This window comes from Xanthomonas sp. F10 (genome assembly GCF_014206815.1).
Taxonomy (GTDB): domain Bacteria; phylum Pseudomonadota; class Gammaproteobacteria; order Xanthomonadales; family Xanthomonadaceae; genus Xanthomonas_A; species Xanthomonas_A indica.
This window is the reverse complement of sequence record NZ_JACHNP010000004.1, coordinates 223,912-325,451: the sequence shown is the minus strand read 5'-3', so window position 1 is coordinate 325,451 and position 101,540 is coordinate 223,912. Positions and strand designations below refer to the sequence as shown.

Genomic DNA, 101,540 nt, shown 5'->3' with positions numbered 1-101,540 from the left:
CTTGCCGTCAACACCTTTTTGATCAGGTGGTTGACGCCGCTTCTTCGTCCAAACCCGAAGGCTTTTCCTCGAAGCGAGCCGGCCATATTAGCCGACTTTTTCACTTCGTCAACACCTTTTTGAAGAGGTTTTGACGCCCCTGCCGCGTTGCCGTGAAGGCGTTGCGTCAGGGGAGGGAAAGTATGGCCCCAAATCGCCCGCTTGGGAAGAGGGCGTGAAAACTTTTTTCACTCTCCCGTCGCGGGGGCCCTGCCAGCCCCGCCGACCCTGCCTTTACGCCGCTCGGCACTGCTTGGCACCGCTCGCGTGGCGCGCCTCTCTATATAGAGTTGCAGCCCCCTGCCGGCCGCACCCACACCCGGTCCCTCGCCGGGCCTGGGCAACCGATCTCACGCTTCGACGAGTTGCACCCGGGCAAAGGTGCGCTTGCCGACCTGCAGGACACCCTCGAAACCAGGGGCGAAGCTCTGTTGCGGATCCTCGACCACCTCGCCAGCCACGCGCACCGCCCGCTCCTTCAGCTTGCGGGTGGCCTCGGAATTGCTGGCGGTCAGGCCTGCTGCGGTCAGCAGCGCGGCGATCCGCAGCCCCTCCGCCGGCACGGCGACCTGCTGCAGCGGCAAGGCGCTGGTGTCGCCCTGCCCGGTCACCACCGCATGCCAGCCGACGATGGCCTGCTCGGCGGCAGCCGCATCATGGAAGCGGGTGGTGAGTTCGCGCGCCAGGCGCAGCTTCACTTCGCGCGGGTGCAGCCCGCCGGCCTGCACTTGCTGCCGCAGCGCCTGCGCCTCGCTCATGCCGATCTCGAAGGACAGCAGTTCGATCCAACGCCACATCAGCTCGTCGCCGATCTTCATGGTTTTGGTGACGATGTCGATCGCCGGCTCGCTGATGCCGATGTAGTTGCCCAGCGACTTGGACATCTTGTTGACCCCGTCCAGGCCTTCGAGCAGCGGCATCGTCAGCACGATCTGCGCCGGCTGCCCGTAGTGCTCCTGCAGGCCGCGGCCCATCAGCAGGTTGAACTTCTGGTCGGTGCCGCCCAGTTCGACGTCGGCCTTCAGCGCCACCGAGTCGTAGCCCTGCACCAACGGGTACAGGAACTCATGGATGGCGATGGACTGCTGCGCGGCATAGCGCTTGGCGAAATCGTCGCGCTCGAGCATGCGCGCGACGGTGTGCTGGCCGGCCAGGCGGATCATGTCGGCCGCGCTCATCTGCCCGAACCACTCGGAGTTGAAGCGCACCTCGGTGCGCTCCCGGTCCAGCACCTTGAACACCTGCTCCTCGTAGGTGCGCGCATTGGCCAGCACGTCCTCGCGGGTCAGCGGCTTGCGGGTGACGTTCTTGCCGGTCGGGTCGCCGATCATCCCGGTGAAGTCGCCGATCAGGAAGATCACCTGGTGTCCCAGGTCCTGGAACTGGCGCATCTTGTTCAACAGCACGGTGTGGCCGATGTGCAGATCCGGCGCCGTGGGATCGAAGCCGGCCTTGACCCGCAGCGGGCGGCCGCTGCGCAGGCGGGCCTCCAGTTCTTCACGCTTGAGGATTTCATCGGCACCGCGGCCGATCAGGGCAAGGGACTCTTCGATCGTGGACAAAGCAGGAACTCCGGCGTGTGGCGTCAAGCAACGTGAATGGCGTTAAGAGCGAGTTAACCATGCAGCCAGGTGAAAATCCGAGCCAGCTCAATGGTTTGACGCGCTGTGGAACCATGTTTATGGTAGCCGAGTTTTGAGCTCGCGCTTCGGGCTCGTGAGGAAGCCTTGATGCCCAACAGTGATCAGGAACGCGCGCGCCGGCAGCGCTTCCAGCAACGCCTTCATGTTCTCCACGACACTGCGCTGCATCGCAAGTTGAAGGAACACCTTCCCGCCGGACGCTGGACGCGCCGCCACTGGATCCACGCCAGCCTGTTCGCCACCATCGGCGCGATGGTCGCCACCATCGTCCCGGGCTTCTCCAACGCCATCGACGTGCCGCTGCAGACCACGCAGGCGACGCTGGCGCTGCCGTTGCCGCCGATCTCGCTGGCGCAGCAACAGCAGGCCGCGATCACCGACAACTGGCAGGTAGTTCGGATCGAGTCCGGACAGACCCTGGGCTCGGTGTTCGAGAAGCTCGGCATCCCCGCCACGGTGATGCAGCGGGTGCTGGACCATCCGGGCACCCACGACGCGCTGACCAAGCTGCGCCCGGGCGCGGAAATCGGCTTCGACCTGGCGACGACGGGCGACCTGCGCGCCCTGCGCTTCGACCGCGATGCCACCCATCGGGTGGAACTGTCGCTGCTCGACGACGACATCAAGGAGAAGGTGATCGAGCGCGAGACCAGCACGCGCACCGTGGTCACCAGCGGCGAGATCACCAGCTCGCTGTACGTGGCCGCGCGCAAGGCCGGGCTGTCGCCGTCGGCGATCGCGACGATGACCGACGAGATCTTCAAGTACGACATCGACTTCGACAAGGACCTGCAGCCGGGCGACCGCTTCAGCGTGGTCATGGACGAGACCTGGCGCGAAGGCGAGCGCATCGATACCAGCAAGATCCTGGCGGCGACCTTCACCACCCGCGGCAAGACCTACAGCGGCTTCCGCTTCGAGCGCGGCGGCAAGCCGGCCGAGTATTTCGACGTGACCGGGCGGCCGCTGAAGAAGAGCTTCATCCGCATGCCGGTGTCCTATAGCCGCATCAGCTCCACCTTCGGCGCGCGCAAGCACCCGGTGCTGGGCACCATGCGCATGCACAAGGGCATCGACTACGCCGCGCCGACCGGCACCCCGATCATGGCCGCCGGCGATGCGCGGGTGCAGTTCGTCGGCACCCAGCGCGGCTACGGCAACGTGGTGATCCTGGACCACGGCAAGGGCTACAGCACGCTGTACGGGCACATGTCGCGCTTCGGCGGGATCAAGGCCGGCCAGCGCATCAACCAGGGCACGGTGATCGGCTATGTCGGCATGACCGGCATGGCCACCGGTCCGCACCTGCACTACGAATTCCGCGTGGACGGGGTGCAGCGCAATCCGGCCTCGGTGACGATGCCGCCGCCGACCCCGCTGGCGGGCGCCGAGCTGGCCGCATTCCGCGCGCAGACCTCGCCGGCGCTGGCACGCATCCAACGCGTGGAGAAGCTGATCTACGCCGATGCCGACGAGCCGGCGGCGAAGAAGAAGAAGGTCGTCGCCTCGTCCAAGGCCGCCGCCTCGCACGACGCCGGCTGAGCACCGGCGCCCGGTTCCGCCGCGCCGCGCATTGACGGGCGGCGGCACCTGGCCCACGCTGCGGCGCCGACCGCCGCCTGGTGCCTTGCATGTCCTCGCCCTCCGCCGTTCCCGACGACGCCCTGTTCCTGGGCCTGATGTCCGGCACCAGCGCCGACGGCATCGATGCCGCGCTGGTGCGCTTCGGCCACGATGGACACCCGCACCTGCAGCTGGGCCGCACCTATGCCTGGGCACCGCAGCAGCGCGCGGCGCTGATCGCCCTGGGCGAAGGCGGCGACATCACCTCACTGGACGCACTGGGACGACTCGATGCCGAGGTCGCGATCGCCTTCGCCGAGGCGGCGCTGCGCCTGCTCGACGACGCCGGCGTCGCGCCGGCCGCGGTCCGCGCGATCGGTTCGCACGGGCAGACCGTGCGCCATCGCCCGCTGGCCGACCCCGCCTTCACCTGGCAGCTCGGCGACGGCAACCGCATCGCCGAACTGACCGGCATCGCCACTGTCTGCGATTTCCGCCGCCGCGACGTCGCCGCCGGCGGCCATGGCGCGCCACTGATGCCGGCCTTCCATGCGGCGATGCTGGGGGCGGCGCACGAGGACCGGGCCGTGCTCAACCTCGGCGGCATCGGCAACCTGACCCTGTTGCCGGCGCACGGCGCCGTGCGCGGCTTCGACACCGGCCCGGCCAACGCACTGCTCGATGCCTGGTGTCAGCGCCATCAGGGCCAGCCCTACGATGCCGGCGGCGCGTTCGCCGCCAGTGGCGCGGTCGACGCCGATCTGCTGCAGCGCCTGCTGGCCGATGCCTGGTTCGCGCTGCCGCCGCCCAAGAGCACCGGGCGCGAGCAGTTCCACCTGCGCTGGCTGGAGGCCTGCCTGGAAACACCGGCGCCGGCGCCGGCCGCGGTGCAGGCGACGCTGCTGGAACTGACCACAGCGACGATCGCCGATGCGCTGCTGGCGCAGCAGCCGGCGACCCGGCAATTGCTGGTGTGCGGCGGCGGCGTGCACAACCCGCTGTTGCTGGCGCGGCTGCAGGCGCGCTTGCCGGGCGTGCAGGTGCTATCGACCCAGACGCAGGGCCTGGACCCGGACTTCATCGAAGCGATGGGATTTGCCTGGCTGGCGCGGCAGACCCTGGCCGGGCTGCCGGGCAACCTGCCGGCGGTCAGCGGCGCGCGCGGGCCGCGCATCCTCGGCGCGATCCATCCCGCCTGAGCAACGACGCCAGCGAGAAGGTCAGAAGCCGCTGCCGGCCGGCAGCGCGCGCAAGGCTGCGATCGCCTCCGACAGCGCATCCACTTCGCGGTGCTCGAAGCCGCTGCGCACGTCGTGCTCGCTGGAGAACAGGCCCTGCTCGATCAGCGCCAGCACCGCTTGGCGCTGGGTCCAGCCGCGCGCAACGGCGATGCGGCGGATGCGTTCGAGCAGGAACGGGTCGATATCGCGCAACACAAGGTCGCTCATGCGGACTCCCGGGCGGCGGCGCACCCGTGCGCCGCTGCCCATCATCCCTGCCTGGGGACGCCCTTTCAATCGCGGGACGACACCGCCTGTGGCGTCTGTTCGCGGATCCGCGGCCACAGCCAGGCCAGCAACAGCAGGGTCGGGATCACGGTGAAGGCGCTGAGCACGAAGAAGGTGCTGTAGGACGTGGCTTCGACGATGTAGCCGGAGACACCGCCGACGAACTTGCCCGGCAGGTTGGCCAGCGACACCAGCAGCGCGTACTGGGTGGCGGTGAAGTTGCGGTCGGTCAGCGAGGACATGAAGGCGACCAGCACGGTCCCGGCGAAGCCCTGGAAGAGGTTGTCGGCGCTGAGCGCGGCGTAGAACGACCAGAGCTGGCCGGGGTTGTGCGCCATCAGCAGGAACGCCAGGTTGGACAGCGCCACGCCCAGCGCGGCGACGAGCAACATGCGCCGGAAGCCGAAGGCGGCCACCGCCAGGCCACCGGCGAACGCCCCGGCGATCCCCATCCAGACCCCGAACAGCTTGGAGACGGTGGCGATGTCGGCCTTGTCGAAACCCGAGTCCAGGTAGAACGGGCCGGACATCACCCCGATCACCTGGTCGGGGAACTTGAACAGACCCACGAACAGCAACAGCGCCAACCCCAGCGCCAGGCCGTTGCTGGAAAAGAAGCTGGAGATCGGCTGCCAGAACGCGCCGACCATGTCGATCCTGCGCACCACCGTCGCCGCCGGCACCTCCGGCTCGCGGCACAGCAGGGTGGTGACGATCGGCAGCAGCATCAGCCCGGCCATGACCAGGTAGGCCAACGTCCAGTCGCCGTACTGCGCCAGATACAGCGCGCCGGCGCCGGACAGGATCAGGCCGATGCGGTAGCCGAAAGTGTAGGTGGCGGCGAGCGCGGCCTGCGCCGACAGCGGCGCGATCTCGATGCGGTAGGCGTCCACCACCGAGTCCTGGGTGGCGCCGGCGAACGAGGCGATCAGCACCCAAAGCACCAGCGTGCCCACGCTCAACTCCGGGCGGGTGAACGCCAGCGCCACCAGGCCGATGGCCACGCCCAGTTGCGCGACCAGCAGCCACGAGCGGCGCCGGCCGAGGAAGCCGAGCAGCGGGAAGCGGTAGCGGTCCAGCAGCGGCGCCCACAGGAACTTGAGCAGGTAGAAGAAGCTGGCCAGGCTGATCAGGCCGATGCTGCCCAGGTCCAGGCCGACGTCGCGCAGGCGCGTGGACAGGGTCTGCGAGGCGATCAGCAGGAACGGCAGCCCGCTGCCGAAGCCCAGCAGCGCCATGGTCGCCGCCGACGGCGTGGCGAAGGCGCGCTTGATCCCGGCCCAGCCCTTGTACGACACCGGCGCCGCGGAGGTGCCGCCGCTCATTCGCGGTAGTCCACCGTGAACGGCGCATGGTCGGAGAAGCGCTGCGCGGTGTAGATGGAACAGCCTTGCAGGCGCTCGCGCAGGGTCGGGGTGACGAACTGATAGTCGATGCGCCAACCGACGTCGTTGGCGCGCGCCGCACCGCGGTTGCTCCACCAGGTGTAGTCCTGGCCTTGCGGATGCAGCGCGCGGTAGGCATCCACCCAGCCGCGGCCGCTGGCCGGGTCGGCCTCCTCGGCACGGTCGGCGCACAGGCCGTTGAGCCAGTCGCGCTCGGCCGGCAGGCAGCCGGAATTCTTCTGGTTCGACTTCCAGTTCTTGATGTCCAGCGCCGAGCGCACGATGTTCCAGTCGCCGCACAGCACGTAGTCGCGGCCGCTGTGCAGCCACTCCACCAGGATCGGCCGCAGCCAGTCCATGACCTGGAACTTGTAGCCCTGGCGCAACTCGCCGGAAGACCCGGAAGGAATGTAGAAGGACACCACGCTCAGGTTGCCGAAGCGCGCCTCGATGTAGCGGCCTTCCTCGTCGAACTCCGGCCAGCCCAGCGCGGTCCGCACCTCGTCCGGCTCGCGCTTGCTGTAGATGGCCACGCCGCTGTAGCCCTTCTTGGTGCTGGCGTCGCGGAACCAGACCCGGTAACCGTCCGGCAGGAACGCCGGCCCGGCCAGCTGATGCTCCTGCGCCTTGGTCTCCTGCACGCACAGCACGTCCGCCTGCTGCGTGGCGAACCACTCGAAAAAGCCCTTGGTGGCGGCCGACCGCAGGCCGTTGGCGTTGAAGCTGATGATGCGCATGGGTGAGGAGCCGGGATTCGGGATTGGGGATGACGGGATTTGTGAAAGCATAGCCGGTCACGCCCATGCAGCGTCCGCGCTTGGGGTACGCTTTCACGAATCCCTAAGCCCCAATCCCCAATCCCGGCCTTCCAATGACCGACTACCGGCAACGTTTCCTGCAACTGGCCCTGGACGTGGAGGCGCTGCGCTTCGGCGAGTTCACGCTGAAGTCCGGGCGCCTGAGTCCGTATTTCTTCAACGCCGGGCGCTTCGACTCCGGTGCCAGCATGGCGCGGCTGGCGGCGTGCTATGCCGATGCCGCCGACGCCGCCGGGCTCGACTTCGACCTGTTGTTCGGCCCGGCCTACAAGGGCATTCCGCTGGCCACGGCGGTGGCCTGCGAGTACGCGCGGCGCGGGCGCGACCTGCCGCTGGCGTTCAATCGCAAGGAAGCCAAGGCGCACGGCGAAGGCGGCAGCCTGATCGGCGCGCCGCTGGCCGGCCGCCGGGTGCTGATCGTCGACGACGTGATCACCGCCGGCACCGCGATCCGCGAGGCGCTGGGCATCATCCGCGCCGCCGGCGGCGAGCCGGCCGCGATCCTGGTCGCGCTGGACCGCCAGGAGATCGCCACCGAGGACGACCGCCGCTCGGCGGCGCAGGCGGTGGCCGCCGAAGCCGGCGTTCCTGTGGTCTCGGTCGCGCATCTGGGCGACCTGCTTGCATTCATCGACGGAAACGCAGACCTTGTCGGCTTCCGCGAACCGCTGCTGGCCTACCGGGCCCGCTACGGTTGCGCTTCGTCTGGCTGACAGCAGGGGGCTGCCACGATGCCGATCCGACCACGCAATCGCGTCCTGCCGGCCGTGCTGGCGCTGCTGGCCTTGCCGGCCGCCGCGCAGCAGGCACCGGCACCGTCCAAGAAGCTGTATTGCTGGAACCAGGGCGGACAACGCACCTGCAGCGATGCGCTGCCGCCGGAAGCGGTGAACCAGGCCCGCGACGAGTTCAACGTCACCAGCGGCATGCGCAGCGCCGAGGTCGGACGCGCGTTGAACGCCGAGGAGCGCGCCGCGGCCGCGGCCGATGCCGCGCAGCAGCGCGCCGACCAGGCGGCGCTGGAGACGCGCAAGCGCACCGACCAGGCGATGCTGCTGTCGTACCAGACCGAGGACGAGCTGCGCCGGGTGTTCGCCGAGCGCATCGGCATCGTCGACAACAACATCCAGACCGCGCGCTACAACGTGGAGAGCCTGCGCCAGGGCCTGATCGGCCTGCTGTCCGGCGCCGGCGCGCGCGAGCTGACCGGGCAGAGCGTGCCGGCCAAGACCGCCGACGAGGTGCAGCAGCGGCATCGCGCCCTGCTGTGGCAGCTGCGCATGCAGAAGAACTTCGAGCAGCAGCGGCTGGGCCTGGATCAGGAAATCGAGGACGTGCTGCAGCGCTACCGCGCGGCCCGCGGCGTCGGCCCGGCAGCGGCCGCGACCACCGCCGGCGGCTGAGCCGCCGTACGGTCCGGCGCCCGGACCAGGCCAGGCGCGCGAAGCCGCCTCAGAATGTCGGCGTCAGCCCCGGCAGCACCGCCTGCAGCTGTGCGCGGAACAGCGCCTTGATCCGCTCCAGCGCCGCCGCGTTGTCGGCCTCGAAACGCAGCACCAGCACCGGCGTGGTGTTGGAGGCGCGCACCAGGCCCCAGCCGTCGGGGAAATCGGCGCGCAGGCCGTCGATGGTCAGCAGCCGCGCACCGGCGAACGGCGAGCCGTCCTGCTGCGCCCGGGCGGCCAGGTCGGCGACCAGCGCGTGCGCATCCTGCCCGTCCACCGGCAGCTTGATCTCCGGCGTGGCCACGCTGTCGGGCAACTCGGCCAGCACCTCCGACGGCGCTTCCTCGCGCTGGGCCAGGATCTCCAGCAATCGCGCCGCCGCGTACAGGCCGTCGTCGAACCCGTACCAGCGCTCCTTGAAGAAGAAGTGGCCGCTCATCTCGCCGGCCAGCTCGGCGTCGGTCTCGCGCATCTTCGCCTTGATCAGCGAGTGCCCGGTCTTCCAGACCAGCGGGCTGCCGCCGTTGCGCAGCACGTAGTCGGACAGCTTGCCGGTGCACTTGACGTCGTAGATCACCAGCGCGCCGGGGTTGCGTTGCAGCACGTCGGCGGCGAACAGCATCAGCAGGCGGTCCGGATAGATCACCGTGCCGTCCTTGGTGACCACGCCGAGGCGGTCGGCGTCGCCGTCGAAGGCCACGCCCAGGTCGGCGTCGAAGCGCCGCACGGTCTGCACCAGGTCCTCCAGGTTGCGCGGCTCGCTGGGGTCGGGATGGTGGTTGGGGAAGGTGCCGTCGACGTCGCAGTACAGCGGCACCACCTCGGCGCCGATCGCCTCCAGCAGCCGCGGCGCCAGCTCGCCGCCGACGCCGTTGCCGGCATCGGCCACGACCTTGAGCGGGCGGTCCAGCTGCACGTCGTCGGCGATGCGCTGGATGTAGTCGTCGCCGACGTCGCGCTGCTGCAGCCGGCCGGGTTCGTCGGCCACCGGCAGGCGGCCGGCACTGATCCGCGCGTGCAGGTCGGCGATGGCGGCGCCGGACAGGGTCTCGCCGCCGATCACGATCTTGAAGCCGTTGTAGTCGGCCGGGTTGTGGCTGCCGGTGACCGCCACGCAGCTGCCGGCGCGCAGGTGGTAGGCGGCGAAGTACACCACCGGGGTCGGCGCCAGGCCGATGTCGGTGACATGGCAGCCGGCGCGGCGCAGGCCTTCGATCAGCGCCGCCGACAGCTCCGGCCCGGACAGGCGGCCATCGCGGCCGACCACCACCTCGTTGAGCCCCTGTTCCTGCATCACCGCGCCGATCGCCTGGCCGATCAGTGCCGCGACCTGCGGGCTGAGGTCGCGGCCGACCACGCCGCGGATGTCGTAGGCGCGGAAGATCTCCGGCGCCACCGTGAACGCCGGCACCGGCTTGGCCGGCGCGGCCTCCTCGGCGGCGGACGGCGGCGGCGGCGGCGGCGGCAGCTCCTGGCGTTGCAGGCTCTGCTGCAGGGTGTGTTCTTCGGTGGCCGCCGCGCCGGCGCGGCGCGCCCGTGGCTGCGGCAGGCGCCCACGCGCGGCCAGCGACAGCAATGCGCCGAGCACCGCGCACAGGCCGGCGACCAGCAGGCAGGGCAGCGCGCCCAGCCCAAGCGGACCGGCTTCGGTATCCGGCAGCGAGGCGACCATGCGCAGGCCGCTGTCGCCGACCGGCCGCGACAGCGCGTCGGCGCGATCGTGCAGCGCAGCGTCGCCGGCGGCGATCACGTCGTAGCCGCCCTGGCGCAGGGCCAGATAACCGGTGCCCGGCACCGACGCCTGCGCGACCGGATCGGTCAGCAGCGCCAGCGGCAGGCGCAGGTAGACCACCCCGGCACTGCCGCCCAGCGACACCGGCGCGGCCAGGCCCAGCCGCGGGCCGCCGCCGTCGCGGATCACCGCGCTAGCCAGCTTGCCGGTCAGCAGGGCCTTCTCCAGTAGCGCCAGGCGGCCGTAGCCGAAGTGCGCCGCATCGGTATAGCCCGGCTCCAGATCGGCCGGCAGCACCTGCGCGTCCTCGGCCTGCGCCCAGTCCGCACGCAGGGCCTGGGCGGCAGCCGCGGCATCGCCGCGGCTCAGGGCCGCCTGCACGGCCGGCTGTTGCAGGCGCTCGGACAGGCGTTTGCCCACGCCCGCCAGCGCCTGCTGGGTCTGCGTCACCGCGGCATCGCGCGCCTGCTCCAGCGTGGCGGCGGCCTGCTCGGCGCGCCATTGCTCGACCCCGCTCCAGCCGAACCAGACCACCAACAGCACCAGCAGCACCGTCAGCAGAGGCGCCACCTTGCGCAAACCCTGCGGCACCGGCCGCGCTTGTGTTGCCTCGCTCATGCAGACGATCCCCTGTCAGCGCACTCCGGTATGGCCGAATCCACCCGTTCCCCTGGCGCTGTCGGCGAAAGTATCCACCACCTGCAGGGCGACGCGCACGACCGGCATCACCACCAGCTGCGCGATGCGGTCGCCGGGGGCGATGGTGAAGTCCTCGCGGCCGCGGTTCCAGACGCTGATGAGTAGCGGCCCCTGGTAGTCGGCATCGATCAGGCCGGTGCCGTTGCCGAGCACGATGCCGTGGCGGTGGCCCAGGCCCGAGCGCGGCAGCACCACCGCGCACAGCTGCGGATCGGCGATGTAGATGGACAGGCCGCTGGGGATCAGCGCGGTGTCGCCCGGCGCCAGGGTCAGCGGCGCCTCGGTGGCCGCGCGCAGGTCGAGCCCGGCGCTGGCTTCGGTGGCGTAGTCGGGCAGCGGCCAGCTGTCGCCGAAGCGGGGATCCAGCAGTTTCACCTGCAGCGGATAGGGCGTGGGAGTGCTCATGCGTGCAGCCTCTGCGCGATCAGGTCCAGCAGTTGTTCGGCCAGCTGCGTCTTGGAGACCGCCGGGAAGTCGCGTTCGCCATCCTGCCAATAGGCGGTGGCCGCGTTCTGGTCGCTCTCGAAGCCGTTGCCGGCCACCCCCACCCGGTTGGCCACGATCAGGTCCAGGTGCTTGTCGGCGAGTTTGCCACGGGCATAGCGCTCGATGTCGTGGGTCTCGGCGGCGAAGCCGACCACCAGCTTCAGCGCCTGGGTCTGCGCGGCGACCTCGGCCAGGATGTCCGGGGTGCGGGTCAACTCCAGGGTCAGGGTCTCGCCGCTCTTCTTGATCTTCTGCGCCGCCACCTGTTTTGGCGTGTAATCGGCGACCGCGGCGGTGCCGATGTAGATGTCCGCCGGCAGCGCGCCGAGCACCGCCTCGCGCATCTGCGCGGCCGAGCGCACGTCGATGCGCTGCACGCCGTCGGGCGTAGACAAATGCACCGGACCGCTGACCAGCACCACCTCGGCGCCCAGCCGGGCGGCGGCCGCGGCCAGCGCATACCCCATCTTGCCGCTGCTGCGGTTGCCCAGGTAGCGCACCGGATCCAGGTCTTCGTAGGTCGGGCCGGCGCTGATCACCATGCGCAGACCGCGCAGACCGCGCAGGACGCCAGTGCCAGTGCCGGTGCCAGACCGCGACGGAACGGCGGCGTTGGCGGCGGCGGCGGGCGGGGCAACCGACGCGGCGCCCTGGTCCGTGCGCCCAGCGAGCGCGGCGACGATCTGCTCGGGTTCGGCCAGGCGGCCGGGGCCGGACTCGCCTTCGGCCAGCGGGCCGTCGTTCGGGCCGACCACCTGCGCGCCGCGCCGGCGCAAGGTGGCGATGTTGGCCTGGGTGGCCGGATGCAGCCACATGCGGTGGTTCATCGCCGGGCATACGGTCAGCGGCGCGGTGCTGGCCAGGCACAGCGTGCCCACCAGGTCGTCGGCCAGCCCGTGCGCCAGGCGCGCCAGCAGGTCGGCGGTGGCCGGCGCCACCACGATCTGTTCGGCCCAGCGGGCCAGTTCCAGGTGGCCCATCGCCTGCTCGGCCCCGCTGTCCCACAGCGTGGTGCGGGTGAGATGACCCGACAGCGCCTGGAAGCTCAGCGGGGTGACGAACTGCTGCGCGCCGGCGGTCATCGCCACCTGCACCTCGGCGCCGGCGTCGCGCAGGCGCCGCACCAGTTCCAGCGCCTTGTAGGCGGCGATTCCCCCGCCGACGCACAACAGCACACGTCGCCCCTGCAGGGGCCTCTCGAAAATCGGGGTCACGTCGGGAATGTCCTACCCATACAAGGACGATTAGCTTACCCGATGGTTTTTGGCGGCCTGATACCGTTGCGCCATGTCGGCCGGCACCCTGGCGATATGCACATCTCCGACTGGCCCTGCGAAGAACGTCCCCGGGAAAAGCTGCTGGCACGCGGCCCCCGGGCCCTTTCCGACGCCGAACTGCTGGCGATCTTTCTCGGCTCCGGCCTGCCCGGCAGCGACGCGGTGCGCACCTCGCGCGACCTGCTGCAGCGGCACGGGCCGTTGCGCACGCTGCTGGACCGAACGCCCGGCGACCTGGTGCGCCTGCCCGGGCTGGGGCCGGCGCGCGCGTGCCAGCTGTCGGCGGCGCTGGAACTGGGCCAGCGCCACCTGGCCGCGGAACTGCAGCGTGGCGACACCCTCAGCAACCCGGTCAGCGCCGGCCGCTACTTCGCGCAACGCCTGCGGTCGCGGCCCTACGAGGTGTTCGCCGCGCTGTTCCTGGACACCCGGCACCGCTGGCTGGCCTTCGAGGAACTGTTCCAGGGCACCCTGGACGGCGCCGAGGTGCACCCGCGCGAGGTGGTGCGGCGTGCGCTCACGCTCAACGCCGCCGCGGTGATCATCGGCCACAACCACCCGTCCGGAAACCCGGAACCCTCGCCCGCCGACCGCGCGGTCACCCACCGACTGAAACAGGCGCTGGACCTGATCGACGTGCGCCTGCTCGACCATTTCATCGTCGGCGACGGCGTGCCGGTCTCGATGGCGTCGCGCGGCTGGGCCTGAGCCGCGGCGCGGGGCAGGCCTTGCCGGCCTGGCACGCGCGCCCGGCGGGCCAGCGGCGGCCACGGCCATGCCGCCGCGCAGCGGTCTGGCCGGCGTGGGCCTGCGGCCGCGTTACGGCTGAGGTCGGGCTGAACCCGGGACGGGCCGGGAGGCGGCGGGTCGGGTAAAATCGCCGGTTCCGCGCTTCAAGCAGAGATCTCGTGAAATCCCAACTCCGCGCCCTGATCGGTCAAGGCATCGAAGCCTTGCGCGCCAATGGCACCCTGCCGGCCGACACCCTGCCGCCGGACTTCGTGGTCGAGCGGCCCAAGACCCGCGAGCACGGCGACTTCGCCACCAATGCCGCGATGCTGCTGGCCAAGGCCGCGCGCACCAATCCGCGCGCCCTCGCCCAGCAACTGGTGGACGCGCTGCCGGCCAACGACGATGTCAGCAAGGTCGAGATCGCCGGCCCGGGCTTCATCAATTTCCACCTCGGCCCCGGCGCCTACCAACGCGAGGTGCTGACGGTGCTCAAGCAGGGCGAGGACTATGGCCACAGCCTGGTCGGCAACGGCCGCACCGTGGGCGTGGAGTACGTCTCGGCCAATCCGACCGGCCCGCTGCACGTCGGCCACGGCCGCGCCGCGGCCATCGGCGACTGCCTGGCGCGCCTGCTCGAGGCAAACGGCTGGAACGCCAAGCGCGAGTTCTACTACAACGACGGCGGCAACCAGATCGAGAACCTGGCGCGCTCGGTGCAGGCGCGCGCCCAGGGCAAGACCCCGGACAGCCCGGACTGGCCGGAGGAAGGCTATCGCGGCGACTACATCCAGGACGTGGCCGACGCCTACCTGGCCGGCGCCGCGGTGGACCTGGAAGGCCACGTGGTCACCGGCGCCAGGGATCCGCAGGATCTGGACGCGATCCGCCGCTTCGCCGTGGCCTATCTGCGCAACGAGCAGAACCACGACCTGGCCGCGTTCGGCGTGGATTTCGACATCTACTTCCTGGAAAGCTCGCTGTACCGCGACGGCAAGGTCGAAGAGGCGGTGCAGAAGCTGATCGCCTCCGGCCACACCTACGAGGACGGCGGCGCGCTGTGGCTGAAATCCACCGATTTCGGCGACGACAAGGACCGGGTGATGCGCAAGTCCGACGGCACCTACACCTACTTCGTGCCGGACGTGGCCTACCACCTGAGCAAGTGGCAGCGCGGCTATGTGCGCGCCATCACCGAGCTGGGTGCCGACCACCACGGCTCGCTGGCGCGGGTGCGCGCTGGCCTGCAGGCGATGGACCTGGGCATCCCCAAGGGATGGCCGGAATACGTGCTGCACCAGATGGTCACGGTGATGCGCGGCGGCGAGGAAGTGAAACTGTCCAAGCGCGCCGGCAGCTACCTGACCCTGCGCGACCTGATCGAGGAAGCCGGCCGCGACGCCACCCGCTGGTTCCTGATCGCGCGCAAGCCCGATTCCCAGCTCACCTTCGACATCGACCTGGCGCGCCAGCAGAGCAACGACAACCCGGTGTTCTACGTGCAGTACGCGCACGCCCGCGTGTGCAGCCTGCTGCGCCAGGCGCAGGAGAAGAAGCTGGACTACGACCAGGCCGACGGCCAGGCGCAACTGAACCGGCTGAACGACGCGACCTCGCTGGAACTGATGCAGGAACTCTCGCGCTACCCGGAAGTGGTGGAGAATGCGGGGCATGCGCTGGAGCCGCATCTGATCGCGCAGTACCTGCGCGAACTGGCCACGGCCTTCCACACCTGGTACCACGGCACCCCGGTGCTGGTGGACGACGCCGGCGAACGCAACGCCAAGCTGACCCTGGCGGTGGCGGCGCAGCAGGTCCTGGCGAACGGTCTGAATCTCCTGGGCGTCTCGGCCCCGGAAAAAATGTGAGTGGAGAAGCGGTAAATGGCAGCACGACGCGGTAAGACCCAGGCTCGACGCAACACCGGCAACGGCACGCCCGGGTGGGTGTGGCTGATCGCCGGCGCGGCGATCGCCGCGGTGGTGTTCCTCGGCGCGCCGGGCCTGTTCAAGAAGGATGGCGACTTCCTGCGCGTGGGCGGCCCGCGCGCCAATCCGGATGCGCAACCGGCACCGGTGGCCGATGCCGACGTCGATGCGGCGCCGGACCTGCCCAAGCCCGCCGCCCACGCAGCCGGCAGCACCAAGCCGGAGGCGAAGAAGGACGCGCAGACCCAGTACGACTTCTACACCCTGCTGCCCGGCAAGGAAGTGCAGATGTCCGACGCCGAACTGGCCGCCAGCGCGCGCGCCGAAGCGGCTCGCCAGGCCAAGGCGCAAGCCGCCGCGAGTGCGACTGCCGCCGCGACCGGCACCACGCCGGCAACGGCCACGGCCGCGCCGACGGCAACCGCAGCCAATCCGACGCCGCTGCCGGAAACGCCGAGCGTGGCAACCAGCACCGCGGCCACCCCGGCGGCGTCAAGGCCGACGGCGACCACGGCCACGCCGGCCGCAACCACCGCACCGGCCGCGGCAGCGGCGACCGCCGCGCCCGACAACGCGCGCTACATCCTGCAGGCCGGCTCGTTCGGCGCCTCCGGCGACGCCGAGTCGACCAAGGCCAAGCTGGCGATGCTGGGCCTGTCGGCGCGCGTGGAATCGGCGCAGATCAGCGGCAAGACCGTCTACCGCGTGCGCATGGGGCCCTACGGCACCGCCAGCGAACTGGCCGAGGCCAAGCAGAAGTTGAACGGCAGCGGGCTGTCGGCGATCGCGATCAAGGCGCAGTGAGGCTGGAATTCGGGAATCGGGATTGGGGATTCGGAGAAGCGGTCTTCGTACCGTTTTCGCCTTCGCGTGCATGCATGCGTTGTCGCCACTGACGTTGCGGCGCACCGACGCTGCTATGGCGATGCAGTTCATCGGCGGCCGCCTGCCGGCGGCTGCGATCAGTGCGCAATAGAGCCGGGAATCGCGAGTCGGGAATCGCGAGTCGGGAATCGAGAATGGGAGAAGCGGCATCCCTGCCGTTCTCACTTGCATGTGTGCGCAAGTGCCGCCGCCGGCGTTGATACCCGCCAATGCGGCATGACGCTGCAGCGGCACATCGGCGACGGGTGGGGAATCGGGAATGGGGAATGGGGAGGCGAGCGCCCCGTTCCGGGCGACGCGTAGGCTTGGCAAGACACTTTGTCTGCGAGCTGTCTCGCCGGCACCGACACGCAATCAAACGCTTGCGCTGACTCCCGCACGGGCACACGGCGACGTCGACGCCCTGCCACCGCATTTGCTTTTACCATTCCCGATTCCCCCTCCCGATTCCCGGCCCCACCATGACCCAGACTGCCCTGATCACCGGTGCCACTTCCGGTTTCGGCGCCGCCGCCGTGCGCCGCTTCGTCGACGCCGGCTGGCGCGTGATCGCCACCGGCCGCCGCGCCGAACGCCTGCAGCCGCTGCTGGACGCCTTCGGCGCCGAGCGCGTGCACATCGCCGCCTTCGACATCCGCGACACCGACGCCCTGGACGCGATGCTGGCGGCGCTGCCCGAGGCGTTCCGCGGCATCGACCTGCTGGTCAACAACGCCGGCCTGGCCCAGGGCACCGCGCCCGCGCAGGCCGCGCAACTGGACGACTGGCGCACGATGATCGACACCAACATCACCGCGCTGGTGACGCTGACCCATCGCCTGCTGCCGACGCTGATCCAGCGCCGTGGCGCGATCATCAACATCAGTTCGGTCGCCGCGCTGTATCCCTACCCCGGCGGCAATACCTACGGCGGCACCAAGGCCTTCGTCAGCCAGTTCTCGCTGGGCCTGCGCTCGGACCTGCACGGCACCGGCGTGCGCGTGACCGCGATCGAACCGGGCATGGCCGAGACCGAGTTCACCCTGGTCCGCACCCATGGCGACCAGAAGGCCTCGGACACGCTCTACCAGGGCGCGCAGCCGATGACCGCCGACGACATCGCCGAACAGATCTTCTGGGTGGCGACGCTGCCGCCGCATCTGAACATCAATCGGCTGGAAATCATGCCGGTGACGCAGTCCTTCGCCGGCTTCCAGGTCGCGCGGCAACCGGCCTGAGCGGCCGCGGGGTCGCGCGCGGCCCCGCCACCTCCCCTTTCCCACGCCCTCGCGGCGCAAATATCCCCTGCCGTCGCATGGCAGAGGCCGGCGCCGGTGCGCCGGCAGAGCGCCCATTCCGACACCCGCTTAACGAAATGATATAACATAACTTACATGGCGCCGCGCTCGTGGATCGGACCGCGCACCATCCGCTCGCCTGCAGCCCCCCGCTGCCGCCAGCCTCCATTCCCCTTCGCCCGCAGACACCATGAAGACCTATACCCACGCCCTCGCCGTGCTGGCCGGGCTCGCGGCCGGCGACGGCGCCGCGCAGACGTCGACCGACACCACCACCACGCTCGGCACCGTGGAAGCGCGGCGCCACAGCGCCGCTTCGCTGTCCACCCGCAACATCCTCAGCTCGGTCGACGTGCTCGGCAGCGAGCAGATCGGCGACAAGAACGTCATGAACAGCTGGGAGCTGCTCGGGCAGATGCCCGGCATGCAGCTCACCGAAACCCGGCAGGGCGCCGAGTCCGGCAAGGTCACCTTCCGCGCCTTCAATGGCGAGGGCTATCTCAACGGCATCAAGGTGCTGATCGACGGCGTGCCGAGCAACGTCAACAGCGGCAACCAGCGCTTCATCGACATGATCTTTCCGCTGGAGATCGCCTACATCGAGGTGGTCCGCGGCACCAACGATCCGCGCTACGGCCTGCACAACATCGGCGGCAATTTCAACATCGCCACGCGCCAGGGCGGCAACTACCAGGACCTGCGACTGAGCGGCGGCAGCTTCGCCACGCGCGAGCTGCAGTACGCCGCCGGCCATGAGGCCGATGGCCTGGCGCAGAACTACTTCGTCGGCGCGCAGGCCGCGCACGGCTATCGGCAGCACGACACCTCGCGCAAGTACACGCTCGGCGGCAAATGGTTCTACGGCGAAGACGACGATGCCGCACGCATCGGCCTGATCGCCCGCATTTACCACCACGAGGCGGACGAACCGGGTTTCCTCACCGCCGCGCAACTGGCCGAGGACCGCGCGCAATCGCCACCGAAGAACGCCAACGACGGCGACGACCGCGACATGCGCCAGGCCAGCGTGCACGCCGACTTCAGGCTCGGCGACGGCCTGCAGCTGCGCAACACGTTGTACTTCAATCGCTATGAGGACGACCGCCGCGTCACCTTCACCGACTACCCGATCGGCAACGCGCCGCGGCAGCGCCGGCAATGGGACGAAACCCAGACCGGGCTGCTCAGCACCGTCGCCTGGCAGGCCAGCGATCTGCTGAGCGTGGAAGCCGGCTTCAACGCCGAGCACCAGGACAATCGCTACCGGCGCGCGCGCTATGCCTACGGCGTGCCGACCGATTTCGACCGCGCGCCGGCACGCGTGCAGAACGACGATCGCTACAGCCTGGACAACCTCGGTCTGTACCTGCAGGCGGTGCTGCAGCCGACCGACGCGCTGAAGATCGTGCCGGCGTTCCGCGCCGACCGTTTCTCCGGCGAGACCGCGCTGCCCGGCGGCATCCATGCGCCGCTGCAACGCTACGGCTGGATCGACCAACCCAAGCTCAGCGTGATCTACGCACTGACGCCGCAGCTGAGCGTGTATGCGAACTGGGGACGCACCTTCCAGATCCTCACCGGCTCCACCGCGCCGGCCTATCTCACCCCGGGCCAGCCGGCGTTCCGGCCCTCGATCAATACCGGCAAGGAACTGGGCTTGAAACTGCAGCCGGTGGCCGGCACCGAGGCGCGCGTGGCGGTATGGCGCCAGGACGCCACCGACGAAGTGGCCAACATGCCCAGCACCGGCACCACGGTCGGACTCGGCCAGACCCGCCGGCAAGGCGTGGACCTGCAACTGAGCACGCAACTGGGCGAGCGCTGGACCGCGTGGCTCTCGCACGCGGTGCAGGAAGCCAAGGTGGTCAGCGCCTACACCGCCGCCGGCGAATCGCTGCGTGGACGCGAGGTGTTCTCCACGCCGCGCTACATCAGCAACGCCGGCCTCGACTACCGGCCCGACGCGCGCTGGACATTCGGCGTGCAGGCGCGCGCGCAGGGCGACTACTACATCGACGAGCGCAATGCGCGGGGCAAGTACGGCGGCTTCCGCGTGGTCGATGCCAGCGTGCGCTACCAGCTCACCTCGCGCAGCAGCCTCGGCCTGCAGGTCAAGAACCTCACCGACGCCCGCTATGCCTACGTGTGGTACGACAACTTCTTCTGGGGCGGCAACGACCAGCCGATGTTCTCGCCGGCGCCCGGACGCTCGGCCTACCTGAGCGTCGAAGTGCGGCTGTAGGGCAACGCCAACGACCTGCTTCCGCTACTCCACGCCGGAGGCGGGTTGCCTTGTGGGAGCGGCGTCTGCCGCGCCGGGTTTACCAGGATCACCACGTCGCGGCTGAAGCCGCTCCTACAAGGCGTTTCCCCTCGTGACTGGGAGACCTATCGTCGTCGCGGCTGGCGGACGGCCGCACTTCCCCCGCCACATCGTTTAACATTGCCTTCACGGAGCGACGGACGCCCAGCGTCCCGAACAAGCAAGCCCCGCAACCTCGCCGTTGCCGCCAGCCCTCCGCTGTCCCCACTTGCTTGCAGGCCCCATGAAGATCGATTCCCTCGCCCTGGCCGTCCTGGCCGGACTTGCCGCCGGCCATGCCGGCGCGCAGACCCTGACCTCCGAGACCACCACCACCCTGGGCACCGTGGAGGCGCGGCGCGAGACCGCGGCTTCGCTGTCCGCCCGCAACATCCTCAGCTCGGTCGACGTGCTCGGCAGCGAGCAGATCGGCGACAAGCAGGTCATGAACGGCTGGGAATTGCTGGGCATGATGCCCGGCGTGCAGCTCACCGAGATCCGCCAGGGCGCCGAAACCGGCAAGGCCACCTTCCGCGCCTTCAACGGCGAGGGCTACCTCAACGGCATCAAGCTCCTGATCGATGGCGTGCCGAGCGATGCCAACAGCGGCAACCAGCGCTTCACCGACATGATCTTCCCGCTGGAGATCGCTTACATCGAAGTCGTGCGCGGCACCAACGACCCGCGCTACGGCCTGCACAACATCGGCGGCAACCTCAACATCGCCACGCGCCAGGGCGGCGACTACCAGGACCTGCGGCTGAGCTACGGCAGCTTCGCCACGCGCGAGTTGCAGTATGCCGTCGGCCACGAGGCCGGCGGCCTGGCACAGAACTATTTCGTCGGCGCGCAGGCCACGCAGGGCGAACGCGCGCACGACAGCGCGCGCAAGTACACCCTCGGCGGCAAGTGGTTCTACGGCGAGGACGACGACACCGCGCGCATCGGCCTGATCGCCCGCGCCTACCATCTCGCCGCCGATGCGCCCGGCTTCCTCACCGCCGCGCAACTGGCCGAGGACCGCGAGCAGTCGCCGCCGCAGAATGCCAACGACGGCGGCGAGCGCATCCTGCGCCAGGCCAGCGTGCACGCCGACCTGAAGCTCGGCGAGGGCCTGCAGCTGCGCAACACGCTGTACGTCAATCGCTACGACGAAGAACGCCGGGTCACCTTTACCAGTTACCCGGTCGGCAACGCGCCGCGGCAGCGCCGGCAATGGGGCGAAACCCAGACCGGTCTGCTCAGCACCGTCACCTGGCAGGCCAGCGACCTGCTGAGCGTGGAAGCCGGCCTCAACGCCGAGCATCAGGACAACCGCTATCGCCGCTATCGCTACGCCTACGCGGTGCCGACCGATTTCTGGAGCGTGCCGGTGCGCGTGCAGAACGACGACCGCTACACGCTCGACAACCTCGGCCTGTACCTGCAGGCGGTGCTGCAGCCCACCGACGCGTTGAAGATCGTGCCGGCGTTCCGCGTCGACCGCTTCTCCGGCGACACCATGCTGCCGGGCGGCGTGCACGCACCACTGCAACGCTATGGCTGGATCGACCAGCCCAAGCTCAGCGTGATCTATGCGTTGACCCCGCAGCTGAGCGTGTACGCCAACTGGGGCCGCACCTTCCAGATCCTTACCGGCTCCACCGCGCCGGCGTACCTGACGCCGGGCCAGCCCGGCGTGCGGCCATCGATCAACACCGGCAAGGAGCTGGGCCTGAAGCTGCAGCCGGCGGCAGGCACCGAAGCCCGCGTGGCGGTGTGGCGGCAGGACGCCACCGACGAGGTCGCCAACAACGTCAGCTCCGGCACCACGGTGGGCCTGGGCCAGACCCGGCGCCAGGGCGTGGACCTGCAACTGCGTACGCAACTGGGCGAACACTGGACGCTGTGGCTGTCGCAGGCGCTGCAGGAGGCCAAGGTGGTCAGCGCCTACAACGCTTCGGGCGAATCCCTGCGCGGGCGCGAAGTGTTCTCGGTGCCGCGCTACATCAGCAACGCCGGCGTCGATTACCGACCCGATGCGCGCTGGACGGTCGGCGTGCAGGCGCGCGCACAAGGCGACTACTACATCGACGAGCGCAACACGCAGGGCAAGTACGGCGGCTTCCGCGTGGTCGACGCCAGCGTGCGCTACCAGCTCAGCCCGCGCGTCAGCCTCGACCTGCAGGTCAAGAATCTCACCGACACCCGCTACGCCTACGTCTGGTACGACAGTTTCTTCTGGGGTGGCAACAACCAGCCGATGTTCTCGCCAGCGCCCGGGCGCTCGGCCTATCTCGGGTTCGAACTGCGGCTGTAGCGCGGCTCGCATCACCTGCATCCGCCACGGCGTGCTGCGTAGGCGCAGCTTCAGCCGCGACGGCTTCACCCGGAACGCCCATCGCGGCTGAAGCCGCTCCTACAGGACACGTCCCCGGGGAGATGTGAGGTGTCCTGTCGCGGTCTTGCCTGGACAAGGACGACCGTAAGGTCGCTGGACGCGGCGTCAGCCACGCTGTGGTACGTTTCCAGACGTCGCCAGCCTTCGCGCAAGCCTCCCGCTCGTTCACAGGAGTGCTTTGCGATGCTCTCTCCCGCTCCGCTCGACCGCGTGGTGTTCCGCTTCCCGGAGACGCCGCGATGACCGACTTCGTCACCGACGCAGCGCAGCTGCAGGACTGCGTGGGCCGCCTGCCCGGCCCGCGCGACATGAAGGTGATCGACCATCTGGACGCGCACGCGCTGCGCTGGCTGGCCGCCAGCCCGCTGCTGTTCGCCGGCGTCGCCGGCCAGCGCCTGGCGTTGAGCGCAGGCAGTGGCGCGCCCGGCTTCGCGCGCGCCGACACTCCGCACCTGCTGTCGATCCCGCTGCAGGCGCTGGACACGGCGCATCCGCAGGTCGGCGTCGGCTTCGGGTCGCTGTTCCTGGTGCCCGGTTTGGGCGAGACCCTGCGGATCAATGGGCGCATCGCCGGCGACGACGGCACGCGCCTGTTCGTCGCCGTCGAGGAGTGCTATCTGCACTGTGCCAAGGCCCTGCTCCGTGCCGACTGGTGGCGTGCCGAGACACCGACCGACGCCACGCCAGCGGAAACGGTGGCGGGATTTCTCGCCAGCTGCCGGCTGCTGGTGCTGGCCACCGCCGATGCCGAGGGCCGCGTCGATGTCAGCCCGCGCGGCGATCGCGCCGGAGCCTTGCTGCAGGCGCATCGCGACGCCTGGTGGTTCGCCGACCGACCGGGCAATCGGCGCGTCGACAGCCTGGGCAATCTGCTGGCGCGGCCGCAGATCGCCCTGCTCGCGCTGCGCCCGGGCAGCGCGCGCTGCGTGCGCATCGAAGGGCTGGCCCGCCCCAGCCCCGATGCGGCGATCCGCAGTGCCCTCGCCGTCGATGGACGCGTTCCGCATCTGGCGGTGCGGGTGCTGCCGGCGCTCCTCGAAGAGACGCGCAGCCCCGCGCTGGGCCGCTTCGACGCCTGGCCGCCCGCCGCCATCGCGCACGACCTGGACCCGCCGGCGATCTTCCGCGACCACGTCCGGCTCAGCGGCGCGCGCGGCACCCAGGCCACGCTGATGCGCGCGGCGGTCTCGGTGCCCGGCGTGCTCCGCAAAGGGCTGCAGGCCGACTACAAGAAGAACATGTACTGAGCGCGCGACGCCGCCGGCTCACCCGGCTGCGTCGATCACGCCAGGGGCGCTGAGGTGATGTACCGCATAGCGCTGCGCCGCGTCGTCCGCCGGCGGCAGATCGCGCCACAGCTGGAGACGCAACCGCGTCCATCCCTGCGGTTCATGGCCGCGCACCATGGCCAGCACGCGCGCGTCAGGCGCATGCACGTCGTCGGAGTCGCTGCCCGCGGCTCGCGACGGTGCCTGAAGCGCGCGGGTGGCATAGCGCGCCGTGCGCAGCGCCGCCGACGTCCATGCCGTCCCGACCATCCACGACTGCACCGCCGGTCGACCGAACGCCTCGCATAGCGCGGCGAAGGCGGGACCGACGAGGAACGCGTGCATCGCCGCCGCATCGCGCCACAGATAGAACGGCGCGTACAGGTTCTGCCCGCCTGGCAGGACCGGATCGGCGCGATCGGCGACCAGGTAGGCCTTGAACTGCAACCCCGGCAGCGTATCGAGCAACGGCCCCTTGTCGACGATGCGGCGGCGGATGATCGCCATGTCGTAGTCCGCCGGCAACGCGATGCTGTACTGCATGGCGATCATGCCGGCGCTCCGCTGGCCGCGATGCCGGCGCGGCCGCCGCCGAAGGACCAGTCCTGCGCGTCGGTGGTGAGGATGGTGACCATCACGTCCTCCGGCGCGATCCCCGGCGCGATCGCCAGCAGTTCGACCAGGCGCCGGTAGAACGCCTGCTTGCAGGCGGCGCTGCGTTGGCGGCCGGCGGTGATGGCGATCAGCACGAAGCCCTCCGAGCGCGGCCCGCCCAGGTAGTGACGGTCGAACACCAGTTCGTCCGGGTCGTGCTGGTGGATGACCTGGAAGCAGTCGCCGGCCGGCACCTCGAACGCCTCGTGCATGGCCTGGTAGAGGCTGGCCGACAGCGCGCGCAGGTATTCGGGCGGGTTGCCGCGCAGCAGCGAGATGCGGGCGTACGGCATCAGCGTGCCTCCGTCGTGTCCGGGCGCGCCGCGGCAGCGGCACGCAGCAACGGCAGCGCCGACGCCGCACACGGCCAACCGGCGTAGAAGGCCAGGTGGGTGATGGCTTCGGCCAACGCCTCGCGGTCCAGGCCGTTGTCCAGCGCGCGCCCCAGGTGAAACGGCAGTTGCTCCAGCCGATACAGCGCAACCAGCGCGGCCACCGTGACCAGGCTGCGTTCGCGCGGCGGCAGGCCCGGGCGCTGCCACACCTCGTCGAACAGCACCTCGTCGGTCAGCCGGGCAAAGGCCGGCGCAATGTCACCGAACGCGGCATGCGGGGAGGGAAACGGCGTGGATGGGTCGGACATCGGGCAGGCCTCGCATGGGAACGGGCACAGCCTAGTCGCGCAGGATCTTCCGAAAAATCGGAAAATATTGAAACGACCATCCGGAAAACCAGGATCGACCGATGCGCCCCACCACCTTCGACCTCGACGCGCTGCGCAGCTTCGTCGCTGGCGTGGAACTGGGCAGCTTCGCCAAGGCGGCCGACCGCCGCGGGCGTTCCACCTCGGCGATCAGCGCGCAGCTGAAGAAGCTGGAGGAGCAGGCCGGGCAGCCGGTGCTGCGCCGCCAGGGCCGCGGCCTGGCCCTGACCGAGGCCGGCGAAGCCTTGCTGGGCTACGCGCGGCGCCTGCTCGAACTCAACGACGAGGCGGTGGTGGCGCTGCAGGACCCGGCGCTGCAGGGCTGGGTGCGGCTGGGGCTGCAGGAGGACTTCGGCGAGCACATGCTGCCGGACGTGCTCGGGCGTTTTGCCCGCGCCCACCCGCAGGTGCGGATCGAAGCGCGCATCGCCCGCCACCAGGAGCTGCTGGCGCGGGTGGAGGCCGGACAACTGGACCTGGCCCTGGCCTGGGAGTCCGGTGCGGCCTCGGCGCACCGGCAGGCGCAATCGGCGTGGCCGCTGCGCTGGATCGCCGCTGGCGAGCGTAGCGGCCTACCCGCCATGGCCACCTGGAGCGGCGCAGCGCCGCTGCCGCTGGTGATGCTGGAAGCGCCCTGCCTGCTGCGCACGGCCGCGACCACGGCCCTGGACCGCGCCGGCATCCCGTGGCGCATCGCCTTCACCAGCGCCAGCCTCGGCGGCGTATGGGCGGCCGTGCGCGCCGGATTGGGCATCACCCTGCGCACCCCGGCCGGCGTGCCGCCCGGGCTGGCCCTGCTGGCGCCCGGCGCCGGCGGCCTGCCGACGCTGCCGGCGCTGGGACTGAACCTGCATCGCGCGGTCGCCACGCCGCCGCCGGCAGTGGCACGGCTGGCGGAGATCCTGCAACAGCGCCTGCAGGCGGCGCATGCGGCGCTGGCCGCGGAGGGGTGAGGCGGCGCGCGCTTACTTGCCGCCCTTGCAGGGCATCATCTTGGCGATCAGGCCGCCACCACCGGAGAACATGTTGGCGCCGCCGGTGACCGCGGTCTTGACGGTGCTGCCGTCGCTCTTCACTTCCACGTCCTTGAACAGCTCGTCGTTGCGCGCCACCGCATAGTCCTGGCGGTCGTAATGCTCCACCTCGATGGAACCGGCGTAGCTGGTGCCCGCGTACACGTTGCGCGACTTGGCCTGGTCGAACTGGAACGGCACCACCACGATGTAGCGGCCCGGCAGCATGTCGGTGAACTGGAACGCGCCGGTGGCGTCGGTCTTGGTTTCGACCCGCGTGTTGAAGGCCTGGTCGGACATCAGCACCGACTCCTTGCTGCGATCGGACTTCTTGCGCAGCGCGACCCATTCCTCGAAGTACGGCGTCGCCGGGAACAGCATCACCTGGCGGTTGTCGGCCAGGAACAGGCGGTTGTCGTGGTAGGCGCAGGCCACGCCGGTGATGGTCGCATGGCCCTTGGCCAGCGCGGCTTCGGCCGCCGCCTTGTCGAACGGCAGGCTGGGCGAGGTCTCGCGGATCTTCGGCGTGCTGTCCACGGTCGGCGAGGTGCGCATCTGCGCAGCACTCTGGCCGGCGGCGGCCAGTCCACAGCTCAGCAGCAGGACCCAGCCACGGCGTGTGATCGTCGGCATCGTATTCCCCTTATCGTCCATGAAGGCGCGCACGCTAGCACGATCCGTGGCAGCGCCATAGAGCTGTAGCGCGCGGGTCGCACCCCGCGCTTTCAGCCCCGCGCCGCCGCCGCAACAGGAGCGCTGCGCCGCTCGCGCAGGCGCAGGAACGGCCGCTCCACCGCGTAGTGCAGGACGGCCGCGAACAGCAGCGCCATGCCGGCATAGACGGCGAAGGCGAGCGGCCCGTGCCCGTCCAGTTGCGCGCCGAACCACACCTGGGTCAGATGGAATACGGCCTTGTGGCTCAGGTACAGGCTGTAGGACACCGCGGCCAGCCAGGCCACGCCCGGCACCCGGCAACGCCCCAGCCACCCTTGCGTGGCGGCACCGGCGCCGACCAGCAGCGCCAGCCCCAGCGACAGCACCGGCCAGCCGATCGCATTGCCGAGCAGGCCGGTGCGGTCGCGGAACAGCCACATCGCCAGCGCGCAGACCGCGATTCCGGCAAGCGCCATGGCGCTGGCGTGGCGCTGCAGCCGCTGCCAGTGCCGCGGCCGGAAGGTCTTCAGCACCGCCAGCGCCACGCCGGCCAGCAGGCCGTCCAGACGGTTCCAGGTCGGGTAGTAGAGATCCTCGATGAACCAGTTGCGCTGCAGCCCGGCGCCAATGCGATCCAGCGTGCTGTCGTGCAGCCAGATGGCGCTGCGCAGGGCGATGCCGGCCAGCACCACGGCCACGCACAGCGCCATGAAACGCGGCGCCGACGGCCGCCGCAGCATCCACGCCGCCAACAGCGGAAACACCAGGTAGAAGTGCTCCTCCACGCACAGCGACCAGGCATGCGAGAACGCCTGCTGGTTGGCGTACTCGATGCCCAGGTTGAGGGTGAAGCTGGCGAACAGCCACCACGGCGCGATCCCCGGCGCTTCGCGGAAGCCGGGCCAGGCCAGGTACAGCGCCAGCACCACCGCGTACGCCGGCAGGATGCGGTAGGCGCGGCGGCGATAGAACTCGCCGTAGCGCAGCCGCTCGCCGCGGGCCAGCGGCGCCAGCACCTCGCCGCCGATCAAAAAGCCGCTGAGCACGAAGAACAGGTCCACGCCCATCCAGCCATCGCGCGAGAGCCACTCCCAATCCGGCCCCAGCCCGCCGACCACGAAGGAGTGGAACAGCATCACCCAGACGATGGCGACGGCGCGCAGCAGGTCGAGGCCGGGAGAGCGCATCGCATTGAGGTGACGGTGGGAAGCGCGCAGCTTACTGGCTGTGCTGGCGTTTGCGGCGGTGGCCGTCCACCGGCGCCGGTGCGATCGCGCCTGTGAGACGTCGCCGCGGCGCCAAGCGGCGACCTCTGACCTCCAGGCTGCGTGCACGCGCGCACCCTCACCCCAACCCCTCTCCCGGGGGAGAGGGGCTTACTGGCGGACGCCGGCGCTGGCGTCAGTCGCGCGCCGTCAGCCCAGCGGCTCGTCCGACAGGTAGGTGTAGCCGGTCAGGCCGGCCTCGAGCGCGTCGGCCAGTTCCGTCGCCTGCGCGGCCGGCAACTGCGCCGCGGCCACACGCTCGGCGTAGGCGGCGCGCAGGTCGTCCAGGCGGTAGCCGACGTAGTCCAGCATCACGTCGGTGGTGTCGCCTCGCCGCTGCTGGGCGATGCGGTAGCCGTCGCCGTCCACCGCCACTTCCACCGCGTCGGTGTCACCGAACAGGTTGTGGATGTCGCCGAGGATTTCCTGGTAGGCGCCGACCAGGAAGAAGCCGATGCGGTAGCTTTCGCCCGGGCGCAGCGCATGCAGCGGCAGCGAGCTGTCCAGGCTTTCGTTCTCGACGTAGGTCTTGACCATGCCGTCGGAATCGCAGGTCATGTCGCAGACCACGCCGCGCCGCGCCGGCGCCTCGTTCAGGCGCTCGATCGGCACGATCGGGAACACCTGGTCGATCGCCCACACGTCGGGAATCGATTCGAACACGCTGAAGTTGACGAAGTACTTGTCGACCAGGCGCTCGTTGAGTTCGTCCAGCACCGGGCGGTGGCTCTTTTCCTCGTGGCTCAACCGCGCGCGCACGCCGTGGGCGATGGCATAGAACAGGTCGTCGATGCGTGCACGATGGGTCAGGTCGATCTGGCCCAGCGCGTAGCCGCTGAGGCCTTCGGCGTGGAAATGCTGCGCTTCCTGGAACAGCTCCACCGCCGGGCGCTGGTCCAGTTCGGCATGGATCTCGCGCAGGTGGCGGATCGCCGCCGGCTCGTCGTCGTGCGCGTCGGGCACGCGGCCTTCCGGCGCCTGCTCCACCTCGGACACGTTGGCGATCAGCACCGCGTGGTGCGCGGTCATCGCGCGCCCGCACTCGGTGACGATGCGCGGCGGCGCCAGGCCGTGTTCCTCGCAGGCGCTGGCCAGCGGCTGCACGATGTTGCTGGCGTAGGAATGCAGGCCGTAGTTGATCGAGCAGTAGCTGCGCGAGCGGGTGCCTTCGTAGTCGATGCCCAGGCCGCCGCCGACGTCGACGTGGCTGATCTTCGCACCCAGCTTGGACAGCTCGACGAAATAGCGGGTGGCCTCGCGCATGCCGTTGGCGATGTCGCGCACGTTGGAGATCTGCGAGCCCATGTGGAAGTGCAGCAGGTTCAGCGCGTCGGCGTACTCGGTGTCGCGCAGGGTCTTCCACAGGTCCAGCACCTGCCGCGGCGACAGCCCGAACTTGGCCTTGTCGCCACCGCTGTTCTGCCACTTGCCCGCGCCCAGCGAGGCCAGGCGCATGCGCACGCCCAGGCCAGGCTTCACGTCCAGCGCGCGCGCCTCCTCCAGCACCAGCTTCAGCTCCGACGGCTTCTCGATGACGATGAAGGTCTGCAAACCGAGCTTGCGCCCGATCAGCGCCAGGCGGATGTATTCGCGGTCCTTGTAGCCGTTGCACACGATCAGCCCGCCCGGACGCGACAGCGCCAGCACCGCCATCAGTTCCGGCTTGCTGCCCGCCTCCAGGCCGAAGCCCTCGCCCTGGTGGCTGGCCAGGGTACCGGCCACGCCGCGGTGCTGGTTGACCTTGATCGGGTACACCGCGGTGTAGCCGCCGGCGTAGTCCCAATCGGCCTGGGCCTGCGCGAACGCGGCCTGCAGCTTGCCCAGGCGCTCGCCGAGGATGTCGGGGAAGCGCACCAGCATCGGCAGCTTGGCGCCGGCCGCGCGCGCGGCGTCCACCACCTCCGGCAGCGCGATCGCCACGCCGTCGGCGCCCTGCGGCCGCACCACCAGCCGGCCGGCCGCGTCCACGTCGAAATACCCGTCGGCCCAATGCGGGATCGAGTAGGTCTTGCGGGCTTGGTCGAGGGACCAATCGCTCATCGTGGCGGCTCGGCTGACGGAAAAAGGGCGTGGATTGTAACCCCTGCTACGCGTGGGGTCCGTTACAATCCGCGCCGTTCCGACGCCCTCGGCTCCTGCCGGAGCCGGGCCGGGTTCGCGGGCGCCTGGCGTGCTCTGCGCCTAGCCCTCATCCGGAGAGGTACGGTAACAGCGTCGCGTGGCTTGGCTCCACTAGGCTGCGCCCGACCCTCATCCGGCGAGGTACGGTAACAGCGTCGCGTGGCTTGGCTGCACTAGGCTGCGCCCGACCCTCATCCGGCGCTTCGCGCCACCTTCTCCCGGGGGGAGAAGGAAACGCTGCATTCCTTTTGTTTTCCTAGGACATTCCATGAGCGCCAACGACAACTGGTACATCGAACACTTCCAGCCCACCGGCTCGGCCATCGGCTACCGCATCACCGGCAAGCTGGACGAGGTGCAGTCGCCGTTCCAGAAGATCGAGATCTACGACACCACCGACTGGGGCAAGCTGATGGTGATCGACGGCGCGGTGATGCTGACCACGCGCGACAACTTCTTCTACCACGAGATGATCAGCCACCCGGCGCTGTTCACCCACGCCGCGCCCAAGCGCGTGGTGATCATCGGCGGCGGCGACTGCGGCACCCTGCGCGAAGTGCTCAAGCACCCGGGCGTGGAAAGCGCCACCCAGTGCGACATCGACGAGCAGGTCACGCGCATGGCCGAGAAGTATTTCCCGGAACTGTGCGACTCCAACAACGACCCGCGCGCCGAACTGCTGTTCGACGACGGCGTGGCCTACATGGCCAACTGCCCGGCCGGCAGCGTGGACATCGTCATCGTCGACTCCACCGACCCGGTCGGCCCGGCCGAAGGCCTGTTCAACAAGGCGTTCTACGAAAGCTGCTTCAAGGCGCTGAAGGACGACGGCATCCTGGTGCAGCAGTCCGAATCGCCGCTGGCGCTGCTGGACCTGATCAAGGAAATGCGTGTGGAAATGGGCAAGGCCGGCTTTGCGAGCTTCCACACCGTGCCGTTCCCGCAGCCGTGCTACCCGACCGGCTGGTGGAGCGTGACCATGGCGCGCAAGCAGGGCGGCTTCGACTTCCGCCAGGCCGACGCCGCGGCCAAGCCGTTCGCCACCCGCTACTACAGCGCGCACCTGCACACCGGCACCCAGGTGCTGCCGCCGTTCGTGGCCGAGGCACTGGGCGGCTAAGCCCCGGTCCTCTTCGGCATCGGCGCGCTCGACGTGCGCCGATGCCGCGGATCGCAGGCGCTACCCCGGTCCTCGAGTCTCGGCCAGGTCCCGTATCAACTCATTTGCCGCGGCTACGCCGGCATCTGAACCGGCACCTGGCGCAAGCGTGCTCGGCCTATCCAGCTGGCCCACCACGCTGGCGGCAGACTCCGGCAGACACGAACCCCACACCGATAGGCGCGGCTTCAGCCGCAACAGGCGTCACAGGAACACGCCGTCGCGGCTGAAGCCGCTCCTGCAACGCATCCATGCCACGCCGATGCAGCCGCGGTGACCGCGTTACAGCGCGTCCGCGTCCAGCTCGCCGGTGCGGATCCGCACCACCGTGCCCAGGTCGTAGACGAACACCTTGCCGTCGCCGATCTTGCCGGTGGCGGCGGCCTTGACGATGGCCTCGACCACGCGCTCCACCTGCTCCTCGCTGACCGCCACTTCCAGCTTCACCTTCGGCAGGAAATCGACCACGTACTCGGCGCCGCGGTACAGCTCGGTGTGGCCCTTCTGCCGGCCGAAGCCCTTGACCTCGGTGACGGTGATGCCGGCCACGCCCTGCGCGGCGAGCGCTTCGCGCACGTCGTCGAGCTTGAACGGCTTGATCACGGCCATGATCATCTTCATGCGGCGTTCTCCAATCACAATGGCCTCAGGATAGCGCGGTTGCGCGATCGGCGGCCGTCGGGTTCAATGGCCGCGCGCCCCCAACGCCGGAATTTTCCGACAGCGCGCCGCGTCCGATCCCGATGGTGCCGACCCGCCGGATACCGCAGCCTGACGCCACCTGCCGGAGCACAGCCATGATCGATCTCAACCATCTCGACGACCTCGCCCGCCGCCTCAGCGACCTGGTGCCGCCGGGCCTGCGCCAGTCCCGCGACGAACTGCAGAGCACCTTCAAGAGCGCGCTGCAGGCCGGGCTGGGCAAGCTCGACCTGGTCACCCGCGAGGAGTTCGAAGTGCAGCGCGCGGTGCTACTGCGCACGCGCGAGAAGCTCGAGGCGCTGGAGCGCAGCGTCGCCGCGCTGGAAGCGGCGCGCAGCGGGCAGACGCCCAACCCCACCACCTGATCCACCCGCCACCATGAGCCTGGCGCTGGTGCACAGCCGTGCCCGCGCGGGGGTGCTTGCGCCTCCGGTTCGGGTCGAAGTCCATCTCTCCGGCGGCCTGCCGGCCACGCAGATCGTCGGCCTGCCTGAGGCAGCGGTGCGCGAATCGCGCGATCGCGTACGCGCCGCCCTGCTCTGCGCGCAGTACGAATTCCCGGCGCGGCGGATCACCGTCAACCTGGCCCCGGCGGACCTGCCCAAGGAGGGTGGCCGCTTCGACCTGCCGATCGCGCTGGGCATCCTCGCCGCCGCCGGCCAGCTCGACCCGCAGGTACTCGGCCAGTACGAATTCCTCGGCGAACTGGCCCTGACCGGCGAACTGCGCCCAGTCGACGGCGTCCTGCCGGCCGCGCTGGCCGCCGCCCAGGCCGGGCGCACCCTGATCGTGCCGGCCGACAACGGCGCCGAGGCCGCGCTGGCGCAACACGTGCAGGCGTTCACCGCGCGCACCCTGCTCGAGGTCTGCGGATTGCTCAACGGCAGCAAGACCCTGCCCGCGGCGACGGCGCCGCCGGCCGTCGCCGCGCCCTTTCCCGACCTGAGCGACGTGCGCGGCCAGGCGCAGGCGCGGCGCGCCCTGGAGATCGCCGCGGCCGGACATCACCACCTGCTGCTGATCGGCAGCCCCGGCTGCGGCAAGACCCTGCTGGCCTCGCGCCTGCCCGGCATCCTGCCCGAGGCCAGCGAAGCCGAGGCGCTGGAGAGCGCAGCCATCGCCTCGGTCAGCGGCCGCGGCGTGGATCCGGCGCGCTGGCGGCAACGCCCCTACCGGGCGCCGCATCACACCGCCAGCGCGGTGTCGCTGGTCGGTGGCGGCACCCATCCGCGCCCCGGCGAAATCTCGCTGGCGCACCACGGCGTGCTGTTCCTGGACGAGCTGCCAGAGTGGAACCGGCACGCGCTGGAAGTGTTGCGCGAGCCGCTGGAGTCGGGCCAGGTGACCGTGTCGCGCGCGGCGCGCAGTGCCGAGTTTCCTGCGCGCTTCCAGTTGGTGGCGGCGATGAACCCTTGCCCCTGCGGCTGGGCCGGCGACCCCAGCGGCCGCTGCCGCTGCAGCGAGGACGCGGTGCGGCGCTATCGCGCGCGCATCTCCGGCCCACTGCTGGACCGCATCGACCTGCATGTGGACGTGCCGCGGCTGCCGCCACAGGCACTGCGTGCCGATGCGCCGCCCGGCGAAACCAGCGCCGCTGTGCGCGAGCGCGTGGAGCAGGCGCGGCAACGCCAGCAGGCCCGCGCCGGCCGCCCCAACGGCCAGCTCGGCCACAGCGAGACCCTGCGCGACTGCCGCCTGCAGCCGCGCGACGAGGCGCTGCTGGAACATGCGATCGAGCGCCTGCGGCTGTCGGCGCGCTCGCTGCACCGCATCTTGCGCGTGGCACGCACCATCGCCGACCTGGACGCCAGCGATGCCATCGCCACCGCACACCTGACCGAGGCCATCGGCTACCGGCAACTGGATCGTGGGGAGGCGGCGGCGAGCGCCGTGGGTTCCACAGCGCCCGGAGCACGTCGCCTGGCAGGGTGACGTCAAGCCGCAGCCGGCGCATGCACCGCTTTGTTTCTGTGCGCGGTCGCGCCCGATGAGCGCGGCACTCCGCCGTCCGCGCTCAACTCCTCGCCGCAGCGTCCACCCAATCGGCGAGCAGGGCATTGCACCGCCTGGCATGGGTGAAGGTCATGCCGTGCGACGCCCCGGCCAGCACCTCGTGACGCGCCTGCGGCAACCACGCCGCCAGGGCGGCAGCGTTGTCGCGGTACTGCGCCGGGCTGCGTTCGCCGGCGACCAGCAACACCGGCATCGCCAGCGTGGCGGCCTGCTCTGGCCGGTACGCCGGCAGCGCGTCGGCGATCTGCGGCACCAGGGTCTGCGCGTTGTCGCGCACCATCTGCCGAAAGCTCGCGCTGCTGCGCGCCCAGGCGCCGGGCTGGCTGACCGAGTCGACGAAGCATTCCAGGCCGGCCTCGATCTGGCCGCCTTGGAGCAACGCGATCGCCTGCGCGCGGACCGCCTGCACCTCGGCCGGCAGGCCCTGCGGTTGCGGGCCGCCCGGATCGAACAGGGTCAGGCTGGCGATGGCGTCGGGCCGCAGCAGCGCCGCCTGCCAGGCGACGGCGGCGCCACGGGAGTGCCCGACCAGATGCACCGGCCGCGCTTCCTCGGCGATGAAGGCGGCGAGCTGCTGCGCATGCCAGCGCCAGCCGAATACATGCCGCGACGCCGACGGCAGCCGCGGGTAGTACTGGCCCAGGCTCAGCGCACTGAGCTGGAAGCGGTCGGCCAGCCCGCGCACCTGCGGCGCCCAATAGCGGTAGTCGCACAATGCCCCGTGCACCAGCAGCACCGGCGCGCCCTCGCCTACCCGCAGATAGGCCAGCGCATCGTCCGCGCCGAGCAGGCGCACCGCGGGTTTGGGCAACGCGGTGCGTGGACTGGCAGTACGTGGAATGGTCATGTCCGAGCGTGGATCTGCGCAGCCTGCCCGATGCGCCGGCGCGCGCCGGTTGTGCCGGCATCTGCGCCGCAGCCGGCGGCAGCACAGGCAAGCACGAGAGCAAAAACAGGGAAGATGGGCACAGGCATGCGCATACGATAACTGCGGCGCCAGCGGGTCTGTCCCGGGCACGCGATCGTCGGAATGACGATGCGGAGGAAGCAGGGGGAAGGACTGGATGGCGCGCCCGGAGGGATTCGAACCCCCGACCAATGGCTTCGGAAGCCACTACTCTATCCGGCTGAGCTACGGGCGCAACGGACGCGCATTCTAACGGCATTCGTCGGCCGCGTCTCCCCCGGCCGCAACTCCTTGCGACAGCACCCCCCGCGGACGTTCTGACGAGGCCGCCCCGCTTGACCAGGCAACCGCGCGCGGCGCACAGGCGACGCCGAGGCCGATCCCCCCGGGCGTAGAAGACGCGCCGCTCAGACACGCCCGCAGGCTGGGGCCGGACTGACCGCTAGAGCGCATCTGCAGACCCACACGCGACGACGCCGCCTCGCGCCCCAGGCAGTCACCGTGCGTCGCAGGCCACCGCCACGACATCGCGACGCGCCGCCCACACCACGCGGCTGCTACCCTTGCGCGATGGCTTACGAACGCTACGAAACGCCTGCCGCGCTGCCGCCGCGCGCGCGCCTGGGCCAGTACTGGAAACTGCTGCGCGGCGACCGGCCGATCGGCGCGCTGCTGCTGCTGTGGCCGACCTGGTGGGCGCTGTGGCTGGCCGCCGATGGGGTGCCGCCGCTGTGGACCCTGTTCGTGTTCACCGCCGGGGTGTGGCTGACCCGCTCGGCCGGCTGCGTGATCAACGACTACGCCGACCGCTGGCTGGATCCGCAGGTCGAGCGCACCCGCAGCCGGCCGCTGGCCACCGGCGCGGTCAGCGGCCGCGAGGCGCTGGCGGTGTTCGCGGTGCTGATGCTGGTCGCGTTCGCGCTGGTGCTGACGATGAACGCGCTGACCATCGGCCTGAGCGTGGTCGGGCTGTTGCTGGCCGCCAGCTATCCCTACCTGAAGCGCTACACCTACCTGCCGCAGGTCTACCTGGGCATGGCCTTCGGCTGGGGCATCCCGATGGCCTTCGCCGCCGTGCGCGGCGAGGTGCCGGCACTGGGCTGGCTGCTGTACGCGGTCAACATCCTCTGGTCCACTGCCTACGACACCTGGTATGCGATGGTCGATCGCGAGGACGACCTGCGCGCCGGCTCCAAGTCCACCGCGATCCTGTTCGGCGAACTGGATCTGGTCATCCAGGGCGTGCTGTACGCGCTGATGTTCGTCGCCCTCGGCTTCGTCGGCCACCGCGCGGGCCTGGGCATGTGGTACTGGGCCGGCCTGGGCGTGGCGGCGCTGCTGGTCGCCGCGGAGTTCCGCATGGCCCGCCACCGCGAACGCGCCGCGTGCTTCCGCGCCTTCCTGCACAACAACTGGGTCGGCCTGGCGATCTTCGTCGGCATCGCCGCCGCGCTGGCGCTGCGCGCCGACTGACACCGACGCGGTTCGGCAGTCCGCTTCGGCGACACGAAGCAGCATCCTGGCCGCCAGGCCACGCGACAGGCACGGGTCCACCAGGCGGCGCAGGTGCAGCGGGTCCAGCGTCACGGCACCCGCGCCACCACCCACGCATCGACCCGTTCGACGCCGGCGCGGCGCAGCGCCTTTGCCGCGGCGTGGAGGGTCGCGCCGGTGGTCATCACGTCGTCGATCAGGGCCACATGCGCCGGCAACGCGGCCGAGGTCGGCACCGCGAACGCGCCGCGCAGATTGCGCCGGCGCGCGCGGGCGTCCAGTTCGGATTGTGCCGCGGTCGCCCGCACCCGCTGCAGGTCCAGGCACAGCGGCACGTCCAGCGCGCGCGCCAGTGGCTTCGCCAGTTCCAGCGCCTGGTCGTAGCCGCGCCGGCGCAAGCGCGCCGGATGCAGCGGCACTGGCAGCAGCGCCTGCGGCCGCGGCAAGGCCGCGCAGCGTGCCTGCAGCAGCGCGGCGAGCAGTCGGCCGGCGGCCAGGTCCTGGTGGAACTTGAAGCGACGCAACAGGCCATCGACCGGCGCGGCGTACACGCAGGCGCTGGCGACCCGCTCCAGCGGCGGCGGCCGACGCTGGCACGCGCCGCAGACCTGCTCGGCATCCAGGGCCGGCAACGGCAGCGCACAGCGGCAGCAGGCCGCCGCGTTCCAGGGCACGCCATCGCGACAGGCCGCACACAGGTCCAGGCCCGGCACACCAGGCTCCGCGCAGACCAGGCAGCGTTCCGGCAGCAGGCGGCGCTGCAGCCAGCGCCAGCCGCCGTCAACCAAACCACCTTTCATCAAGTTGACAGGACTTTGCATGCTCACCAGACTGCCCGCTTTCCCAGCCGCTGACCGTCAGGAAACCCCCATGTCCGCTGTCGTCCGACACGACTGGCAACGCCAGGAATTGCTCGCCCTGTTCGATCTGCCGTTCCCGGAGTTGCTGCACCGCGCCGGCGCCGTGCACCGCGAGCACTTCGATCCGGCGCAGGTGCAGGTGTCCACGCTGCTGTCGGTGAAGACCGGCGGTTGCCCGGAAGACTGCGCCTACTGCCCGCAGGCGCAGCGTTACGCCACCGGCGTGGAGGCGCAGAAGCTGATGAGCACCGAGGCGGTGCTGGACAAGGCGCGCCAGGCCAAGGCCGCCGGCGCCTCGCGGTTCTGCATGGGCGCGGCCTGGCGCTCGCCCAAGGACCGCGACATCCCGAAGGTGGCGGAGATGATCCGCGAGGTGAAGGCGCTGGGCCTGGAGACCTGCGCCACCCTGGGCATGCTCGACGGTACCCAGGCGCAGGCGCTGAAGGCGGCCGGGCTGGACTACTACAACCACAATCTGGACACCGCGCCGGATTTCTACGACTCGATCATCCACACCCGCCAGTACCAGGACCGCCTGGACACGCTGACCCACGTGCGCGACGCCGGCCTGAAGACCTGCTGCGGCGGCATCGTCGGCATGGGCGAGTCGCGCGACCAGCGCGCCGGCCTGCTGCAGGCGCTGGCCAACCTGCCGGTGCATCCGGATTCGGTGCCGATCAACCGCCTGGTGCAGGTCGCCGGCACGCCGCTGCACGGCACGGTCGAACTGGATCCGTTCGAATTCGTCCGCACGATCGCGGTCGCGCGCATCGCGATGCCGCGGGCGATGGTGCGGCTGTCGGCCGGGCGCGAGAGCATGAGCGACGAACTGCAGGCGCTGTGCTTCTGCGCCGGCGCCAACTCGATCTTCTACGGCGAGAAACTGCTGACCACCGGCAACCCGGACACCGAACGCGACCAGGCGCTGTTCGCACGGCTGGGGCTGCGGCCGATGCAGGTGATGGTCGACGCCGACGCGCACGACCATCCCGGCACCGTGCATGCGGACATCACCGCCACGCCGACGATCGCCGCCGCCCTGGTCTGACGTCGCGCGTCCGTCCGCCGATCCGGCCGTCCATCGCCGGCGGCGCCCGGCCCGGCTGGGGACGCGCTACGCTAGCCCGCCAGACGCCCATCCCACGCCCATGGCCCGTCCCGACCTGCACGACCGCATCCAGTCCGCGCGTGCCCTGCGCGAAGCGCAGGGGCGCCTGCGCATGCGCCGCAGCGTCGGCCGCCGCGACGGCGTGCGCCTGGAAGTCGACGGCCGCTGGCTGACCGGCTTCTGCAGCAACGACTACCTGGGCCTGGCGCAGCAGTTCGAAGTGCTCGCGGCCCTGCAGGACGCGGCCGCGCGCGAAGGCGCCGGCGCCACCGCCTCGCACCTGGTGTGCGGCCACCACGCGCTGCACGAGGCGCTGGAACGCGAGATCGCCGACTGGCTCGGCTATCCGCAGGCGCTGCTGTTCGGCAGCGGCTTCATCGCCAACCTGGCGGTGCAGCAGGCGCTACTGAGCGAGGAAGAGGACGTGTGCGTGCAGGACCGGCTCAACCACGCCAGCCTGCTCGACGCCAGCCGCCTGGCCGGCTGCCGCCTGCGCCGCTATCCGCACCTGGATGCCGAAGGCGCGATGCGCCAGCTCAAGCACGCTGCCGACGGCGCGGCGATGCTGGCCACCGATGGCGTGTTCAGCATGGACGGCGACGTCGCCCCGCTGCGCTCGCTGGCGCTGGTGGCGCGCACGCAACAGGCGCTGCTCTACGTGGACGACGCGCACGGCGTCGGCGTGGTCGGCCCGCAGGGGCGCGGCAGCGTCGCCGAGGCCGGGCTGGGTGTCGACGACGTGCCGCTGCAACTGGTGACCCTGGGTAAGGCGCTGGGCGGCTACGGCGCGGCGGTGGTCGGCGATGCCACGCTGATCCGGCACCTGGCCGAAACCGCGCGGCCGTATCTGTACACCACCGCGCTGCCGCCGGCGCAGGCCGCCGCGTCGCTGGCCGCGGTCAAGCTGGCGCGGCGCGACCAATGGCGGCGCGAACGCCTGGTCGAACTGATCGTCCTGTTCCGTGGCGGCGCACGTCGCCATGGCCTCGACCTGATGGCCTCGGACACGCCGATCCAGCCGCTGCTGTGCGGCGAGGAGCGCACCGCGCTGGCATGGTCTGCGGCACTGGAACAGGCGGGCTATCTGGTCTCGGCGATCCGCCCGCCGACCGTGCCGGAAGGCAAGTCGCGGCTGCGCGTGACCCTGTCGGCGCTGCACACGCCGGCGCAGGTGCAGGCGCTGCTGGATGCGCTGGCGCTGGCCCGCGATCGCGTAACCGCACACCCACCCGGTCTGCCGGCGTGAGCGACGGCGCGCTGGCCGCGCGGCGCAAGGTCTGGGAGGCGCTGTCGGCGCTGTACCTGGACACTGCGGTCGACGCGCACCACGCGCACATCGCCGGCGTGCTCGCCGCCTCGCCGCTCGCCACCGACACGCTGTGGCGGATGCTGCGCGACGACGTGCATCCGCGGCTGGCGCCCAACCTGCTGACGCCGGCTGGCGCCTGGCAGGGCATCGACGCCGACTGGCTGAGCGCGGCGATCCAGCAGCGCCGCGGCGCGCATCGCTGGTCGGCCTGGTGCACCCGCGGCTATCCACGCCGACAGTGGCGCCTGCTGCTGCCGCAGGTGCTGGCGCAGCGCGCGGCGCACTGACGCGGCGGCCGACGCCGCTCTCCTGTTCCTTCGCAACGACGGATACCGATGCATATCGACACCCTGGGGCAGGGCCCCGATCTGGTCCTGCTGCACGGCTGGGCATTGAACGGCGGCATCTTCGCGCCGCTGGTGGAGCGCCTGTCGGCGCAGTACCGCCTGCACCTGGTGGACCTGCCCGGGCACGGCCACAGCCGCGGCGACGACACGCCGCTGGCGCTGCCGCATGTGGTCAGCGCGATCGCCGCGGCCACGCCACCGGCGGTGTGGCTGGGCTGGTCGCTGGGCGGGCTGTTCGCGCTGCATGCCGCCGCCACGCAACCGCAGGTGCGCGGGCTGGCGATGCTCGCGGCGACGCCGCGCTTCGTGCGCGGCAGTGACTGGCCGCACGCCGTGGAGCCACAGGTATTCGAACAGTTCGGCCGCGACCTCGCCGAGGATTACCGCGGCACCCTCGAACGCTTCCTGGCGCTGGACACGCTCGGCTCGGCGCACGCGCGCGCCGAACTGCGCACCCTGCGCGAAGCGCTCGACGCCCGCGGCGCACCCGACCCGCACGTGCTGCAGGACGGCCTGACCCTGCTGGAACGCACCGACCTGCGCCGCGCCCTGCCCGGCCTGCGCGTGCCCAGCCTGTGGATCGGCGGCCAGCGCGACCGCCTGGTCCCGCCCACGGGCATGGAGGCCGCCGCGACACTGGCGCCGAACGCGCGCGCGCTGATCGTCGCCGGCGGCGGCCACGCCCCGTTCCTCGGCCATGCCGACACCGTCGCCGAGGCGCTGCGTGCATTCCTGGGGACGCTGGACTAGCGGCGTCGCGCCGCGCGTTCCGCGAGCCCCTGGTTCGTGCTGCCGTGTGTCGCCGCCCTGTTTCCTTCCGGCCGCGCCGCGGCCGTGGAAGCCTGCGATCTGCCGCCGCGCTTTGGCATGCTGTCGTAGGAGCGGCTTCAGCCGCGGCACGCCTGCTGCATCGGGTCGCGGCTGAAGCCGCTCCTACGCGCGTCCCTTGCGCGGCGCCATGGGCCACGTTGCAGCGGCGATCGTTCGCGTGGTCCGCCTGGATCACCCACTCGCGGGAAGCGAGAGGTAGCTCCGCTGTAGGAGCGACTTCAATCGCGCCGGTCGGCCAATCGCGTCGCGACTGAAGTCGCTCCCACATCGCAGCACGCAGCACCATGCAGGCACAGGCTTCCGCCACGCCCGCGCATCAATGGACAACCGACATCCTGCGCCCGCCGGCGTGGTCATCAGATCGCCAACGATCACGTCTCGTAGGAGCGGCTTCAGCCGCGACACGCCTGCTGCATCGGGTCGCGGCTGAAGCCGCTCCTACGCGTGATCACGTGTGCGGCGCGCAACAGCGCTGCAGTGATGACAGCCGATCATCTTTTTCATCGGCACACACACGCTCTCGGAAGACGGAAACTCACCCCCCCTGTGGGAGCGACTTCAGTCGCGACGCATGGCACCAAACGCGTCGCCGCAACGCTGCTCCCGCCTGTACCTGTACGGCACGCTCTATTTCACGCCGCTCCGCTGGCCGCCGCCGCGGCGATGTCCGATCATCGCGTCTCTTTCGAACCGGAGTGCAAGCGTGGACCTGGGAATCGCCGGCAAGTGGGCGCTGGTGTGCGCCGCGAGCAAGGGGCTGGGCCTGGGCTGCGCGCAGGCGCTGGCGCGCGAGGGCGTGCATGTGGTGATCGTGGCGCGCGGCCAGGCCGGGCTGGACGCGGCCGCGGCGCAACTGCGTGCGCTGCACGGCGGTGGCGAGGTGGTTGCCGTGGCCGCGGACATCGCCACCGAGGCAGGACGCGCCGCCGCACTGGCCGCCTGCCCGCAGGTCGACATCCTGATCAACAATGCCGGTGGGCCGCCGCCGGGCGATTTCCGCGACTGGGAACGCGAGGACTGGCTGCGCGCGCTCGACGCCAACATGCTGGCGCCGATCGCGCTGATCCGCGCCACCGTCGATGCGATGCAGGCGCGCGGCTTCGGCCGCATCGTCAACATCACCTCGGCCGCGGTGAAGGCGCCGATCGACAGCCTGGGCCTGTCCAACGGCGCGCGCGCCGGCCTCACCGGCTTCGTCGCGGGGCTGGCGCGGCGCACGGTGGCGCACAACGTCACCATCAACAACCTGCTGCCCGGGCAGTTCGACACCGACCGCCTGCGCGGCAACATCGCCCACGCCGCGCAGCGCGAGGGTGTCGATCCCGCCGACCTGGCCGAACGCAAGCGCCGGCAGATTCCGGCCGGGCGCTTCGGCACTGCGGAGGAGTTCGGCGCGGCCTGCGCCTTCCTGTGCAGCGCGCAGGCCGGCTACCTGAGCGGGCAGAACCTGTTGCTGGATGGCGGGAGCTATCCGGGGACGTTCTGAGGAGCCGGGATTGGGGATTGGGGAGTCGGGATGCACAGCCGCGGGCGCTCCGCTTGGTCGGGCGAGGCGCTGAACATGATGATCTGCAGGCCACGCTGGCCGCGAGGGAAAGGCGGCAATAAGGAACCGGCTGGATTCGGGATTGGGAGTACATAGCGGCGATCGCGCCGCTTGATCAGCGCGAAGTGCGCAACGCGGTGATCCGCGCCACCGCTGGCCGCAGCGCGACGCAGGCGGCGATAATGCGCGGATGGATCCTTCCGCGTTCGACTCCCAGCACATCCGCCGCGCGTTCGCGCGTGCCGCCGCCAGTTACGACGCCGCCGCGGCGCTGCAGCGCGAGGTGCAGGGGCGCTTGCTGGAATCGCTGGACTACCTCGGCGACCGCGTGCCGCAGGTGGTGCTGGACGTGGGCAGCGGTCCGGCGCATGCCGCCGCGGCGATGAAGAAGCGCTGGCCGCGCGCGCAGGTGATCGCGCTCGACCAGGCCCTGCCGATGCTGCAGCAGGCCAAGCGCCAGGCCGGCTGGTGGAAGCCGTTCGGGCGGGTCTGCGCCGACGCGCGCGCGCTGCCGCTGGCCGAGCACAGCGTCGATGTGATCTTCAGCAATCTGTGCCTGCAGTGGGTCGAGGACCTGCCGGCGGTGTTCGCCGGGTTCCGCCGCGTGCTGCGCCCCGGCGGCCTGTTGCTGTGCTCCAGCTTCGGCCCGGACACGCTGATCGAGCTGCGCGAGGCCTTCGCCCAGGCCGACCAGACCACGCCGCACGTGAGCCGCTTCGCGCCGATCGCGCAGTTCGGCGATGCGTTGATGCTGTCCGGCTTCCGCGATCCGGTGCTGGACCGCGACGTGTTCAACCTGACCTATCCGGACCTCGCCGCGCTGATGCGCGAACTGCGCGCGATCGGGGCCACCAACGCGCTGCAGGCGCGCCGCCACACCCTCACCGGCCGCGGCCGGTTCGCCGCCGCCACCGCCGCCTACGAGCCGCTGCGCGGTGCCGACGGCACCCTGCCCAGCACCTGGGAAGTGATCTACGCGCACGCCTGGGCGCCACCGCCGGGCGCGCCGATCCGCGAAGGCGGCGGCGAGATCGCTGCGGTGCCGCTGTCAGCGATCCCGATCCGCCGCCGCGGCGACTGAGCCGGGCAGCACCCGGAACAGCACCCGGCCCCGGTAGGGCGGACCCAGCGCCTGCGCCTGTGCGCCCTGCGCGGCGATGCGCGCGGCCACCTGCGGCCAGGCCACGTCCTTGCACACCCACACGCGGCCGGTGCGCGGCTGCCGCAAGACCGTGGACAGGTCGGCGTCGTACTCGGGACCGAAGCGCGGCGCGTCGGGCAGCGGATCCAGGCGGATCTTGCGCACCTGCGCGCCCAGTTCCAGGCGCAGGCCGTAGCGTGCCATGTCCTCGACGAACACCACCTCGCGCACCGGCGTGCCGGCACGCTGGGCGATCGCCTGCGCCCAGGCGCCGGCATCCTTGTGTGTGGGCAGCAGCGCCAGCGCCAGTTCGAGCGCCAGCAACAGCCCGCACCAGCCCAGCAGCCACGGCCAGCGCCACGGCGCGCGCCCCTCCTGCGCACGCTGCCACGCCGCCAGCAACGCCAGCGGCACGAACAGCGGCAGCACGTACAGCGGCAGCCGCGAGCGCGACAGGCATAGCACCAGCAGCGGCAGCAGCAGCCACAGGGTCAGCAGTAGCGGCGCGGCCTGCTGCAGGCGCAGCGCCGGTGTGCGCCACCATTGTCGCAACTGCCGCGGCAGCTGCCAGGCCCAGCGCGCCAGCGCCGACGTCCACGGCAGCGTGCCCAGGACCAGGATCGGCGCATACGCCACCGCCCAGCCATACCACTGCGCGTTGCGCCCGAACGCATCGCTGGCCACGCGCTTGACCACCTCGTCGCCGACGAAGTACTGCAGCAAGCCGGGATGGCCATGGATCACCGCCAGGTACCAGGGCAGCGCCAGCACCGTGAACAGCGCGATGCCGGAAAGTTGCAGCGCGCGCCGCGGCGGCCCCGGCGTCACCGCGTTGAACAGCAGCAGGGCCGGCAACGGCAGCAGGCCCGGCGGCCCCTTGGTCATGAACGCCAGGGCGAAGCCGGCCCACATCGCCGCGATCCAGCGCTTGCCCTGCCCGGGCGGGTGCGCACGCGCTTCGACGAAGGCCCACACCGCCAGGGTCTCGCAGGCGGCGAGCAGGAAGTCGGTGGAAATCCATTGCGCCGCGCCGAACGGCGCCAGCATGGTGGCGTAGAGCAGTGCCGCCTGCGCCGGCAGCGTGGGCCGCTCGGGAAACAGTCGCGCGGCCAGGCGCCAGACCAGCAGCACGCACAGCAGGTAAGCCAGCGCCGACGGCAAGCGCGCCGCCCACGGCGACGGCCCGAAGGCGGCGACGCTGGCGGCGATCGCCCAGTAGGTCAGCGGCGGCTTGGTCCAGTGCGCCACGTCCTCGCTGCGCCGGGGCGTGAGCCAGTCGCCGCTGTGCAGCATGTTCAGCGCGACATTGGTGTAACGGCCTTCGTCGGCGTCCCAGATCCCGCGGGCGCCCAGCAGGGCCAGCGCGAGCGTGCAGGCCAGCAGCGCCACCGCGACGGCCGGGGAACGAAGCAGCGCGCGCATCGGCGGTCCTCTGGTCGGCGCGGCGACCATAGCCGTGGCGCCTGCGGCCGCGGATGACGGCCGGCGGACAGTTTTGCGACAGCGCGAACGCGCCGGCCTCAGGCCGGCGCGCGGCTCAGGCGGAGACCTGCGCGATCCAGTCTTCGAGGTTGTAGTAGTTGCTGACGCGGGCGATCTTGCCGTCGCGGATATCGAAGAACGCTCCGCCCGGCAGCACGTAGCGCTGGCCGCGCGCCTCCGGCAGGCCGGTGTCGGTGTGGTGGTATTCGCCATGCACCACGTACTCGGCGGCGGCGCGGCGGCCGTCCTGCGCGGCCAGCACCACGATGTCGTGCAACTGCTCGCGGTAGCTGGCGTTCATGCGCTGCAAAAACGCGGCGAACACGTCCTTGCCGGTCTCGCGCGGGCCCTGGTTGAGATCGTGGGCGACGTCGTCGCTGAGCATGCCCAGCATGCCGTCCCAGTCGCCGCGGTTGAACGCGGCGTAATAGGCCTGGACCAGGGCGATGGACTGGTCCTGCACAGGAACTCCGTGGTTGCTCATGGCTGCCGCCCTCCGGCCGTGGAAAGGCCCATCATACGGTCTCGCCGCCGTGCTCGACGCCCCGCTCCAGCAGGTCGCGATGGAAGAAGTACAGCTCCTGCAGCAGGAAGCGCCAGCGGGTCTGGAAGCTGCGGAAGCGGCTGCTCGGCGTCGACGAGGCCAGCGCGTCGATCTGCAGTTCCTGGCACAGCCGCAGCGCCCGCGCCATGTGCAGCGGATCGCTGACCACGATGGCCCGGTGCAGGCCGTGTTCGCGCATCAGCCGGCGCGCCTCGATCAGGTTCTGCCGCGTGGTGCGCGACACCGTCTCGATCAGGATCGCATCGGCCGGCACGTCGTGGCGCAGCGCGTAGCGCCTTGCCACCTGCGACTCGGCGAAGCGCGCGCCGTTGCCGAAGCCGCCGGTGAAGATCAGAGTCGGCGCGTAGCCGCGCTGGTACAGGTCCAGGCCGTGGCGGATGCGCTCCTCGAACACCGGCGAGGGCTTGGCGTCGTAGGCCGCCGCGCCGAGCACGATGATCGCGTCGGCCGGCGCCGCCTGGTCGCGGTCGCCGACCCAGACGATGTAGATCGCCACGCCGAGCAGCCACAGCCCCACCAGCGCCGCCAGGCGCAGCAGCCAGCGCAGCCAGCGGAACCCGCCCCGCGCGCTCATGCCGCGCCCCACGGCAAGGCGTCCAGGTCGACGTTGCCGCCGGACAGGATCACTCCCACCCGGCGCCCGGCGAAGCGCGCCGGCTGCGCCAGCACCGCCGCCAGGGCGATCGCCGAGGACGGCTCCACCACCTGCTTGAGCACCTGCCACAGCAGCCGCATCGCCGCCACGGTCGCCGCGTCGTCCACCACCAGCACCTCGGCATGGCCGTGCAGCAGGGCGAAGTTGGGTTCGCCGAGGCTGCCGCGCAGGCCGTCGCAGATCGTGTCCGGGACCATGTCCACGCGGCGCTCGCCGGCGGCCAGCGAGCGCGCGGTATCGGCGGCACCGGCCGGCTCGGCCAGCAGCAGCTGCGCCTGCGGCGCCAGCGCCGACAGGGCCAGGCGGCTGCCCGCGGCCAGGCCACCGCCGCCGACCGGCACCACCAGCAGGTCCAGCCCGCCGCTGGCGTCCAGCAGCTCCAGCGCGGCGGTGCCCTGCCCGGCGATCACCGCCGGATCGGCGTAGGGATGCACCAGGGTCGCGCCGGTGTCGCGCTGCACCTGGGCGCACAGCGCCTCGCGGGCGGCGATGCTCGGCGCGCAGCGCCAAAGGGTGGCGCCGTGGCGGGCGATGTTGGCGAGCTTGGCGGCGACCGCGCCTTCCGGCACCACCACATGGCAGCCGATGCCACGGGTACGCGCGGCCAGGGCCAGCGCCGCGCCGTGGTTGCCCGAGGAGTGGGTGACCACCCCGCAGGCCGCTTGTGCCGGATCCAGCGCCCACACTGCGTTGCAGGCGCCGCGGAACTTGAACGCGCCGCCGCGCTGCAGGTGTTCGGCCTTGAAGTACAGCTGCGCGCCGCTGGCGGCATCCAGCGCCTGCGAACGCAGCACCGGGGTCGGCCGCGCGTGCGCGGCAATGCGTGCGGCGGCCGCCAGGACGTCGCCGAACTCGGGCAGAAAACGTGAGACCATGCGCGAAAGGGTAGCGTATCGTCGCCAACGTGCAGCGCCCGCCAGCCGCGCCGGCTCGCCGCCGTTGCGCGCGACTTAAGCGTTCAAGTGCGGCGCGGGAAGTTAAGGGGGGATTCAATGCAACGGACCGAACCTGTCAGCCAGCCTGCTGGAGGGCAAACGCCATGAAACTGCGCCTGATCTGCGCCGCTGGACTGCTGGCCGCACTGGGCGGCTGCGCCACCTACGATTACGCCGGAGGCGGCGACGGTGGCTACTACCGTGGCGCGCCCTCGGTCGAGTACCGCTACCCCGCCGGCTATTCCGAGTACTACTCGCCTTACGGCGCGGTGCCCTACTACGGTTACGGCCCCGCGTACTACGGCTACTACGGCTACGGCGTGCCGTATTACTACTATCGCGGTTACGACGGCCCGCGCCACCGCCCGCCGCCGCGTCCGCGGCCGGACGACGGCGGTTCGCGCCCGCCGCCGCCCAGCGTGGGCGGCCGGACGCCGACGCCCTGGCGCGACCTGAACCGCCTGCGGCGTCCGGACGCGCTCAATTCGTCGCCGCGGCCGCAGTCGATGCAGCCGGCCCGGCCGGCGATGCAGCGTCCCGAGGGGATGCAACGCCCGCCTGCCCCACGCCCCGGCAATATGGGGCGCAGCAATGGGACACGTCGCACACTCGAGCCCTGAGAAAGGGCTTGCGTTCGCCAGCCCCAACACGCACTCTACGTCCTACGGGGTGACCGACTGCGTCGCTTTATGACCCGAAGGGGTGACCCCACCGTCTATGTCGATGTCCGACAGGGAAATCTGGATCCCCCCTGTTCCGGCCCTGTCGGGCGTCGGCGCCTCACAACGAAAAGCCCCGGTCCGCCGGGGCTTTTCGCGTTGGGGCCTTGCCGTTGCTGGCCCGGCGCCGGCGCCGGGCGAAAAACGGGCATAAAAAAGGGCCGGTAGTCCCCCGACTACCGGCCCCCAGCTCCCCCAACGTGCGCGTGACTGGCCCCTGTTCCAATTCCAGTCATACGCCCCTGACGCATTGCCACGTTGGGTGCAGTGGGAATATCTGCAGATTGCGTGCCAACTTGAGGCCCAGATCTGCAATTTGTGATGCAACCGCTAAAATTCTTGTTCCCGCCGAGGGCGCTCCCGCCTGCGGCCCCCTTCCGCCGGCTCACGGGCCGGCCGCGAGACCCCGATGAGCGACTCCTTCTACCGCTATGACGTGATCGTGATCGGCGGCGGCCATGCCGGCACCGAGGCGGCGCTGGCGTCCGCGCGTGCCGGCGCGCGCACCCTGCTACTGACCCACAACGTGGAGACGGTGGGGGCGATGAGCTGCAACCCGGCCATCGGCGGCATCGGCAAGGGCCACCTGGTCAAGGAGATCGACGCGCTGGGCGGGGCGATGGCACAGGCCGCGGACCTGGCCGGCATCCAGTGGCGCACCCTCAACGCGTCCAAGGGGCCGGCGGTGCGCGCGACCCGTTGCCAGGCCGACCGCAGCCTGTACCGCAGCGCGATCCGGCGCCTGGTCGAGGCACAGCCGAACCTGGCCCTGTTCCAGGCCGCGGTGGACGACCTGGTCATGGACGGCGAGCGCGTGCGCGGCGTGCTGACCCAGACCGGGCTGCGCTTCGAGGCCGCGGCGGTAGTACTGACCGCCGGCACCTTCCTGGCCGGCAAGATCCATCTCGGCCAGACGCAGTACGCCGGTGGCCGCGCCGGCGATCCACCGGCCACCGCGCTGGCGCAGGCGCTGCGCGACGGCCGCTTCGGCGTGGATCGGCTCAAGACCGGCACCCCGCCACGCATCGACGGGCGCAGCCTGGACTACGCGGCGATGGAGGAACAGCCCGGCGACGATCCGCTGCCGGTGATGTCGTTCCTGGGCGAGGTCGCCCAGCATCCGCGCCAGGTCTCGTGCTGGATCACCCACACCACCGAGCGCACCCACGCCATCATCCGCGGCGCGCTGGACCGCTCGCCGCTGTACACCGGGCAGATCGAAGGCATCGGCCCGCGCTACTGCCCCTCGATCGAGGACAAGGTGGTGCGCTTCGCCGAGAAGGCCAGCCACCAGATCTTCGTCGAGCCGGAAGGCCTGGACGTGGTCGAGATCTACCCCAACGGCATCTCCACCTCGCTGCCGTTCGACGTGCAGCTGGAGCTGGTGCGCTCGATCCGCGGCTTCGAGCGCGCCCACATCACCCGCCCCGGCTACGCCATCGAGTACGACTTCTTCGACCCGCGCGGGCTCAAGGCCTCGCTGGAGACCAAGGCCATGCCCGGGCTGTTCTTCGCCGGGCAGATCAACGGCACCACCGGCTACGAGGAAGCGGCCGCGCAGGGCCTAATCGCCGGGCTCAACGCCGCACGCCAGGTGCGCGGGCTGGAACCCTGGTCGCCGCGCCGCGACCAGGCCTACATCGGCGTGCTGATCGACGACCTGATCACCCACGGCACCAGCGAGCCGTACCGCATGTTCACCAGCCGCGCCGAGTACCGGCTGCAGCTGCGCGAGGACAACGCCGATGCGCGCCTGACCGGCATCGGCCACGACCTGGGCATCGTCGAGGAAACGCGCTGGGCGCGGTTCCAGGCCAAGCAGGAGGCGGTGGCACGCGAGAACGAGCGCCTGCGCGCGCTGTGGGCCACCCCGGGCAACGCGCTGGGCCGCGAGGTCGCGGCCACGCTGGGCGTGGCGGTGAGCCGCGAGACCACCGTGCTGGACCTGATCAAGCGCCCGGAGCTGGACTACGCCGCACTGATGCGGGTGCCGTCGCTGGGTCCCGGCGTGGCCGACGCGCAGGTGGCCGAGCAGGTGGAGATCGGCATCAAGTACGCCGGCTACCTGGACCGCCAGCGCGAGGAGATCGCGCGCCAGCAGCGTCACGAGGACACCCCGATCCCGGCCGCGTTCGACTACGCGCAGGTGCGCGGGCTGTCGGCCGAAGTGCAGCAGAAGCTCGAGCGCGTGCGCCCGCAGACCGTGGGCCAGGCGCAGCGCATCCCCGGCATGACCCCGGCGGCGATCTCGCTGCTGCTGGTGCATCTGGAACGGGCGCGCCGCAGCCGGGTGGCGTGATGGAGCCTTCGATCGACGTCGCGGCGCCCGCCCAGTCCGCCTCGCCCGACATGGCGATCCACCCGATCGCCCCCGACAAGCGCGCCGCCGTGCTGGCCGCACTGCAGGATATCGAGCAGCGCCACGACGTTCGCATCCTGCTGGCCTGCGAATCCGGCAGCCGCGGCTGGGGATTTTCCTCGCCCGACAGCGACTACGACGCCCGCTTCGTCTATATGCATCGACCGGACTGGTACCTCACCGTCAACGAACGGACCGGTCCGGGCGAACCGCAGCGCGACGTGATCGAGCTGCCGATCGACAGCGATCTGGACGTCAGCGGTTGGGATCTGCGCAAGGCCTTGCGCTTGGTGTCCAAGTCCAACCCGACCCTGCTGGAGTGGCTGCAGTCGCCGGTGGTGTATCGGCAGGACGCCGCGGCCGTGGCGACGCTGCGGGAGATGGCCGAGCGCTTCTATTCGCCGCTGGCCACGTGGTGGCATTACTTCAGCATGGCCAAGGGCAACTACCGCGGTTATCTGCGCGGCGAGCGCATCCGCACCAAGAAGTATCTGTACGTATTGCGGCCGGTGCTGGCCTGCCAATGGATCGAACGCGGGCACGGCATGCCGCCGATGGCGTTCGCGTCGCTGCTGGATGCGCTGGTACGTTCCGGCGCCCTGCGCGAGGCCATCGATGCCTTGCTGGCCAAGAAACGCGCATCGGCCGAGGTCGAAGACGGCCCGCGGATTCTGGCGATCAGCGATTTCCTGGACGCGGAGCTGCAGCGGATGGAGGCCAGCGCACCGCCGCTGCCGGCGGGCAGCGGCGATCAGCGCGAGCTGGACGAGGCGCTCCGGCAACTGCTGGGCATCACTCCGCGCTGAGTGCGGCGCGGCAGACCGGCCGCGCGTCACCGTGCAAATCAGCGGCATCCGCACTGCGGGCTGCAGATGTCACCCAGTTGCCAGCCCACGTAGGAGCGGCTTCAGCCGCGACCTGGGCGTGTCGGCAATGCCCCGTCGCGGCTGAAGCCGCTCCTACGGACGCGACGGACGCATGGTTCCAGATGAGGCAGCGCATGCCAGCACCGGCGGCGATTGCCGGGAGGTGGTACGCGCTGCGGTGGGACTCAGTCCTATGCGGCCACCGGCAGCAGCCGCTGGCGCAGCAGCAGCGCGGCCAGGTCCAGGGTTTCGCCCGCCACGCGCAGCACGCTGCCCATGTTGATGAAGCCGTGGATCATGCCGGGGTGGACGCGCACCAGGGTTTCCACGCCGGCCTCGCGCAGTCGCTGCGCGTAGTGCAGGCCTTCGTCGTGCAGCGCGTCGCGGTCGGCGAGCACCACCAGCGCCGGGGCGACGCCGGCCACGTCCGGCGCCACCACCGGCGAGATGCGCCAGTCCGACCCAAGCGACGGGTCGGGCAGGTACTGACGGTCGAAATAGCGCATCGCCGCTTCGGTCAGCGGCGGGATGCCGGCGTTGTGCACGCGCGAGGGGAAGGGATTGCCCGCATGCAGGTTGGTCAGCGGATAGATCAGGATCTGGCAGCGCAGGGCGATGCCGGCATCGCGCGCGGCCAGCGCGGCGCTGGCCGCCAGGGCGCCGCCCATGCTGTCGCCGGCGATGGCCAGGCGCTGCGGATCGGCGCCGACCTCGCCCGGATGCGCGGCCACCCAGTGCACCACCGCGATCACGTCCTCGATGCCGGCCGGCGCCGGATGCTCGGGCGCCAGCCGGTAGCCCACCGCCAGCACCTGGCAGCCGGCACGCGCGGCAAGTTGCCGGCACACGTCGTCGTGCGAGTCGAGATCGCCGACCACACCGCCGCCGCCATGCGCATAGAGGCAGGTCGGCGCCGGGCCGGCGTCGAGGCCGTGCGGGCGGTACAGGCGCAGCGGAATCGGCGCGGCCGGACCCGGCACCTGCAGGTCGCGGACCTCGGCCATCTCCGCGCGCGGGAACCCGAACTGCGCGGCGACGCCGCGCATCATCGCCCGCGCCTCGGGTAAGGGCAGTTCCTCCATCGGCGGCTGCCCGGACTGCTGCGCCAGGGCGAAGAAACGGATGACGTCTGGATCGAAATACATGGGTGGCCCTCCCGGGCGGCTGCGCAAGCGGCGTCGACCAGATTGTTATTTCTTATAACCATTTCCGCAAATAATCGAACTGGTACGCGCATCACGGCGCCTGGCGGGCCAGTGGCAGAGGGCCGCCTGCAGCGGCGCGGAGGCGTGCGCAATGCAGGTGTGGCAAGGCTTCGCGTGGCGTGCGGCGCACGGCGGCCGGTGTCGCGCACGTGGCTGCGCCGCATTGCAGCGCAACATGCGCGTGCGCGACCACAGGGTTCGCGCCGCGCGGCGTGCTCGGAGCGGGAGAACCGCGCTAGTCGTCCTGCGCGGCGGCCTCGCGGCCCTGCTGGCGGATGATGGCCTCCTGCCGCGCGTCCTCGATCGAGGCGCGCACCGCGCGCACGTCGGCACGGCGGGTATCGAAGGCAAAGCGGCCGGTGAGCGCGCTGTCCGGGCGCAGCGTGCCCTTCTCGTACAGCGCCCACATCTCCTCGCCGTAATGGGTGGCGTTGAGCTCGGGGGCGAAGCGCCCCAGGCAATCGCGCAGGTTGTGCACGTCGCGCAGCAGCATGGTGCGGGCGGCGTTGTTGCCGGCGGCGCTGACCACCTGCGGGAAATCGATCACCACCGGGCCGTCGGCGCCGACCAGCACGTTGTATTCGGACAGGTCGCCGTGGACCAGGCCCAGGCACAGCATCTTGACCACGTCCCCGACCAGCTGCGCGTGGAAAGCCTGCGCCTGCGCCGGTTCCAGTTCCACTTCGCTCAGCCGCGGCGCGCTCTGCCCGTGGGCATCGGTGACCAGGTCCATCAGCAGCACGCCGTGGAAATAGCCGCGCGGCTGCGGCACATGCACGCCGGCATCCACCAGCTGGTACAGGGTGTTGGCCTCGGTGTCCTTCCACGCGGCCTCCTGCTCGCGGCGGCCGAACTTGCTGGCCTTGCCGATCGCCCGCGCCTGGCGGCTGCCGCGCACCTTGCGCCCTTCCTGGTACTGCACGCGCGCCTGGAAGCTGCGCTGCGCCATGTCCTTGTAGACCTTGGCGCAGAGCACGTCGTCGCCGGCCTGGACCACGTAGACCGCGGCCTCCTTGCCGCTCTTGAGCGGGCGCAGCACGCCGTCGATGACGCCATCGTCGATCAACGGCTGCAGGCTCGGAGGAATCTTCATCGGGTGCGGCATACCTGGAGTGGGTCGCCACGATTATGGCCCAAGCCTGGCGTCGTGCCCGGCGCATCGGTGCGGCGTCGCGGGTGTCGCGAATGCGCCGAAGCTGCGTCCGGTGCGGCCTGCGGCCTGTGCGACGCACGAGATGCGGCGCGCAAGCGTCCGGCATTTGTCTACGACGTCTGCCGAGGCGTGCCGCTGCGTTCAGCGATCGAGCCGGTGGCGCGGGCTGTCGTGCTGTGTGCCGCGAGGGCGCGCGCGTTGCCTGGGTCGATGGTTGGAGAGGCGTTCGACGGCTATCGCGTCGGGACTGAAGTCCCTCCCACAAAAAGCGACTCCCGCGCTAACTGGGCGGCACGTGCCGTTGCGTGCGACCGAGGTCGGTCAGGGAAACAGCGCGCGGCTGGCCGCGTGAGGCGTGATGGGGATGTCGCACAGGACGTCGCTTGGGTCGACAGTTGGATGGCGTCCGACTGCCATGCGCCGGGACTGAAGTCCCTCCCACAAGGGGGGCGTGGCGCGTGGCGACGCTTCTGCATGCTCAGGCCTGCCTCGAGCTCCGCTTTACTCTCTGTCCACGGTCTTGCCTCAGGCGCCCAGGCCTGCCCCACTCCGGCTCAGGGCGCGGCAGGGGCCTGGGCGTCGGCGCCGCCGCCGAGCACCTGGTACAGGGTGACGCGGTTGCTGGCGTCCTGCAGGCGCAGCGCGATCAGCGCCTGCTGCGCGGCGTACAGCGAGCGCTGCGCATCCAGCACCGCCAGGTGCCCGTCCAGGCCGGCGCGGTAGCGCGCGTCGGCCAGGGTGTAGCTGCGCTGGCTGGCGTCGACCAGGGCCTGCTGCGCGCTCAGCTGCGCCTGCAGGTGGTCGCGCGCGGCCAGGGCGTCGGCCACTTCGGCGAAGGCCGACTGGATCGCCTTCTCGTACTGCGCCACGGCGATGTCCTTGCCCAGCCTGGACGCGTCCAGCGAGGCCTTCAGCGCGCCGGCGTGGAAGATCGGCGCGGTGATGCTGGGCACGAACGACCAGGTGCGGCTGCCGGCGGAGAACAACGTGGACAGCGCATCGCTGCTGCGCCCGGTCGACGCGGTCAGGCTCAGCGACGGGAAGAACGCCGCGCGCGCGGCGCCGATGTCGGCGTTGGCCGCCTGCAGGGTGTGCTCGGCGGCGAGCACGTCCGGGCGCTGCAACAGCACCGTCGAGGACAGGTGCGCCGGCAGCGGCGCCAGCGCGACACTGTCCTGCATCGCCTGCGCGGTCGGCAGCAGCGCCGCCTCCACCGGCGCGCCCACCAGCAGCTGCAGCGCATCGCGCGCCTGCGCCAACTGGCTGGCAGCGCTGGCGACGGCGACGCGTGACGATTCCACGCTGGTCTGCTGCTGCGCCAGGTCCAGCCCGGACACGCTGCCGACGCCGTGCTGGCGCTCGGTCAGTTGCAGGGTCTGGGTCTGGCTGTCCAGGGTCTGCTGCGCCAGGGTCAGTTGTTCCTGGTCAGCGCCCACGGTCAGCCATGCCGCGGCGACCTGGGCGACCAGGCTCAGGCGCACGCTGCGCTGGTTCTCGGCGCTGGACAGCCAGTTCTGCAGGGCCTCCTGCCTGAGGCTGCGCAGTTGCCCGAACAGGTCCAACTGCCAGCTGCTGAGCCCGACCTGCAGGGTGTCGCTGGTGCTGACCTGGGAGACGCCGTCGTCGTTGCTGGCAGCGCTGCTGCGGCCGCGGCTCATGCTGGCGTTGGCATCGAACGACGGCAGCTGCGCGGCGCGCTGGATGCGGTACTGCGCGCGCGCCTTGTCGATGGACAGCATCGCCACGCGCAGGTCGCGGTTGTTCTGCAGCGCCAGCGCGATGGTCTGGCGCAGCCGCGGATCCAGGAACACCTGCTGCCAGTCCGGCATCGCCAGCGTGTCGGTGGCGGCGCCGGTCGCGGGCGCCGCATCGGCCGCGGCCAGGTCGGCCGGTACCGGCGCCGCGGGGCGCACGTAGGTCGGCGCCAGGGTGCAGCCGGACAGGGCCAGCAGCGTGGCTGCCGCCACGCTCATGCGGGAGATCGCGCTCATGCCTGCGCCTCCTCGGTGGCGGCCGGGCGCCCGGGGAACATCCGCCGCACGATCACGTAGAACAGCGGCACGAAGAACAGGCCCAGGGTGATCGAGGCCAGAGTGCCGCCGGTGACGCCGGTGCCCAGCGAGTGGCGCGCGGCCGAGCCGGCGCCCTTGCTGAACACCAGCGGCAGCACGCCGAGCAGGAACGCCAGCGAGGTCATCAGGATCGGCCGCAGGCGCATCTGCACCGCGTGCAGGGTGGCGGCGAGCAGGCTTTCGCCGCGGTGTTCGAGGTCGCGCGCGAACTCGACGATGAGGATGCCGTTCTTCGCCGCCAGGCCCACCGTGGTCAGCAGGCCCACCTGGAAGTACACGTCGTTCTCCAGCCCGCGCAGGGTCATCAGCAGCACGGCGCCGAACACGCCCACCGGCACCGCCAGCATCACCGCGAACGGGATCGACCAGCTCTCGTACAGCGCCACCAGGCACAGGAACACGAACAGCAGCGAGATCGCGTACAGCGCCGGCGCCTGGTTGGCCGACAGCTTCTCCTGGTAGGCCATGTCCGACCACGCGTAGCCGAAGCCATGCGGCAACTGCTTGCTCAGTTCGGCCATCGCGTCCATCGCCGCGCCGGAACTGACCCCGGGCACCGCCTGGCCGGTCAGTTCCATCGCCGACACGCCGTTGTAGCGTTCCAGCGCGGCCGGCGCGCTGGTCCAGTGCGAGCGGGTGAAGGCCGACATCGGCACCATGTCGCCGCCGCCGTTGCGCACCGTCCAGCGGTCCAGGTCCTGCGGCGCCATGCGCGCGTCGGCGTCGCCCTGCACGAACACCTTCTTGATGCGGCCCTTGTAGATGAAGTTGTTGACGAAGTCGCCGCCGAGCGCGCTGTTGAGCGTGGCGTTGATGTCGCCCGGGTCCACGCCCAGCGCCTGCGCCTTGGCGTCGTCGATCTTGACCGCGTACACCGGCGCGTCCTCCAGGCTGGCGTAGCGCACGTTCATCAGCTTGGGATCGTGCTGGGCCAGGCGCAGCAGCTTGTCGCGCGCGGCGACCAGGGCGGCGTGGCCGGCGCCTTCGTAGTCCATCAGTTCGAAAGTGAAGCCGGAGGCGTCGCCCAGGCCGGTGATCGCCGGCGGCGAGGTCACGAACAGTTCCGCGTCGGGCACGTCGGCCAGCGCCTTGTTCAGATGGTCGGCGATGGTCGCCGCATCGTCGTTGCGATCGTCCCAGTCCTTCAGCCGCACGAAGGCCATGCCGACGTTCTGGCCGGCACCGGTGACGCTGAAACCGGCCGAAGACAGCACCGAGCGCACGCCCGGGTCCTTCAGCGCGGCCTTGGTCAGCCGGTCGGTCACCGCCAGGGTCTGCTCCAGGGTGGAGCCGGCCGGCAGCTTGACCAGCACGTTGAGCATGCCCTCGTCCTCGTCGGGCAGGAACGCGCCGGGCAGGCGCCACAGCAGCAGGCCGGTGACCGCGATCAGCAGCGCATAGGCGACCAGGCCCAGCGCGCGCCGGCCCAGCACCCGCTCGACCAGCGTGCGGTAGCGCTCGGACAGGTGCCGGAAGCGGGTGTTGAACCAGATGAAGAACCAGCCCAGGCGTCCGTGCGAGCCGATCGGCGCTTCGCCCTGGTGCAGCGGCTTGAGGATGGTCACGCACAGCGCCGGAGTCAGGGTCATCGCCACCAGCACCGACAGGATCATCGAGGCGGCGATGGTGATCGAGAACTGGCGGTAGATCACGCCGGTGACGCCGTTGAAGAACGCCATTGGCACGAACACCGCGGTCAGCACCAGCACGATGCCGACCAAGGCGCCGCCGATCTGCTGCATCGAACGCAGCGTCGCTTCCTTCGGCGGCAGGCCTTCCTGGCCCATGACCCGCTCCACGTTCTCCACCACCACGATGGCGTCGTCGACCAGCAGGCCGATCGCCAGCACCATCGCGAACATGGTCAGGGTGTTGATCGAGTAGCCGAACGCGGCGAGCACGCCGAAGGTGCCCATCAGCACCACCGGCACGGCGATGGTCGGGATCAGCGTGGCGCGCCAGTTCTGCAGGAACAGGTACATCACCGCCACCACCAGCAGCACCGCCTCGATCAGGGTGATGACCACTTCCTTGATCGAGGTGGTGACGAACGGCGTGGTGCTGAAGGCGATGTGATAGTTGAAGCCGTGCGGCCAGTACTGCTTGAGTTCCTGCAGGCGCTGGTCGATTGCCCTGGAGGTCTCCACCGCGTTGGCGTCGGAGTTGAGCTCGATGCCCAGCGAGGCCGAGGGCTTGCCGTTGAAGCGGGTGATGCTGTCGTAGGTCTCCGGGCCCAGGCCGATCCTGGCCACGTCCGACAGGTGCACGGCGGCGCCGCTGGCATCGCTCTTGAGCACGATCGCGCCGAACTGGGCCGGGGTCTGCAGGCGGCTGCGGGTGGTCACGGTGGCGTCCAGGCGCTGCCCGCGCAACGCCGGCTGGCCGCCGATCTCGCCGGCCGACACGTCGGTGTTCTGCGACTGCAGCGCATTCTCCACGTCCGAGGGCATCAGCGCGTACTTGCGCAGCTTCTCCGGGTCCAGCCAGATGCGCATGGCGTATTCCGAGCCCAGCGGCTGGATGTTGCCGACGCCGCTGACGCGGCTGATCTGGTCGTCGATGTTCGATTCCATGTAGTTGGCGACATCGAAGTTGTCCATGCTGCCGTCGTCGGACGTGAACGCCACCACCTCGAACAGCGAGCCGCTGGACTTGGTGATGACCAGGCCGTTCTGCTGCACCGCCTGCGGCAACACCGACATCACCGACTGCAACTGGTTCTGCACCTGCACCTGCGCGGTGTCGGCGTTGGTGCCGGTCTCGAACACCAGGTTGACCTGCGCGGTGCCGTCCGAGGCGCTGGTGGAGGTCATGTACAGCAGGTGGTCCAGGCTCTGCTGCGACTGCTCGATCAGCTGGGTGACGGTGTTCTCCACCGTCTGCGCCGAGGCGCCGGTGTAGGTGGCGCGCACGGTGATGGTGGGCGGCGCCATGTGCGGATAGCGTTCGACCGGCAGCCCATGGATGGCCAGCATGCCGATCAGGACGATGACGATGGCCATGACCCAGGCCACCACCGGGTGGTTGACGAAGAAGCGCGACATGCGGGAGTCCTCAGTCGGCCTGGGCGTCGTCGCCCGGCAGCGCCGGCGCGGCGTCGAGCTGGGCGGCGGTGACCGGATACGGCTGCGCCGGCTTGCCGAGTTCGGCGCGGCTGCCGTTGACCACGATCAGGCGCTCGCCCGGCTTGAGCCCGGACTCCACCACCCAGTCGTGGCCCAGGGCCTCGCCGGTGCGGATGTGCCGCTCCACCACCTTGTCGTGCGCGTCGAGCAGCTTCACCAGCGGCTCGCCCTTGCTATCGCGGGTCACCGCCTGCTGCGGCACCAGCACCGCGCCCTGGTCGGTGGCCATCGGCAATACTGCGCGCAGGTACATGCCCGGCAGCAGCAGGTGCTCGGGATTGGGCACCACCGCGCGCAGGGTGACGTTGCCGGTGCCGGCGTTGACCTGGGTGCCGACGAATTCGAGGGTGCCGGCATGCGGGTAGGTGCTGCCGTCCTCCAGCCGCACCTGCACCTGCGCCTTGCCGTCGATGGCGTGGATCTGCCCGGCATCGAGCTGGCGGCGCAGTGCCAGCATCTGCGTGCTGGACTGGGTGACGTCCAGGTAGATCGGGTCCAGCCGCTGGATGGTGGTCAGCGCCGCATCCTGCGCGGCGGTGAGCAACGCGCCGACGGTGTAGGCGGAGGTGCCGATGGTGCCGGAGATCGGTGCGGTGATGCGGGTGTAGTCGAGATTGATCCGCGCCGCCTGCAGCGCCGCCTTGGCTGCGACCACCGCCGCCTCGTCTTGGTGCAAGGTAGACAGCGCGTCGTCGGCGTCCTGCTTGCTGGCCGCATCCATGTCGGTGAGGGTGCGGGTGCGCTCGGCCTTGGGCCGCGCGCTGGCCAGCGCCGCCTCGGCCTGCACCAGGTTGCCGCGGGCGATGTCGTAGGCGGCCTGGTACGGCGCTGGGTCGATCACGTACAGCGCCTGCCCGGCCTTGACCTCCTGGCCCTCCTGGAACAGACGCTGGCGCAGCAGCCCGCCGACCTGCGGGCGCACGTCGGCGGTCTCGTAGGCCACGGTACGACCGGCCAGCGTGCGCTCGACCGGCAGCGTGCGTGCGCCCAGGGTCAGCACCCCCACCCGCGGCGGCGGCGCAGCCGCTGGCTTGTCGCCGGAGCAGCCTCCGGCCACGGCAATGGCCAGCACGACGGCACAGCGAAGGGGACGACGAGGCGCCTGGAGGAGGTCGGACATGGGGAGTGCGGCTGGGAAGAAACGCGCAACGCTACTCCAGGGATGTGTCGCATCGCACCATCCCTGTAACAGTGCGTTGTACGGGCTTCACCAAGGTCGGAGAAACGTCGGAAACCGGCGCGCAGCATCGCGTTGGCGGGCGTCGCCATTCGTTCTATTACCGAACACAAATGCGATAATCGCCCAACGTGGCGACGTCCTTGCCAGACGCGGCATGTCATCGTGCGCACGCCCGCTTTCCGCCCTCGTGGCCGGCCGCGGACGCCGTGCGTCTCCCCTGCAGAGGATCGAAAACGTGCAAACCCAATTGGATGTGTCGGCCGGTGGCCGGATCGTGCTGTGGAGCGTCGGCCTGCTGCTGGCGCTGATCGGGCTGGCGCTGCTGGTCGGCGGCATCCGCCTGGCCACGCTCGGCGGCAGCCCCTACTTCCTGGCGATGGGCGCGGCCTGCGTGGCCTCGGCCGTGCTGGTGCTGCGGCGGCGCCCGGCCGGCGCCTGGCTGTACGCGCTGGCCTTCGTGTTGAGCGTGGCCTGGGCCTACTGGGACGCCGGCCTGGCATTCTGGCCGCTGGTGTCGCGGCTGATGATGCCGGCGGTGCTGGCGCTGCTGGTCGCCCTGGTCTACCCGACCCTGCGCCGCGCCCGCGGCCTGCCCGGCGGCCGCGGCGCGTACGCGCTGGCGGCGGTGCTGGCGCTGGCCTGCGCCGGCGGCCTGGCCGGCATGTTCGTGCCGCATCCGCCGGTGGCGGCCAGCGGCCCCGGACCGGCACCGGTGCCGGTGACCCCGGCGCAGGCGCAGCGCGACTGGAGCCACTACGGCAACACCGCCGGCGGCAACCGCTTCGCCGCGCTGGACCAGATCGGCCGCGGCAACGTCGGCCAGTTGCAGGTGGCCTGGACCTACCGCACCGGCGATGTCGCCCTCAGCGACGGCAACGGCGCCGAGGACCAGACCACCCCGCTGCAGATCGGCGAGACGCTGTACGTGTGCACCCCGCACAACAACGTCATCGCGCTGGACGCCAGCAGCGGCCGGCAACTGTGGAAGCACGAGATCAATGCGAAGTCCTCGGTCTGGCAGCGCTGCCGCGGCCTGGCCTACTTCGATGCCGACGCGGCGCTGGCCCAGCCAACGGCGGCCAACGCGTCGCCGGTGGCGGCGGCGGTGCTGCCGGCCGGCGCCAACTGCCGGCGCCGCGTGCTGACTAACACCATCGACGCGCGGCTGATCGCGCTGGATGCGGACACCGGCGCGTTCTGCAGCGGCTTCGGCCAGAACGGCCAGGTCGACCTGAAGGCCGGCCTCGGCGCCGCACCCGATCCGTTCTACCAGTTGACCTCGGCGCCGACCGTGGCCGGGACCACGGTGGTGGTGGGCGGCCGCGTCGCCGACAACGTCCAGGCCGACATGCCCGGCGGCGTAATCCGCGGCTTCGACGTGATCACCGGCGCGCAGCGCTGGGCCTTCGACCCGGGCAACCCGCAGGACACGCAGCCGCCGGCCGCGGGCAAGACCTATGTGCGCAGCACGCCGAACGTGTGGGCGCCGATGTCCTACGACGCCGCGTCCAACACCGTGTTCCTGCCGATGGGCAGCCCGTCCACCGACCTGTACGGCGCCGAGCGCAGCGCGCTGGACCACCGCTTCGGCGCCTCGATCACCGCGCTGGATGCGAGCACCGGCAAGGTCAAGTGGGTCTACCAGACCGTGCACAACGATCTGTGGGACTTCGACCTGCCGATGCAGCCGAGCCTGATCGACTTCCCGATGGCCGACGGCCGCAAGGTGCCGGCGCTGATCATCGGCACCAAGGCCGGCCAGCTGTACGTGCTCGACCGCGCCACCGGCACGCCGCTGACCGAGGTCCGCGAGGTGCCGGTGAAGGCGGCCGACATCCCCCACGAACCGTATGCGCTGACCCAGCCGCTGTCGGTGGGCATGCCGCAGATCGGCACCAAGCACCTGACCGAAGCGGACATGTGGGGCGCCACCCTGCTGGACCAGATGCTGTGCCGCATCGCCTTCAAGAAGATGCGCTACGAAGGCCTGTACACCGCGCCCGGCACCGACGTGTCGCTGAGCTTCCCCGGCTCGCTGGGCGGCATGAACTGGGGCGGTCTGTCGGTCGACCCGGTGCACGACGTGGTGTTCGCCAACGACATGCGCCTGGGCCTGTGGGTGCAGATGATTCCGCAGAAGGCCGAGAAGGCGGCCGCCTCCAGCGGTGGCGAGGCGGTCAACACCGGCATGGGCGCGGTACCGCTGAAGGGCACGCCGTACGCGGTCAACAAGAACCGCTTCCTGTCGGCGCTGGGCATCCCCTGCCAGGCGCCGCCGTTCGGCACGCTGAGCGCGATCGACCTGAAGACCCGAAGCATCGCTTGGCAGGTGCCGGTGGGCACCGTGCAGGACACCGGCCCGCTCGGCTTCAAGATGCACCTGCCGATTCCGGTCGGCATGCCAACGCTGGGCGGCACCCTGGCCACGCAGAGCGGCCTGGTGTTCATCGCCGGCACCCAGGACTACTACCTGCGCGCGTTCGACAGCGGCACCGGCAAGGAACTGTGGAAGGCGCGGCTGCCGGTGGGCAGCCAGGGCGGGCCGATGACCTACGTGTCGGCGAAGAACGGCAAGCAGTACATCGTGATCACCGCCGGCGGCGCGCGGCAGTCGCCGGACCGCGGCGACTACGTGATCGCCTACGCGCTGCCGAACGCCAAGTAGGAAAACGGCGCCCCATTGCCACCTGTGCGGTGGCAATGGATGGCCCGGCGTTCGTCGGACCTCGCGGCGCCTCGATTGGCCAACGCATGAGTTACGGCGCCGCGCAGCGGCGTCGTATGAGTGGCGTAGGCCAGGCCGGCGTTGCCCGCACCGTCAAGCGCGGTGTTCTCAGCGTCGGCCAGACGTGCGCCCGCGGCGCCCTGCCCTCAACGCGCCGGCTGCAGCCGCATCGTCAACACCGCGGCAATGGCCACCAGCAGCGGCAACGCCAGCACGTAGTACAGGTTGGCCGGCTGCCAGCCGGCGTCGACCAGCACGCCGACGGTCATCGGCGAGAGGATCGCACCGACGCGGCCGATACCGATCGCCCAGCCCAGGCCGGTGGTGCGCACGCTCGGCGCGAACACGATCGGCGCCAGCGCATACAGGCCGGCCATCGAGCCGAACAGCGCCGCGCCGATCACGAAGGCCACCGGGAAGGCCAATTGCAGCTGCGCACCCAGCGTGGCGAATGCGGCCATGCCCAGTGCGGCGATCAGGAAGCTGGCCGCGGTCAACCGCGGCAGCAAAAAGCGTGCGGCCAGCCCGCCGAACACCGCGCCGCCGACGATGCCGCCCAGGTTCAGCAGCACCCCGCCGGTGACGCCCTGTTCGGCCGACAGCCCGGCTTGCACCAGCAGTTTCGGCGTCCAGCTCAGCACGAAATAGAAGGCGAACATGTGCATGAAGAAGCCCAAGGCGATCAGCACGCTGTTGCGGCGCAGGCGCGGGGTGAACAGCGCCGCGTAGCCGGCCTTCTCCTGCACCGGCGGGCGCGGCGGCAGCGCGTCGAGCGTCGGTGCGCGCATGCGCGCCAGCAGCGCGTTGAGCCGCGCCAGCGCATCCGGCGGGCGCCGGCTGAGCAGGAAATCCAGCGACTCGGGCAGCAGCGCCAGCACCACCGGGATGCACAGCAGCGAGGCGAGTGCACCGAACAGGAAGGCCGCGTGCCAGCCCCAGCGCTCCAGCAGCACCGCGGCGATCAACCCGCCCAGCGTGGCGCCGATGGGATAGCCGGTGGCCTGCAGTGCCACCGCCGTGCTGCGCCACCTCGGGCTCGCGTATTCGGCGGTGATCACGCCCACGCCGGCGAGCATGCCGCCGATGCCGATGCCGGTGAACACGCGCAGCGCGGCCAGTTGCCAGATGTCCTGCGCCAGCGCCGAGGCGGCCATGCCGACGGTCAGGATCACCAGGCAGCACAGGATCATGCTGCGCCGGCCCCAGCGGTCGGCCAGCGGCGCCAGCAGCAGCGAGCCCAGCGCCATGCCCACCAGCCCGGCGCTGAGCGCGATCCCCAGCAGCTTGCCGGACAGGTGCCAGGCCTCGGACACGTGCGGGGCGATGAAGGCCATCACCATCACGTCGAACCCGTCCAGCATGTTCAACAGCACGCAGACCGCGATCGCCGTCCACTGGAAACCGCTCATGCGGTCCAGGACGAGCGCGGTGGGCGGGGCGGCGGCATGGCTCATGGGGTCACTCCTGCAGGAACGGCGAACGAGAACCGCGGCGAGGCGGCGTCACTGGGCGGGCGCGGCCGCGTGCAGGGCATCGAGCGCCTGCCGCAGGCGTGCCGCATCGATCTGGCCGGGGGCCGAGGCGCTGCCGAGCATGCCGAAGGTCAGGCTCTGCCCGAAGGTACCGCCGGACAGCCGCGACACCGCACCCAGCGGCCCCATCGCCATGGTCAGCAACGGCTGGCCGCTGCGCTGGCGCAGTTGCCAGGTGGCATCGAGCAAGTGCAGCACGTCGCCCGGATCGCGCGGCATCACCGCGATCTTCAGCACGTCGGCGCCCAGCGCCTGCTGCCGCTGCAGCCGCGCCACCATCTCCGCCACCGGCGGGGTGGCGTGGAAGTCATGGCTGGACATCACCACGTACACGCCCTGCCGGTGCGCATGCTCCACCAGCTGCCGCAGCACCGCCGGGTCGCGGGCCATCTCCACGTCGAGCAGGTCGGCGAAGCGCGCGTCCAGCAGGCGGGCGTACAGCGCGCCGTAGGCGGCATCGTCGATCGCCACCGCGCCGCCCTCGGCCTTGGTGCGGAAGGTCAGCAGCAGCGGCTTGCCGTGCAGCGCCTGCGCCAGGCGCGGCCCCAATGCCGCCAGCGCCGCCGCGTCGGTGGCGCCGTCCATCAGGTCGATGCGCCACTCGGCCAGGTCCGCATCGGGCGAGGCGGCGATGCGCTGCGCCTGCGCCAGCGCCTGCTCGGCGTCGTGCGCGGTGATCGGCACGATGATCTTGGGCAGGCCGGCACCGATGGCGAGCCCGCGGATCTGCAGGACGCGCGGCGCCGGCAGCGGGGTGGCCGCGGACGTCGCCGCGGGTGCGGCCTGCAGCGGCGACGCCAGCAACAGGCCGGCGCAGCACAGGAAGGTCAGTCGTCGTGGGAACAAGGGCATCGGGGTCGGCCTGGACAGGAAGGCGCGCAGCGCGCGCTCAGAAGGTGAGCTTGACCTGCAGCCCCACCGCCAGCGCGTTGTCGATGCGCGCATAGGCGAAGGTGCCGGGGTTGACGATGTACTGCACATCCGGCCGCAGCATCAGCCACGGCGTGAGTTGCGCGCTGTAGGACAGTTCGTAGAGTTCCTCGGCGGTATCGAGCGCGAACACCGGCGCGTCCGGCGGCACGCCGGCATCGAGCAACGCCGCGCGCCGCGCGTCGAGCAGGCGATGGTTGATGTCGGCGCCGACGTAGCCCAGGGCGATGCGGTCCTGGCTGCGCCGGCCGATGCCCTGGTACACGCCGCCCAGTGCGTACCAGCGGGTGATCTGCGCGGTGGCGCGGTCGGAGATCATGTACTGGGCGAAGCCGGTGAGGCCGCGGCCGCGTTCGCCACCAGGGGAATACAGCTTCTGCTCCACCAGCAGGTAGGCGCCGTCGCGGCCGGTGGTGGCGCGCGAATCCAGGCCCTTGCGCGGCACCCGCGAGGAGTCGTAGTAACCGCCGACCTTGTAGGTGCCCGGATAGGCGCCGCCGGCGCCCGGCGTCCAGGTGAGTTCGACCGGGAACAGCGAGCCGGTGGTGCCGCGCGCGTCCAGGTCGAAGGCGGTGTGCACGTTGTTGTTGGTGCTGGGGTTGACCTGGAACCAGCCGACCCGCAGGTTCGCCGCCGGCGTCAGTTGCTGCGCCGCCTCGGCGCCCCAGCGCGCGTTCGGATAGTTGTACCAGCCGCTGTTGCCGGACATCGCCAGCGGATGCGCGCAGAACGCGGCGTTGACGAAGTTGGTCAGCAGCGTGTGCGCGCCGAACTGGTTGCCCATCGCGTAGAAGCCGGCCTTCACGTACGTACGCCCGTCGTTGAAGCGGCGGTCGTAGCTCAGTTCGGTGAGTCGGGTGAACTGGCCGCCGTAGGCTTCCTGGATCGGGAAGCGGTTGCCGAGCAGGTCGGCCGAGGTGCTGCGGCCGCGGCGGTCGTTGACCGTGACATGCAGTGCGCCGCCGTCCCAGCCGGCGAGTTTCGCCAGGTCCAGATCCACGCCCAGCCGCACCTGCTGCGCATAGCGCGCGCCGCGCTCGCCGCGGCCGCCGTCGACCACGCCCATGGCTTCGCCGACGTAGTCGCCGCGCACGTTGACGCCGCGCTGCAGCCAGTCGCTGCGCGTGCCGTTCCAGTCGCCGCTGAAGGTGCTGTGCGCCAGGTCGGTGGCGTCCTGCGCAGCGGCGACCGCCGGGAGCAAGGCGACGGCCGTGGCCAGCAGCGACCAGGCCGGCAACGACGGCACGCGTCGCACCGTGCGAACGCCGGCGGATGCGGCGCGGCTCACGGTGCCACCGCCAGCGGCGCGCTCAGCGGCGAGGTCGCGCCGTCGTCGCTGGTGACGGTGGCGGTGAGCGTGGCCAGACCCGTGCTGTCGCCGTCCAGCGGCAGCGCGAAGCGGCCCTGCCCCTGTGCATCCACCGGCGCCTCGACGCGGCCGAGAAAGCGTTCGGCTTCGTCGTCGCCGGGCCGGCGATTGCCGAACAACTCCACGGTGTACAGATGGCCGGGGCGGCCGACGAAGCTGCCCTGCACCTGCGGCACGCCGGCGCCGCGCGCGATCGCGCGCAACTGCGGGGCGGCCTGGCCGTAGTTCGGCGGCGGTTGGCAGCCGTCCGCCGCGACGGCACCGCAGATCGCCGCGCGCTTGCGCGGATCCGGATCGACGCCGATGCCGCGCGAGCCGACGAAGGGCGCGTGTTCCAGGCCCGGCACGCCGAACACGATGGCGCCGCGTGGCTGGCCCGGCACGCAGGCGCCGCCGGCGAAACAACGTTCGATCTTCAGGCCGTTGCCGGACAGCAGGTTGGCGCTGAACCGGTTGGGTTCGCTGCGCGGCTGCGGGCGCACCGCGATGCCGATGCCGTTGCCGGTCAAGCGGTTGCCCTCGATGAGGTTGTCGCGGCCGGTGACGCTGACCCCGATCGAATTGCCGGCGAAGTCGTTGTCGGCGATGGTGTTGCGGTTGCCCCAGTTGATCTGCAGCCCGTCGGAGTAGCGCTCGAACCGATTGCGCAACACGGTGTTGTCGTTGCCCCACAGGATCTCGATGCCCTGCGAGGGCTCGGGGTTGGCGTCGGTGGAGCGGAACACGTTGTCCGCCACCAGGTTCCAGGCGGCGCCGCGGGTCAGTTCCAGGCCGTCGCCGTTGTCGAGGAAGGTGTTGCGCTCGATGCGGTTGCGCACCGTGGTGGTGGCGGTGGACTGGCCGTTGCCGTCGTCGCCGGTCAGCATCACCCCGGCGCCGCCGTGGTTGGCGACGATGCGGTTGTCGCGCAGCACATTGTCGCTGGCGCGGTTGAGCAGCACGCCGATGCAGAAGTTGCGGATCTCCAGGCCGCTCAGTTCCACGCCATGGGTATCGCGCAGCACCAGGCCCGGCAGCGTGGTGCTGCGCACGTTGGTGCCGAACTGACCCTTCTCCGCACCCGGGCAGGCGGCGGTGCCCTTGCCGTGGATGTAGCCGGCGCCGTCGATGGCGATGTACTGGCCATCATGCGCCCGCGCCAGGCCCACCACCTGCAGCGGCCCCTGCAGCGCCGGCAGCGGCGCGCGCGGGCGGATCACGTACGGCGGCGCGCCGACCGCGGCGATCTCGATGCGGTAGCGGCCGGGCGCCTGGTTGGCGGTGGTGATCGCCCAGCGCAGGGAGCCCGGGGCGTCGTCGTCGGCGTAGCGATCCACGGTGAGCACGCTGCGCTCCGGCGGCGCCGGCTCGGCCTGGTAGGCGCGCACGGCACCGGGAAGCAGGGCCGCCGCCAATAAGGCCAGGCCGCGGGAAAACGCACAGGACATGCACCATCTCCAACAGAATCGGGACCGCGCCGGCGGCAGGCGGCGCCGCGGCCGCCGGTGGCGCACGCGTCGTGCGCTGCCAGGCGCCGGAACAGGGGCAACGCTAGTTTTATCGCAGTGCACCATTCAAGTGCGAATATCGATTGTCGGTGCGTTTATCGCACAATCGGATCTTGGCCGCGTCGAACCCCGGCGCTTTGGAGGCGGCGGTGCAACCACGGCACATGCCAGGTGCGTGGCGCTACGCGGCGGCGGCCTTGCGCGCGATCAGCCGATGCACGCGCTTGCCGGAGGAGGCGCTGATGACTTCGTGGTCGTCGAGCACCTGCATGCCGCCGCCCAGCGCCGCACGCATCCGCGCCGCATCCAGCACGGTATACAGGCGGCCGTGCGCATCGCGCGGCGCGTCGTTTCCGGCCACCCGCCAGCTCAGGTACAAGGTGCCCTCCGGCATCAGCAGCTCGGCCAGCCGCGCGGCGGCGGCGGCCGCGTCCGCCTGGTCGAGATGCATCACCACCGTTTCGCACAGCACGTTGCGAAACGCGCCGGACGGGACGCCGTCCAGCGCCGGCAACGCGGCCAGCTCGAACCGCAGGTCGCGGTAGCGCCGCCGCGCCTCTTCGAGCAGCCCGGCGCTGGCGTCGTAGCCGCACACCTCGAAACCGCGCGCTGCGAGCCAGGCCGTATCGCGCCCCGCGCCGCAGCCGACGTCGGCGGTCGGCCCCGGCGCGAAATGCCGGCGGAGCAGTGCGTACATGTCCTCGGGCGCGGCCTGGTCGCGCCAGTCCTGCGCATAGCGCGCGGCATCGGCGTCGTAGGCCGCGACGGTCGGGCGATCCACCATGGCGATTGCTCCGCGACGGCGTCGCACGACGCCCGGCGTAGCTTAGCCCTTGTGTGCGACAGGCGTCGGGGGACGCGCCCCGCCGCGGCGGCCGGCCCGAGCGAGCGCGGTATCATCGGCGCCCGCGTGGCCGCCGGCCGCCCACCGCCGGAGAGCGCCATGTCCCCGATCCGCCCCTACCTCGACAAGACCCCGCAGCTGGGCGCGCGCGTCTATGTGGACCCCGCCTGCACCCTCATCGGCGACGTGGTGCTGGCGGACGACGTGTCGGTGTGGCCGGGCACGGTGATCCGCGGCGACGTCAACTACGTGCGCATCGGCGCGCGCAGCAACATCCAGGACGGCACCATCATCCACGTCAGCCACCACAGCCCGTTCAACGCCGCCGGCTACCCGACCCTGATCGGCGCGGACGTGACCGTCGGCCACGGCACCATCATCCACGCCTGCACCATCGAGGACCTGTGCCTGATCGGCATGGGCGCGTGCATCCTGGACGGCGCCACGGTGAAGAAGTACGGCTTCGTCGGCGCCGGTGCGGTGGTCGGCCCGGGCAAGACCGTCGGCGAGGGCGAACTGTGGCTGGGCAATCCCGCACGCAAGGCGCGCATGCTCAGCGACAAGGAGATCGAGAGCCTGCACTACTCGGCGCAGCACTACGTGCGGCTGAAGGACCGCTACCTGGCCGCGGCCGCGGCCGCGCCGCAGTAGGCCGCACCGCTACTCGGCCGCCAGCGCCAGCAAGGCGCGGCCGATCGGGCGCGGCGGCTCGCTGCGCAGCACCACGCTGGTGGTCACCGCACCGAAGCGCGCCAGCGCATCGATGACCGGCTCCAGTTGCGCCGGCGCAGGCACCAGCACGCGCAGCACGAAGCAGTCCTCGCCGGTGACCCGATGCACGTCCAGCACCTGCGGCATCTGCGCGAACTGTTCCAGGCAGGCGCCGATCTGCGCATGCGTGGTGCGCAGGCGGACGATGGCCGAGGTCGCCAGGCCCAGCGCGCGCGGGTCGACCCGGGCGGTGTAGCCGGTGATCACCCCCTGTTCCTCGAGCCGACGCACACGCTCGGACATCGCCGGCTGCGACAGCCCGATGCGCCGCCCCAGCGCCGCCAGGGCGATGCGCCCATCGCACTGCAGCGCCTCCAGGATCGCGTAATCCAGGGCATCGCCCCGCCAGGTCTTCGCCGCCACTCGCCTCGCCCCCTCGTCACGCACCGTGGATTCATCGGAAAAACGCCGCATGGGCCGATGCATTGCCATGGCGATGCCGGGCAGGCATCGCGACACTCATGCTTTCTTCCGACGGAGCGTAGCGCATGCAGGACGTGGTGATCGTACCGGGCATCGGCGACTCGGGACCGCAGCACTGGCAAACCCTCTGGCAGCAGCACGACCCGCGCATGCGCCGGCTGCAGCCGGCCTCGTTCGCGCAACCGCAGCTGCACGACTGGCTGCGCGCACTCGACCACTGCGTGCAGCGCTGCGCCACGCCGCCGTTGCTGGTCGCGCACAGTCTGGGCTGCCTGCTGGTCGCGCATTGGGCCGCGCGTGCCGAACGCCTGCCACGCGGCGCCTTCCTGGTCGCGGTGCCCGACCCGGACAGCGCCGCGTTTCCGCATGCGCACGCCGCCAGTTTCGTGCCGGTGCCGACCGCGCCGCTGCCGTTTCCCAGCCTGATCGTGGCCAGCAGCGACGATCCGTACGCGGCGCCGTCCTACAGCCGCCGCTGCGCGGCCGACTGGGGCAGCGGACTGGCCGCACTCGACCGCCTGGGACATCTCAATGCGGCCAGCGGCCTGGGCGCATGGCCGCACGGCGCGCAGTTGCTGGCCGCCTTCGACGCCGGCCTCGGACCTGCGCCGGCCTCCCCCGCCTGAGCGCCACCGACGCAGCGCCGGCGGGATGCCGCGCGGCGCCGCGCACGGGGAAAATACGCGCTCGCGACTGGCGCACCGCGCGCGCTTGCGCGACACTACGCGTCTCTGGCGTGGGGACGCCACCGAATGGAATCGCCGATGATCAAGACTTCGCTGCGCGGCCTGCTGGCCGCTTTTTTCTGTGCGCTGTGCACCACCGCCGTCCCGGCGCTGGCCCAGGACAGCGGCCCGGACATGACCGCCGAGCAGTTCGTCGGTTCGCTGCATTTCCGCGACGGCCATATCGAACTGCCGCAGGCCAAGGTGCATTTCGACCTCGGCCCGGCGTTCCGCTTCCTGGACAAGACCGACGCGCGCCGGGTGCTGGAGAGCTACTGGGGCAACCCGCCCGACGACGACGTGCTGGGCCTGATCGTGCCGCGCCACCCCGCGCTCGACGAGAAGGGCAGCTGGGCGGTGGTGGTCACCTATTCCGACGACGGCTACGTGTCCGACGAGGACGCCAGCAAGATCGACTACCAGGCCATGCTCAAGGACATGCAGGACGAGACCCGCGAGTCCAACGCGCAGCGCAAGAAGGCCGGCTACGAGCAGGTCGACCTGATCGGCTGGGCCGTGCCGCCGCGCTACGACACCGGCAGCAAGAAGCTGTACTGGGCGCGCGAGCTGGCGTTCGCGGGCGAGCGCGAGCACACCCTCAACTACGACATCCGCGTGCTCGGCCGGCATGGCTACCTCAGCCTCAATGCGGTCTCGGGCATGGGCGAACTGGCGCAGGTGCGCGAGGGCATGCAGCAGCTGCTGCCGATGGCCGAGTTCGACAGCGGCGCGCGCTATGCCGACCACAACCCGTCCACCGACAAGATCGCCAGCTACGGCCTGGCGACCCTGATCGGCGGCGGCCTGGCGGCCAAGGCCGGCCTGTTCGCCAAGCTCGGCCTGCTGCTGGCCAAGGCCTGGAAGCTGGTGCTGGTCGGCCTGATGGCCCTGGTCGCCGGCGTGCGCAAGCTGTTCTCCGGGCGCCAGCGCGACGGCGGCACGGTGCGCTGATCGGCGCCGCCGGCGCGCTGGGCAATTCACGCCTTGCCGGCTAAAGTGCCGCTTCGGAAGCAGGACGCAGTCGAGAGCAGCATGCCGCTACAGGCAGCCGGCCGAACGGAAGGACGGCCTCCCCACATCGCAGGCGCCCCTGTCCGCCGCGCCACGCGGCGGCGGTGAACCGCATGCTCGATACCTACCGCGAGGTCATCACGCCCGAGGGCGTGCCGCTGCAGCTGCCGGCCGCCGGCGCGGTGCCGCGCGCGCTGGCCTGGTTGATCGATCTGGCGCTGCGCTTCGCCCTGCTCACCGCCATGGGCATGTTCCTCGGCCTGCTCGGCGGCCTCGGCCAGGGCCTGTACCTGGTAGCGATGTTCCTGGTGTTCTGGGGCTACCCGATCGTGCTGGAGGGCTGGCGTGGCCAGACCCTGGGCAAGCAGGCGCTGGGCCTGCGCGTGGTGGCGCGCGACGGCGCGCCGGTGGGGTGGATGGCGGCGATCACCCGCAACCTGCTGCGCACCGTGGACATGCTGCCGTTCGGCTATGCGGTCGGGCTGATCGCCTGCCTGTTCGATGCGCATTCGCGGCGCCTGGGCGATCTGGTCGCAGGCACGCTGGTGGTGCACCAGCCGCCGCGCGAGGACGCGGCGCTGCCGCCGATCGCCAGCGCGCTCGCGCCGCCGCGGCCGCTGCTGCCGGCCGAACAGACCGCGCTGATCGCCTTCGCCGAGCGCGCGCCGCGGCTCACCCCCGAGCGGCAGCTGGAGCTGGCCGCGCTGGCGCAGCCGCTGACCGATGCGGCCGGCCAGGCCGGGGTGCTGCGCCTGTATGCGATGGCCAACTGGCTGCTGGGCCGCCGATGAAGCAGGAACAGTTCGTCCTGCGCCATCAGCACGAGTGGCAGGCGTTCGAGGCCTGGCTGCAGCGCAGCGGCAGCGGACGCAAGCCGGCGAAGGCCGCCGACACCACCGTCGACCCCAAGCACGCGGCCGTGCCGCCGAGCCCGGGCCCAGACCAGCCGCCACCGCTCGCCGACGAAGACATGCCGGCACGCTACCGGCGCGTGTGCCATCAACTGGCGCTGGCGCGCAGGCGTGGCTACAGCCCGCAGGTCACCGTGCGCCTGCAGCACCTGATGCAGCAGGGCCATACCGTCCTGTACCGGGCGCCGCGTCCGCGCTGGCGGCGCGCGGCGGAGTTCCTGTTCGCCGAGTTCCCGCAGCTGGTGCGCAGCCAGGCCGGCTACATGGCCGCGGCCACCGCGCTGTTCGTGGTGCCGCTGGTGACCCTTTTCGTGCTGCTGCAGTTCCGGCCGGAACTGATCCACGGGCTGATGGACCCGATGCAGGTCAGCCAGATCGAACGCATGTACGACCCGGCCGCAAGCGCGCAGAAGCTCGGTCGCGACAGCGGCACCGACTGGCAGATGTTCGGCCACTACATCATGAACAACATCAGCATCGGCCTGCGCACCTTCGCCAGCGGCCTGCTGGCGGGGCTGGGCACGGTGCTGGTGCTGCTGTTCAACGGCATCACCATCGGCTCGGTGGCCGGGCACCTGCACCAGATCGGCTACGGCGTCACCTTCTGGCGCTTCGTCGCCGGGCATGCGCCGTTCGAACTGACCGCGATCGTGATCGCCGGCGGCGCCGGCCTGCAGCTGGGACTGAAGGTGTTGGCGCCGGGACGACGGCGGCGCATCGATGCGCTGGTGGAGGGCGGCAAGATCGGCGCCCGGCTATGCCTGGGCGTGGCGGCAATGTTGCTGGTGGCCGCCTTCATCGAGGCGTTCTGGTCGTCCATCGCGACCGTGCCGGCGTGGATCAAGTACAGCGTGTCGGCGGTGCTGTGGACGCTGGTGCTGACGTGGCTGTGGCGCGGCGGGCGCGGCCGGGCGGAGGCCATCGATGCGGATTGAGCGCCTGGACGTGGTGCTGCGCGCACGCTCGGCCTGGGAAGCGATGGAACTGGGCAGCGCCCTGGTCCGCCGCCACGCCGGGGCGATCTGGAAGCCCTGGCTGCTGGTCACCCTGCCACTGTTCGCCGTGCTCAACCTCGGCGCCTGGGCGATCGACCAACTGTGGCTGGCGCCGCTGCTGCTGTGGTGGCTGAAGCCGGTGCTGGACCGGATTCCGCTGTTCGTGATCTCGCGCGCGGTGTTCGGCGACGTGCCGCGCGTGCGCGACACCGTGCGCGCGCAGGGCACCTGGGGCTGGCGCACCCTGCTCGGCTACCTGACCTGGCGCCGGCTGAGCCCGGCGCGCAGCGTGTTCATGCCGCTGGAGCTGCTGGAAGGCGCGAGCACCGACCAGCAGCGCGAGCGCCGCCGCACCCTGGGCGGGGCCATCTACGGCCATGCGCTGCTGATGGCCAGCGTGTACTGGCATTTCGAAGCAATGCTGTGCCTGGCCTGCATCGCCACGATCTTCCTGTTCGTGCCCATCGACCTGCTGCCGGAAACCGCGCGCGCGGCCTGGTCGCTGATCGGCCAGCAGACCCCGGTGTGGGCCGACCTCGGCTTCAACGCCATCGGCTGGCTGGCGATGACCCTGATCGAACCGTTCTTCGTCGGCGCCGGCTTCGGCCTGTACCTCAACCGGCGCACCCAGCTCGAAGCCTGGGACGTGGAGATGGCGCTGCGCCGGATGGCCGAGCGCCTGCGCGATGCCGCGCCGCTGGCGCTGCTGTGCGTGGCCCTGCTCGCCGCCCCAGCCGCAGCGCTGCGTGCGCAGCCAGTGGCCGACGACACGGCAGTGCAGACTGCGGCAGCGCCGGCCACAGCCGACGACACGCGCGATGCCGATGGCGAAACCGCCACCGACTCGGACTCGGACGCAGATGCCGACACCGACACCGATGCCGACGGCAAGACGCCTGCCGCACACGCCACCGAGCGCCACCACCATGGGGCGCGCCCGGTCCCGTTGGACGAGGTGTTCGACACCGTGCCCGCCGCCGATGCGCGCTTCGCCCGCGCCGCCGACCGCGCCTACGCCGACCCGCTGCTGACCGCCAAACGCACCATCGGCTACTGGAAGAAGCGCAATCCCGACGAACCGCCCAAGCCGGACGACAAGGAGCGCAACCTCACCCCGTTCGGCGAATGGCTGCAGGCCGCGGGCCAGGCCATCGCGTTCATCGGCAGATGGGGCATGTGGCTGTTGGCGGGGATCGTGCTGCTGGTGCTGCTGCTGACCGCCAAGCACTGGCTGCCGTGGATGCGCGGCGGCGGACGCCGACGCGCGGCGGTGCCGGCGGCGCCGGAGCACGTGCCGGTGCTGGCGCCGCAGCCGCTGCCCGACGACGTGGCGACGGTGGCGCGGCGCGCCTGGCGCGAGGGCCGCCACCGCGACGCGCTGGCGCTGCTGTACCGGGCCAGCGTGGCGACGCTGTGCGAGCGCGCCGACCTGGTGCTGCCGCCCAGCGCCACCGAGGCGCAGTGCCTGCGCGCCGCGCAGCGCCTGCCCGATGAGACCGACCGCGGCCTGTTCGCGCGCATGGTGCGAGTCTGGCAGCACGCCGCCTACGCCGGCCGCCTGCCCGAGGACAGCGCCTTCGATGCGCTGGTCGACGACCTGCAGCGGCAGTTCCGGTGGCAGGCATGAACAGCGGCACGCGCAATGCGCTGATCTTCCTGGTCGGCCTGCTGTTGGCCAGCGTCGCCGCGGCCTGGTTCTTCGGCCGCTACGAACGCGCCGAGCGGGTGATCGTGTTGCCGCCGCGCGGCGAGGCCGCCTACAACCCGCTGTACGCGCTGCGCCAGACCCTGCGCGCCGACGGCGTGCGCGCCGAGTCGCGGCAACGCCTGGACCTGGCGGCGATGCGCCTGCACCCACACGACAGCGTGGTGCTGTACGGCGATCCGCGCATGCTCGGCCAGGCCGACAGCGACGCCTTGCTGGACTGGGTGGAGCATGGCGGGCATCTGGTGCTGCGCACGCCCACCGCAGAGGTCAAGCCCGGCGATGTGCCGATCCTGGAAGCGCTGGACATCACCGTCGCTGCGCGCAGCCCCGACAACTGCCTGATGATGGCGGTGCCGGGCGCGGCGCCGCAGAAAGTCTTCTGCGACGGCCGCCGCTTCCACATCGATCCGGACACGCCCAGCAACTGGTGGAGCGGCGAAGACGACGACTTCGTGTTTGCGCGCGTGCCCTACGGCGACGGCAGCGTGGACGTGCTGTCGCAACTGGATTTCCTCGAGAACCAGGACAGCCGGATCGGCAAGATGTTCGATGGTTCGCCGATGCAGAACGACCCGGTCCTGCGCGGCGGCGGGCTGCGCGAGGCCGGCAACCGCCTGCTCGCCCGCCAGGTGCTGGGGCCGAACTACGGCCAGGGCACCATCCACCTGGTCTATTCGGCCGAACTGCCGTCGCTGTGGCGCACCCTGTTCACCCGCGGCTGGCCGGCCTGGCTGCCGGCGCTGCTGATCCTGCTGGCCTGGCTGTGGTCGCGCATGCAGCGCTTCGGGCCGCTGCGCGCCGCACCGCCGGCCGACCGCCGCTCGCTGCTGGAACACGTGCGCGCCAGCGGCGAACACCTGCTGCGCTACGGCCGCGCCGACCTGCTGCACGCGGCGGTGCGCGAGGCGTTCCTGGCGCGGCTGCGCCGGCGCGCGCCGATCGCCGCCGCGCTGGAGGGCCCGGCCCAGGCCGCCGCCATCGCCGACCGCCTGCAGCTGCCGGTGGCGCAGGTCGAACAGGCGCTGCAGCCGCCACCGCCCCACCAGCCCGCCGCCTTGCGCGAGCGCATCCGCCTCCTCGTCCAGATGAGAAACCAGTTATGACCACCGCCTCCTCCGACGCCGTCGCGCCGCTCGCCGGCCCTGCCCTGATCGAACGCGCCGAGGCGATCCGCGCCGCGGTCGGCCACGCCTTCATCGGCCAGCCGCAGGTGCTGGAGCAGATCCTGATCGCGCTGCTGGCCGGCGGCCATGTGCTGATCGAGGGCGTGCCCGGCCTCGGCAAGACCCTGCTGGTGCGCGCGCTGGCGCAGGCGCTGGAACTGAACTACGCACGCGTGCAGTTCACCCCGGACCTGATGCCCAGCGATGTCAGCGGCCACGCCGTGTACGACCCCAAGACCGAGAGCTTCAAGATCCGTCGCGGCCCGGTGTTCACCCACCTGCTGCTGGCCGACGAGATCAACCGCGCCCCGGCCAAGACCCAGTCGGCGCTGCTAGAAGTGATGCAGGAAGGCCAGGTCACCATCGAAGGCACGGCCTTCCCGCTGGCGCCGCCGTTCCTGGCCCTGGCCACGCAGAACCCGGTGGAGCAGGAAGGCACCTACCCGCTGCCGGAAGCGCAGTTGGACCGCTTCCTGCTGAAGATCCTGATCGACTACCCGCAGCTGGAGGACGAGGCGCGGATGGTCGCCGCGGTCACCAGCGGCCGCAGCGCCGGCGACTTCGACCTGTCGCAGGTGCCGCGCGTGCTGGGCGCCGAGGACGTGGTGGCGATGCAGGCCGGCACTGCCGCCATCGCCGTCGACCCGCAGGTGATCGACTACGCCGTGCGCATCGTCGCCGCCACCCGTCGCTGGCCCGGCATCGCCCTGGGCGCCGGCCCCCGCGGCAGCATCGCCCTGGTCCGCGCGGCGCGCGCGCAGGCGGTGCTGTCCGGCCGCGACTTCGTCATCCCCGACGACATCCGCGACGTGGCCAAGCCGGCCCTGCGCCACCGCATCGCCCTGGCCCCGGAACTGCAGATCGAAGGCCAGAGCGCCGACGACGCCCTGAGCGCCCTGCTGGCCAAGGTGGAGGCGCCGCGGAAATGAGGTGGTGGGAGGCTGGGAGAACGGTCGCGACCCGGGACCCGGGACCCGGGACCCGTAAAAGCGAAGGCGTACAGCCGCGGAGGCTATGTGCGTTACGTCGCGACCACCGGTCCGGCATCCTGCTGTTCCGGGTCCCCGGTCCCGGGTCCCGGGTCCCGAGCCCCCCATGAGACCCGCCCCGCCCCTGCTGGCCCTGCTCGCACTGTGGGCGCTGTGCGGCCTGGCCGTGGCGCTGGGCTGGCTGCCGCTGTGGAGCTGGCAGGCGGCCGCGGCAGGCATCGCGCTGGTCGCGGCGCTGGATGCGTGGCGGCTGTGGCGGCGGCCGACGCCGCAGGTGCGCCGCGAGTTGCCCGAAGCGCTGCCGCTGGGCGTGCAGCGCGAGGTCGTGCTGCACCTGGACAGCGCGCAGCGCCAGCGCGTGGATCTGTTCGACCTGGTGCCCAGCGGCTGGGAACTGCAGGGCCTGCCGCAGCGCATGACCCTGCCCGCCGCGCACCAGACCCAGGTGCGCTATCAACTGCGCCCGACCGCGCGCGGCCGCTTCGCCTTCGACGGCACCCACCTGCGCTTGCATGCGCCCTGGCGCCTGTGGTGGCAGCAACGCCTGGCCGGGTCGGCGCAGACCGTGCGCGTGTATCCGAACTTCGCGCCCCTGACCCGCTTCGCCCCGTTCAGTGCGGAACAGGCCTCGCGTCTGGTCGGCGCGCACCTGAAGCGGCGCCGCGGCGAAGGCACCGACTTCCACCAGATGCGCGAGTACCGCATCGGCGACAGCCTGCGCCAGATCGACTGGAAGGCCACCTCGCGCGCGCGCAAGCTGATCTCGCGCGAGTACCAGGACGAGAAGAACCAGCAGTTGCTGATGCTGATCGACACCGGGCGGCGGATGCTGGCCAGCGAACGCGGCCTGTCGCACTTCGACCATGTGCTCAATGCGGCGCTGGTGGTGTCGTACCTGGCGCTGCGCCAGGGCGACGCGGTGGGCATGATGGCCAGCGGCGGCGAGGCGCGCTGGGTGGCGCCGCAACGCGGCATGGCCACGGTCGACGTGCTGCTGCGCGCCAGCTACGACCTGCAGCCGCAGCCGGTGGCCACCGACTACCTGGCTGCGGCCACCGAACTGTCGCTGCGCCAGCGACGCCGCGCGCTGGTGATGCTGGTCAGCAACGTACGCGACGAGGACATCGAGGACCTGCTGGCCGCGGTGCGCCTGCTGCAGCGCCGCCACCTGGTCTGCGTGGCCAGCCTGCGCGAGCGCGAGCTGGACCAGGCGCTGAGCGAGGACGTCCACGACCTGCCGCAGGCGGTGCAGGCCGGCGCGGTGGCACGCTACCTGCAGCAACGCAGCGCCGCGCACGACGCCCTGCGCAGCCACGGCGTGATGGTGCTCGACGTCACCGGCGAGGAGCTGCCCGCCGCGCTGATCGAGCGCTACCTGGCGGTGAAGCGCGACGGCTTGCTGTAGCGCGCCTTGGCTAGGGCGGCGTTGCGCCTTCCCGTTCTTGGTTTGGATGCCAGCAGCCAGCACAGCGCCGTAGCGTGGCAACGCAGGTGCGAGCGGTTGTTGTTCCGCTGCAATCGCCGCCCCCATGTAGGAGCGGCTTCAGCCGCGACGGGCACGCTGTCGCGGCTGAAGCCGCTCCTGCAGTGCCCTCGGTGCAGGCCACCGAAAGAGACTGAGCGGCATGCCCCCATCCATTGCGCAGATCGCGCGAATCACCTGAAAGGCAAAATGCGCACGGACGCTGCGTACACGCCCGACGTCGCACGCATAGCCACGGACGTTGCCGTCGCCATCGGCCGTTCGAACCGATGCCGCCGGCGCACGAACCCTGGCGTTTGAGCAACGGACCGAGCACCTCGGTAATCTGCAGAAGGATGCTGTCCTTGGTCTTGTCGGTCATGACCGGTGCACTACTGGCGTATCGCTTGCGCCGGCGCGCAAACCCGGAAACTCCAAGCGCGCGCTCCGCCTCGGCGTTCCGACGCTCGCCGCATCACCCATGGAAGTCCAACGCCCCAACCAGCACCACATCGTCGTTGCCGCGAGGCGCGCCAACCGCGCCGGGCCGATTGCATCCACAGCCAGCACGCGCACGACCACGGCGGCAGCGCCTCGCACTCCACCGCCGCTCACGTCGCCGCAGGCACCGGCGGCAACTGCGCACCGGCCTGCTGCAGGCGCTGCAGCGTCCGCAGCATCAGCGGCCGGTGCCGCGCCAGCTTCATCCACGCCGGCAAGCGCGCCACCATCGAGCGGCCGAACAGACCGCGGCGTTCGCGCAGCGTCGCCGCCACATAGTCCTGCAGTTCCTGCAGATGGCGCGGGTTGTAGGCCCACAGCACGCCGGCGCGGGTCGGCGCGACCAGCGCCAACGGCAGGCCGAAATGCGGATCGCAGGGCGATCCGTCGCGCACACGGTACGCGGTGACGGCCACCGGGCTGCTCTTTCCGCACTGCGCGCAACGTCCGGACAAGGTTGCCGGTGGAGATGCTGCGCCGGTCGATGTCGCACGCACCCGGACCCATTTGTGTCCGCAATGCCCGCAGGCGCGATGGCCTTCCAGCTGCACCGCCCCCACCCAGTCGTCGGCGTCGCTGTCCAGCCCCGCGGCGCACTCTCCGCAACGGAAGCGTGCCTGCCAGCGATACGGCTCCCACTGCGCCAGCACCCAGCCCGGCGCGCCGCAGCGATGGCAGCGCACCGCCACCTGGTCCGCATAGGCGGCCAAGGGCGTGCCGTCGTTGCGATGCCGACGCGGCGCGCCAGGCGACGCCGCTTCGGCGCGCGACTGCGACTCAGGCATACAGCACGCCAGGCCGCGCGTCCTCGACGATGGCGTGCGGCAGGAACCGCGCGCTGTCGCGGGTGATCGGGCCATCGTCCTCGCGGATGCCGATGCCGCAGGCGCGGTCGCCGACGATCCAGCTGCCGACCATCGGGTAGCGGCCCTCGAACGCCGGCAGCGGATGCGCCTGCTGGCGGACATACGGCCCGGCATAGGGCCCGTCGCTCTCCAGCACACGGCCATCGTCCAGGTGCAGCACGATGTTGGCGCCCTCGCGCGAATGCAGCGGCTTGCGCACCCAGCCCGGCGGCAAGGCACTGCCGTCATCGAACGCGGCCGGCAGCAGGTTGGGATGGCCGCGATGGCGCTCCCACAGCAGCGGCAGGATGCCCTTGTTGCTGAGCAGCGCCTTCCACGGCGGCTCCAGCAGGCGCAGGCCCGAGCCCAGCAGGGCCTGGCCGAAGCGCTCGGCGAACATGTCCTCCAGCGGATACAGCTTGAACAGCGCGCCGATCACCGTGTCGTCCAGATCGGTGTAGCGGCCATCGCTGGACAGGCCGATGTCCTCGATCGCGATCAGCTCGCCGCCGACGCCGGCCTGCGCGGCGCAGTCGCGCAGGTAGGCGACCGTGCCCTGGTCCTCTTCCGAATCGCGCACCGCGGCGAAGTACAGCGGCGGCGGCAGCCAGCCGGCGAGCGCGGCGAAGCGCTCCAGCAAGGCCTCGTGGATGGAGTTGAACTGGTCGGCGTCGTCCGGCAGGCGGCCCTGCGCGCGCTGGTCCTCCAGCCACTGCCACTGGAAGAACGCCGACTCGAACAGCGAGGTCGGCGTGTCGTAGTTCAGTTCGTACAGCTTGGCCGGGCCACGGCCGTCGTAGGCCAGGTCCAGGCGCCCGTACAGATGCGGCTCGCGGCGCCGCCAGCTGTCGGCGATCCAGTCGCGGAACGCCGGCGGAATCGCCAGCTGCTGCATCAACGCCTCGCTGGCGACGATCTCGTCGAGCAGGCCCATCGCCATCGCATGCAGTTCGGCGCTGGGATCCTCCAGATCGCGTTCGATCTGGCGCAGGCTGAACGCGTAGTAGGCGCGTTCGTCCCAGTAGCGCTGCCCGTCGATGGTGTGGAAACGGAAGCCGTACTCCGCGGCCTGGGCGCGCCAGTCGCCGCGCTCGACGATCGCGATGCGTTTCATGCGGGGTCTCGTGCGATGGAAAGAGAGCCGGGCTCAGCTGCCGAAGCCGCGCCCACCGCCGGATTCGCCGAAACCGCCGCGGCTGACGGTGACCGCCCGATTCGGCGTGGCGCCGATGTGGGTCATGGTCTGGTTGCCGCGCAGGCTGCTGCCGGCCGCGGCCGCGCCGGCACCGCCGGAATAGGACGCCGGCCGCTGCCACTGGTCCTGCCGGTCCTGGTAGGCGGGCGCGGCATTGAACCCGGCGGCGCGGTTGTTGTTGAGCATCTGCGACAGGAAGAAGCCGGTCATCATCGGCCCGATGAAGGAGTGGCCGTGGCTGTCGCGCTGCTCCACGCAGCGCTCCGGCGCATAGTCCTGCGCGCACTGCTCGCGGCTGGCGTACTTGGGCCCCTGCTCGGCGGCCTGCTTCTGCGCCTGCGCGAACGCCTCGCGGCAGGTGGCGATGTCGTGGGTCTGCGCCACGCAGGCATCCACCGAGGTGTACAGGCCTTCCTGCGCCTTGGCTTCCGGCTCGCGCCCGCAGGCGGTGAACAGCAGCGGCGCGGCGCTCATCAACAGCAAGGCGGTCGTCTTCGACCTTTTCATGGCAACGTCTTCCTGAGTCCAGCCACGATGATGCCCGGTTCCGCCGGCCGCGGAAACCCGCGGCCGGCGGTTGGACGTCGCTGCGGACGCAGTCGCGACGCGTCAGCTCGTCGGCGGCGGCGGCACGTAGCTGGACAGGCGCGCGTCGAAATACGGCTGCACCGCGGCGATGTTGGACTTGACCTGGATGTCCATGCCGACGTCGCGGCTCATGCCCAGCACGTCGTTGTCCGGCCAGCCGGGCCCGAAGCACCACTGCGTGCTGGGGATGTTGTTGGCCTGCAGGTGCGCGAGCATGCGCTTGGTCGCCAATTCCGCGCTGGCATTGCCCGCCGGATAGCCGTGCTCGCCGAGAAAACCGCGCTTGCCTCTGTGTGCCAGCCAGTCGATGAACGGCGCGACCATCTCGATGCCGGTGTCCGGCGCAACGGATTCATTGGGATTGGCCCATGCGCCTCCGCCTTGGCCCTCGTTGTCGAGGTAGTTGTGCGCCTCGTAGACGATGCGGTCGTACGGGTCGGGGATCGTGTCCAGGTTGTTCGACGCCTCTTTCCAACGGCGGGCGCTGGCGTATTCGTTGCCGCAGACGAACACATAGTGGGACCGGTCGAAATCGAAGATGCGCGCCGCGGTGGCGGTGGCGGTGCGCAGCCAGTGGTCGGCCATTACCAGCTTGCTGCCGTCGGCGTTGTACTCCGGCCCCTCGTAGGGCTCGTTCATCAGGCCCCAGCCGAAGATCGCCGGATGCGAACGGAAGCGCTGCACGATGCGGCTCCACAGATCCGGCAGGCCGGCGGCGTTGTACAGCGTGCAGCCCGGCGTGCCGATCACGCGGTACTCGTAGAGCTTGAGCAGGGTGTCGGCCGGGTCGAAATAGGCCAGGTACAGGAAATTGCCCTTGCGGTAGGTCCCGTTCCACACCGATTGGTCGGCGGGGTCGGTGACCGCGCGCCCATCCGGCCCGATCAACTGCCCGGATCCATCGCGCCGGTAACCGGACTTGCTCGCGACCTTGATCGGCAGGCGCATGTAGTCGTGCAACTCCAGGATCGCCACCTTGCCGCGCTGCGCGAGCCGATTCAGCACCTGCTCGACCTGGTCGCAATACGTGGCGTTGAGCGGCATGCCCTGGCCGGTGCTGAAGCGTGCGGCGGTGGTGGGCAGGCGGAACAGCGGGCAGGCGCCGGCGGCGGCGATGTGCTGGTCGCGGATGTCGCGGTAGTGCCGGTCGATGATGGCGTTGTCCACGAAGTTGTTGGACGCCAACCCGGACAGGTTGAGGCCTGCGAACGGCAGCGTGCCGGCGGCACGGGCCTGGCCGCCAAGGCCCCAGAGTGCAGCGCCGGCGGCAATGCCGACACCGGCGCGCAGCACGCTGCGGCGGCCCGGATCGACCGGGGTGGAGGCAAGGGACGGGGTGGGGGAGGAAACAGCGGAAGACGACGAACGCACATGCCGAAGCATGGACACCTCCTGTGGTCGTGATGGGCGAGCCGGGCCTACGCCCCCTGACGCACCGGCCTCCGCAGTCTGCCAAGCGGGTGCGGACAGGTCTGCGACCCGCTTCGCACTCCTGGCCGGGGCGCGGCGGCGCCAGCGCGCGTGCTAACGTGAACGGCCCACCCGGTGGCCGCCGGGACGGTTGCAGCAGCAACGATCCGATCGCGCCACCATCGCCAGCCTCCCCGCCCGCACGTTCGCTGCTCCCATGCCCGACTATCGCTCCAAGACCTCGACCCACGGCCGCAACATGGCTGGCGCCCGCGCACTGTGGCGCGCCACCGGCATGCAGGACGCCGACTTCCACAAGCCGATCATCGCCATCGCCAATTCCTTCACCCAGTTCGTGCCCGGCCACGTGCACCTGAAGGATCTCGGGCAGCTGGTCGCGCGCGAGATCGAGCGCGTCGGCGGCGTGGCCAAGGAATTCGACACCATCGCCGTGGACGACGGCATCGCCATGGGCCACGACGGCATGCTGTACTCGCTGCCCAGCCGCGAGATCATCGCCGACTCGGTCGAGTACATGGTCAACGCGCACTGCGCCGACGCACTGGTGTGCATTTCCAACTGCGACAAGATCACCCCCGGCATGCTGATGGCCGCCCTGCGCCTCAACATCCCCACCGTGTTCGTCTCCGGCGGGCCGATGGAAGCCGGCAAGACCAAGCTCGCCGACCACAACCTGGACCTGATCGACGCGATGGTGATCGCCGCCGACCCCACCGCCTCCGACGAGAAGGTCGCCGCGTTCGAGCGCAGTGCCTGCCCCACCTGCGGCTCCTGTTCGGGCATGTTCACTGCCAACTCGATGAACTGCCTGACCGAAGCGCTGGGCCTGGCCCTGCCCGGCAACGGCACCGTGGTCGCCACTCATGCCGACCGCGAGCAACTGTTCCTCAAGGCCGGCCGCACCGCAGTGGAACTGTGCCACCGCTGGTACGGTGCCGAAGACCCGCGCGCGCTGCCACGCGGCATCGCCACCTTCGAGGCGTTCGAGAACGCGATGACCCTGGACATCGCGATGGGCGGCTCCACCAACACCATCCTGCACCTGCTCGCCGCCGCGCAGGAAGCCGAAGTACCGTTCACCCTGCGCGACATCGACCGCCTGTCCAAGCGCGTGCCGCAGCTGTGCAAGGTGGCGCCGAACACGCAGAAGTACCACATCGAGGACGTGCACCGCGCCGGCGGCATCGTCGCCATCCTCGGCGAACTGGCGCGCGGCGGCCTGCTGCACACCGACCAGGCCACCGTGCACAGCCGCAGCCTGGCCGACGCCATCGCGCAGTGGGACATCACCCAGAGCGACGACCCCGCCGTGCAGACCTTCTACCAGGCCGGGCCAGCCGGCATCCCCACCCAGGTCGCCTTCAGCCAGGCCACGCGCTGGCCGAGCCTGGACGCCGACCGCGCCACCGGCTGCATCCGCGACGTCGCCCACGCCTACTCGCAGGAGGGCGGCCTGGCGGTGCTGTACGGCAATATCGCCGAGGACGGCTGCGTGGTGAAGACAGCCGGCGTGGACGAATCCATCCACGTGTTCGAGGGCAACGCCAAGGTGTTCGAAAGCCAGGACGCCGCGGTCAAGGGCATCCTCGCCGACGACGTCAAAACCGGCGACGTGGTGGTGATCCGCTACGAAGGCCCCAAGGGCGGCCCCGGCATGCAGGAAATGCTGTATCCGACGTCGTACCTGAAGTCCAAGGGCCTGGGCAAGCAATGCGCCCTGCTCACCGACGGCCGCTTCTCCGGCGGCACTTCCGGCCTGTCAATCGGCCATGCCTCGCCCGAGGCCGCGGCCGGCGGCGCCATCGGCCTGGTCCGCGACGGCGACCGCATCCGCATCGACATCCCACAGCGCCGCATCGACCTACTGGTCTCCGACGCGGAACTGGCCACGCGCCGCGCCGACCAGGACGCCCGCGGCTGGAAGCCGGCTGAGCCGCGGCCGCGGAAGGTGAGCACTGCATTGAAAGCCTATGCGTTGCTGGCGACCAGTGCGGACAAGGGGGCGGTGCGGGACAAGGCGATGCTGGATGGGTGAGGTGTTGTCATGGAGGCCGTGGAGTTCCACGGTCTTCATGGCGCTTTGGCATCGCACTGTGGGAGGGACTTCAGTCCCGACGCGGGATCACAAACGCCGCTGCTGCATTATTTTTCCTGACGCCTTTGACGCTCGCCGCCGCCCCTAGACCATCCAGCGGACTGCGCACCGCTGGACTTCCTCGAACAGGTGGCCGGCCCGCTATGCTGAGGCCCAACAATTCGTCCAAGCCGATGCCGCTTCGCGGCGAGGCTTAACTCAGACGTTAGCCCTCACAAATGACATCACTCGTCACACAAGAAGATGCTCTCTCGTATCACAAGGCTACTGGCTGTCCACTCGCGCGCGCATCCGTCGTGCTTGCTGCCATGGAGCCCTTGCTGCGCGAGCGCGTTCTATTGGCCAGTCAGCAGTTCCAAAGTTCTCGCGGCCTTCGTGACCGCTAGAGTTCGCACCAGAAACTTCCGCACTTATCGAATCCGCTTGCGCCGAGGCTACGGAGCGTGCAAGGGCGTCGGGACGCACCGGGCGAGGAAGCTGCCATTTTATTTGGCAGGAGCAGGCTCGTATTCTTTACGAGCGGTACAATCTTGTCTGGTTTTCACCAAAAGCAATGAACCCCGGCGTCGTGTATGACTAGGCAGGCTAACCATTCGTTCAAGGCGGATGGCTTCGCCGCCGCTTAACTCAAGCGTTACGTGCCCCCATGCATTCTCGCTCTCTTGCCTCAGTTCTGATGCTTCTCGCGCTGTCTTCCTGTGCGCAAGAGACATCCCCTATCGAAGATCGGAAGGAAAAGATCAAGGTCATGGAATCCAACGCAACAGGGGCGTCGCTCGAGCGGAGAACACGTTCAGTCGCCCGACTCAAATCGGAAGGGGTGCCAGTCATCGAACATCTTCCGGCAATTGAGGATGTCCGAGATGTCAAACGCAGGACCAAAGAGGAAATTGCGTGGCGGGCAATGGCCCTACTAGTCGTGGCCGTTAAAGGTGAAGGCCTAGAGCAGCCTATTGTCGACAAGATCGTCAAAGACTATGGTCTCGATGGACACTTCACGCCCAACGAGGCGGCCTTCGTTCAGCAGCAATCTCCTACTACCCATGACCGAATCCAGTTTGCTTGGCGTTATGAGGCTGCATGGACTCTGCTGTGGTCGCTTGGCTACGTCGAGGCGTTGGGAAAGCCCACCGAAATCTGCGACGTCCCACGCGCTGTGAAGTTCCTACACGAACGCACTTCCTCACAGTTTATTTCTGATTCCAAGCTACGGCCCATAGAAGAGATCCTGGATGAGGCGGATCTAATCTATCGCTATCACTGGGCGGTAGTTGATGCCAGGATAAACGGCAAGCAAGCCCCAGCATCTCTAGATCCGGGAGTAACCATGGAGAGGCACCATGCCCTCAACTGGCTCATTGGATATATGGATCAAGAGTGGGATGACATCTCGACAGACACCTAACAATTCATTCAAGCCAACGCCTTTGGCGCTGTTTAGCTTAGGCGTTATACGCCAATGGATGCGTACCAGTTACTCGAACAAACCGCGCCCATGCTGGATGATGTCCTCGGGCGCATCGGGCTTCACCAAACGGGCGCGCCTCTCGATCCCGCTTCGGTTGCACCGCACCTTGATCGCTGGCTGAAGGATCAGCAGGTCCCGGAAGAAGACGTTGGTTTCCTAGTCATGATCGTCGGTGGATTCATCGTCCAGTACCTCCTTAGGGTCGCAGGTGCTGAAGCGCTGGTTGCGGAAGGCTTTCCGGCGATCAGGCTGCCCGTGGCCGATGTCGTCGCGCGCGAGTTCGACCCATATGCGGCTGCCGCTGGTCTGGTCCGCGGCGACCGGGAACTGGCCGCCTTCCTTTCTAAGGCTGGCAGCTAAAAATTCGTCCAAGCCGACGCCGCTTCGCGGTGCGGCTTAACTCAGGTGTTAGAAACAAAACTCGCTCCTAGGCATACAAGATTACTACAACATGGATGATTTAGAAGAGTACCCAAACCGCGAAGAATTCCTAAGTTCACTGTGGAGCGAAATCATCAATTCGCCGATGCAGGAGGTCTGGATAGACAATGTAATCAATACATCGCAGCAGCACCCCGATGGTCCATTCGGGGACGTCGGCCCTGTCCTGGAACGACTGCTTTCTTTGGGAGCATCGAGACGCGACCTGTCCCTCATCTATCGCATGGCATCCTATGAGGCCGTGTTCGACACGCTCTATAAAATGGCGGATCCAGGGGTCAAACCAGATGACGCGCCCATGCTGTTTGAGGACCTGCTTGGGTCGGACCCATCGGGTCTGGACGCCGGGCCTGGTTCAGCGCCAGAGAAGAACGCCTAATAGTCGATGCAAAATTTACCGAAGGTCGACGGCGTCGTTTACGCACTCCACCTTCCCTTGACATGGTCCGCCGCGAAAGGCAAAAAATGAAGAAGACAATGGCAGGCATCGCCATGACAGCGGCCTTGCTGGGCCTGCCGCTCGCAGCACCGGCTTCGGAGCCAGTGTCATCCATCACCAAGGCGACACTGCAGGAATCCGATAGCGAGTACCAACACAGCCCGCTCTGCGAGAAGGAAGAGCTCACGCTGTGGACCTGCCAAACGCGCAAACGCGTGTTCTCGCTGTGCTCGTCGAAGCTAGTCAACCGGACCTCGGGCTACCTGCAGTATCGGGCGTCGGAGGGTGGGAAGCTGGTGCTGCATTACCCCGCCGAGAAGAAGCCGCCGACAGGATTTTTTAGCTATCGCTCGTTCTTGAACGGCAACGCATCGATCGAGTTCAGCAACGGCGGCTACCGGTACAGCCTGTTCGACCCGCTCCGATCCGCCTCGTCCATCTCCGTCTCCGGACCTGGAGCGTCGGACAAGACCACGCAGATCGCCTGCGGCCCCAACCAGACGCTGCAGCTCAACTACACGATGCGGCTGATGTATGACTCGGGCATCTGGGCCGATCCCTGAATGCGATGCAGCACGACTCGCACACCCTCACCAGCGCGTCGCCTGCCGCGGCTGGCGCTGTGGACGGCCAGGGCGTGCGACGGTCTTGGCGATGGGCGCAATCGGCAAGTTGCTACACTCGATACGAGCATCCAGGTCTCACCAATCGCTCGCCATAGGCAAATGTTCGGCTCCACCGTGAAGTTCAGTACCTCATTTTGCTGGCTCCGAAAGATCCCTTTCCTCCACCATCGGCCCCATCATGAAATACGCGATCGCCTTCCTGTTACTTGCCCTCGCTTCGTCGCCGGCGCTTGCCCGCAAGAATTGCGATGAATTGAAGGCCGAGCTCACTGCGAAACTCGATGCCCACGGTGTCAAGGACTACACGCTGGAGATCGTCGACAGCGCCGACGTCAAGGATCGCAAGGTCATCGGCAGTTGTGCGGCGGGAAGCAAGAAGATCGTGTACAGCAAGAACAAGCCGTCGACGTAGGCGACAGGAGCTGTTACGTCATGCATGCAAGGTGGTACAACCCCGCGCAGGGCGTCGTCCTCGCGCATCGCAGGAGGGCGCCATGCAGGTAGTGGAGCACGAACCGCTGGCCTGGTTTCTGCTGCGCGACGGCGAGACGCTTCTGCTTGACGTCAACTGCAGCCATGGCCCGGTCGGTTACGCGTGGACCATGGCGCTAACTGCCCAGGAAGTTGCGCAGTACCGCGCGCTCGGGCGTGATTTCATCGCGCAGCTCGCCGAGCGCGTGCAGTCGACCGCGCCGGGGGTCTTGGGCAATCGTTCGCCATATCTGGTTCGCAAAGCAGATGTCGAGACGCGCCAACGTGTCACCCTGACCATCAAGGCCTGGATCCGGGCCGGCTGATCATCCGGCGCGCGTCGTGCTCCCCGACTACTTACGCGGCACCATCGTTTTCCTCCAGCGACATCGACAATGACACAAGACACCAACGCTCAAGGTCGCAAAGCGCTCCGCAGCACGAAGGAGTCCGAGCAGCGCGCATCATCTGACGAGGCAGCCCTTCCGCTCCCGAAGGAAATGCTCTGGGCCTTGTTCGATCACTTGAATGACGCGCTCGCCGATGGCTGCGATCATTCCTTGCGGCTCACCACCCAGTTCCTCGCGTCCCACGGCGTCGCTCCGGAGTCGGTCATCCCTTGGCTTGGCGCACACGGCGGCTTCTGCGATTGCGAGGTGCTTTTCAATGTCGAGGAGCGCTGGGGCAAGCCGTGACCGGACAGCTGCCTGATGCATGACATGCCGCATCACTTCCTCGCCGATCTGCATCTGCTTCCTGCGCAATCAGGAAGCAAGGCAACTGCGCTCGCCTCCGGCCAATGGTGCGCCATTCTCTGCATCGATCAGCAACCGTGGTCGGCCCGTCTCACCTTTTCCGGTCGCCCGTCGCCCGGCGATACGTTCCGGGCCGCGGTACAGTTGTTGATGCCTGACGCAATTGCACATTTCCCGGCGGGCGCCGATTTCACGCTCTGGGCGAACGGCAACGCGGGGACAGGCCACGTGGTCTCGAGTACGGCCTGACAAACACCGCGGTCCACCCGGAGCCCCACATGCACGTCGACATCACCCACCACGTGGATGCCAGCGAGCCCGACGACGCGGACGGCTACTACTACGCCTACACCCTCTATCGCTTCAGCGACGGCCACAACCAGTTGGTGGCGCGCAGCTACGACGACGAGGCGGACCAGGCGCATTTCCTGAGCATCGAGGTGGGCGGACGCGCACGGACGATGACCGATGCGGATCTGCGGCATCCCCTGCTGCTGGCTGCCGCGGCGTATCTGGGCGAGGCCGGCAAGCGTAGACTGCGCTGGCTGAGCGGCCGCGGCGACGGTTACGAGCCACTGCCGGGACAGCCCACCATCGGACCAGCGGAGGTTCCATGAAACGCGTCACCGGGATCGGCGGCATCTTCTTCAAGGCGCAGGATCCGGCCGCGTTGCAGGCCTGGTACCAGCGCCATCTCGGCATCGACGTGCAGGCCTGGGGCGGCACTGCCTTCGCCTGGAACGACGGCAGCGGCGCACCAGTGACCGGCTCCACCGTCTGGTCGATCGGCGCGGCGGCGCAGGAACCGCACTTCTCGCCCGGCACGGCCCCTTTCATGATCAATTACCGGGTGCACGATCTGCACGCCCTGGTCGCGGCGCTGCGCGAGGAAGGCTGCCACGTGCTGGACCGCATCGACGAATCCGAGTATGGCGCCTTCGCCTGGGTCATCGACCCGGAAGGCAACAAGGTGGAACTCTGGCAGCCACCCGCCGGCCAGTAGCGTTGGCCTCGGCCGGTCGGTTGGTCGACCGATAGCGCCGCACGCCCGACCAACGAGCGTCGAAACCACCCCACACGCCGGCATCGCCCACGCGCCGACCGGTGGGCAGGCGCCGCCGACGGGCGGCGCGCGATCTTCGCCCTCCCTGCACCGCCCTGCCACTACTGTCCGCGCTCATTGTCCTGATCGGGATCCGCGCCACCGATGAATGCCTCGCTCCCGAATTCCCCCTCGCCCCTGCGCGCGTTCACGGCGCGGGTCCTGGTCGTCATGGCGCTGGGCGCGCTGGCGCTGCTGGCCTGGCAGTTGTCGGAGCTATTGCTGATCGTGTTCGGCGCGGTGGTGGTTGGCGTGCTGCTGCACGGGCTGGCCACGCTGTTGCGCAAGTGGTTGCCGCTGCCGGAGTGGGCGGCGCTGGCGCTGGTGATCCTGGTGCTGGTGCTGGCGCTGTCGGCCATCGTGCTGCTGTTCGGCGCCGAGGTCGCCGCGCAGATCGACACCTTCCGCGCGACCTTGCCGGCGGCCTGGAACAAGTTCCATGCGTGGCTGCAGTCCGGCCCGCTGGGGCCGCAGATCGAGCGCATCCCCGACCAGTTGCGCGACGGCGCCTCGACCCTGGCCACGCACGCCGGCGCGATCGTGCTGTCGGCCGGCGGCGGCGTCACCGACGCGGTGCTGATGATGGTCGGCGGGCTGTACCTGGCCGCGCAGCCGGCGCTGTATCGGAAGGGCCTGCTGCACCTGCTGCCGCGCGACCGTCGCGGCGTCGCCGACGAGGCGTTGACCGCCAGCGGCCAGGCGCTGCGTGCGTGGCTGACCGGGCAGTTGCTGGCGATGGCGGTGATCGGCACCCTGACCGGCATCGGCCTGTGGCTGCTGGGCGTGCCGGTGGCGCTGGGCATCGGCCTGTTGACCGCGCTGCTGGACTTCATCCCCATCGTCGGCCCGATCGTGGCCGCGGTCCCGGCGATCCTGCTGGGCTTCACCGTCAGCCCGCAGGTGGCGCTGGGCGCGCTGCTGCTGTTCGTGGTGCTGCAGCAACTCGAGGGCCACGTGCTGCAGCCCCTGATCCAGGCGCGTGCGGTGGACCTGCCGCCGGCGTTGCTGCTGTTCTCGCTGTTCGGCATCGGCGTGCTGTTCGGGCCGATGGGCGTGGTGCTGGCGGCGCCGCTCACCGTGGTGCTCTACGTGCTGGTCAAGCGCCTGTACGTGCAACATGCGCTGGGCGATGCCGAAGGGGCAGACGGGGCCGGAACGCCCGCCGCCTGATCTGCGGTGCGATCCACCACGATCCCGCACGCTACGATGCCGACCGATCCGCAGGACCCGCAGCGCGACCTGGCCGACACCTTGCACGGTGCCGCCGCGTACAACGACAGGGGCCACGCCTGGCTCGGGCACGATGCCGGGCAGATCGCCGATATGCAGCATCGGTTCCAGGCGCAACTGACGGCGCTGGCCGCGCGCCTGGGCGAGACGCGGCTCGGCCCGGCGCTGAGCGCGGCCATCGCCAGTGGGGCGGCGGCGCGCGACGATTCGGGACGGTACGTCGCGCTGTGCGAACAGGTCTTTGGGGTCCACCCCTCTCGCTGAACCGAAGCGAGCACCGCTCTCGATCCATTTCGACATCCGCGCCGGGTCACTCCTGCGATACGCCCGCTGAACGCGGGTTCTGCACTGGGACCGGCTCGCTTTGACTTGTCATTCACGCGGCCCACACTGGCGGGTGCCTTTCCCTCGCCCAACGACACCGTGAAGAAGCCGCCTCAGGATGCCGCGTCCACCACCGCCGACACCGACACCACTCCCGAAAACCCGCAACGCCGGCGCCTGCTCGGTGGCCTGGCACTCGCCGGCAGCGCCCTGGCGCTCGGCGGCCCCGCCGAGGCCCAGGCCGCGACCGCCAAGCGCGCGCCCGCGCGTGCGCTGTCGGCGACGGAGCTGGATCTGCAACTGCGGCAGAAGATCGAGCACGTGGTGGTGATCTACGCCGAGAACCGCAGCTTCAACAACCTGTTCCCCGAGTTCCCCGGGCTGCAGCAGCCGCTGTCCAAGGTGACGCCGGCGCAGGCGCGGCAGATGGACCGCGACGGCAGCGTGCTCGACATCCTGCCGCCGATCTGGGGCGGGCTGGCGCCGGACGAACAGGTGGTGGCGCATCGCCGCTACAAGATCGGCGAGGACGCGATCGGGCCGCTGCCCAATGCGCCGTTCGCGCTGCGCACGCCCGACGGCCAACTGCTGCCGCACGGCATCGTGACCCGCGACCTGGTGCATCGCTTCTACGAGAACCAGATGCAGATCAACGGCGGCCGCAACGACGGCTTCGCCGCGTGGAGCGACGCCGGCGGCCTGGTGATGGGCCACTACGCCGATGCGCCGGCCACGCTGCGGCTGTGGAGCCTGGCCCGCGACTACACGCTGTGCGACAACTTCTTCATGGGCGCCTTCGGCGGCTCGTTCCTCAACCATCAGTACCTGATCGCCGCGCAGGCGCCGTACTACCCCAAGGCCGACAGCAGCCCGGCGCGCACCCAGATCAGCGTGCTGGCCAGCGACCGCCCCGACGAGATCCGCCTGGCGGTGCAGGACGATTCGCCGGGCACCGCGCTCAACGGCCGGCCGCGCTTCGTGCGCAACGGCGCGCTGACCCCGGATTTCTGGGCGATCAATACCCTGAGCCCGCCGTTCCAGCCCAGCACCAGCCAGGACCCGACGCGCCCGGACTACGCCGATCCCAACAGCCCCAACACGCTGCCGCCGCAGACCCACCGCCACATCGGCGACGCGCTCGACGCCAAGGGCGTGGACTGGGCCTGGTACGCCGGCGGCTGGGGGCTGGCGGTGCAGGGCAAGGGCGACACCGGCGACACCAGCGAGTTCCCGGGCAGTCCCAACTTCCAGATCCACCACCAGCCGTTCAACTACTTCGCCAACCTCGCCCCCGGCACGCCGGCGCGGGCGCGCCACCTGCGCGACGGCGGCCTGGGCGACAGCGCCCCGCAGAACCGCTTCCTTGCCGACGTGCAGGCCGGCACGCTGCCGCCGGTGACCTTCTACAAGCCGCAGGGCAACCTCAACATGCACGCCGGCTATTCCGACGTGGCCGCCGGCGATCGCCACATCGCGATGGTGGTGGACGCGTTGCGCAACAGCCCGCTGTGGGACAAGACCGTCGTGTTCATCACCTTCGACGAGAACGGCGGCTGGTGGGACCACGTGGCGCCGCCCAAGGCCGACCGCTGGGGCCCCGGCTCGCGCATCCCGGCGCTGGTGGTGTCGCCGTATGCCAAGCGCGGCCACGTCGACCACAGCGTCTACGACACCGGCTCGATCCTGCGCTTCATCACCCGCCGCTTCGGCCTGGAGCCGCTGCCGGGCCTGGTCGAGCGCGAACGCGCGATGCACGCCGCCAGCGGCGTGGTGCCGGGCGATCTCACCGCCGCGCTGGACCTGGGCTGATCCCGCGCCAGCACGGGTACGCGCGTCGCCCGCCGCTGCCCGCGGCGGGCGATCGCACTTGGCGACGACGCGCCATTCTGCCGCTGCCCGGCCCCGCCTCCACGCCGTGCCGCGATCAGGCGGCGTGGAACGTGCCAGCGCCGCGTTGCCGACGGAACAGCAGCAGCGTGCAGGCCAGGCCGATCAGCGCCGCCAGCGACAGCCACAACGCCGGCGCGGCGCGGCTATGGGTGGTGTGGATCAGCCAGGTGGACACCGCCGGGGTGAAGCCGCCCATCGTTGCGGTGGCCAGGCTGTAGGCCAGCGAGAAGCCGGTGGTACGGACCTCCGCCGGCATCACCTCGGTCAGCGCCACCACCATCGCGCCGTTGTAGGCGCCGTACAGCAGCGACAGCCACTCGCCGACCAGCAGTAGCCGCACGAACGAGGGCGCGTCGACCAGCCACTGCAGCGCCGGCCACACCGTCAGCAACATGGCCACGCTGGCGAACACCAGCAGCGGCTTGCGGCCGATGCGGTCGCTCAGCGCGCCCATCACCGGCAGCCACACGAAGTTGGACAGGCCGATGCAGCCGGTCACCACCAGACTGTCGAGCTCGCTCAGGTGCAGTTCGGTGCGGCCGTAGGTCGGCATGTAGGCGGTGATCAGGTAGAACGACACGGTGGTCATCATCACCATGCCCACGCCGGCCAGAATCAGCCCGACATTGGCGCGCAGCGAGCGCGCGATGCCGGCCAGGTCCGGCGCCTGGCGCGCGGCGAACTCGGGGGTTTCCTGCAGCGAGCGGCGGATCAGGAAGATCAGCGGCACGATCAGGCTGCCGATGGCGAACGGTACGCGCCACCCCCAGCTGTCCATCACGCTGTCGGACAGCAGCGCATGCAGGGCCACGCCGAGCGCGGCGGCGAACACCACCGCCACCTGCTGGCTGGCCGACTGCCAGGCCACGTAGAAGCCGCGCCGGCCCGGCGTGGCGATCTCGGCCAGGTACACCGACACGCCGCCCAATTCGGCGCCAGCGGAGAAGCCCTGCAGCAGGCGGCCGAGCAGCACCAGCAGCGGCGCCAGCACGCCGATGGTGCCGTAGCCGGGGACGAAGGCGATCAGCAGCACGCCGGCCGACATCAACCCCAGGGTCAGGATCAGGCCCTTGCGACGCCCGTGCCGGTCGATGTAACCGCCCAGCACCAGCGCGCCGATCGGCCGCATCAGGAAGCCGGCGCCGAACGTGGCCAGCGACAGCATCAGCGAGGCGAACGCGCTTTTCGCCGGGAAGAACGCATGGCCGATGGCCGTGGCATAGAAGCCATAGACCATGAAGTCGTACATCTCGAGGAAGTTGCCGGTGACCACGCGGAACACGGCGGCGGCGCCGTGCGGCGCGGCCTCGGCGGCGGCTGGGGGCGTAGCGGAAGAGGCCATCGATCGAAGTCTGCTGGAGAAGAAAAGGCGCTGCCGTGCGATGGTGTGCGACATCGGGGGCGGCGCGCGTGGCAACGGTACAACACGTCGCGTGCGCATGCCGCCACGGCGCGGCGCGCCGCTACGTGCGGGTTAATGCATGGCGGTCCGAGGGTGCGGCTCGTGGACACGCGCGGTTGCAACGCCGGGATGCACCACGGCGCGCCGGCGGTGCGCGCAAGCGCCGATGCCGGCGTTGATCCACCCCCGGCATCGGCACGATGCCTTGGCGCAACCACCTCCACCGAACCTGGCGCGCACATGCGGTCGACGACGCCACCACTCCCGAATCGGTAGGCTGCAGGCTGGTCACGCCCCAGGAAGCGCCGCCAATGCCTGCCCTTCGACCGCTGCATCTCGGCGTGATCGCCGACACCCATGGCCTGCTGCGGCCCGAGGCGCTGGAGGCGCTGCGCGGTTGTGCGGCCATCGTGCATGCCGGCGACATCGGCAAAGCCGACGTACTGGAGGCGCTGCGGGCACTGGCGCCGCTGCACGCGATCCGCGGCAACATCGATACCGCGCCGTGGGCGCAGGCGCTGCCCGAGACCCTGGACCTGGACATCGATGACGTGCGCCTGCACGTGCGCCACGACCTGAAGACGCTGGACCACGTCGCCGACGGCGTGGACGTGGTGATCAGCGGCCACTCGCACATGCCGTCGCTGCAGACCCGCGATGGCGTGCTCTACCTCAACCCCGGCAGCGCCGGCCCGCGCCGCTTCCGCCTGCCGATCAGCCTCGGCCACCTGTATCTGACCGCGACCGGCCCGCGCGGCGAGTTGCAGACCCTGGACTAGCGCAGGCGCGCGTCCCACGCTGTCGGGCACGGATGCCCCGCGTGCGGCGGACAGGCGGCGAACGCGCGCGATCTTCGCTACAGTGGGCGCGGGGAGGCGTGCGGCCAGCCGATGGGCGTGGCGGCGCCAGGATGCGACAGCGCGAAGGGGAACGAGCATGCGCAAGGGATGGAACGTGTTCGGCAAGGTCGGCCTCGGCCGCATGACCAAGGACGAGTACCAGGCCAACCTCAACGGCCTGAACATGTTTTTCGGCGCCATCCTGGGCCTGGTGCTCACCGGCACCGAACGCCTCAGTGCCTGGCAGTTCGGCGTGGCGCTGGCCGTGCTGGCCAGCCTGGTCATCTCGATCCTGTTCATTTCCAGCAGCCGGCACCGGGTGGCCTACGCGATCTACACCCTGGTGATGGCGCTGCTGCTGCCGAAGGTGATCGACGTGATGCTCAAGGGTCACGACCTGCTGCCGGACAAGGTGCAGCCGACACTGATCGTGTGGACCATGATGACCATCATGGTGGAGTTCTGGGGCCGCGAGAAGGACGCCGAACCCGTTGCCGCCACGGCCGCGGACCGCACGCGCGGCTAGGCCGCGCGCGGACGCGGATGCACGTCGCGCACCGTGGCGATGGCGGCGCGCCGCCTCACCAATCGGTCGGCGCGTAGTCCTTGAGGAACTGGCCCCACACGTGCTCGCCGGTGTTGAAGCCGTGGATGATCGGATCGACGATGCGCGCGGCGCCATCGACGATGTCCAGCGGCGGATGGAAGCGCTCTTCCTGCACCTTGCGCGCGGCGATCTCGGCCGGATCCTCGTCGGTGACCCAGCCGGTGTCCACGCTGTTCATGTGGATGCCGTCGTTCTGGTAATCGGCCGCCGAGGTGCGGGTCATCATGTTCAACGCGGCCTTGGCCATGTTGGTGTGCGGATGCCGGGTGGTCTTGAAGTTGCGGTAGAACTGCCCCTCCATCGCCGATACGTTGACGATGTGCTTGTCGCGCTCGGGCGTGCGCAGCATCAGCGGCTTGAGCCGCGCGTTGAGGACGAACGGCGCGACCGCGTTGACCAGTTGCGTCTCCAGCAGTTCCACCGAGGACACTTCGTCCAGCAGCAGGCGCCAGGAGTTGCGCCCGCGCAGGTCCACCTGCTGCAGGTCCTGGTCCAGGCGCCCTTCCGGGAACAGGTGCTGCTGGGCGAGCAGATCGTCGGCCAGCAGCGGCACCTGCGACAGTTCCGCGGCGCGCAGCAGACCGTCGGCACCGGCGCGTCCATTGCCGGCCCCGGCCGGCAGCGTGTTCCCCCCGGACGGCAGCAGGTCGGGACCGCGCAGGCCTTCGTACTGGCCCACCAGCCGGCGCACGTGTTCGGGCAGCTCGTGCAGCGCGGCGGTCTCGCCGGCCAGCATGTGCGCGTAGAACTGCGGCGGCCGGCGCACGGTCTGGCAGGCGTTGTTGACGATGAAATCCAGGCGCGTGCGGGTGGCCAGCAGTTCGCTGCAGAACGCCTCGACGCTGGGCGTGTGGCGCAGGTCCAGCCCGTACACCTGCAGGCGGTGGCCCCATTCGGCGAAATCCGGCTCCTGCGCGTAGCGCGCCGCCGAGTCGCGCGGGAAGCGCGTGGTCACGATCAGCTCGGCGCCGGCACGCAGCAGCTTGAGCCCGGCCTGGTAGCCGATCTTGACCCGGCCGCCGGTGAGCAGCGCCACGCGCCCGCGCAGGTCCGCGGTCTCGGTGCGCTTGACGTAGTTCAACTCCGCGCAGGGCGGGCACATCTGGTCGTAGAAGTGGTGCAGCTCGGTGTACTTCTGCTTGCACACGTAGCAGTGGCGCAGTTCGGGCGAGTGCGCTGCCGGCTCGGCCGCCGCGGCCTGCGCGTGGATCAGCGCTTCCGGCGTGTGCGGCGGGAAATAGTTCGGCGTGCTGAACACCGGCTTGCGCCGCAGCGCGCGGATGCCGGTCTGCGCCAGCAGCTCCTCGGCCTTGCGCACCTTCTCCTGGTGGCGCTCGCGCGCCTGTTCCTTGAGCAGCTTGCGCCGCGCCTTGGGTTCGGGGTTGAAGACCTGCGCGACCACCTGCAGCAGGCGCACCCGCTCGGCCTCCGGCACGGTATCGAGCACGCGCCGGTCGGCGGCGATGGCCTCGAGCAGGTCCAGGGCGATGCGCAGGCGCTCGGCCAGGGGCAGCTCGTCGGGCGAAACAGGGGCAGTGGCGTTCAAGACAGATCCGGGAAGGGCAACGGCGAGCCGCGGCAGGGCGCCGGCACGATGCCGACAGGGCAGCACGCAGCCCGGATGCGCCGCCGCCCGCCAAGGCGGCGGACAGCGGCGGCTCGGGCCGCGGCGGGCCGGAGGAACCGGCCACCCGGGCATTTTCGCCGATCCGGGGTCCGCGATCCACGCGCGGTGCGATGGCCATGCCCGGCACCCGCCCCGGAGGCGGGGCGCGATCGCTCAGCGCGCCGGTGCGGTCGCGAACTCGCCGCGCTGCAGCCGGGCCACGTCGTTGCCCTGCGCATCCTTGGCCTGCAGATCGGCGCCCTTGGCCGCGAGTTCCTTCAGCACCTCGGTGCGCTGGAACAGGGCCGCGTACATCGCCGCGGTCTGCCCGGCGTTGTTGCGCTGGTCCGGCGCACAATCGGCCTGCATCAGCCGCTTGGCGATGCTCAGTTCGCCCTTGAAGATCGCGCCCATCAGCGCGGTGTTGCCGCGCTTGTCCTGCGCGCAAGGGTCGGCACCTGCGCGCAGCAACTGCTCCACCGCCGCCTGCTGGCCGTGGTAGGCGGCCAGAATCAACGCGGTGTAGCCCTTGTCGTCGCGGGTATCGAGGTCGTAATGGGCACGGATGAACTCGGCCAGCATGTCCTGGCGGCCCTGCCGCGCGGCATCGAAGAAATAGGTGCGCAATTGTGCCTGCACCGCGGCCGGATCGGGCGCCGCAGGCGCGGCCGGTGCCGCGGCGGCCGTGGCGCTCACCGCCAGGCCGAGCAGGAAAAGAACAACACGACGCATGGTGATCTCCGCAAGAAGATGCGCAGCGCGGCGATAGCGCCGCCACGCCGCGCGTGGGACGCATCAATCCTGCAACTGCGCGGCCAGTTGCTTGACCCGCGCCAGGTCGCCCTTGGCCACCCGTGCCACGCCGCTGCCGTAGGCCGGATCGGCCTTGTACAGGAACGACAGCATGATGTGCTTGCTCACGTCGTCGGTGCCGGCCAGCGATTCGCCGAAGCTCTGGATCAGGTCCTGCTGCTCCTTCTTGCTGTAGCTGCGGAACAGCTCGCCGGCCTGCTTGAAGTTCTGCTCACGCGTGATCTTGGCCTGCTGGGTGGTGCCTGACAGCGGCAACTGGCTGTAGCGCGCGCTCGGATCCTGCGGCCGCGGGCTGAGCCGGCTCGGCTCGTAGTTCACGCCGCTGTTGGTGCTGCCGGCGTTCATCGCGCCATCCTGGTTGCCGTTGTTGACCGCCACCCGCGGCCGGTTCACCGGCAGGCTCAGGCCATTGGTGCCGACGCGGTACAGCTGGGTATCGGCGTAGGAAAAGATGCGCCCCTGCAGCAGGCGATCTTCCGACGGCTCGATGCCCGGCACCAGGTTGGCCGGCGCCATCGCCACCTGCTCGGTCTCCTGGAAGAAGTTGTCCACGTTCTTGTTCAGCACCATCTGCCCGATCTTGCGCTCGGGCACGCCCGGCCAGATCTTGGTGGCGTCCAGCGGATCGAAGTCGAACTTGGCCAGATCCTCGGGCGCGAGCACCTGGATGTACAGGTCCCACTTCGGATAGTCGCCACGCTTGATCGCGCCGACCAGGTCGTTGGTCAGGTGGCTGTAGTCCTTGCCCTGCACCGCCACCACCTGCTGCGGATCCAGGTTCTTGAGGCCCTGCAGGCTCTTCCAGTGGAACTTGACGTAATGCACCTGGCCCTGCGCGTTGACCAGCTTGTAGGCGTGCACGCCGTTGCCGTCCATGAAGCGATAGCCGGCGGGCGTGCCTTCGTTGGAGTACAGCAGGGTCAGGGTGCGGGTCGCCTCGGGCACGTGCGAGAAGAAGTCGAAGCGGCGCGCATCGTCGTCGAGGTTGGTGCGCGGGTCCGGCTTGAACGCATGCACCATGTCCGGGAACTTGATCGCATCGCGGATGAAGAAGGTCGGGAAGTTGTTGCCGACCAGGTCCCAGTTGCCTTCGCTGGTATAGAACTTGGTGGCGAAGCCGTGCGGATCGCGCAGCGTTTCCGGCGAATGGTTGCCGTGCACCACCGAGGAGAAGCGCACGAACACCGGCGTGGTGGTACCCGGCGCGAACACCTTGGCCTTGCTCAGGTCGGAGATGTCGGCGGTGGCGGTGAACTCGCCATGCACGCCGGTGCCGCGCGCGTGCACCACGCGCTCGGGGATGCGCTCGCGGTCGAAGCGCTGCAGCTTCTGGATCAGTTGCACGTCCTGCAGCAGCGTCGGGCCATTGGGCCCTGCGGTTTGCGAGTTCTGGTTGTCGCCCACCGGCGCGCCATTGTCGCGGGTGAGCGTGGACTGTGCGGCACTGGCCGACAGGCTCAGGGAAGGCGACAACAGGACAAGCAACAACAGGGATCCAGGGCGCATGGCGTCGGCTCGCGTGAAGGGAGCTGCAGCATGGCGGCAGCGCGGCGCGCAGAACATTCGTTCGTTGCAATCGATGCCATCGACGCAACCAATCACGCACGCGCACTGTGATCGCGACCATTGCCGGAGCGCGCAATCCGTTGCAGCGACAGCGCAACTGCAACGTCAATCGACGGCGATGCCAGTGCAGATCGGCCGCAAAATGTAGACATGCACGCGGGGCATCGGCAGCGTCGACACCTGGCGATGCGTTCGCACGCGCACCGCGGCGCGATGCCGCGTCGGCATTGCCGCGATGGCGACGCTAGCGCTTCGCGCTCAGCGCGCGACTACGATTGGCGAACAGCGTTTGATCGGCACGGCTGTAGGCGTCGCGCTGCACGGCCGCGTCGATGCCGCGCTGGAAGTCGGCGCGGAAGCCCGGCTCGGTGATGCGCTGGGCGATCAGGAACACCGCGTGCGCCGTCTCGGCGCCGACCGCCTGCGCATCGGGAAAGCCCTGGCGCCGGATCAGCTCGGCCAGGCGCTCCTGGCTTTCCTTCTGCGCCATCCGCACCTCACGCGCGAACGCGCGCAACGAGACGGTATCGTGCTGCAGCCGCTGCGGCGTGTAGTCCCGTTTGAGGTCGGCGCGCGCCTGCGCGTCGTCGCTGATCAACTGCAGCAGTTGCGTGCGGTAGGCCGGATTGGCCACCGCCGCGGTGTCTTCTGTCGGTGCGCCGGTCGGCTGCGCCGGGGCGATGCCCGCCAGCACCCACAACGCCGCTCCGAACGCCCACTGTCTGGCGACTCGCATGATGATCCCCCTGTCGCC

The 101,540-nt window shown here is 70.2% G+C and carries 91 protein-coding genes and 1 tRNA gene; 51 read left to right on the top strand and 41 right to left on the bottom strand.

From position 1 onward, the window contains the following. Positions 1-389: 389 nt before the first annotated feature. Positions 390-1,601 carry a tyrosine--tRNA ligase gene (gene tyrS, locus FHR56_RS20380; protein WP_019797305.1) on the bottom strand — a complete coding sequence of 404 codons (1,212 nt, stop codon included), beginning with the start codon at positions 1,599-1,601 and terminating at the stop codon, positions 390-392. A 168-nt stretch (positions 1,602-1,769) separates the two neighbouring features. Here tyrS and FHR56_RS20375 point away from each other — a divergent pair, with 168 nt between their 5' ends. Next, the gene (locus FHR56_RS20375) at positions 1,770-3,224 is read left to right on the top strand and encodes a peptidoglycan DD-metalloendopeptidase family protein (protein WP_160946701.1); all 1,455 of its coding nucleotides are present in this window, start codon (positions 1,770-1,772) and stop codon (positions 3,222-3,224) included. A gap of 89 nt (positions 3,225-3,313) precedes the next feature. Next, complete coding sequence (locus FHR56_RS20370; protein ID WP_160946702.1) at positions 3,314-4,444, top strand: anhydro-N-acetylmuramic acid kinase; 1,131 nt, start codon at positions 3,314-3,316, stop codon at positions 4,442-4,444. Positions 4,445-4,465: 21 nt separating this feature from the next. On the opposite strand, the gene FHR56_RS20365 is transcribed toward FHR56_RS20370, so the two are convergent. From FHR56_RS20365 to FHR56_RS20355, 3 genes are all read right to left on the bottom strand, one after another. Then, a complete protein-coding gene (locus FHR56_RS20365; RefSeq protein WP_026143529.1) occupies positions 4,466-4,693 on the bottom strand; it encodes a hypothetical protein in 228 nt (75 codons plus the stop codon). Between the two features lie 65 nt (positions 4,694-4,758). Further along, a complete protein-coding gene (locus tag FHR56_RS20360; RefSeq protein ID WP_160946703.1) occupies positions 4,759-6,078 on the bottom strand; it encodes an MFS transporter in 1,320 nt (439 codons plus the stop codon). Further along, positions 6,075-6,875 (bottom strand): exodeoxyribonuclease III, encoded by an 801-nt coding sequence (locus tag FHR56_RS20355; RefSeq protein WP_160946704.1) that lies wholly within the window; start codon positions 6,873-6,875, stop codon positions 6,075-6,077. The genes FHR56_RS20360 and FHR56_RS20355 overlap by 4 nt, the downstream gene beginning before the upstream one ends. Before the next feature lie 134 nt (positions 6,876-7,009). Here FHR56_RS20355 and pyrE point away from each other — a divergent pair, with 134 nt between their 5' ends. Together pyrE and FHR56_RS20345 are read left to right on the top strand one after the other, a co-directional pair. Then, positions 7,010-7,669, top strand: coding sequence for an orotate phosphoribosyltransferase (gene pyrE / locus FHR56_RS20350; RefSeq protein WP_160946705.1), 660 nt, complete (start codon positions 7,010-7,012; stop codon positions 7,667-7,669). A gap of 18 nt (positions 7,670-7,687) precedes the next feature. Next, positions 7,688-8,359, top strand: coding sequence for a hypothetical protein (locus tag FHR56_RS20345; protein WP_184502850.1), 672 nt, complete (start codon positions 7,688-7,690; stop codon positions 8,357-8,359). Positions 8,360-8,408: 49 nt separating this feature from the next. Here the strand turns inward: FHR56_RS20345 and FHR56_RS20340 are convergent, their stop codons facing one another. The 3 genes from FHR56_RS20340 to coaBC are packed head-to-tail and all read right to left on the bottom strand — an operon-like array spanning position 8,409 to position 12,532. Then, positions 8,409-10,751: a phosphomannomutase/phosphoglucomutase gene (locus tag FHR56_RS20340; RefSeq protein WP_160946706.1), complete on the bottom strand. Its 2,343-nt coding sequence runs from the start codon at positions 10,749-10,751 to the stop codon at positions 8,409-8,411. 15 nt (positions 10,752-10,766) lie between these two features. Further along, a complete protein-coding gene (gene dut / locus FHR56_RS20335) occupies positions 10,767-11,237 on the bottom strand; it encodes a dUTP diphosphatase (protein WP_017907877.1) in 471 nt (156 codons plus the stop codon). After that, positions 11,234-12,532, bottom strand: a complete 1,299-nt coding sequence (gene coaBC, locus FHR56_RS20330) for a bifunctional phosphopantothenoylcysteine decarboxylase/phosphopantothenate--cysteine ligase CoaBC (protein WP_184502849.1) — start codon at positions 12,530-12,532, stop codon at positions 11,234-11,236. Before coaBC ends, dut begins: the two co-directional genes overlap by 4 nt. 96 nt (positions 12,533-12,628) lie before the next feature. Here coaBC and radC point away from each other — a divergent pair, with 96 nt between their 5' ends. The 7 genes from radC (at position 12,629) to FHR56_RS20295 (ending at position 23,343) form a co-directional block, all read left to right on the top strand. Continuing rightward, positions 12,629-13,303, top strand: coding sequence for a DNA repair protein RadC (gene radC / locus FHR56_RS20325; protein ID WP_160946707.1), 675 nt, complete (start codon positions 12,629-12,631; stop codon positions 13,301-13,303). Between the two features lie 200 nt (positions 13,304-13,503). Next, on the top strand, positions 13,504-15,192 hold the full coding sequence (gene argS / locus FHR56_RS20320) for an arginine--tRNA ligase (RefSeq protein WP_160946708.1): 1,689 nt from the start codon (positions 13,504-13,506) through the stop codon (positions 15,190-15,192). 15 nt (positions 15,193-15,207) lie between these two features. Beyond that, entirely contained in the window at positions 15,208-16,056 is an 849-nt protein-coding gene (locus tag FHR56_RS20315; protein ID WP_160946709.1) for an SPOR domain-containing protein, read from the top strand. A gap of 542 nt (positions 16,057-16,598) precedes the next feature. Beyond that, the gene (locus FHR56_RS20310; RefSeq protein WP_160946710.1) at positions 16,599-17,354 is read left to right on the top strand and encodes an SDR family NAD(P)-dependent oxidoreductase; all 756 of its coding nucleotides are present in this window, start codon (positions 16,599-16,601) and stop codon (positions 17,352-17,354) included. A 250-nt stretch (positions 17,355-17,604) separates the two neighbouring features. Next, positions 17,605-19,656 (top strand): TonB-dependent receptor, encoded by a 2,052-nt coding sequence (locus FHR56_RS20305; protein WP_160946711.1) that lies wholly within the window; start codon positions 17,605-17,607, stop codon positions 19,654-19,656. A 304-nt stretch (positions 19,657-19,960) separates the two neighbouring features. Further along, complete coding sequence (locus FHR56_RS20300; protein WP_160946712.1) at positions 19,961-22,015, top strand: TonB-dependent receptor; 2,055 nt, start codon at positions 19,961-19,963, stop codon at positions 22,013-22,015. 320 nt (positions 22,016-22,335) lie between these two features. Continuing rightward, the gene (locus FHR56_RS20295; protein ID WP_160946713.1) at positions 22,336-23,343 is read left to right on the top strand and encodes a pyridoxamine 5'-phosphate oxidase family protein; all 1,008 of its coding nucleotides are present in this window, start codon (positions 22,336-22,338) and stop codon (positions 23,341-23,343) included. Positions 23,344-23,361: 18 nt separating this feature from the next. On the opposite strand, the gene FHR56_RS20290 is transcribed toward FHR56_RS20295, so the two are convergent. The 3 genes from FHR56_RS20290 to FHR56_RS20280 are packed head-to-tail and all read right to left on the bottom strand — an operon-like array spanning position 23,362 to position 24,661. Further along, the gene (locus tag FHR56_RS20290) at positions 23,362-23,916 is read right to left on the bottom strand and encodes a DUF4865 family protein (protein ID WP_160946714.1); all 555 of its coding nucleotides are present in this window, start codon (positions 23,914-23,916) and stop codon (positions 23,362-23,364) included. After that, positions 23,913-24,311 (bottom strand): tautomerase family protein, encoded by a 399-nt coding sequence (locus tag FHR56_RS20285; RefSeq protein WP_160946715.1) that lies wholly within the window; start codon positions 24,309-24,311, stop codon positions 23,913-23,915. Before FHR56_RS20285 ends, FHR56_RS20290 begins: the two co-directional genes overlap by 4 nt. After that, positions 24,311-24,661, bottom strand: a complete 351-nt coding sequence (locus FHR56_RS20280; RefSeq protein WP_160946716.1) for a carboxymuconolactone decarboxylase family protein — start codon at positions 24,659-24,661, stop codon at positions 24,311-24,313. Before FHR56_RS20280 ends, FHR56_RS20285 begins: the two co-directional genes overlap by 1 nt. Positions 24,662-24,762: 101 nt before the next feature. Between FHR56_RS20280 and FHR56_RS20275 the strand changes: the two genes are divergently transcribed. Beyond that, complete coding sequence (locus FHR56_RS20275; RefSeq protein WP_160946717.1) at positions 24,763-25,674, top strand: LysR substrate-binding domain-containing protein; 912 nt, start codon at positions 24,763-24,765, stop codon at positions 25,672-25,674. Between the two features lie 12 nt (positions 25,675-25,686). Here FHR56_RS20275 and FHR56_RS20270 read toward each other — a convergent pair whose 3' ends face one another. The 3 genes from FHR56_RS20270 to speA all read right to left on the bottom strand — a co-directional run bounded on the left by FHR56_RS20270 (position 25,687) and on the right by speA (position 29,693). Beyond that, positions 25,687-26,367: a carboxypeptidase-like regulatory domain-containing protein gene (locus FHR56_RS20270; RefSeq protein WP_160946718.1), complete on the bottom strand. Its 681-nt coding sequence runs from the start codon at positions 26,365-26,367 to the stop codon at positions 25,687-25,689. A gap of 92 nt (positions 26,368-26,459) precedes the next feature. Then, positions 26,460-27,575, bottom strand: coding sequence for an acyltransferase (locus tag FHR56_RS20265; protein ID WP_160946719.1), 1,116 nt, complete (start codon positions 27,573-27,575; stop codon positions 26,460-26,462). A gap of 228 nt (positions 27,576-27,803) precedes the next feature. After that, entirely contained in the window at positions 27,804-29,693 is a 1,890-nt protein-coding gene (gene speA / locus FHR56_RS20260) for an arginine decarboxylase (protein ID WP_160946720.1), read from the bottom strand. Between the two features lie 349 nt (positions 29,694-30,042). On the opposite strand from speA, the gene speE reads away from it, so the two are divergent. Continuing rightward, entirely contained in the window at positions 30,043-30,894 is an 852-nt protein-coding gene (speE, locus tag FHR56_RS20255) for a polyamine aminopropyltransferase (RefSeq protein WP_160946721.1), read from the top strand. 321 nt (positions 30,895-31,215) lie between these two features. Here speE and FHR56_RS20250 read toward each other — a convergent pair whose 3' ends face one another. Next, complete coding sequence (locus FHR56_RS20250) at positions 31,216-31,554, bottom strand: P-II family nitrogen regulator (RefSeq protein WP_160946722.1); 339 nt, start codon at positions 31,552-31,554, stop codon at positions 31,216-31,218. 176 nt (positions 31,555-31,730) lie between these two features. Here FHR56_RS20250 and FHR56_RS20245 point away from each other — a divergent pair, with 176 nt between their 5' ends. Next, positions 31,731-32,000: an accessory factor UbiK family protein gene (locus FHR56_RS20245; RefSeq protein WP_160946723.1), complete on the top strand. Its 270-nt coding sequence runs from the start codon at positions 31,731-31,733 to the stop codon at positions 31,998-32,000. Positions 32,001-32,013: 13 nt separating this feature from the next. Beyond that, positions 32,014-33,567: a YifB family Mg chelatase-like AAA ATPase gene (locus tag FHR56_RS20240; protein ID WP_160946724.1), complete on the top strand. Its 1,554-nt coding sequence runs from the start codon at positions 32,014-32,016 to the stop codon at positions 33,565-33,567. An 82-nt stretch (positions 33,568-33,649) separates the two neighbouring features. Here the strand turns inward: FHR56_RS20240 and FHR56_RS20235 are convergent, their stop codons facing one another. Together FHR56_RS20235 and FHR56_RS20230 are read right to left on the bottom strand one after the other, a co-directional pair. Further along, positions 33,650-34,495 (bottom strand): alpha/beta hydrolase, encoded by an 846-nt coding sequence (locus FHR56_RS20235; RefSeq protein ID WP_184502848.1) that lies wholly within the window; start codon positions 34,493-34,495, stop codon positions 33,650-33,652. Positions 34,496-34,713: 218 nt separating this feature from the next. Then, positions 34,714-34,790: transfer RNA gene (locus FHR56_RS20230), tRNA-Arg, on the bottom strand. Between the two features lie 335 nt (positions 34,791-35,125). Between FHR56_RS20230 and ubiA the strand changes: the two genes are divergently transcribed. Further along, positions 35,126-36,028, top strand: a complete 903-nt coding sequence (ubiA, locus tag FHR56_RS20225) for a 4-hydroxybenzoate octaprenyltransferase (RefSeq protein WP_160946725.1) — start codon at positions 35,126-35,128, stop codon at positions 36,026-36,028. 110 nt (positions 36,029-36,138) lie between these two features. Here the strand turns inward: ubiA and FHR56_RS20220 are convergent, their stop codons facing one another. Continuing rightward, a complete protein-coding gene (locus FHR56_RS20220; protein ID WP_160946726.1) occupies positions 36,139-36,849 on the bottom strand; it encodes a ComF family protein in 711 nt (236 codons plus the stop codon). A gap of 70 nt (positions 36,850-36,919) precedes the next feature. Here FHR56_RS20220 and bioB point away from each other — a divergent pair, with 70 nt between their 5' ends. From bioB to bioC, 6 genes are all read left to right on the top strand, one after another. After that, positions 36,920-37,957, top strand: a complete 1,038-nt coding sequence (bioB, locus tag FHR56_RS20215) for a biotin synthase BioB (protein ID WP_160946727.1) — start codon at positions 36,920-36,922, stop codon at positions 37,955-37,957. Positions 37,958-38,057: 100 nt separating this feature from the next. Then, on the top strand, positions 38,058-39,263 hold the full coding sequence (gene bioF, locus FHR56_RS20210; RefSeq protein ID WP_160946728.1) for an 8-amino-7-oxononanoate synthase: 1,206 nt from the start codon (positions 38,058-38,060) through the stop codon (positions 39,261-39,263). Further along, positions 39,260-39,613, top strand: a complete 354-nt coding sequence (locus FHR56_RS20205) for a hypothetical protein (protein ID WP_160946729.1) — start codon at positions 39,260-39,262, stop codon at positions 39,611-39,613. Before bioF ends, FHR56_RS20205 begins: the two co-directional genes overlap by 4 nt. Before the next feature lie 48 nt (positions 39,614-39,661). Then, a complete protein-coding gene (gene bioH / locus FHR56_RS20200) occupies positions 39,662-40,423 on the top strand; it encodes a pimeloyl-ACP methyl ester esterase BioH (protein ID WP_160946730.1) in 762 nt (253 codons plus the stop codon). 784 nt (positions 40,424-41,207) lie between these two features. Continuing rightward, a complete protein-coding gene (locus FHR56_RS20195) occupies positions 41,208-41,990 on the top strand; it encodes an SDR family oxidoreductase (RefSeq protein WP_160946731.1) in 783 nt (260 codons plus the stop codon). A gap of 250 nt (positions 41,991-42,240) precedes the next feature. Continuing rightward, positions 42,241-43,131 (top strand): malonyl-ACP O-methyltransferase BioC, encoded by an 891-nt coding sequence (gene bioC, locus FHR56_RS20190; protein WP_160946732.1) that lies wholly within the window; start codon positions 42,241-42,243, stop codon positions 43,129-43,131. Here the strand turns inward: bioC and FHR56_RS20185 are convergent. From FHR56_RS20185 to FHR56_RS20170, 4 genes are all read right to left on the bottom strand, one after another. Beyond that, a complete protein-coding gene (locus tag FHR56_RS20185) occupies positions 43,099-44,613 on the bottom strand; it encodes a glycosyltransferase family 39 protein (protein ID WP_160946733.1) in 1,515 nt (504 codons plus the stop codon). The genes bioC and FHR56_RS20185 overlap by 33 nt on opposite strands. A 115-nt stretch (positions 44,614-44,728) precedes the next feature. Beyond that, complete coding sequence (locus FHR56_RS20180) at positions 44,729-45,157, bottom strand: ketosteroid isomerase-related protein (protein ID WP_160946734.1); 429 nt, start codon at positions 45,155-45,157, stop codon at positions 44,729-44,731. 31 nt (positions 45,158-45,188) lie between these two features. After that, positions 45,189-45,812 carry a YdcF family protein gene (locus tag FHR56_RS20175; protein ID WP_160946735.1) on the bottom strand — a complete coding sequence of 208 codons (624 nt, stop codon included), beginning with the start codon at positions 45,810-45,812 and terminating at the stop codon, positions 45,189-45,191. Next, positions 45,809-46,768 carry a pyridoxal-phosphate dependent enzyme gene (locus tag FHR56_RS20170; protein ID WP_160946736.1) on the bottom strand — a complete coding sequence of 320 codons (960 nt, stop codon included), beginning with the start codon at positions 46,766-46,768 and terminating at the stop codon, positions 45,809-45,811. Before FHR56_RS20170 ends, FHR56_RS20175 begins: the two co-directional genes overlap by 4 nt. A gap of 164 nt (positions 46,769-46,932) precedes the next feature. Here FHR56_RS20170 and FHR56_RS20165 point away from each other — a divergent pair, with 164 nt between their 5' ends. The 3 genes from FHR56_RS20165 (at position 46,933) to FHR56_RS20155 (ending at position 50,712) form a co-directional block, all read left to right on the top strand. Then, the gene (locus FHR56_RS20165) at positions 46,933-47,448 is read left to right on the top strand and encodes a hypothetical protein (RefSeq protein WP_160946737.1); all 516 of its coding nucleotides are present in this window, start codon (positions 46,933-46,935) and stop codon (positions 47,446-47,448) included. A 508-nt stretch (positions 47,449-47,956) separates the two neighbouring features. Beyond that, entirely contained in the window at positions 47,957-49,846 is a 1,890-nt protein-coding gene (gene mnmG / locus FHR56_RS20160; RefSeq protein ID WP_160946738.1) for a tRNA uridine-5-carboxymethylaminomethyl(34) synthesis enzyme MnmG, read from the top strand. Next, positions 49,846-50,712, top strand: coding sequence for a nucleotidyltransferase domain-containing protein (locus FHR56_RS20155; protein WP_237473119.1), 867 nt, complete (start codon positions 49,846-49,848; stop codon positions 50,710-50,712). The genes mnmG and FHR56_RS20155 overlap by 1 nt, the downstream gene beginning before the upstream one ends. A 251-nt stretch (positions 50,713-50,963) precedes the next feature. On the opposite strand, the gene FHR56_RS20150 is transcribed toward FHR56_RS20155, so the two are convergent. The 5 genes from FHR56_RS20150 to FHR56_RS20130 all read right to left on the bottom strand — a co-directional run bounded on the left by FHR56_RS20150 (position 50,964) and on the right by FHR56_RS20130 (position 59,399). Beyond that, positions 50,964-51,917 (bottom strand): alpha/beta hydrolase, encoded by a 954-nt coding sequence (locus FHR56_RS20150; RefSeq protein WP_160946739.1) that lies wholly within the window; start codon positions 51,915-51,917, stop codon positions 50,964-50,966. Between the two features lie 295 nt (positions 51,918-52,212). Next, positions 52,213-53,070, bottom strand: coding sequence for a PA4780 family RIO1-like protein kinase (locus tag FHR56_RS20145; protein ID WP_160946740.1), 858 nt, complete (start codon positions 53,068-53,070; stop codon positions 52,213-52,215). Positions 53,071-53,684: 614 nt separating this feature from the next. Further along, positions 53,685-55,121: an efflux transporter outer membrane subunit gene (locus FHR56_RS20140; RefSeq protein ID WP_160946741.1), complete on the bottom strand. Its 1,437-nt coding sequence runs from the start codon at positions 55,119-55,121 to the stop codon at positions 53,685-53,687. Further along, complete coding sequence (locus tag FHR56_RS20135; protein ID WP_160946742.1) at positions 55,118-58,246, bottom strand: efflux RND transporter permease subunit; 3,129 nt, start codon at positions 58,244-58,246, stop codon at positions 55,118-55,120. The genes FHR56_RS20140 and FHR56_RS20135 overlap by 4 nt, the downstream gene beginning before the upstream one ends. Before the next feature lie 10 nt (positions 58,247-58,256). Continuing rightward, on the bottom strand, positions 58,257-59,399 hold the full coding sequence (locus FHR56_RS20130) for an efflux RND transporter periplasmic adaptor subunit (protein ID WP_160946743.1): 1,143 nt from the start codon (positions 59,397-59,399) through the stop codon (positions 58,257-58,259). A 343-nt stretch (positions 59,400-59,742) separates the two neighbouring features. On the opposite strand from FHR56_RS20130, the gene FHR56_RS20125 reads away from it, so the two are divergent. Next, entirely contained in the window at positions 59,743-62,172 is a 2,430-nt protein-coding gene (locus FHR56_RS20125) for a glucose/quinate/shikimate family membrane-bound PQQ-dependent dehydrogenase (protein WP_160946744.1), read from the top strand. Between the two features lie 206 nt (positions 62,173-62,378). Here the strand turns inward: FHR56_RS20125 and FHR56_RS20120 are convergent, their stop codons facing one another. From FHR56_RS20120 to FHR56_RS20100, 5 genes are all read right to left on the bottom strand, one after another. Further along, complete coding sequence (locus tag FHR56_RS20120) at positions 62,379-63,686, bottom strand: MFS transporter (RefSeq protein ID WP_184502846.1); 1,308 nt, start codon at positions 63,684-63,686, stop codon at positions 62,379-62,381. Between the two features lie 48 nt (positions 63,687-63,734). Continuing rightward, positions 63,735-64,616: a type I 3-dehydroquinate dehydratase gene (gene aroD, locus FHR56_RS20115; RefSeq protein ID WP_160946746.1), complete on the bottom strand. Its 882-nt coding sequence runs from the start codon at positions 64,614-64,616 to the stop codon at positions 63,735-63,737. Between the two features lie 37 nt (positions 64,617-64,653). Next, entirely contained in the window at positions 64,654-65,940 is a 1,287-nt protein-coding gene (locus tag FHR56_RS20110; RefSeq protein WP_343160751.1) for a carbohydrate porin, read from the bottom strand. 38 nt (positions 65,941-65,978) lie between these two features. Beyond that, positions 65,979-67,490, bottom strand: coding sequence for a NosD domain-containing protein (locus FHR56_RS20105; protein WP_160946747.1), 1,512 nt, complete (start codon positions 67,488-67,490; stop codon positions 65,979-65,981). A 241-nt stretch (positions 67,491-67,731) separates the two neighbouring features. Next, positions 67,732-68,334 carry a class I SAM-dependent methyltransferase gene (locus FHR56_RS20100; RefSeq protein WP_160946748.1) on the bottom strand — a complete coding sequence of 201 codons (603 nt, stop codon included), beginning with the start codon at positions 68,332-68,334 and terminating at the stop codon, positions 67,732-67,734. Between the two features lie 159 nt (positions 68,335-68,493). Between FHR56_RS20100 and FHR56_RS20095 the strand changes: the two genes are divergently transcribed. Continuing rightward, on the top strand, positions 68,494-69,045 hold the full coding sequence (locus tag FHR56_RS20095) for a gamma carbonic anhydrase family protein (protein ID WP_160946749.1): 552 nt from the start codon (positions 68,494-68,496) through the stop codon (positions 69,043-69,045). Positions 69,046-69,054: 9 nt separating this feature from the next. On the opposite strand, the gene FHR56_RS20090 is transcribed toward FHR56_RS20095, so the two are convergent. Further along, positions 69,055-69,579, bottom strand: a complete 525-nt coding sequence (locus FHR56_RS20090) for an Lrp/AsnC family transcriptional regulator (RefSeq protein WP_202406937.1) — start codon at positions 69,577-69,579, stop codon at positions 69,055-69,057. Between the two features lie 74 nt (positions 69,580-69,653). Here FHR56_RS20090 and FHR56_RS20085 point away from each other — a divergent pair, with 74 nt between their 5' ends. The 8 genes from FHR56_RS20085 (at position 69,654) to FHR56_RS20050 (ending at position 78,495) form a co-directional block, all read left to right on the top strand. Continuing rightward, a complete protein-coding gene (locus FHR56_RS20085) occupies positions 69,654-70,214 on the top strand; it encodes an alpha/beta hydrolase (protein WP_160946750.1) in 561 nt (186 codons plus the stop codon). Between the two features lie 126 nt (positions 70,215-70,340). After that, positions 70,341-71,264 (top strand): DUF2167 domain-containing protein, encoded by a 924-nt coding sequence (locus tag FHR56_RS20080; protein ID WP_160946751.1) that lies wholly within the window; start codon positions 70,341-70,343, stop codon positions 71,262-71,264. A gap of 173 nt (positions 71,265-71,437) precedes the next feature. Further along, positions 71,438-72,115, top strand: coding sequence for an RDD family protein (locus FHR56_RS20075; RefSeq protein ID WP_184502845.1), 678 nt, complete (start codon positions 71,438-71,440; stop codon positions 72,113-72,115). Continuing rightward, positions 72,112-73,170 (top strand): stage II sporulation protein M, encoded by a 1,059-nt coding sequence (locus FHR56_RS20070; RefSeq protein WP_160946753.1) that lies wholly within the window; start codon positions 72,112-72,114, stop codon positions 73,168-73,170. Before FHR56_RS20075 ends, FHR56_RS20070 begins: the two co-directional genes overlap by 4 nt. After that, positions 73,160-74,857, top strand: coding sequence for a DUF4129 domain-containing protein (locus FHR56_RS20065; protein WP_160946754.1), 1,698 nt, complete (start codon positions 73,160-73,162; stop codon positions 74,855-74,857). The genes FHR56_RS20070 and FHR56_RS20065 overlap by 11 nt, the downstream gene beginning before the upstream one ends. Further along, positions 74,854-76,041, top strand: a complete 1,188-nt coding sequence (locus tag FHR56_RS20060) for a DUF4350 domain-containing protein (RefSeq protein WP_184502844.1) — start codon at positions 74,854-74,856, stop codon at positions 76,039-76,041. Before FHR56_RS20065 ends, FHR56_RS20060 begins: the two co-directional genes overlap by 4 nt. Continuing rightward, positions 76,038-77,030, top strand: coding sequence for a MoxR family ATPase (locus FHR56_RS20055; protein ID WP_160946756.1), 993 nt, complete (start codon positions 76,038-76,040; stop codon positions 77,028-77,030). The genes FHR56_RS20060 and FHR56_RS20055 overlap by 4 nt, the downstream gene beginning before the upstream one ends. Before the next feature lie 166 nt (positions 77,031-77,196). Continuing rightward, on the top strand, positions 77,197-78,495 hold the full coding sequence (locus FHR56_RS20050; RefSeq protein WP_160946757.1) for a DUF58 domain-containing protein: 1,299 nt from the start codon (positions 77,197-77,199) through the stop codon (positions 78,493-78,495). Positions 78,496-79,163: 668 nt separating this feature from the next. On the opposite strand, the gene FHR56_RS20045 is transcribed toward FHR56_RS20050, so the two are convergent. From FHR56_RS20045 to FHR56_RS20030, 4 genes are all read right to left on the bottom strand, one after another. Next, positions 79,164-79,763 (bottom strand): hypothetical protein, encoded by a 600-nt coding sequence (locus FHR56_RS20045; RefSeq protein ID WP_160946864.1) that lies wholly within the window; start codon positions 79,761-79,763, stop codon positions 79,164-79,166. Positions 79,764-79,830: 67 nt separating this feature from the next. After that, positions 79,831-81,012, bottom strand: coding sequence for a glutathionylspermidine synthase family protein (locus tag FHR56_RS20040; RefSeq protein ID WP_160946758.1), 1,182 nt, complete (start codon positions 81,010-81,012; stop codon positions 79,831-79,833). A gap of 33 nt (positions 81,013-81,045) precedes the next feature. Further along, on the bottom strand, positions 81,046-81,600 hold the full coding sequence (locus FHR56_RS20035; protein WP_184502843.1) for a DUF1190 domain-containing protein: 555 nt from the start codon (positions 81,598-81,600) through the stop codon (positions 81,046-81,048). Between the two features lie 102 nt (positions 81,601-81,702). Continuing rightward, complete coding sequence (locus tag FHR56_RS20030; protein ID WP_160946759.1) at positions 81,703-83,064, bottom strand: cellulase family glycosylhydrolase; 1,362 nt, start codon at positions 83,062-83,064, stop codon at positions 81,703-81,705. A 244-nt stretch (positions 83,065-83,308) separates the two neighbouring features. On the opposite strand from FHR56_RS20030, the gene ilvD reads away from it, so the two are divergent. The 14 genes from ilvD (at position 83,309) to acpA (ending at position 93,872) form a co-directional block, all read left to right on the top strand. Continuing rightward, positions 83,309-85,147 (top strand): dihydroxy-acid dehydratase, encoded by a 1,839-nt coding sequence (gene ilvD, locus FHR56_RS20025; protein WP_160946760.1) that lies wholly within the window; start codon positions 83,309-83,311, stop codon positions 85,145-85,147. Positions 85,148-85,955: 808 nt separating this feature from the next. Then, on the top strand, positions 85,956-86,612 hold the full coding sequence (locus FHR56_RS20020) for a DUF4272 domain-containing protein (protein WP_160946761.1): 657 nt from the start codon (positions 85,956-85,958) through the stop codon (positions 86,610-86,612). 90 nt (positions 86,613-86,702) lie between these two features. Continuing rightward, the gene (locus FHR56_RS20015; protein WP_160946762.1) at positions 86,703-87,035 is read left to right on the top strand and encodes a hypothetical protein; all 333 of its coding nucleotides are present in this window, start codon (positions 86,703-86,705) and stop codon (positions 87,033-87,035) included. A 91-nt stretch (positions 87,036-87,126) separates the two neighbouring features. Next, positions 87,127-87,495, top strand: a complete 369-nt coding sequence (locus FHR56_RS20010) for a hypothetical protein (RefSeq protein WP_160946763.1) — start codon at positions 87,127-87,129, stop codon at positions 87,493-87,495. 86 nt (positions 87,496-87,581) lie between these two features. Next, positions 87,582-88,118 carry a hypothetical protein gene (locus FHR56_RS20005; RefSeq protein WP_260400344.1) on the top strand — a complete coding sequence of 179 codons (537 nt, stop codon included), beginning with the start codon at positions 87,582-87,584 and terminating at the stop codon, positions 88,116-88,118. A 241-nt stretch (positions 88,119-88,359) separates the two neighbouring features. Continuing rightward, complete coding sequence (locus FHR56_RS20000; protein ID WP_160946764.1) at positions 88,360-88,593, top strand: DUF1161 domain-containing protein; 234 nt, start codon at positions 88,360-88,362, stop codon at positions 88,591-88,593. A gap of 82 nt (positions 88,594-88,675) precedes the next feature. Beyond that, complete coding sequence (locus FHR56_RS19995; protein ID WP_160946765.1) at positions 88,676-88,978, top strand: hypothetical protein; 303 nt, start codon at positions 88,676-88,678, stop codon at positions 88,976-88,978. Positions 88,979-89,047: 69 nt separating this feature from the next. Next, positions 89,048-89,347 (top strand): DUF2695 domain-containing protein, encoded by a 300-nt coding sequence (locus FHR56_RS20740; RefSeq protein ID WP_237473121.1) that lies wholly within the window; start codon positions 89,048-89,050, stop codon positions 89,345-89,347. A gap of 15 nt (positions 89,348-89,362) precedes the next feature. Next, a complete protein-coding gene (locus FHR56_RS19985) occupies positions 89,363-89,656 on the top strand; it encodes a hypothetical protein (protein WP_160946766.1) in 294 nt (97 codons plus the stop codon). Between the two features lie 29 nt (positions 89,657-89,685). Beyond that, the gene (locus tag FHR56_RS19980; RefSeq protein WP_160946767.1) at positions 89,686-90,024 is read left to right on the top strand and encodes a hypothetical protein; all 339 of its coding nucleotides are present in this window, start codon (positions 89,686-89,688) and stop codon (positions 90,022-90,024) included. Further along, positions 90,021-90,410 (top strand): VOC family protein, encoded by a 390-nt coding sequence (locus FHR56_RS19975; protein WP_017907682.1) that lies wholly within the window; start codon positions 90,021-90,023, stop codon positions 90,408-90,410. The genes FHR56_RS19980 and FHR56_RS19975 overlap by 4 nt, the downstream gene beginning before the upstream one ends. A 270-nt stretch (positions 90,411-90,680) precedes the next feature. After that, positions 90,681-91,679, top strand: a complete 999-nt coding sequence (locus FHR56_RS19970) for an AI-2E family transporter (RefSeq protein WP_160946868.1) — start codon at positions 90,681-90,683, stop codon at positions 91,677-91,679. 36 nt (positions 91,680-91,715) lie between these two features. Further along, positions 91,716-92,003, top strand: a complete 288-nt coding sequence (locus tag FHR56_RS19965; protein ID WP_160946768.1) for a hypothetical protein — start codon at positions 91,716-91,718, stop codon at positions 92,001-92,003. 159 nt (positions 92,004-92,162) lie between these two features. Further along, positions 92,163-93,872, top strand: coding sequence for an acid phosphatase (gene acpA, locus FHR56_RS19960; protein WP_160946769.1), 1,710 nt, complete (start codon positions 92,163-92,165; stop codon positions 93,870-93,872). A gap of 115 nt (positions 93,873-93,987) precedes the next feature. Here the strand turns inward: acpA and FHR56_RS19955 are convergent, their stop codons facing one another. Beyond that, positions 93,988-95,295, bottom strand: a complete 1,308-nt coding sequence (locus FHR56_RS19955) for an MFS transporter (protein ID WP_160946770.1) — start codon at positions 95,293-95,295, stop codon at positions 93,988-93,990. Between the two features lie 371 nt (positions 95,296-95,666). Here FHR56_RS19955 and FHR56_RS19950 point away from each other — a divergent pair, with 371 nt between their 5' ends. After that, entirely contained in the window at positions 95,667-96,134 is a 468-nt protein-coding gene (locus FHR56_RS19950) for a metallophosphoesterase family protein (protein WP_160946771.1), read from the top strand. A 157-nt stretch (positions 96,135-96,291) separates the two neighbouring features. Further along, on the top strand, positions 96,292-96,720 hold the full coding sequence (locus FHR56_RS19945) for a hypothetical protein (RefSeq protein WP_160946772.1): 429 nt from the start codon (positions 96,292-96,294) through the stop codon (positions 96,718-96,720). A 55-nt stretch (positions 96,721-96,775) separates the two neighbouring features. Here the strand turns inward: FHR56_RS19945 and FHR56_RS19940 are convergent, their stop codons facing one another. The 4 genes from FHR56_RS19940 to FHR56_RS19925 form a co-directional block, all read right to left on the bottom strand. Continuing rightward, positions 96,776-98,347 carry an SDR family oxidoreductase gene (locus FHR56_RS19940; protein ID WP_160946773.1) on the bottom strand — a complete coding sequence of 524 codons (1,572 nt, stop codon included), beginning with the start codon at positions 98,345-98,347 and terminating at the stop codon, positions 96,776-96,778. Between the two features lie 234 nt (positions 98,348-98,581). Then, positions 98,582-99,139, bottom strand: coding sequence for an ankyrin repeat domain-containing protein (locus tag FHR56_RS19935; RefSeq protein WP_160946774.1), 558 nt, complete (start codon positions 99,137-99,139; stop codon positions 98,582-98,584). Positions 99,140-99,202: 63 nt separating this feature from the next. Beyond that, positions 99,203-100,726: a catalase KatB gene (gene katB / locus FHR56_RS19930; protein WP_160946775.1), complete on the bottom strand. Its 1,524-nt coding sequence runs from the start codon at positions 100,724-100,726 to the stop codon at positions 99,203-99,205. Between the two features lie 304 nt (positions 100,727-101,030). Next, a complete protein-coding gene (locus FHR56_RS19925; RefSeq protein ID WP_237473122.1) occupies positions 101,031-101,522 on the bottom strand; it encodes a hypothetical protein in 492 nt (163 codons plus the stop codon). Positions 101,523-101,540 lie beyond the last annotated feature (18 nt).

Excerpts from the sequence above, each read along its gene's own strand:
- FHR56_RS20375 (WP_160946701.1), top strand. The coding sequence starts at position 1,770 with ATGCCCAACAGTGATCAGGAACGCGCGCGCCGGCAGCGCTTCCAGCAA.
- FHR56_RS20370 (WP_160946702.1), top strand. The coding sequence starts at position 3,314 with ATGTCCTCGCCCTCCGCCGTTCCCGACGACGCCCTGTTCCTGGGCCTG.
- FHR56_RS20365 (WP_026143529.1), bottom strand. The coding sequence starts at position 4,693 with ATGAGCGACCTTGTGTTGCGCGATATCGACCCGTTCCTGCTCGAACGC.
- FHR56_RS20360 (WP_160946703.1), bottom strand. The coding sequence starts at position 6,078 with ATGAGCGGCGGCACCTCCGCGGCGCCGGTGTCGTACAAGGGCTGGGCC.
- FHR56_RS20355 (WP_160946704.1), bottom strand. The coding sequence starts at position 6,875 with ATGCGCATCATCAGCTTCAACGCCAACGGCCTGCGGTCGGCCGCCACC.
- pyrE (WP_160946705.1), top strand. The coding sequence starts at position 7,010 with ATGACCGACTACCGGCAACGTTTCCTGCAACTGGCCCTGGACGTGGAG.
- FHR56_RS20345 (WP_184502850.1), top strand. The coding sequence starts at position 7,688 with ATGCCGATCCGACCACGCAATCGCGTCCTGCCGGCCGTGCTGGCGCTG.
- FHR56_RS20340 (WP_160946706.1), bottom strand. The coding sequence starts at position 10,751 with ATGAGCGAGGCAACACAAGCGCGGCCGGTGCCGCAGGGTTTGCGCAAG.
- dut (WP_017907877.1), bottom strand. The coding sequence starts at position 11,237 with ATGAGCACTCCCACGCCCTATCCGCTGCAGGTGAAACTGCTGGATCCC.
- radC (WP_160946707.1), top strand. The coding sequence starts at position 12,629 with ATGCACATCTCCGACTGGCCCTGCGAAGAACGTCCCCGGGAAAAGCTG.
- FHR56_RS20315 (WP_160946709.1), top strand. The coding sequence starts at position 15,208 with ATGGCAGCACGACGCGGTAAGACCCAGGCTCGACGCAACACCGGCAAC.
- FHR56_RS20310 (WP_160946710.1), top strand. The coding sequence starts at position 16,599 with ATGACCCAGACTGCCCTGATCACCGGTGCCACTTCCGGTTTCGGCGCC.
- FHR56_RS20305 (WP_160946711.1), top strand. The coding sequence starts at position 17,605 with ATGAAGACCTATACCCACGCCCTCGCCGTGCTGGCCGGGCTCGCGGCC.
- FHR56_RS20300 (WP_160946712.1), top strand. The coding sequence starts at position 19,961 with ATGAAGATCGATTCCCTCGCCCTGGCCGTCCTGGCCGGACTTGCCGCC.
- FHR56_RS20295 (WP_160946713.1), top strand. The coding sequence starts at position 22,336 with ATGACCGACTTCGTCACCGACGCAGCGCAGCTGCAGGACTGCGTGGGC.
- FHR56_RS20290 (WP_160946714.1), bottom strand. The coding sequence starts at position 23,916 with ATGATCGCCATGCAGTACAGCATCGCGTTGCCGGCGGACTACGACATG.
- FHR56_RS20285 (WP_160946715.1), bottom strand. The coding sequence starts at position 24,311 with ATGCCGTACGCCCGCATCTCGCTGCTGCGCGGCAACCCGCCCGAATAC.
- FHR56_RS20280 (WP_160946716.1), bottom strand. The coding sequence starts at position 24,661 with ATGTCCGACCCATCCACGCCGTTTCCCTCCCCGCATGCCGCGTTCGGT.
- FHR56_RS20275 (WP_160946717.1), top strand. The coding sequence starts at position 24,763 with ATGCGCCCCACCACCTTCGACCTCGACGCGCTGCGCAGCTTCGTCGCT.
- FHR56_RS20270 (WP_160946718.1), bottom strand. The coding sequence starts at position 26,367 with ATGCCGACGATCACACGCCGTGGCTGGGTCCTGCTGCTGAGCTGTGGA.
- FHR56_RS20265 (WP_160946719.1), bottom strand. The coding sequence starts at position 27,575 with ATGCGCTCTCCCGGCCTCGACCTGCTGCGCGCCGTCGCCATCGTCTGG.
- speA (WP_160946720.1), bottom strand. The coding sequence starts at position 29,693 with ATGAGCGATTGGTCCCTCGACCAAGCCCGCAAGACCTACTCGATCCCG.
- speE (WP_160946721.1), top strand. The coding sequence starts at position 30,043 with ATGAGCGCCAACGACAACTGGTACATCGAACACTTCCAGCCCACCGGC.
- FHR56_RS20250 (WP_160946722.1), bottom strand. The coding sequence starts at position 31,554 with ATGAAGATGATCATGGCCGTGATCAAGCCGTTCAAGCTCGACGACGTG.
- FHR56_RS20245 (WP_160946723.1), top strand. The coding sequence starts at position 31,731 with ATGATCGATCTCAACCATCTCGACGACCTCGCCCGCCGCCTCAGCGAC.
- FHR56_RS20240 (WP_160946724.1), top strand. The coding sequence starts at position 32,014 with ATGAGCCTGGCGCTGGTGCACAGCCGTGCCCGCGCGGGGGTGCTTGCG.
- FHR56_RS20235 (WP_184502848.1), bottom strand. The coding sequence starts at position 34,495 with ATGACCATTCCACGTACTGCCAGTCCACGCACCGCGTTGCCCAAACCC.
- ubiA (WP_160946725.1), top strand. The coding sequence starts at position 35,126 with ATGGCTTACGAACGCTACGAAACGCCTGCCGCGCTGCCGCCGCGCGCG.
- FHR56_RS20220 (WP_160946726.1), bottom strand. The coding sequence starts at position 36,849 with ATGAAAGGTGGTTTGGTTGACGGCGGCTGGCGCTGGCTGCAGCGCCGC.
- bioB (WP_160946727.1), top strand. The coding sequence starts at position 36,920 with ATGTCCGCTGTCGTCCGACACGACTGGCAACGCCAGGAATTGCTCGCC.
- bioF (WP_160946728.1), top strand. The coding sequence starts at position 38,058 with ATGGCCCGTCCCGACCTGCACGACCGCATCCAGTCCGCGCGTGCCCTG.
- bioH (WP_160946730.1), top strand. The coding sequence starts at position 39,662 with ATGCATATCGACACCCTGGGGCAGGGCCCCGATCTGGTCCTGCTGCAC.
- bioC (WP_160946732.1), top strand. The coding sequence starts at position 42,241 with ATGGATCCTTCCGCGTTCGACTCCCAGCACATCCGCCGCGCGTTCGCG.
- FHR56_RS20185 (WP_160946733.1), bottom strand. The coding sequence starts at position 44,613 with ATGCGCGCGCTGCTTCGTTCCCCGGCCGTCGCGGTGGCGCTGCTGGCC.
- FHR56_RS20180 (WP_160946734.1), bottom strand. The coding sequence starts at position 45,157 with ATGAGCAACCACGGAGTTCCTGTGCAGGACCAGTCCATCGCCCTGGTC.
- FHR56_RS20175 (WP_160946735.1), bottom strand. The coding sequence starts at position 45,812 with ATGAGCGCGCGGGGCGGGTTCCGCTGGCTGCGCTGGCTGCTGCGCCTG.
- FHR56_RS20170 (WP_160946736.1), bottom strand. The coding sequence starts at position 46,768 with ATGGTCTCACGTTTTCTGCCCGAGTTCGGCGACGTCCTGGCGGCCGCC.
- FHR56_RS20165 (WP_160946737.1), top strand. The coding sequence starts at position 46,933 with ATGAAACTGCGCCTGATCTGCGCCGCTGGACTGCTGGCCGCACTGGGC.
- mnmG (WP_160946738.1), top strand. The coding sequence starts at position 47,957 with ATGAGCGACTCCTTCTACCGCTATGACGTGATCGTGATCGGCGGCGGC.
- FHR56_RS20155 (WP_237473119.1), top strand. The coding sequence starts at position 49,846 with ATGGAGCCTTCGATCGACGTCGCGGCGCCCGCCCAGTCCGCCTCGCCC.
- FHR56_RS20150 (WP_160946739.1), bottom strand. The coding sequence starts at position 51,917 with ATGTATTTCGATCCAGACGTCATCCGTTTCTTCGCCCTGGCGCAGCAG.
- FHR56_RS20145 (WP_160946740.1), bottom strand. The coding sequence starts at position 53,070 with ATGAAGATTCCTCCGAGCCTGCAGCCGTTGATCGACGATGGCGTCATC.
- FHR56_RS20140 (WP_160946741.1), bottom strand. The coding sequence starts at position 55,121 with ATGAGCGCGATCTCCCGCATGAGCGTGGCGGCAGCCACGCTGCTGGCC.
- FHR56_RS20135 (WP_160946742.1), bottom strand. The coding sequence starts at position 58,246 with ATGTCGCGCTTCTTCGTCAACCACCCGGTGGTGGCCTGGGTCATGGCC.
- FHR56_RS20120 (WP_184502846.1), bottom strand. The coding sequence starts at position 63,686 with ATGAGCCATGCCGCCGCCCCGCCCACCGCGCTCGTCCTGGACCGCATG.
- aroD (WP_160946746.1), bottom strand. The coding sequence starts at position 64,616 with ATGCCCTTGTTCCCACGACGACTGACCTTCCTGTGCTGCGCCGGCCTG.
- FHR56_RS20105 (WP_160946747.1), bottom strand. The coding sequence starts at position 67,490 with ATGTCCTGTGCGTTTTCCCGCGGCCTGGCCTTATTGGCGGCGGCCCTG.
- FHR56_RS20100 (WP_160946748.1), bottom strand. The coding sequence starts at position 68,334 with ATGGTGGATCGCCCGACCGTCGCGGCCTACGACGCCGATGCCGCGCGC.
- FHR56_RS20095 (WP_160946749.1), top strand. The coding sequence starts at position 68,494 with ATGTCCCCGATCCGCCCCTACCTCGACAAGACCCCGCAGCTGGGCGCG.
- FHR56_RS20090 (WP_202406937.1), bottom strand. The coding sequence starts at position 69,579 with ATGCGGCGTTTTTCCGATGAATCCACGGTGCGTGACGAGGGGGCGAGG.
- FHR56_RS20085 (WP_160946750.1), top strand. The coding sequence starts at position 69,654 with ATGCAGGACGTGGTGATCGTACCGGGCATCGGCGACTCGGGACCGCAG.
- FHR56_RS20080 (WP_160946751.1), top strand. The coding sequence starts at position 70,341 with ATGGAATCGCCGATGATCAAGACTTCGCTGCGCGGCCTGCTGGCCGCT.
- FHR56_RS20075 (WP_184502845.1), top strand. The coding sequence starts at position 71,438 with ATGCTCGATACCTACCGCGAGGTCATCACGCCCGAGGGCGTGCCGCTG.
- FHR56_RS20070 (WP_160946753.1), top strand. The coding sequence starts at position 72,112 with ATGAAGCAGGAACAGTTCGTCCTGCGCCATCAGCACGAGTGGCAGGCG.
- FHR56_RS20065 (WP_160946754.1), top strand. The coding sequence starts at position 73,160 with ATGCGGATTGAGCGCCTGGACGTGGTGCTGCGCGCACGCTCGGCCTGG.
- FHR56_RS20060 (WP_184502844.1), top strand. The coding sequence starts at position 74,854 with ATGAACAGCGGCACGCGCAATGCGCTGATCTTCCTGGTCGGCCTGCTG.
- FHR56_RS20055 (WP_160946756.1), top strand. The coding sequence starts at position 76,038 with ATGACCACCGCCTCCTCCGACGCCGTCGCGCCGCTCGCCGGCCCTGCC.
- FHR56_RS20050 (WP_160946757.1), top strand. The coding sequence starts at position 77,197 with ATGAGACCCGCCCCGCCCCTGCTGGCCCTGCTCGCACTGTGGGCGCTG.
- FHR56_RS20040 (WP_160946758.1), bottom strand. The coding sequence starts at position 81,012 with ATGAAACGCATCGCGATCGTCGAGCGCGGCGACTGGCGCGCCCAGGCC.
- FHR56_RS20035 (WP_184502843.1), bottom strand. The coding sequence starts at position 81,600 with ATGAAAAGGTCGAAGACGACCGCCTTGCTGTTGATGAGCGCCGCGCCG.
- FHR56_RS20030 (WP_160946759.1), bottom strand. The coding sequence starts at position 83,064 with ATGCTTCGGCATGTGCGTTCGTCGTCTTCCGCTGTTTCCTCCCCCACC.
- ilvD (WP_160946760.1), top strand. The coding sequence starts at position 83,309 with ATGCCCGACTATCGCTCCAAGACCTCGACCCACGGCCGCAACATGGCT.
- FHR56_RS20020 (WP_160946761.1), top strand. The coding sequence starts at position 85,956 with ATGGAATCCAACGCAACAGGGGCGTCGCTCGAGCGGAGAACACGTTCA.
- FHR56_RS20015 (WP_160946762.1), top strand. The coding sequence starts at position 86,703 with ATGCTGGATGATGTCCTCGGGCGCATCGGGCTTCACCAAACGGGCGCG.
- FHR56_RS20010 (WP_160946763.1), top strand. The coding sequence starts at position 87,127 with ATGGATGATTTAGAAGAGTACCCAAACCGCGAAGAATTCCTAAGTTCA.
- FHR56_RS20005 (WP_260400344.1), top strand. The coding sequence starts at position 87,582 with ATGAAGAAGACAATGGCAGGCATCGCCATGACAGCGGCCTTGCTGGGC.
- FHR56_RS20000 (WP_160946764.1), top strand. The coding sequence starts at position 88,360 with ATGAAATACGCGATCGCCTTCCTGTTACTTGCCCTCGCTTCGTCGCCG.
- FHR56_RS19995 (WP_160946765.1), top strand. The coding sequence starts at position 88,676 with ATGCAGGTAGTGGAGCACGAACCGCTGGCCTGGTTTCTGCTGCGCGAC.
- FHR56_RS20740 (WP_237473121.1), top strand. The coding sequence starts at position 89,048 with ATGACACAAGACACCAACGCTCAAGGTCGCAAAGCGCTCCGCAGCACG.
- FHR56_RS19985 (WP_160946766.1), top strand. The coding sequence starts at position 89,363 with ATGCATGACATGCCGCATCACTTCCTCGCCGATCTGCATCTGCTTCCT.
- FHR56_RS19980 (WP_160946767.1), top strand. The coding sequence starts at position 89,686 with ATGCACGTCGACATCACCCACCACGTGGATGCCAGCGAGCCCGACGAC.
- FHR56_RS19975 (WP_017907682.1), top strand. The coding sequence starts at position 90,021 with ATGAAACGCGTCACCGGGATCGGCGGCATCTTCTTCAAGGCGCAGGAT.
- FHR56_RS19970 (WP_160946868.1), top strand. The coding sequence starts at position 90,681 with ATGGCGCTGGGCGCGCTGGCGCTGCTGGCCTGGCAGTTGTCGGAGCTA.
- FHR56_RS19965 (WP_160946768.1), top strand. The coding sequence starts at position 91,716 with ATGCCGACCGATCCGCAGGACCCGCAGCGCGACCTGGCCGACACCTTG.
- FHR56_RS19955 (WP_160946770.1), bottom strand. The coding sequence starts at position 95,295 with ATGGCCTCTTCCGCTACGCCCCCAGCCGCCGCCGAGGCCGCGCCGCAC.
- FHR56_RS19950 (WP_160946771.1), top strand. The coding sequence starts at position 95,667 with ATGCCTGCCCTTCGACCGCTGCATCTCGGCGTGATCGCCGACACCCAT.
- FHR56_RS19945 (WP_160946772.1), top strand. The coding sequence starts at position 96,292 with ATGCGCAAGGGATGGAACGTGTTCGGCAAGGTCGGCCTCGGCCGCATG.
- FHR56_RS19935 (WP_160946774.1), bottom strand. The coding sequence starts at position 99,139 with ATGCGTCGTGTTGTTCTTTTCCTGCTCGGCCTGGCGGTGAGCGCCACG.
- katB (WP_160946775.1), bottom strand. The coding sequence starts at position 100,726 with ATGCGCCCTGGATCCCTGTTGTTGCTTGTCCTGTTGTCGCCTTCCCTG.
- FHR56_RS19925 (WP_237473122.1), bottom strand. The coding sequence starts at position 101,522 with ATGCGAGTCGCCAGACAGTGGGCGTTCGGAGCGGCGTTGTGGGTGCTG.